We start from the raw sequence: 113,505 nt of genomic DNA on the forward strand, positions 1-113,505 counted from the left end.
TGATCGTTTGCCAGTGAGTCCAATCCTTATTTTCAACGACCAGCGTGATCGGTGCCCCTGTCGTATAACCGTGGCGCACGCCGGACAAAATTTTCACCTGGTCTTTTTCAATCTGCATTCTGCGGCCACGTCCATGCCCTTTTTGACGACGTGCCAACTGTTCATTGATTGCCTCAACGGAAATCGGCAGGTTGCTCGGAACTCCCTCGATGATCGCCGTAAGCTGCGGGCCGTGAGATTCCCCTGCTGTCAAGTAACGCATCTCTTCCTTCCTCCATCCTCCAGGCAGCTCGTGTCCCCAATTCCTTCCGGTTCGGGTCGCTGTCCTTTATCACTTTTAAGCGCTATAATATCATACCTGTCTCGCTGTGGAAACACAAAAGTAGAAACCTGCGCGAAAACCTTTCGTTTGCAGAAAAAACGCCCCTCCGACGGGAGAAGCGCTTCGTTTGCAGATGGCGCTGATTAAAAAGGATCGACCATCAAAAAAGGATTGGGGCTAAGCGGCCTTCTGGAATGATCCACACGTATCAAATCATCCAGTTGAGTTTTTTCAGCCCCAAGTATTTGTCCGCATTCTTGCAACGTAATCAAACCCCGACGGTATGCTTCGATGACCTTGTGCTTATCCATCTGCTGCCTCCCTTGACAAAGTAAGTATTCCTAGTCTTGGGAAAAAAGAGCAGAGTTATACGAAAGGCCGAGGGGATTTATCCCATTTTTCGATAAAAGAACGTATCTTCCGTCTCCAACTGGTATTGCTGGGGCTGGAAAATTTGCTCCGTGCTGCCGACAAACAGCACGCCGCCCGGTTTGAGCGCCCGGCTGAACTTGTGGTACAGCTCGTGCTTCGCCTCTTCCGTGAAATAGATCATCACGTTGCGGCAGATGATGAGATCGAACTGCGTGTCAAACGCATCAGCGAGCAAGTTGTGCTTCTTGAACGTGACACGTCTCTTCACCTCGTCGGAAATCCGGTAGCTGAGCGCGTCCTTGACGAAGTACTTGTCCACCAGCTCCTTCGGACAATCCTGCAACGAACGGTCCGTATAAACGCCTTGCTTGGCCTTGGCCAGCGCGCCCTCATCAATATCGGATGCCAGTACAGTCGCGTCCAGACGCTTACGCAGCAAGATCAGCGAGAGCGTGTACGGCTCCTCGCCAGTGGAACAAGCGGCACTCCAGCATTTGATGCGCGACGATTGCTTGGCGAGCCGCGGCAAGATCTTGTTCTCAAGAACTTCCCAGCGCCCAGGGTTGCGGAAAAACTCCGAGACGTTGATCGTCATCCGATCGAGAAATTCGTAAAACAGTTCCTTGTCCTTTGCAATCGCATCGAAATATTGGACAAACGTGCCATAGCCCCGCTTTTGCCGCAACGAAGTCAGGCGCCGCTTCATCTGTGCTTCCTTGTAGAGGGCAAGATCAATTCCGGTCATTTTTTTCACACTAGCGATAAATTGGAGAAAGTCCTTATCTTCCATACAGAATTGTACCCCCTTGAAAACTCTTAACTCTTTGATTTCGCTAATATTCGCCAAAATCCTATCACTTCTCGGGGAGATTTTGACGAAAAAAAGAAAAAACCCCACGCATGGGGTTTTTTCGTCGTTGGATCGGCAAATTAGATCCAGCGTTGGATTGTTTTCTCGAAGGAGAGAACTTCATCAGCGGAGAACCAGAGGCCGATTTCACGCTCAGCGCTTTCTGGGGAATCGGAACCGTGGATGATGTTCATGCCAACGGAAGTCGCGAAATCGCCGCGGATTGTACCAGCAGCCGCATCAACCGGGTTTGTTTTGCCCATCATCGCACGAGCAGTGGAGATGACGTTGTTTCCTTGCCATACCATTGCGAATACAGGACCGGAAGTGATGAAGTCAACCAGTTCGCCGAAGAACGGGCGCTCTTTGTGCTCGGCGTAGTGTTGTTCAGCCAGTTCGCGGCTTACTACCATCAGTTTAGCACCAACGAGTTGGTAGCCTTTTTTCTCGAAACGGGATACGATTTCTCCGATCAGGTTACGTTGTACGCCGTCAGGTTTTACCATAAGGAACGTTTTTTCCATTGTAAGTATGCCTCCATCAAAGCTATGTATTGGTGTTTACAACACCAACGAAAATTTTATCAAAACTGGGGTGGCCAAGCAACAGGCAGACAGTCAAATTCTCATTAAAATTTGCGATCGATGATAAAGTTGGCAATTCCTGTCAATGATGTTTTCGCCTGCGTATTGGGCAAGTCGCTGAGAACCGCATGCGCGCGGGCGATATAGCGCTCGGCCAGCCGCTGGGAAAAGGCAATGCCTTCGTCCTGGCGCACCAGGCGAATCGCTTCGTCCGTATGCTCCCAAAACGTATTTTGCCTGATCCATTCCTGGAACTGTCCGCTCGCCTTGCCGTGGTAAGCGGTGTAGAGCGCCGGCAGCGTGATGTTGCCATGGAGAAGGTCGCTGCCCGCCGGTTTCCCCAACTGCTTTTCCGTTCCGGTAAAGTCGAGAATGTCGTCGGTAATTTGAAAAGCCATTCCGACGTTGTAGCCGTACCAGTACATTTTTCGCACCAACTCTTCGGTGGCTCCGCTCGCCACGGCACCCAACTGACAGCTAATCGCGATCAAAAGCGCCGTTTTCCGCTTGATTCTGCGCAAGTACGTGCGGAAGTTTTGATCCCAGTTGTTCAAATCTTTTACTTGCTCGATCTCGCCCTTGCACACCTCGACAATGGCGTTGGAGAGAATCTGGTGCAGCTTCGGATTCGGAAGCTGGGAAGCGATCGCCAGCGCGCGCGCGAAAATGTAATCGCCCGCGTACATCGCTATTTTGTTGTCCCATTTCATGCGCACCGTGTCTTTGCCCCGCCGCTTGTCCGCATCGTCAATCACGTCGTCGTGCACGAGCGAAGCCATATGAATCAACTCAAGCGGGACGGCGACGTGCTTCAAAACTTTTACATCGTAATGGCCCCACTTGCCTCCGAGCAGCACAAAGACCGGACGGATGCGCTTTCCTCCTGCTTTGAGCAAATGCGTCGAGGATTGATACAGCTCGCGAACGTCTGTATCGATCGATTTTTCCAGTTCATCCTCAATGTACTGGACGTCCTTTTTCATCTTGAAGTAAATATCGACTAGGTTCATCCGTTATCCGTTCCACCTATCTCGCAAGCGTAATATTGGTCTTGTGGCCATCCGCCTGCCACAACTCGACGGTCGCGGGCGCCGCTAGTAACCCCAGCTCCGCCGCGCATCGGTAATAATACTCCAGTCCTACCCGCTGCCCTTCGCCGAAATCGTGCTGCAGTCCCGCGAAGTAACGAATCCATTCCTCTTTTGTTCCGCCGAAGTGCGCGCATACATAGTCCACTAACGGACCGGGATCGGCTTTCGTCTTCTTTTTGCTCGCCAAAAACGAAGCGTGGACTTCCGCGATCAAATCGTAATGCTCGGCTATGACAGCGCGCCTGAGCGCCCAGATGGCAAACGTCATGGAATAGCCCGTAAATCGGTGCCACAGCTCCCCGAGATCATACACGTGCAAGTCTTTGGCCGTCCGCTCTGCGGCAATCGCGTCGTCGCCGATGAGCAGGGCAGCATCTGCGCCTTGCAGCATCTGCGCCAGATTCGGCTCTTGTGTAACGTAAGCGATCTCGTATTCGTAAAACTTGTGGAGCACGATTTTCAACAGGTTCACCGTCGTCGCTGACGTGTTGGTCAGGGCGATTTTCGCCCCGTTCAACTGCTCGATCGGCTTTTTGCTGAATAAGAAAAGGGAGCCTACTCTCCCTTTGGCACTGACAGACAGGTCTGCCAATGCCACGTACTGGGAGGCATGCTCAGCATAGCTAAACGAGGAGATCGGCCCCATGTCAATCTCGCCTTTTGCCATCGCCAGATTCAACTGGGCTGGCACCTGGCGGATGAACTCGATCCGGTCCTCGAATTTTGCTTGTTCAAAGTAGTAGTAAACAGGCAGTACGTTGGTGTACAAGATTTGTCCGATCCGCAAAGACTTTTGCATGCGTCTACTCCCCCCAACGCCGAAACAGCGAGTGTGGTACATCCAGTGCATCCAAAGCTTTCCCAACGACAAAGTTAATCAGGTCATCCATCGTTTGCGGCTTTTGGTAATAGCCGGGCATCGCCGGCAAAATCCGCACGCCCAGCCTGCTCAGCGTGAGCATGTTTTCCAGGTGGATCGCATTGAGCGGCGTCTCCCGGGGGACGATGACCAGCCGCCTGCCTTCCTTAATCATCACATCGGCGACGCGCTCCAGCAAATTGCCGGAGGCGCCATGGGCGATGCCGGATACGGTGCCCATCGAGCACGGAACGACGATCATGCCGTCGCAGCGATACGAACCGCTCGCAGCAGGGCAATTGAAGTCGCGCAGGCCCCAATAATGCAGCTCTCCGGGGAAATCCTGCTGGAGCTTCTCCCGCAATAGCCCTTCCCGATCATCTGCATGCCAGTCCAGCTCATCGTGAAAAACTTGCCAGCCTGCCTCGGTAATCATCAGATGGACGATATGCCCGGCGCGCAAAAGCTCGGTGACGACGCGGACGCCGTAAATCGCGCCGCTTGCTCCTGTAATCCCCACTACCCACTTTTGCCTGTTCATGCAATCACCAGATCAATCATAGTAAACACGAACATGACGACGCTCAAAATTCCGTTCATGTTGAAAAACGCCACGTCGACTTTGGACAGGTCGGTCGGCTTCACCAGCGTATGCTCGTAAATCAGGATCGCCCCGGAGATGAGCACGCCGAGCAGGAACCAGATCGACAAGTCCGCTACGACGTACAGCGACATCAAGCCGACAAAGGTAAGGATGTGGCACAGTCTCGCCACGAGCAGCGCATTCGCAATGCCAAAGCGGCTCGGCATCGAGAACAGCCCTTCTTTGCGGTCAAAATCGGCATCCTGGCACGCGTAAATAATATCGAAGCCCGCCGTCCAGAACAGCACGGACGCAAACAGGAGTAAGCCGATCGCGTCTACCTGGCCTGTCGTGGCTACCCAGCCTCCCAGCGGTCCGAACCCGATTGCTACTCCCAATACAAAATGGCAGAGCCATGTAAAGCGTTTGGTGTAGGAATACAGCACCAGTACGAAAACAGCAAGAGGCAGCAGCTTGACGGCCAGATCGTTCAACTGGAAAGCAGCGATGAACAACACAATGAACGAAACGACGATAAACAGGATGACTTCCAAAACGGAGATCAGCCCTGCCGGAATCGCGCGTGTTGCCGTTCGCGGGTTTTTGGCGTCAATGACGCGGTCGATGAGTCGATTCAGCGACATGGCTGCGCTGCGCGCCCCTACCATCGCAACGGTCACCCAAAAAATTTCCAGCCAGGTCGGCCATGCCTTCTCAATTACAATACTTCCCAAAACTGCGCCCATAAAAGCAAAGGGCAGAGCAAACAGGGAATGCTCGAATTTTATCATTTCCAAGATGATTTTCAATTTACGTAGACCCATCTATGACACTTCCTATCTACTGAAAAAATACCGCCCATGCCCGCTCACGCCGGGGCCAGACGCTGAGGCTACGGCTTTGTGCCGATATGCAGAGCGGATACCCCACCCATAAACAGCTTGACCTGGACCGGGGCCAGACCAGCCTGCTGAAACATCCCCGCCAGCTCGCGGCTGTCCGGGAAATTCGTCAGGGAGTGCGGGAGCCAAGCGTATTCCTCATACTTGTTCACGGTCATTTTCGCAATCAACGGCAAAATTTTATAGAAGTATAAGTAAAATAGCTTGCGATACGGAATGAATGGAGGCTTGGACACTTCCAGGGAAACGACTTTTCCTCCCGGCTTCACGACGCGGGCCATCTCATTTAGCACCTGCTGCACATCCGGTACGTTGCGCAAGGCGAAGCCGATGGTGGCAAAATCAAATGTATTATCCTCGTAAGGCAGATTCATCGCGTCGGCATTCACCAGCTTGACGGTATTGCCGACCCCGGCGTTCGCTACCTTGTACGCTCCGACATCCAACATGTTTTGGCTGAAGTCCAGCCCGACAACCCGCCCGTCTTTGCCCACGGCCTTTGCCAGCGCAATCGTCCAGTCAGCCGTTCCGCAGGCGACATCAAGCGCGCTGTCCCCTGGCTTGATGTTCATCTGCTTCATGGTGTAATTGCGCCAGGCCAGATGGCTGCCAAAGCTGATGACGTTGTTCATTTTGTCGTAGTCGCTTGCAATGCTCTCAAATACGGAGTGAACGTACTTTGCCTTCTCTTTCATTTGTGTCTGGTCCACTAGGCTACATCTCCTCAATAACTCGTTTCAGGCGATTCACTCGATGGGAGTAGCGAGCCGTTATGGAAGCGAGCACGTTGCGCGTTTCGGCAGGGTGCAGCGTGCGCACCATTTGCTCGCACAAGCTGAGCATTTCCATGGCTTTCATCTCGACGCCTGACAACACCTGGGCAAGCGTAGCGCCTGGTTTTTGCAGCAAAAAACGAGCAAAACCAAAAGGAACTTGTTCTTGCCACTTGATTTGCTCCCATTCTCCAATGACACTCTCTACCTTAGCCGTTTCTTTCATCAGGTTCACCCAGAAACGGCGGCGATCGTCCGAATCGGCATACTTCTCGACAATCGCTACATACAAGCCTGTATCAATCGCATTGCGCAGCTCCCAGTACTCTTCGTCTGACAAGCTTCTGGAATCGCGACCTGCCACGTACAGCTTCATTTTCGCTTCATTCACGCGCTGAACGGCTCCGGACAACACCTGGATCGCTTCGATCTCGCCTGTTTCAGACAGCAGGTGGTAGTAGCGGCTGCTGTAATAATCGCCGGCGAGCACCGTCAACTGCCGATTTCGTTCTGCGCTCAATGAATCTTCGTACTGATTTTTGACATGTTCGTGCATGTCCAGTCCCAACTGAACAAGTCCCGTCGCCGTGCAGAAAATGGATGCCCGTTCCTTCGTCATGCCTTGTTCCCGCAAAAACAGATACAAGAGTTCCAGGCGATTTTCCGCCATGGAAGGAACGTCCACGTAATACTCTACATAGGAATGGGTGGTTCGCTTGTAGATCTGCTCGATGATCGACCGAACCTCTTCTACATATGGGGTATGTTCTTTGCTCATGCGTCCTCCTCCACAAGCTGCGCAACCTAAAGATGTCTGCCTGTTCCGTACACTTCCGTCTACCTTTACCATCCGGTCAAAAGGCCGTCCTTACTATCATACCATACTTCTTCCATCAGGGACTAATTCTCTCGTAAAAATACGGCTCGATTCGCACGGGAAATGTGTTTTTGACAAAGGAATCGACGTCTTCCAGCTCCGCGATCGGTTTGGGATGCGCCAGCGAACTGGCTCCCGTCGTTTGAATGGCAATCAGTAGTTTCGACTCTTTCGGCTGGTCGCTTTCCTCCAGCAAGCGGAAATAGACCTGCCCGACATTATCCGTGAGCGTCAACAGCTCGTATGTCAACTGATAAAAATCGTGATACACATGACTGACATTCACCTTTTCCCCCGGTTTGATCACGAAATCGACATAAACTGACGGGTTTTCCCATTTTATACGCTTCATTTTATAGTGTGGCGTCATCAATGTAAACAAATCGAGGACATTTCGCTCGCTCAGTTGAATCGGGTGTGACGGCTGGAAGGTTGGAACATCCGTCCGCTGCCACCCGGCGCTCGGAACAAGCGACAGCATCAAGGCCAAAAAAGTGGAAACGACAATTGCCACGAGCAGTTGGCGCGGCATAGACATCCCTCCTCTCCACCATTGTACAAATAAAAAAAGCAGGCTATGCCTGCTTTCGCAAAATGGAACTCGTTATTCCGTCGTATCGATGACACCGTGCTGCGAGTAAATCACCGCTTTTCCTCGAACCTTGATGGCAGAAGTATGCTCTGTGAATTGGAAGATCATCACTTCGCCCTTGTCGAGCTTTTCCGTATGATGAAAACGGGTGTCGGAGCCGCGTGTAAGGCCGATGACATGCACGCCGTTTTCTTTTGCTTTGACTACAAAATAGTCCTGGTTAAATGGCTGTGACAAGTTGTTTCCTCCTGACCAGTGCGTGATGCGCCTTGTCTAGTATGATGTCCCGTCGGGCTGCAAACGGCTCATGATTTTTGCTACATAACGCTGTGTTTCCTGAGGCAACTGATTGTACTTCGCCTCCAGCTCCTCATCGCTGTCGATGCCCAGTCGGCCTACGCGACCCGGGCCTGCATTGTACGCTGCCAGCGCCACTTTGACGTTTCCATTATAGCGGTCGAGAAGCGATTTCAAGTATTTGGTTCCACCCGCCAAGTTTTCGTCCGGGTCGTATGCATTGCGGACGCGCATCGCCTGTGCAGTCTTGTCCATAAGCTGCATCAAGCCTTTTGCCCCCGCTTTGGAAACGACGTTCGGGTTGAAGTTGGACTCTGCCCTCACGACTTCCCTGACGAGGTCAGGGTCGACGCCGAGCGCTTTGGCGGTCCGTTCGATTTTCTCCAAAATAGCTCCGGGAGCAACCGTTGCTACTTTTGCCGCCGTCGTATTCAACTCTGCCTCGTAGTCTGCGGCCAGCTTCCACTCCTTGCTGCCGTCGAGCTTGGCCAAAATCTCTTGCGAGGAAATGACGCGCTGGCCTGACGCCAACTGCGTCTGCAAGATATCAGAAAAGAGATCCTGCTCTCCGTATGGGGAAGAAGCTGCTTGATCGGTCAAATAAGATTGCGGCATTGATTGTAAATACGGCTGAAGCGATACAGGCACCTTCATGGCATGGAACAACCCTTCCCTTGCTTGTCTCCCCTCTATTATAAAAAAGAAAGATCAGGAAGCCAATAGCAAAAATGGCAACTGTCAAGAACAAAAAAAGAAGCCTGTTCAGAGGCTTCCTCGCTTTTTATTCAGATGGTCGGAATGCAGGGATTCGAACCCTGGACCTCACCCACCCCAAGGGTGCGCGCTACCGGGCTGCGCCACATCCCGACTGTACATCTGTACTTTACAATATTTTACCTACAGTGTCAATAGAAAATGCCGTAATTTTCATCTTCGCACGCGTTGACTGCATACCAGCGGGACGCTAGGAACGGATGAGGCTGAACACTTCCGCACGAGCGGCTGCGTCTTTTTCAAACATGCCGCGCACCGCAGAGGTGACGGTTTTCGAGCCAGGCTTCTTCACGCCGCGCATCGTCATGCACATGTGCTCTGCCTCCACCACGACGATCACGCCGTGCGGATCGAGCTTGCGAACGATGGAGTCGGCAATCGTTGTCGTAATTCGCTCCTGAAGCTGCGGACGCTTCGCCACGGTGTCGACCGCGCGCGCCAGCTTGCTCAAGCCTACGACACGCCCGCCGCGCGGAACGTAGGCGACATGCGCCTTGCCGAAAAACGGAACCAGATGGTGTTCGCACATCGAGTAGAACGGGATGTCCTTGACCAGAACCATTTCTTCGTGATCTTCGCTAAACACCGTCTCGAAGTACTGCTCTTCGTTTATGTGCATGCCCTCGAATACTTCGGCATACATTTTCGCAACGCGCTTGGGAGTATCCAGCAGCCCTTCCCGGTCGGGATTATCGCCTACCGCCTCCAGAATCATGCGGACAGCCTGTTGAATTTTATCCAAATCAACGTTCATACATTCGTACCTCCTACATAGCGGCCTCTTTCCCTAGAAGCGACAGCTTCTCTGGCTGGCCTTATCCTGATCCGATTGTCATGCTTCCGTGCGCACAAACAAGCCAAGCCAATCTTACCATACCCGCTTCAAAAAAACAAAAACATCTGACAAGACAACTGTATGTATGGGGCTCAAGCGCCGATAAACATTTTGATTGAAGCCTGCTCCCGGGAGGTGATCGCGTCGGGTCATCCCCAGACGTTAAAAAAAATCCACATTGCAATCAATGTGGATTTTTTTATGTAAGTGCTTCGTTCTCAAAAGAAACAACTACTTGATGGAGTCTTTGAGTTGTTTACCTGGTTTAAACGCAGGTACTTTGCTGGAAGCGATTTCGATCTCTTCACCTGTTTGTGGGTTACGACCTTTACGAGCCGCGCGCTCACGAACTTCGAAGTTACCAAAGCCGATCAGTTGGACTTTATCACCAGTTTTCAATGCATCAGCAATTGCATCGAGAACAGCGTCAACTGCTTTTGTTGCATCTTTCTTGGTGAGTTCAGTGGTTTCCGCCACTTTTGCAATCAATTCTGTTTTGTTCATTTTATTCACCTCCCCTCAAAGAACACCAAGTCCTAGCTATTATTTTTCTTAACCGAAACGAAGCGTTTTATACACGATTGGTGGTATTTACCGATCTGACAAGCTTATAGTAATACACCGATTTCTTAAATTCAAGCCCCTCCTGTCGAAATTGAACGAAATACAAGAAAAAAAGGCATCCCGTCACACCGGGTGCCCCCTTTTAGAATCAATTGTCTAGGTCTATTTACCTAGTCCTTAAAGTATGATCGCAATCAGACCGCCAGAGCCTTCGTTGATGATTCGGCCCAATGTTTCCTGCAGTTTGTAGCGGGCATTGTCCGGCATCATGGTGATCTTCGCCTGGATGCCCTCTCTCACGATGGAGTGCAGCGAACGGCCGAAAATGTCCGAATTCCAGATCGACAGCGGGTCTTTGTCGAAGTCCTGCATCAAGTAGCGGACGAGCTCTTCGCTCTGCTTCTCGGTTCCGATAATCGGCGCAAACTCGGATTCGACGTCCACGCGGATCATGTGGATCGACGGCGCGGTCGCTTTCAGCCTGACCCCGAAGCGCGGTCCCTGGCGAATCAGCTCAGGTTCGTCCAAGGTCATCTCATGCAGCGACGGAGCAGCGATTCCGTAGCCCGTACTGCGCACCATATGCAAGGCTTCCGCTACCTGATCGTACTCGCGCTTGGCGTGGGCGAACTCCTGCATGATTTTCAGCAAATGATCTTTGCCGTTGATCTCGACACCGACGATCTCCATCAGGATGCGATCATACAGTTCATCCGGCGCGAACAGGTCGATTTCGGCGATCCCTTGGCCCATATGCATGCCTGCCAGAGACGCCCGCTCCACGAAGTCATAGTCATTGAAGAAACCGACGACGCGGTCCACGTCGCGCAACCGGCGAATATCCTGCACGGTTTCACGTACGGCTTCTTCATAGTTCTGACGGAGCCAGTGACCGTTTTCCAGCACCATGACCCAGCTAGGCAGATTGACGTTTACTTCGTGCACAGGGAACTCGAACAGCACTTCTCGCATCAGGAGGAGAATTTCCTGCTCCGTCATGTGGTCGACGGACAAGGCCACGACGGGCACGTCGTACTTTTCCTGAAGCTGCACGCGCAAGTTTTGCGCTTCGTCCGAGCGCGGGCGCGTCGAGTTGACCACGATGACAAACGGTTTGCCCACTTCCTTCAGCTCATTGACGACCCGTTCCTCCGCGTCGATGTATCCTACACGCGGGATTTCCGCGATGCTGCCATCTGTCGTGACGACGATCCCGATGGTCGAGTGCTCCTGGATGACTTTGCGCGTTCCGACTTCTGCTGCTTCCTCGAAAGGAACCGGCTCCTCATACCACGGAGTGTTCACCATCCGGGGACCGTTATCATCCTCGAAGCCTTTTGCCCCCTGAACCGTATAGCCAACGCAGTCAACGAGGCGGACGTTAATGCTGAGTCCTTCTGTTACATGTACGTTTACGGCCTGGTTCGGAACAAATTTAGGCTCTGTCGTCATAATTGTTCGGCCGGAAGCGCTCTGCGGCAGTTCATCTGTAGCGCGAATCCGCTCTGCTTCTGACTGGATATTCGGGATGACGACCTGCTCCATAAACCGTTTAATAAAGGTCGACTTTCCCGTACGAACAGGGCCCACTACCCCGAGGTAGATGTCTCCGCCCGTCCGTTCGGCAATGTCTTTAAAGATGTCGACTCGTTCCACCATCGATGACCTCCTTCTATTTGTCTATTTTTACACTATGACCGATTTTCCGAATTATCCCTGACCGTCAGTATTTTCGTAGGGAATCTCGTACTAGTTTCGTGGACAGTACAAGTATATGTGCGGCTGGACCAACTAGAACAAAAAAACAACTCCGGCAAGAGTTGTTTTTTGTGTCCGCTATTTGATTTTGAGCAGCCTCGGCTCGCCGTCTACCAGCTCGTACGGGAACGATTTGGCCGGCACAAACATCGAGGCGCGCGCGAGGACGTATCTCGGGTCTGTATTGGGCGTGACAGTCGCTTTGTTTTCGCGCAGCATCGTCGCGATATCTGCCGCGTAGTCGATCCCGACCTGCCCGTCTGCGTTCATGACCAGCGGCAGCAAATAATTGCCCATGGTGGACGGCACCTGCCATGTTTTCACGCCGATTTCGGCATGGTCGATCGAGTAGTAGCCATTGCCCAGATCGGCCTGAACAGGCAGCTTGTTGAAGTAGCCGCGGTAGCGGTCCACCGCGCTTTGCACGTCGGCAACCGTGCTGACGGCCCCCAGATGGATCAGCTTGACAGTCGGCTTCGTCTCCACGTCAATCAGGACGTATTTGTAAATCCCGCCCTTTTCAAAAGCGTTTCCGGGAACATCCGGGATGTATTTCGGAATCATTTTGCGAAAATCAATCTCGTATTTCTCAAAAATGGGAGTATCCAGCGGCTTCGTCACGATCGGCAGCACAGACGTATCTTTTTGGAATTGTTCGATTCCTTTTTGCGCCGCTTCGAGAAAAAACGCGCTGGGTACCTGGTTTTCCGCCTTTCGCTCTTCCGGATACAAACATCCGGACAGCAGAACGGAAAGGATGCTCAAGCTCATCGTCAGCTTGAAGGTTTTACGCCATGATTGCCACATCTTATGTACACCTCAAACCCTCATTCTTCATTTTCCATGCGTTGCCGCTCCAGCGCGGCAGCCACGACCGATTTCAAGCGGCTCTCCGGTATGCGGACCGTACAGTCGCCGTGCGTCGTCTTCGCCTGACAGGCCAGGCGTATCCCCTGCCGCAAGTCCTGCTCCGGCATTTTTCGCAGCTCCAGCGCGGTCGGAGCCACCAGCTCGCCGCTCTCCACGACGACGCGGCACATCAGACAGGATGCGTGGCCGCCGCACCTTTGCGGGATCACGATCCGGGCATTGCCAGCCACGCTGACAAGCGTCTGTCCTGCCCTGGCCTTCACGCTTTTGTTACTGGGAAGAAAAGTTACCTTCCCCATGTCGTCACTCCTTTTTAATACGGTCGATGGGCAAGCTTCACATCTCCTTGCCCGACGATCCTGATTTGGCAGCCGAGTCTGAATCCTTCTGCCCGCTCGGCTTTGCGCAGGCGCAGTTTTTCTTCGCTGGTGATCTCGTTGAGGAACGAAGCTCCCTCCACAACCAGCGTGCGGCATTGGGCGCATACGCCTCTCTGGCAGGCATGTCCCCACGTCACCTTGTGCTTTTTGGCCATCGCGACCACCGTTTCGTTCAGCTCCACCGGCAGTTCGTGGGTTCCTGCACGCGTAATCAGCGTCAACTGCGACATCCTTTCTCCTCCTTAGACAAAAATCACGATCAAAATCATGACAAACACTGCGATCAGTAACAAGAAAGCGCAAGTCTTCACGAGAAACCTGACAAGCGCATTTGTCATTTTTCTGGCAAAGATCATCAGCAAATTGCAGACGAACATCAGCCCAATCGCCAGCAGCGAAATGTTCATCTTGGTCATAGGATCAATATACATCTTTCTTGCAGCATCCTTTGCATTTTTTGCTTCATTATACCATACTTCCCAGCTCTCGTCTGACGTTGTGAACCTCCATCTGGACGTTCGCATAGACTATTCTGATGAATTCGCCCATGGGAGGGATGAATGTTGAACAGCAAAGTAAATGGACGCAAGTGGCGGAACCCGTACGCTCCCATACCGAGCAGAAAACTGAGCGACCAAGCGGCCGACGTATCATTGGCCATCAGCCCGAAAAAAATCATTCCCGCCGTCGACCTGCGATCGTCTGTGTCCAAAATGCGCAGCAACATCAAAGGGATCAGCAGCACGATTCGCCAGGTAGAGGAAACGATGGATACGCTGTACGGAGCAATGGAGATCATCGAGAACCTGGGCAAGCGCACAGCCGAACCTGAAGCGGCCGCAGAAAAGCCCGTCTCGACCAGACGAAAAGGCAATGCCGGCGCAGCGAAGGAGAGCGCAAAAGGCAGGGAAGCGGTCCGCGCAGAAGAGGCTCCACAGGAATCCAGTGCAGCGGCAGGAAGCGGCGGAGGCAATCCGCTGGGCAACATCGACATCGGGCAAATCCTGGGCCTCTTGCAATCGCCCTTGGTGCAAAACCTGCTGACGCAAACGGTGAGCGGCACGAGCAAGCAACGAAAAAAAGAGGGATGAGATCCCTCTTTTTTTCTTGGTATCTGTAGGTCAGCCATGTCCCTGTAGAGCCATGATTGTTCCTAGTTTTACTGTATGATGCTTTTAACAGCAGGTAACGGGCATAATCGCCCATTTCTCTCATTTGAGCAGCTTGGACAAGGAAGACATGTCATTCAAATTGATTTCTTTGTTGCGGAACATCTCGATGATCTTGTCTTCCTTTTCGGCGTTGAGCTTTTTCCCGCTCATGGTCGCGAGCGTCTGGAGGATTTGCCGCAGCTTTGCCTCATCCTCGAAGTCGCTGCGCTTTACCTGGCTGGCAAGGGAACGCAGTTTCCCCTCGTCGACCTTTTCTGCAGCTTTTCCTTGCAAACGCTCCAAAAAACGCTTAGAAAGATTGTTGTTCATCCTTTGATCTCCTCCTGCACCTGGGCTTTCACCCTATCGTATGTGCAGGAGCCTACATGTGTGAAAAGCTTCGCCTATGCTTCTATGCTTCCGTCCGGGTTCAGGTAGCCCATCTCGAACGTCTTCCCTCGGCCCATCAGCTCTTCTACCCCTTGGCGCGGCTCTTTTCCTTCGAACAAAATGCCGTACAGCACCGACGTAATCGGCATCTCGACCTGTTCGCGCTGTGCCAGGGCGTGTGCCGCGTGAGTCGTGCGCACGCCCTCGACGACCATCCCCATCTGCTCCAGAGCGTCGTCGAGCTTTTTGCCTTGACCCAGCATGAAGCCTGCCCGCCAGTTGCGGCTATGGCGGCTGGTGCACGTCACGATCAGGTCGCCGACGCCCGCAAGCCCCGAGAACGTAAGCGGCAAGGCGCCCAGTTTGATGCCGAGGCGGCTGATTTCCGCAAGTCCGCGGGTCAAAAGCGCCGCTTTCGCGTTGTCGCCAAATCCGAGGCCGTCTGACATGCCCGCTCCGAGCGCAATGATGTTTTTCAGCGCGCCGGCAATTTCCGCCCCGATCAGATCATGGTTGGTGTAGACGCGAAAATTGGCGTTCATCAACAGGTCCTGCGCGCGGAGCATGCTCTCCTCCGCTTCTGACGCAACCACCACTGTCGTCGGCTGCCTGCGGACTACTTCTTCCGCGTGGCTCGGTCCGGACAGGACAGCGAGCTTGCCGGAAATTTCGGGCGGGATTTCTTCCACGATGACCTCTGACATTCGCTTCAGGCTTTCCAGCTCAAAGCCTTTGGTCGCATGGATCAAAAGCACATCCTTATGTAAAAACGGAGCCAACTGCCTGCAAATTTGCCGCATCGCGTGCGACGGAACGGCCAGCAGCACGATCGGTTTGTCGGAAACGGCCGCCTGGATATCCGTCGTGGCGACAATGCTCTCGGCCAGCTTGGCCTCAGGCAAATATTTGGCGTTCGTATGCTTGCTGTTCACTTCATCTGCCAGCTTGGGATCGCGTACCCACAGCGTAACCTGATGGCCGTTTTCCGCCAGAACGGAAGCGAGCGCCGTTCCCCAGCTACCCGCACCGACTACTGTAACCTCTTTTCTCAATAGATCCCCCTCCATCATTCCAGTCTTTTTCGTAAGAACGATTCAGACCTATCCCAGCTTGCGATTGGACTTATCTCCCAATTTCCGTTCGTTTCCTGCGAGAAGATTGCGGATATTATTATAATGGCGAACATACGCAAACACAGCGATTACCAAACTTGTCCAAAAAAAGGAAATCGGTTTGTCCAACAGATAAAGGGAAACAGGAATAGCCGTAACCAGCACAAGCGATCCGAGCGAGACGTATCGGGTAATCGCAATGACCAGCACAGCCAGTACCGCTGCAATCAAAAAGGCCAGGGGAGAGAAGCCGAGCACCACGCCGAGCGTGGTCGCAATGCCCTTTCCCCCGCGAAAGCCAAAGTAGATCGGCCAGTTGTGCCCTGCGATGACAAACAGGCCCGCCACTGCATAGGCAGCGGGATCACCTGTCATGAGGTGTGTTATTCCCATCGCCGCCAATCCTTTTAATGCATCAAGAATCAGCACGGCGATACCCGGACCTTTTCCCAGCACGCGAAGCGTATTGGTCGCCCCTGCGTTCCCGCTGCCATGTGAGCGAATGTCAATTCCTGCAACTTTTTTGGCGATCAGATAGCTGAAGCTAATTGAACCGATCAAATAGCTGAGCACCCAGGCTACTAACACCATGGCGGTTTCCTCTCCCTACGTTTTTTTCCGCGTCCATATGCGAACAGGCGTACCTTCAAAGACAAACGCTTCACGGATCTTGTTCTCTATATAACGCTCATAGGAGAAATGCATAAGCTCCGGATCGTTCACGAACAAAATGAACGTGGGAGGCTTGACTGTCGCTTGTGTCGCGTAGTTGATTTTCAGTCGCTTTCCTCTGTCAGACGGCGGCGGTGTGCGAATCGTCGCATCCGTTACGATATCGTTGAGGACGGAGGTCGGAATGCGCATGGCGTGTGCTTGCGCGACCTCGTTGACTTTCGGCAGGATCGTGTGAACACGCTGCTTCGACTTCGCCGAGACGTACAGAATCGGCGCGTAGTCCAGATATTTGAACTCCTCGCGAATCAGCTCTGTGAAGCGCCGCATCGTCTTGTCGTCTTTTTCAACGGCATCCCACTTGTTGACGATAATAATTACGCCGCGGCCTGCCTCGTGCGCATAGCCGGCAATTTTTTTGTCTTGCTCGATGATGCCTTCTTCCCCGTTGATGACGACGAGCACGACATCGCTGTCCTCGATGGAACGCATCGCGCGCATGACGCTGTATTTTTCCGTCGTCTCGTACACTTTCCCGCGCTTGCGCATCCCGGCGGTATCGACGAGAACGTAGCTCTGTCCATCCCGCTCAAACGGCGTGTCGATCGCATCCCGCGTAGTGCCCGCGACGTCGCTCACAATGACGCGCTCTTCGCCGAGCAGCGCATTCGTCAAGGACGACTTCCCGACGTTCGGACGGCCGATAATGGACACGCGAATGACGTCCTCTTTCCGCTCCTCGTCGTCTTCGGCAGGAAAATGCCGAACCACTTCCTCCAGCATGTCTCCCAGGCCAAGGCCATGGCTGCCTGAGATCGGGAACGGTTCACCCAAGCCAAGCGAATAAAAATCGTAAATATCGGCACGCATGTCCGGGTTGTCCGCTTTGTTTACTGCGAGCACGACTGGCTTTCCGGTGCGGTTCAGCATCCGGGCCAGCTCCACGTCAGCGTCTGTCACGCCTGTCCGGCTGTCGGCGATCATGATGATGACGTTAGCCTCATCAATCGCCAGCTCCGCCTGGTAACGCATTTGCGTGAGAATTTCATCGGTCTCGCCAAACTCAATCCCGCCCGTATCAATCACGTGGAAGGTATGGGTCAGCCATTCTCCTTTTCCGTACAGGCGGTCACGGGTTACTCCCGGCATATCCTCCACGATCGCGATGCGCTCGCCGACCAGTCTGTTAAAAATCGTGGACTTGCCCACGTTGGGTCTCCCCACAATGGCTACCACAGGTAATCCCATAATCAACAACACTCTCTCTCATTTACGTTTTGACTAGCTAATCATACCATACACTACTTGTGGCGAACAACGATAAGGGTATCAGGGCTTACCTCGTGCACCATGGCGTCCAAAATCTTTTCCAGCGTGAAAGCCGTCTGCTGCATCTTCTCATGTGTCGGCTCGATGAAAATCGGCGCGCCGCCCGCGATGCCTTCCCTGTTCACGGTAATCACGGCCAAAATCGTCCCGGTCATGATCTACATCTCCTTTTTGACTAATTTCGTCTTCTGCGGCATCCGGAAGACGCTCTCTAAAATCGGCACCGCATCAATGACGGCTTTGCCCCGCTCGGCATCCTTTTCCTGCGGCAAAAGGAAGACGCCGAGCCTGCCGGATTGCAGGTCGCGTTTTACTAGTGGCGTCAAGGAAGGCTCCCCTGTATCGGTGTACACGCCGAGCTGGGTCGCTACATCATGCAAAATCGCCTGGCGCTGGCCGGGATGGGCGATCGTCACTTTGGCGTTGGCATCCTTCGGGGTCAAAATAAAGCCGACTCCGTGCTCGCGGATGACCTTTTGCGCGTCTTCCAGACCGACGTTCATGATGTAAATGTCGCCTACGTACAAGTCTTTTCCGTCCACTCTCACCTCTGCCGGACTCGTGTCTGCGATCAGCGACAGCGTCTTCCCGGAGCGCAGCTTGCGCGAAATGACAAGGGCGATCACCCCCGCGATGATGCCGCCCCACCAGTTGAACAAAATCGTCGCTGTCGCGGCGACGAGGGAGGTGAAAATGACCATGTAGTTGCGCCCTTCGAACACCATGGCGATCCCTTCGATGTACGGCCCGCCGCGCGGTACCAGCTCCAGCTTGTCAATCTCCGTCAAGGTCGTCCGCTCCATGTTGCGCACGTCGCGGAACTGCTGGGCGGCCACGGTCAAAAACGTCACGGCCGTATAGTTTTCCTTCAACAGTGCCGGCACAGCCAAAGCGCCCAGGGCCGAGGCGATTACCCCGAGCGACACATGAATGATTTTTCCGTGCGGATACGTCGGATATTGGCGATAATCCGTCCGCAGCAGATGGATTCGGCACATGATCCCGAAGACGAACCCGATCGTCAACGGAACGACAAACTCATTGGCCAACAACTCTTTAAACAAACGCGATCACCTACCAGTATCGGAATGGGAAGGCTCTGCCTCCCTCCGTCCGAAAAGCCGACGAATGGCAGTCCAGAGCATACTGATAAGCCCCAGCAACGAAATGCCGCTCCACAACAGGTCTTGCGCGTAATCCGTTCCCAGGCTGCACGCTCCGGACGCCCGCCAAAAATAGAGCGCGTAGAGCGCATCCGCCAGCGGCAGCGCCAGCATGAGCAGAAACAGCCGGACGGCCATAAGCCTGCTCGTCGCAAGCGCGATCGCGACGCTAATTCCCGGCACGATCACCCGCTCGTCCCAAATCAACAGGATCGGGTCGGAAAAAAACAGCCAGCGCAGCCAGAAAACCATGACGGCAACCCCCGTCGCGCCGAGCACATACAGTCTTCGGCCTGCTTTGGGGAGCCGTGCATAAAAGATCGCGCTTGCGAAAAAGGGCAGCAACGTTCCGCTGAGACTTACCTGAATCGGGGCGAAAAACAATGTCCAACTGACAAAGGAGCAAATCAGAAACGCACAAAGAACGGCGAGCACGCGCCTTCTCTCCATGCCCATTTCCCGCAGTTGCGAGTCAAAGCTCCCCATCCAGACAAGACAAAGCAAAGACCACTGGATGAGGATCGCAATGGTTCCCTCGTTCATGTTCATCTCCTCAAAATGATGGTTGTCTCCCCAAAGTATGCCTCAAGCGTCCGCCTTTCATGAATGGCTCGTCCGTTAGTCAGCGCCGCTCTGCCCATTCCTCCACTGCTCTCCCGCGCAGACGGGCGCGCTCCGCTGTTTTGCCTGTTATCAACAGCGGGGTGTTGACGCCATCTGCGAGCTGCACAAGCCCGAGCGCCGTCATCGCCACGCGAATCTGGTGATGCCAGCCGTCTACTTCCGCCAGGCATTCTTCGATCGGGTGCGCGTGCACGACGCGCAATAGCGCACCCGCCACGCCGACAGCCGAAGCTCCCAGGCAGACCGCTTTTATCACGTCCAGTCCGTGCCGCACTCCTCCCGTCGCCATGACAGATGCTTGCGCGTGTATATCGCGGTCTGCTTCCAGCAGGCTCTCGACGGTCGTAAAGCCCCAATCCTCAAACATGGACAGCGGGTGAGCGCTCCTTTTGTTTTCCACTTTGGCAAAATTCGTTCCGCCTCTGCCGCCCACGTCGATGCTTTTGATCCCGGCTGCGGTCAGCTTGAGCATCGTTTCCTTCGCCATCCCGAATCCGACCTCTTTGACGATCACCGGGACGTCGACGCTCTCCTGGATGCGCTGGATCCGCTCCAAATAGCCGCTGAAATCGCGATCTCCTTCGGGCATCAACAGCTCCTGCATCACATTCAGGTGAATTTGCAAGCCGTCTGCCGCAAGCATTTCTACCGCTGCCTGCGCTTGCTCCACTGTCGCTTCCGCCCCGACATTCGCCCAGACGATGCCGCGCGGATTTTCTTTGCGCACAATCTGGTAGCTCGCGGCGACAGACGGGTCGCGCAGCGCGGCCATCTGCGAACCGACGGCCATCGCCAGTTGGCGCTCCCTGGCAATGATCGCAAGCTTCTGATTAATCTGCGTTGTCGCTTCCGCTCCGCCTGTCATCGCGTTGATAATGAGCGGAGACGGCAGGCGAAAAGAAGCAAACTCCGTATCGAGCCTTGTCTGTTCGTAGCCGATATTCGGCAGGCTATTCGGCACAAAGCTGACGTCATCAAAGCTGTTTGTACCGGTTTCGGCCGTTGCCAGTGCATGGCGAATATGGTCAAGCTTTCGTTGCGAACGATCCACGCGTCTTCCCTCCCGACAAACCTTTTATCCCCTTGTAGCTTTGGCCACAGCCAAGTAAAAAGGGATACGCAAGAGCGTACCCCCTTATTTTTCCCGTCTGTCTCGCTTACTTGAACTTGTCTTTCAGATCCGCGAACAGTTCACCAAGCGTTACACCCATTGGCTGATTGTTTTCTTGCGTGAATTGTTGCTGTTCACGCTTGCTTGCGCGCTCTGCCTGCTCGGCGCGATCTTCTTCTACCGCGCGGATGCTCAAGCTGATGCGCTGCTCTTGTGGAACCACATCGAGAATTTTCACTTGCACTTCCTGGCCTTCCTTGAGCACTTCGCCAGGCGTGTTCACGCGACGATTCGCGATTTGCGAGATGTGCACAAGCCCTTCAATTCCAGGTGCCACTTCGACAAAAGCACCGAAGGAAACGAGGCGTTTCACTGTACCCGTTGTGATCGAGCCTGCTTTAAACTCTTCGGCAACCTTTGCCCAAGGACCTGCCTGGGTTTCTTTGATGCTGAGGCCGATGCGCTCGTTTTCGCGGTCGATTTTGAGCACTTTCACTTGTACCTTGTCGCCTTCTTTTACGACGTCAGATGGCTTTTCTACGCGGTTCCAAGCCAGCTCGGATACGTGCACCAGGCCGTCTACCCCGCCGATGTCCACGAATACGCCGAAGTCGGTCATGCGTTGCACAGTGCCTTCCAGCACTTGACCCACCTGGATTTGATCCAGTACGGACTGTTTTTTCGCTTTTGCTTCTTCTTCCAGAACCGCTTTGTGGGAGAGGATCACTTTGTTTTTCTCTTTGTCCATCTCTACTACTTTCAATGTCAAGGATTTGCCTTTGTAATCGGAGAAATCCTCCACGAAATGACGCTCGACCATAGAAGCAGGGATGAAGCCGCGAACCCCTACATCTACGACCAGACCGCCTTTGACGACTTCCTTGACTGTCGCCTCGATGATCTCGCCTGACTGCATTTTTTGCTCCAGTTCAGCCCAGGAAGATTCCATCGCAACCGCTTTTTTGGAAACGACAAGCTCTTCTTTTTCATCGTTGAGCTTGATTACTTTTACTTCAAACGTGTCGCCAACCGCAACGACGTCAGACACTTTTTCCACATGCAGAGGAGACAGTTCGCTGATCGGGATCAGGCCATCGTATTTGTAGCCTACATCCACGAGAGCCTGTTTGTCTTCGACTTTGGTTACAGTCGCTTTTACGACATCCCCCACAGAAATCGTTGTTGCATCCGTCAAGCTTACGTTTGTTTCATCCATCATCCAAAAAACCTCCTTGAATACCATCGAGTCCCAGACCATCTATGTACAGGTTGTGTACAACCATATTACACGAAGCGGGAGCAAGTATATTTTTTACTGTCGCCCGAAGGCTGGCAGTTAGCACTGACGTAGCCAGTAAGTTCCAGCAAATGTAGTATTTGTCCCTTTGTCGATTCTATACCGGACTTAGGGAAGATGCTGGTCGCGCAATTCCTTGATGCGGGCCATGATTAAATCGCTCGTCTCCTTCAGCACATCGGAGCCGGACTTGGCTTCGCGCAAGCTGGTGAGATCGATCGGCTTGCCGTAGACGATCTTGATCGGACGAAACGCCCGATACGGCCCGATAATCGCTACCGGAATGACCGCTGCCTGCGATTTGAGGGCAAACATCGCCACCCCTGGCATCGCTTCTCCCGGTTCGCCGGTTTTGCTGCGGGTTCCCTCGGGAAAAATTCCAAAGATTTTTCCATCTTCAAGCAGTTTGAGCGTCGTGCGGATCGCCGCCCGATCACCCGCGCCCCGCTTGACAGGGAAAGCGCCGAATTTCGTAATAAGAAAAGATAAGAGCGGAATTTTAAACAGCTCTTCCTTGGCCATGAAGTGCACCTGGCGCTCGATTCCAGAACCGAGCAGCGGCGGGTCCCAGAGCGAAATGTGATTGGCGCACAAAATCACCGGGCCTTCCTTAGGTATATGTTCACGCCCAATCACTTGCCAACGGAAGACAAGCGAAAATATGATGCGGAATATTCCGCGGAATAAACGGTAATAGGTCACTTGGCCGACTCTCCCGTTCGTTCGCAGATTTGCAGGATGTGGTCTACGACCTGGTCGATGGTCATCCCCGTAGTGTCGACCAGCACGGCATCGTCCGCCTGGCGCAAGGGAGCCACCTCTCTTTGCGTGTCCCGGCGATCTCGCTCCTCTATTTCTTTTTCCAGCTCAGCCAGGTCTGTCTCGGTTCCTTTTTCCCGCAGTTCTTTCCATCTGCGTTCTGCTCGCTCGCGGATGGAGGCCGTCAGAAAAATTTTCACCTCGGCGTCAGGCAGGACATGCGTTCCGATATCTCTGCCGTCCATGACCACGTTTCCTTGCTTCGCCAGCTCTCGCTGCAACACCAGCATCTGCTCGCGAACGGAACCGTAGCTCGCGACAATCGAGGCGTACTGACTGACCTCTGGCGAACGAATCAGGTCCGTCACATCGAGCTCGTTCCAGAACACACGCTGCTGTCCAGCTTGCCGAACCAGACCAATCTTGTTGTTTTTCAAAAGTTCGGAAACAGCAGGCTCGTCGCCGATCGGAATCTGTCCGGAAGAAACAGCCCAAGCGAGAGCGCGGTACATGGCCCCGGTGTCGATGTAGACGTATTCCAGTTGCCTTGCTACCTTCTGTGCAACCGTGCTTTTCCCTGCTCCCGCAGGTCCATCAATCGCTATGTTCATTACTTCTCACCTGCTATGTACAGTAGTTCAGAAAGGGAGTAAAACAAGAAAAGCTTCTGCCCGAAGCCCTTTCCCATTCATGTGGTGAAAAACACGTGGCGACCGCGCGCGGTCTACGAAAACGCCCCTGACCGTTTTCTATGTTATTTATAATAGTACCATAGTATGGAAGCATGCGCAAACCTTTAGGGCTTGTCTGACACGCCTTCCAAGCGTTCTGTCTCGATCAGGAAAACGCGAGCCGGAACGTATTGAATCAGAATCTCTCCGGCTGTCAGCGCGATGGCGCAAGCCGCAATTCCAATCAAGATGCCTTTCTCTACCCGTCTGGAAAATCGGCGAAAACGCTCGTCGTACTGACTGGTCACTGGGGTCACTTCCTTTTCGGAAAAGCGTCAATCCTCGACGCCTTTTTTGCGAAGCTCTAGTTGTCTTTCGTAACACGCCCGAACCACTTTTACCCGATCCTGTTCGCTAATATTCGTAAATTTTCCCGATATCCACTGGTGCAAGCCCTTCTCTTCCGGCGCCTTTTGTCTGACGACCTCCAGCTCGGCGAAGGCGTGCTGGACCTGTCCGTTTTTGCTCGGCAGTGCGATCCAGACTTGCAGCACGTCTTTTTCGCGCAGACGATAAGACTCATCGCAAGTGAAAGACAAGCCGCCACCGCTGATGTCGATGGTTCTCGCCAAAAAATGATAGCGTCGCATCGGGTCCTGATGCTTGACAGCGATGTCCAGCGCGGTTTCGATTCGCAAGTAGTTGCGCCGTTGCGTCCGCACGATCTCTTCTTTTTTCGGCAGTTGCAACAGCAAGACAGGGATGTGCCCGCTCTCCCTGCTGACGATGGAAGACTGAAATTCATAGCGGGACCCGTCTTCGCCTACATACCAGACCAGACAGCTTGTCCCAGGCCGGAACACGCCAGTCCGCCCCGTGCTTTCACTGGTTGGCAACTCAATGGAAGCCAGCTCTTCTGTCATGTCGGTTATGCGGCTTTTAAAGGCCTCCATGCCCTGCTCGTCTTCAGAGGAACCCGTGAACTGAAGTCGTATGGTTTGTCCTACTCGTGGAAGCATCATAATAGCAATGTTCCTCCTTTTCCCTCTCACCCACCCATTATATACTCTTTTCTTTCCAATCAGCAAATAGGGAAAGCCGTCAAATTCAGCTTTCCCCTTGATTTTTTCGCGTGCCTATTGCTGATTGTCCTGGTCTTCGCCCGTCTCCATTTTCACGACTTCTTCCTCGTCGCCATTCATCGCGTTGATGTACACCATGTACGAATTTCCTTCAAAGCTGCCGGTCAGCTCCCAGGTCAAAACTTCCTTGCCGTCGTTTTTCCCTTCGATCAGCGCCAGTCGTTCGTTCGTAACCTTCACGCTCGGATTCACTTTTTTGCGCGCTTCTTCTTTGGAGATGCGCGGCTTGGACAGGATGCGTCGTTTGTGGTTAAACAAGTATTCGGTCGAGTTGAACGCTGTTACTTCCCCGTTGTCCAGCGCAATCTCAATCGTCACCGAATCCGGGTAAATGCGGACGCCGTCCTGGACGGGCACGAACGTAAAGAGGGCATTGCGGTCGTAGCTGTCAATCTCGGAGACGATCATGTTTTCAAAGCCATGCTTGCGCAAAAATTCCTCGCCCCGCTCCTGCGCCTGCTTCATGTCGAGCTTCTCTTCCCCAATCTCGCGCTCGCTCATCATCCAGACGACTTTGCCGCCGCGCTTTGTCACATCGAGGTTAATCGCGGCCTTTTGCCCATTGGGAGTGACGCGGACGCTGTACGCCGTGTAGGTTTGGCCTTTGCCGTTTTCATCTACCTCCACCTTGGCGTCCTGCGCGTTCAGGCGCAAAAATTCCAGTGCGCTTTTCTTCGCGTCCTCCGGAGTGGCTGGCTTGCCGTCGATCCCCTGGATTCGCTGCTGCTTTTTCTTGTCTAGGCTCTGGATGCCGACTCCCCAATCCAAATCGGGAAACTCCTGCACTTTTTTCTCGATCGTCTGAAACCCGTCGACAATCGTGTTGTCCGATTTTTTGTCGTCGGAAGCGAGCGCCGTCTCCACATCCATCCAGCGAAGCTGTTTGTCGATGACGTTGGCCTGGACGTTGCGAAGCTGGTCCTGGATGTCCTTGGCCTGCTTGTGCAAGCTTTTCAACGTGCCGTATTCCTTGTCGCTAAGCGGCTCCTTGTCCAGATCGCGCACAGCGACCCGATACGAAAAATCAGCGACCCGTGACAGCATCTCCTCTGTATTGTTGAAAGGCATCAAGGTCAACGGAAGCTGGCCCACGTCCGACTGCGCCGCATAGGCGAGCCGCCATACATTGGTCAAGGTCGGCGTCATTTGCCGCCGGGAGTTGACCACCAAAGATTTTCCGAGTTCGTCATGCAATTTGTCTATGTGATAGGTCAGATCGTGAAAAGCCCGCTGATACGAGTTCTCTGCCTTAATCAAAACCGAGTTTTTTTCGTTGTGCTCCTGGTAGCCCCACATCCCCGCGCCTACCAAGGCAACCAGAGCGATGGGAAACAAGACACGCGCCGTTGCTCCATATACCATCCCTTGCCACTCCTTTTCTTCTTTTTAAATAGCCGTTACCTGCAGAAGATGTGCTTCCCGATTTTTTTGACTTGCGGCCTGCTCCAAATCCATTTGGATGTCGCCGTTTCCGGATTGAAATAGTAGGTGCAGCCTCCCGACGGGTCCCACCCGTTCAGGGCGTTTTTCACAGCCTTGCGCGCACTTTCATTGGGGGTCAGCCAAATCTGGCCGTCCGCTACAGCCGTAAACGCGCGCGGCTCGAAAATGACCGCAGATGGCGTGTCAGGAAAAGATGGGCTTTTGACGCGGTTTAAAATGACGGCCGCGATCGCCACCTGGCCTTCGAACGGCTCGCCCCTGGCCTCTCCATACACTGCATTGGCCATCAGCTTCAGGTCATTCTCCGATATGCGCGAAGGATGAAAGCTCGCTTTTGCCTTTGACTGCTTCTCGTTTGCCGGTGCAGCTATCTGTACTTCCCGTGCGGCCGCAGCGCTTTTTTTGCTGGAGAAAAGCTCGTACCCGCCAAAGCCTGCCACTCCAAACAAGATCAACAAACTTGCGATCCAGATTTTTTGCACGGCGAAAATCCTCCTTGGCATGAATTGAAATCTTTGCATAGTGTTAGTGGAGGAAGAATGGATTATGCATGCAAATCCGCCAGAAGGCGCAAGCCCCAGAGGCTTCCAGCACAAAAAGACCGATGCGGCTTGGCATCGGTCTTTTTGTACCGTTTGTTATTCGTTTGTTTACGATTCGTCAATGCGAAAATGCTGGTCGTTGTCGCACAAGCATTGCTTGAATCCCGTTTCCACTTGCCCGCCCGGTTCCCTGCGGCCACGGAGGGTAAATTTTTCTCCACATACATTACATTGAATGGTCACTTTTGCTCGTTCGGATTTCAGCACGTCTCGTCTCCTCCTTATCGTCTATTGTGGACGCGAAGAAAGATTTTTAGAACCGTAATCATGAGCGCGCTGCACCTTTTTCAAGCCTTGCCACCAGAGGACAAGCATGAATGGCACGATGACTACGAGCCAGTTTTGAATGGAGAGAAAAATCGCGTTGTAGAGGGCGTGCAGCCCGATCGGCAACGAGATGGACAGCCAGAGAAAAAGCTTCTCCTGCTCTTTCTTTTGCGAGAACTTCGCTCGCCCCAAATAATAGCCCATCCAGACGGCGAACAGCGCGTGACTGGAGACGGGCAAAAGCGCGCGCCAAAAGGCGATGTTCAAGCCGTTGATAATCAAATAAAACAGGTTTTCCAGAGTGGCAAAACCGAGCGACACGGCGACCGCATAAACAATCCCATCGTAAGGCTCATCGAACTCCACGTGCTTGTAGGCGGTGAAGAAGATGACCATCCATTTGAAAAACTCTTCTACTACAGCGGACTGGATGATTTCCGCGACAACTCCGCTCCGCCAGTTCCATTCTGTCTGCATGATGTACTGGAGCACCATAATCGGAATCACCAGCAGCATCCCAAAGATAAACGACCGGATGACCATAGAGATCGGCTCCGGCTCGAGACTGTCACGCAGGTAAAAATAACTCATGATGGCGATACCGGGGGCTATTGCCGCGCCGATCATTGCAATCATCTTTTATTGCTCCTTTACACAAGGCTGTTATTCATCGTACCATGAATATTGGTTGATGAAAACCCGCTACAGGAGAGAGAGCATGACAAAAAAAATATTGGTAGTCAACACTGGCGGCACCATCGCCATGTCTGTAGATGACACAGAAGGCGTAAAACCGCTGGATGACCAGGCTGTGAACAAAATTCTTCCTTTTTTAGAGCGTTATGCGGACGTCACCATGAAAAATGTACTGAATCTGCCAAGTCCTCACATGACTCCCAAGATCATGAACGACCTGCGCCTGCAAATCGAAGAAGCTTTTCGTCAGGAGCAATACGACGGTGTGGTCATTACGCACGGAACCGATACGCTGGAAGAGACGGCGTATTTTCTCGACCTGACGCTGTCTGTCGACGTGCCGATCGTCGTGACGGGCGCCATGCGCAGCAGCAACGAGCTGGGCGCGGACGGTCCGGTCAACCTGATCTCCTCCGTGCGCACGGCCGCTGATCCCGGAAGCCTGAACAAAGGCGTGCTCGTCGTGTTCAACGATGAGATTCATGCGGCGTGCCACGTCACCAAGACACATACGAGTAATGTCGCCACTTTCCAATCGCCGCAATACGGCCCAATCGGCACCATCGCCAAAAAAAGCGTGCAGTACCACCACGCGCCTTTGGCGCGGGAGCATTACACGATTTCCCATGCCGACGGAAACGTCCCGCTGATTAAAGCAGTCGCTGGCATGGATCCGTCCTGGCTCCAGTTTTTGCTCGACCAGCCGATTGACGGGCTCGTGATTGAAGCGTTCGGCCTCGGCAATTTGCCGCCAGCGATCATCCCGACCTTGCAGCAGTTGCTGGATCGCGGAATCCCGATCGTGCTCGTGTCCCGCTGCTACAACGGGCAAGTACAGGACGTGTACGACTACGAAGGCGGAGGCCGCAAGCTGAAGGAAATGGGCATCATTTTCTCCAACGGGCTCAACGGTCAAAAAGCGCGAATCAAGCTGATCGTCACCCTGCAAAAAACACGCGACTTCCAGGAACTGCAAAAACTATTCGATCAGTAACACGACCGGACAAACCCTCCTCGACCCTTCCAGGAGGGTTTTCCTGTTTCTGTTTCCTGTACGTTCCCGCCCAAACAAAAAGGCTTCGCCACATAAGCGGCGAAGCCCGGTTTTTCTCATATCGGGAAGGTCGTCTGTTTTGCTTATACCCAGCCGCGGAAGCGAGAAGCTTCTGCCATTTTGCGCGCACCGACCATGTAAGCGGAGAGGCGCATGTCCACACGGCGTGTTTGGGACAGGGAGTAAACATTTTCAAACGAGCGAACCATTACTTTTTCCAGTTTCTCTTCTACTTCTTCCTCTGTCCAGTAGTAGCCCTGGTTGTTTTGTACCCATTCGAAGTAGGAAACCGTTACGCCACCGGCACTTGCCAGTACGTCCGGTACGAGCAGGATGCCGCGCTCGGTCAGGATCTTGGTCGCTTCGAGCGTAGTTGGGCCGTTAGCCGCTTCTACGACGATTTGCGCCTTGATGCTGTGAGCGTTTGCAGCAGTGATTTGGTTTTCGATCGCTGCAGGAACGAGAATGTCGCAATCCAGCTCCAGCAGTTCTTTGTTCGTGATCGTGTTGTTGAACAGCTTGGTTACCGTACCGAAGGAGTCGCGACGATCGAGCAAGTAGTCGATATCCAGACCGTTCGGATCGTGCAGAGCGCCGTAAGCATCGGAAATCCCGACGACTTTTGCTCCTGCATCGTGCATGAATTTCGCCAGGTAGCTGCCTGCGTTACCGAAGCCTTGCACGACAACGCGCGCGCCTTTCACGTCAATGTTGCGGCGTTTTGCAGCTTCGCGAATGCAAATGGTAACCCCTTTGGCTGTCGCTGTCTCGCGTCCATGCGAACCGCCAAGTGCAATCGGTTTACCGGTAATGAAACCAGGTGAGTCAAATTCACGGATACGGCTATATTCGTCCATCATCCAAGCCATGATTTGCGAGTTTGTAAAGACGTCCGGAGCCGGAATGTCTTTTGTCGGCCCCACAAGTTGGCTGATTGCGCGAACGTAACCGCGGCTCAGTCTTTCCAGTTCACGGAAGGACATTTCACGCGGGTCGCAAATGATACCGCCTTTACCACCGCCATAAGGCAGGTCGACGATACCGGCTTTGAGGCTCATCCAGATAGAAAGTGCTTTAACTTCATCCTCAGTAACTTCCGGGTGGAAACGAATGCCCCCCTTGGTCGGACCAACCGCATCGTTGTGCTGAGCACGATAGCCCGTAAACACCTTTACTTCGCCGTTATCCATGCGAACCGGAATGCGTACGGTCAAAACGCGTAGCGGCTCCTTCAAGAGTTCAAACATCGATTCTTGGTAACCTAGTTTGTCCAGTGCTTCCTTGATCACCGTTTGAGTCGAATGCAGCAAGTTCATTGTTTCTTGCTTTTCTTTCCCTTCGGTGCTTTCGGTTACCACGTCTTGATTACCCATTACTTACCACCTCAAAAATGTTATCGGTCAATGCAGCCTTTAGTATACACGCTTGTATCAGGGTTGAGAAGCGAAAAAAAGTTTTTTTTCCATTTCGAAAACGTTTTCTCCGGCTCATCTGCATATAAATACAACGATTTCCCCGCCAGTCGCAACTGGAAACGAAAAGCGCCCATGCACCTTGACATGGCGTAAAACGTACATCCCTTGGTTGTTGTAGTGTACCCAACGCGCATTCTTTCATGACGGGGCAAGTGAAATTATGCCATAATGGAAACAGTAATTCTGGAAGTTTATTCACGGAGGCGTTTTTATGAAAAAAAATAAGATTTTGTTCGTTTTCGCTCATCCTGACGACGAAACCTTCGCGTCCGGCATTACGATTTCCAAATATACCCAAGAAAACATAGCAGAATGCCACCTGCTCTGCGCCACCAGGGGCCAAGCAGGCAAACCCGGCAATCCGCCGCTCTGCACCATCGAGCAACTGCCCGCGTATCGCGAGCAGGAATTGAGAGAGGCGGCTTCCATCCTCGGGCTTGCGAGCGTGGACATATGGGACTACCAGGATAAGCTGCTGAACACCGTGCCCGTCCAGGAACTGGTGGAACGCATCCACCAGGCGGTCGCAAAAATCGAGCCTCATGTACTCGTCACTTTTGCCCCGCATGGCATTTCCGGTCATCCGGACCACCAGGCGATCTCTCTCGCAACGACCCAGGCTGTCCAGTCCTTGGGCACGGCGACGAGCGTTCGCAAGCTGTACTACGCAACCCGCGCCTCCAACGGGCCATTCGGGGCCGTACAGCCGCCGTTTTCCGATCCGATCGAAAGCATTACCACCATCGTTGACGGGCCGGCGTACAAGCCGCAGGTAGCTGCTGCTCTGAGCGCCCACCGCACCCAGCATCTGTCCGTAGAGCGCGTGTTCCCTGGCGTCACTGCCGGCGGCTTTGAATCGGTGCCTCCGAGCAATCACTACATTCTGGCCTGGCACAACCTTCCCGGCTACACGATCGCAGGCAAGGAAGCCGACTTTTTCGCCGGCCTCGACAGCCCCGAGTAACCTGAGACAGCAAAAGCACCTAGTTGATGGACTAGGTGCTGTTTATTCTCCCAGGCATTTCATCCTTTTGCTTACGTGAAATGTCTGCATATTTCCTTGACAGCATCGTCGGCAACGACAACTTTGCCATATTCCTCCAGTACATAAATCGTTGTCGGCGTCGCTTCCCCGTACTCAGAGAGGATCGCAATCAACTTGTGGTATCGCTCCTGATCCAATTCCACCTCTTCCAAGACCAGGTGGTATTTCCCCTGGTAGAAGTAGGCCGACCCTCCATTGGTCAGCAAGGCATTGATACGATGGGCAGCTTCAACCATATGCTCAAAGTCACGGAAGGCGTAGATAATCAGGTCGCTTTCCTCTAGGGTGACTTCTAATTCGTACACTTCTTCGTCCTCAAATTCTTCTTCTTTTCCGTCCTTTGAGCCTGTTTTGCCGCGAGTTACGATCACGACCATTCCCTGAGCTGGCAAGGCGAACACTTCAACTGCAACAGGCCCTGACACTTCGAATCCCAATTCGTGATAAGCCTGCTCCATCATGTCGTTGAACAGTTCATGAACTTTAGGAATGTCACGCCACATGTCTTCTTTTTCTATCCCGCGCTCTGTTAGGTCGTCAAACGTTAAAAAGATTCGTATTTTGTCTTGACCAAGGCGTTCAACACGCATGACTGTCCCTCCTCGCCATCCAGTCGTACTACAAAATATGATGCTAAGCCTGTAAGAGTTCTCCGCATTTTCCGACGAATGCCCGTGCTGCATTCAACCATTTTTTCGCAGATGGGAAAATCCGGGGTAGTCCTATCATATCACATTTAGTAGCAGGAACATAGCACCTGACACTCTCCAAGGCTCTTCGCGCACTTTCGCACGCACGTGTCGATTCGGACGCTTGAAAAGCTGACTTTGTAGCAGCTTGTCGCTTCCTGCGCTTTCCCAGGAAAAGCTGCTCGTTTATCGCCATCCAATCATGAGCGCGACTGCGGCCGCCAGGAAGGTGGGAACGGGCATTTTGACAAATTGGATCAGCAGAACAAAAAAGGAGAAGAAGCACAATGGGGCGTGAACCCATCCTGTCTGCAGCATTCGGCCGTACAAAAACTGGCTGACATGAAAATGCAGCAGGCCGAACAACAAGAGGCAAGCCCCGCTGAACAACAGCAGTGACAGCAAAATCTCCACGGGCGAAAACAGAAACATCGACACCCAGTCTCCGAATCGCTCCAGATGCATATGTTTGGCGGGAAAAACGTGCTGGGCAGCACTTCCCAATAGCCATGCCAGAAGTCCGACAAACAGGCTTCTTCCCATTACCAGCATGATTCTAGGGCCTCCCGATTGTTTCTTCCCCCCATATATATTGATTCCGGCTAGTTCGGGTTCCGCGTCCATTTGCTCAAGCAAGAAAAAAACGCCGCACGCTTCGGCGTTTGCTTTTTTCCCAAAACGTCCGCCCTGCTCCCCCTGCAAAGGGGCTATTTCTGTTCAAACGGCAGCTCGCCATCCAGCTCGCGAAGTCGCTTCTGAATCCAGATCGCCGCCTGTGCGCCATCCCCCATCGCGATCGCGACCTGCTGGGAATGAACGGCGATGTCACCGACTGCCCACAGATTGCGATGATCGGTTTCTTTTGTGCGCGGATCGGTGCGCACGTGTCCTTTTTCATTGATATGTACGGAAAAAGCTTGCAACAGCCCGGTCTGGGCCTGCGCCCCGGGAAAGGCCAAAAAGGCGCGGGTCACGGTCAACTTTTCCCCTGAGGAAAGCTCTAATCGCTGCAAGAGGCCATCTGCTTGCACGAGCTTTTCCACACGCGCAGCGCGATAGCCAATCCCCAGCCTGTCCAGCAGCGCCTGCTCCTCTTCGTCGATTTCGCTGCCGCCGTGATTGACGACGACCAGCTTTTTCGTGTAGAAAAACAGCTCGCCTGCCATCTGGACAGCGTGTGGGCCATCGCCAATCACCGCCGTTGTCTGTCCGACGCTCTCGTACCCGTCGCAATCCGGGCAAATAAAAACAGACAGCCCGAGACAGTCGCGCAGTTCGGCAATCGCCGGAAAAGGGTCCGCCATCCCCGTCGCCATGACGAGCGTTTTCGCCTGCAACGCCTGTGCGCCCGCTCTCGTTTTCGTGGTTACCCGGAAGCTTCCCTCCGGATTTGCGACAAGCCCTGTCACTTCATCCGCAATGAACTCGGCGCCGTATTGCGCGGCCTGCTTCCGCCCTTCTTGGCGAAAAAAATCGCCGCTGACCCCTTCCGAGAATCCGAGGATGTTCCGGTAGTTTTTGGCGACCGCCGACCGTCCTCCCGGCACGTCGATGACCGCCACGCGGCGACGGCTTCTGGCGAGCTGGATCGCCGTCTGCAAGCCCGCTATTCCCCCGCCTACAATGATCGTATCGTACATCGCTAGCCCTCCACTGATCCGTCTACTGCCTTTAGCATAACCGCAGGCGGCGGGAACGATTACGGAGAGAGCGGCACGAAGACCACCTTTCCTTCTGCCAGTTGCGTTTCCGCGTTCAGCCCGTTGTATTTGGCAATGCGGGCGACGTTGGAATTGTTGCCGTAATATTTGCGGGACAGCATGAACAGCGTCTCTCCCTTTTGTACGACGTGCTTGACGACTTTTGGCTTCTGGGCTGGTTGTACCGGCTTCTGTTCAGGAGCTGGCTGTGCCGGAGCAGGAGCAGCAGATGCGCTCTCGGTTTTTTGCTGGACGGGCTTGCTCTCGGTTTGCGGAGCTACTGCCGCGCTTGTGCTGGCCGGAGCGCTGCTTGCGGCAGTAGCAGGCGGCGAAGCGGCAACAGACGCAGATTCAGTCTGGTCGGCTGGCTGCGCAGTCTCTGCGGGAGTAGACGGGAGCGCCACCGATGTTGGCTCGCTGGCGGCTGTTTCCGTTTCCGCTCCCGTTTCTGCTTCGGCTGCCGCCGTCTTCGCTTCGCCTGCCTCTGGCGGCGTCAAGATCATGTCGACGGCTTCTGCCTGTTCCCGGGCTACATTCGCCTTGTACAGCTCCAGGCCGATCAGCCCGAAAAAAACAAGTCCAAATACCAAGAGTCCCGACCGAACCCATGTTTTCAATCCCACTGACGCTTTTGGGCGGGTATGACGGGAGCGTCGAGGCGGCAATTGGTTCGTCTGCAAATTCACTCTTCCTCCCCCTTTTCCTTTTTCAAAGTCTTTTGCAGATAAAAGGCCAATGAAACATCAATGGCAATATGCGCGACGATGGGCGGCCACAAAGAGCCGTGCCAATCCATCAGCAGCCCCAACAGCCAGCTCGTGCCATACACGCTCGCGATTAACAGCGGCTTTTTCAAATAGCGCACATGTACGAGCGTAAAGATGAGGCTCGTCCAGGCATTCCCGGCAAACGGCTGGATCACGCCGCGAAACAGCCATTCCTCGCCAATACCGACGATGACGCATACGAGCACCGTCAGGCTGGAAGACATGGCTCCAAACACTTTTTCGTTGATGCTGCCGTCGTCCTGCCAGCGTCTGGGTAAATAGGTTTCCATGGCAATGCTGAAGAGCACAATCCCCGCTGCCACACCGCACGCAAGGCCGATTCCCTTCCACCCCGGGAAGCTGAACAAGCCAAGCGTCCCTTGCCATCCGTGGACCCAGAAGCTGCTTGCCGCTGCCGCCGCCAAAACCAACGCCTGGGTCAGCCACAGATTCAGCCGCAGCGTCGCTTCATCCACCTCTAGCCCACTTTCTTTCACGTAATCGTTCTCTCCTTTTATTTTTTCGGCAAAAGCTTGTCCAATGCCTGCCGCAAACTCCAACTGTTTTGTGCTTCCGGCTGCATCAGCGCGGGCTGCTGCCCTTCGTAAGCTTGCCGCTGCAATCCGCAGCGCGAGCAGCAAAAACGGTCATAGCCGTGGTCTGCTTCGCCAAAGTATTGATTCAAATGCTTGCGCAGACAACTGTCAGCGAGCACGTACGATACCATTTCGGACAACTTTTTTCGCTTGACGGCCTTTCGCTTTTCCGTCTCCTGCCAAATATCATGGACGGGATTGGCTATTTCGTGTGTGCTGCTCACCTGCGCCCGGGACAGGGCACGCTCTGTATAAAAGGTGAGCATGGCCGCCATTTCCTCGGACATGTCGATCATGGCCAATGCCTGGGCATCCAGGGCCGCTCCCCCGCGGTAATACTGGATAAACTGCTGGATTTGCACAGGAGTCGGGTATTCCTTGTCCAGCATGTACTGATGAATCTGGATGTCCTCCTGGGCGTACAGCAGCATGGCATAGCCGGGCCGTCCATCGCGGCCGATCCTGCCGATCTCCTGCGAGTACGCCTCCAGGCTTGCTGGCATCTGGTAGTGAATGACGTAGCGAATATCCGGCTTGTCGATGCCCATGCCAAATGCGTTCGTCGCGATGATGACGTCCAGTTCGCCCGCCAGAAACTGCGTCTGGATCAGCATCCGCTCTATGCTGTTCATGCCTCCGTGGTAACCGTCCACGCGCCTTTTCCCGTCGAGCTGATACGCAGCCACGAGCACATCGACGGCCTGCCGCGTGCTGCAATAGACGATTCCCGGCCCTTCCAGCCTGTCCATCAGCTCGAACGTCAGTTGGCGCCGCTCGCTTTCCCCGTTCACTTCCGCCAGATCAAACGCGATGTTTGCCCGATTGAGCGATTGCACGACGACATGTTCCTGCGCAATCCCGAACAGGGAGCAGATTTCATTGCGCACCGCTGTCGTCGCCGTCGCGGTCACAGCCAGCACGGGCGGATTGCCGAGCTGTTTTAGCGTGTCCGGCAGCCGCAAGTAATCGGTGCGAAAATCGTGTCCCCACGCGGAGATGCAGTGGGCTTCGTCAATCGCCAGAAGCGACACCCGCGCGCGGCCCAGCACTTGCTGGACGTAGGGCTGCTGCAGCTTTTCCGGCGAAATGTACAGCAGCTTGCAGGCGCCAGCCGCGATCTTCTGCAACACTTCCCGCGCCTCTGCCGGGTCTTGCGTGCTGTTTAAATAGGCGGCAGGTATGCGCCTTTTCGTGCGCAGTTGCTGAACCTGATCGACCATGAGCGAAATGAGCGGGGAAACCACCACCGTGATACCCGGCAACAGCAAGGCAGGAAGCTGATAGGTGACCGATTTCCCGCCGCCCGTTGCCATCAGGCCGAGGACGCTCTGTCCGCCTAGCACTCGTTTTATGATAGCCGCTTGGCCCGGCCGGAATGCCTCGTAGCCGAAATACTCCTTCAAATAGTCGTGCAACTCTTTATCCATTCGTCTCCCCCTGCCTGCGGGCCAACGCCAGACGGATTTGCAAATAGCTGACGGCAGGCCCGACGTGGTCCTTGATGAGCCGCAGTCTGCTCGTTTGCAACGCTTCGCTTGCGGCGACGATCACGCTGCGCGTCTCGGGGGACAAATAGGCCGATTCATCCCACTCCGGACAGCGCAGGGCAATTTCCACGAGATGATCTTCGACCGTGCTTTCTTTCATTTGCCGTCTGACGGCGATCTCCGCCTTGCTCCAGCCGCGCTGCACCATGGCATACGTCCGGGCCGCGCTGTCGCTCAACCGCGGATCGAGCTTGTTTTCCCGGGTGACCAGCCGGGAAAGCAGCGGAAACGCCTCTGCTTCCTTCATCAGCCGTTGCATCGAGGCAGCCAGCCCATAGCGGAACAACAGCGTCAGATAGACGCGCGTCACCTGCTGTTGCTTCGCCAGTTGTCCAAGCGTTTTTCCCACCTGCGAGATGCCGGATAGTTGAGTGACCAGCAGCTTTTGCACCTCGGGCGCAAGCGGCTCCCACAGCCGGTACAGCTCCTCGGCCAGCCCGTCTGTCCATACCGCTCTCGCCTCTTTCGGCTGCAACTGCTCCTTGACCCAAAGCTGGACGGATTTGTCGGTCACGACAGGCGTAAACCCAAGGTCTTTTCCCAGCATTTGCGACACCGTTTGCACCAGAAGGTGAAGCCGCTGCCAAAACGTCTCGATGCGCGAAGCGAAATCAAACTGCGTAAAGGGCGCAAACCAGACGGCGAAGCGGTATTTCTCATACGCCTCCCGGGCAGACTGGCAGCCTGTTTCGGTGACCCAAAACGTCGGCTTGGGGCTTGCCCCTTCCCCTTCCCGCTGTTGCAAATGCCCTTTTTGAAACAAAGTTGCAACAATTTTATCCCAATCCTCTTTTGAAAAACCGGGAAACATCCGATAATACGGATAAAGGTTGTACAAATGCACATCCTGCAGGGTCTGATTCGCTTTTCTGCCGCGCAGTATGTAGTAGGCTGACTGAAGCGTTCTCTCGTTCGCCAGAGGAATCATCGCATTCAGGGCGACAGCGCATAGAAGCTCAAGTTCCTCTGCCACACTGTTTTGACTGTTCATTGGTACTCCTTGCACTTTTCCTTTTTATTTTTGGCGGGCATGGCAGCCTGCACCATTTTTGCTGGATTGGATTTGGAGGATTTCTTTATGACAAAACGATTGAAAAAGTCAGAATTTATGATGGCGTACATGATCATCATAACACTTGCATGCGGGGTTGGTGGATTTTTTTTCGGCGCCCATTATATGAAGTCATCGATTGAAGCCGAGCAGGCGGCTGCGCTGGAAGCCAAACAAAAAGAAGCGGAAAAGGAAAAGCTCCTGCGCGAGCAAAAGCTGTACAGCGAGCAGGACTTCATCCGCTTTTACTACGCCGTGTACGCGCCGGCGCTTGAACTGAAACAGGCGCATTTCGATGCGATGGCAAATTGGGGAAGCCTCGATCAGAAAGGCCGCTCTGACGCGTTGAAGCAGTTGGAAAAGCTCGCCGAGCAGACGCTGAAGGAGTTGGAAAAAAAGGTGCCGCTCCCGACCTCTCCGCTGCTGACACAAGCACACGCCAATTTTACGAACAGTGTACGGGCTTATTTGGATAGTATGGAGAGAATCCGTTCCGATCAGAATAGTAATGCCGCAACGCCTGCTGCCATCGCTTCCAACTTGACTTTATCCCAGAACAGTTGGTTGACGGCCCAGGAAATGGTCTATCATTCCGTCGCGGCTTGGGAATCGGCGTATGTCGAGAAAAAACCGATGCCACAAACAGCGCCTGCAACCGTTACGGCAGCGCAGTGGAAGCAGTACCCTTTTCACTACCGGACTTATTTGGCCGCCCTGTTCATGTCTGCGAACAAGCATTGGGACAGCTACAATCCGGAAGATTTGACCGCCCGCCTCGACCTGCTGCTTGCTTCCAGCGAGTCGCAAACGTTGGGAATCACGGATGTGGCAGCGGCAGTGAAGGTGTTGCATGCAACCGATGCCGTCCACTTTGGCGATTTCAAGAAGTTGAATGGCAAGCTTTACTCCGTACTGAACACCCCTGAAATCCCGCTTTACAAGTAGTCGTACATTTTTAGACTGATTCAATCTTGAAATCTTGTGAACAAGAGCATACAATTGTCTATGACAGTGGACGTACCACTTGTAACGGGAGGTGAAACCACAATGACTACATGGGTAGATAAAGATACTTGTATTGCTTGCGGTGCCTGTGGCGCCACGGCCCCTGACGTTTTTGACTACGACGATGAGGGCCTTGCGTTCAACAAGTTGGATGACAACTCTAACAGTGTTGAAATCCCGGATATCCTGCAAGACGACGTTCGCGACGCTGCGGAAGGATGCCCGACCGACTCTATCAAAGTGGAATAGGATTCCAAGAACAAAACCTCTTACGTACTTTGTATGTAAGAGGTTTTTCAGTTTTCTCCCCTGAACGGCTGATCGGCATTTTCCCGTTTCTTATTTTTTGATTTTTCGGTAAGATAAAATCACGCAGAAAAACCGAACATTCCGGCGCATTTTTCCCATTTTTTGTGAGACCAATATCTTAACGTTCGGTTTTTGGTTGTTTTCTAGCTCTTACCCACTCCCTGATCGCTATTATTCACGAACGATAAATCTATTTTTTTTGACATTGTTCATTTTTTCTTGTTTTTGTTCTTGACGGTGTCATTTTGCCGTGATATCTTTAGTACAAATCTTACGAAACACCACATCACCAACAGCGATGACGAAGAAATGCTGTGGCCCCGGAAATCCTCAGAGAGCCGATGATTGCTGCGAATCGGCGGTTTCTACCACAGATAAGCACTTCCGAGCTGCTGCGCTGAACGGACGATTTTTCCCGTCCCAGTAGGTGCGAACGGTAGATCCGTTATCTCTACAGGTCATGTACCTGCCAAGGCTCCTTTTTGAGAAAAAGGGAGCGAATGAGGGTGGCACCGCGAAGCAAAGCCTCTCGTCCCTCACTGTTCTGTAATAGGAGCAGTGTGAGAACGGGAGGTTTTTTTATTGATTTATTTAGGAGGAGAGAGACATGTTCACTGACAAACTGATTTTGCGCATTCCCGGCCCTACCCCGATCCCCCCTCGCGTGCAGTTGGCGATGAGCCAGCCGATGATCGGACATCGCAGCGGCAAATTTTCCGCTCTGTTCGCTCGCACGGCGGAACGACTGAAGCCTTACTTCGGTACGACCCAGGACGTGTACATCCTGGCTGGCAGCGGAACCGCCGCGCTGGAAACAGGCGTCGTGAACACTCTGCAGCCTGGAGATGAGGCAGCGATTCTCGTCAGCGGCGCTTTCGGCGAGCGTTTCGCCAAAATTTGCGAGCGCTACGGCGTGGTTGCCCACCGTCTGGAGGTTCCTTGGGGGCAGGCCGTTACACCAGAGCTGCTGGAAGCTTTCCTCAAGGAAAAACCGCAAGTAAAAGCGGTATTCGCGACCTACTGTGAAACATCTACCGGGGTGCAAAACCCGATTGCCGAGCTTGCCAAAACGATCCGTACCCATTCGGACGCGCTGTTCATCGTAGACGCGGTTAGCTGCCTGGGCGCTGTCCCTTGCGAAATGGACGCCTGGGGTGTCGACATCGTCGTGACCGGCTCGCAAAAAGCGTTTATGCTGCCAACCGGCCTTGCTTTTCTGGCGGCGAGCGAACGCGCCTGGAAAGTCATCGAAGCGAACAAGCCGCTCGCTTTTTATCTCGACCTGAAGGCGTACAAAAAAAGCCTCGCCGAGCAAACAACGCCGTACACCCCTGCCGTCTCGCTCATTTTCGGTCTGGCCGAGGTGCTCGATATGCTCGACGAGGAAGGCTTGCCTGCGATCATCAAACGCCATGAGCTGATGCGCGACATGACCCGCGCAGCCATGCGGGCGTTGAACGTCAACCTGATGGCCGACGACGCTTACGCCGCTCTGACCGTCACTTCCTGCGATCCTCAAGGGGCGTTTGACGCAGAAGCGCTGCGCAAGGTGCTGACGAAGCAGTACAACGTCACCATCGCCGGCGGCCAACAGCATTTGAAGGGGAAAATTTTCCGCATCGGGCACATGGGCTATTGCGAGCCGCTCGATGTCCTGCAAGTGATTTCCGCGATTGAAATGTCGCTCCACCAGATCGGTGCTCCAGTCGAGCTGGGTGCCGGTGTCAAAGCTGCTCAGGAGGTGCTCATTGCACATGTATAAAGTTCTCATTACTGACCCACTTAGCGAATTTGGTATCCAGCAACTGCTGGACGCAGAAGATGTCGAAGTCGTCCGCAAAACCAACCTCTCTCCTGCTGAGCTGATCGAAGTCATCGGCGACTACGACGCCTTGCTCGTCCGCAGCCAAACACAGGTGACAGCCGAGGTGCTCGCCGCCGGGAAGAACCTGAAAGCAGTCGGCCGCGCTGGCGTAGGCGTGGACAATATCGACATCGCCGCAGCGACTCAGGCGGGTATCCCGGTCATCAATGCGCCGGACGGCAATACGATTTCCACCGCCGAGCATTCCTTCGCCATGCTGATGGCAGTCGCTCGCAACATCCCGCAGGCGCACAAAAAGCTGGTCGACGGCACTTGGGACCGCAAAAGCTTCCAAGGAGTGGAGTTGAACAAAAAAGTGCTCGGCGTCATCGGCATGGGCCGGATCGGCTCCGAGGTCGCCAAACGGGCCAAAGCGTTTGGGATGAGCGTCATGGGCTACGACCCGTTCATGACGGAAGAACGCGCGCAAAAAATGGGCGTCATCCACGCGACTGTCGATGAGATTTGCCGTCAGGCCGATTTCATCACCGTTCACACCCCGCTGACAAAAGAAACACGCCACATCATCAGCACGCGTGAATTTGCCAAGATGAAGGAAGGCGTGCGTCTCATCAACTGCGCGCGCGGCGGCATCATCGACGAGAAAGCGTTGTACGAAGCCATCACAAGCGGCAAAGTCGCCGGAGCCGCTCTGGACGTATTCGAGGAAGAGCCGCCTGTCGACAACCCCCTGGTCGGCCTGCCGCAAGTGGTCACGACCCCTCACCTGGGCGCTTCGACAGTGGAAGCGCAGGAAAACGTCGCGGTCGACGTTTCCGAGGAGATTTTGAAGGTACTGCGCGGCGAGCCGTTCAAAAACGCCGTAAACCTGCCGTCCATCCCTGCACATGTGATGGAAAAGGTGCAGCCGTACTTCCAGCTCGGTGAGAAGCTGGGCCATTTCCTCGCCCAAGTGACTGTCGGTTCGATCTCCGAGGTGGCAATCAAATACAGCGGCGAGCTGACCGACGTGGATACGTCGCCACTGACCCGTACCGTCCTGAAGGGCGTCTTGTCCTTCCGCCTCGGCGAAGTCGCGAACTACGTGAATGCGCCGCTGCTGGCAAAAGTGCGCGACATCACCGTTACCGAGCAAAAGGCGGCGCAAAACAAAGGCTTTACCAACCTGCTGACGGTAACCCTGAAGACGACGCAAGAAACTCGCACCGTTGCGGGTACGCGTCTCAACGGCTACGGCGCGCGGATTGTGAAAATTGACGACTTCGCCATCGACGTGGCGCCAGAAGGCTATCTGCTCTATATTCACCACAACGACCGCCCCGGTGTCATCGGACGCGTCGGTTCCATCCTTGGCGAAAACAGCGTCAACATCGCGACGATGCAAGTAGGGCGCCGCGATGTCGGCGGAGACGCGATCATGATGCTGTCTGTAGACAAACCGCTGACCCCCGAGCTGCTCGATACGATGGGCGAGCTGGCCGAAGTGAAAAGCGTCACGCAAATTGAACTGTAGGCGGTTTTTCCCGCTTCATGTTTCGCCGAAAAGACCTGGCTGCGCGCCGGGTCTTTTGCTTTACCCTCCATTTTGTTAGCGCTATAATGGGACAAGATGATTTTACACCAAGAAAGGAGTTTCTTATGACGAACCAGGCGCTGTTCGCCATTGGCATCTTTTTAGTTACTTACGCATTTATTATTAGCGAAAAATTGCACAGAACGATCGTCGCCATGTGCGGCGGGATTCTCATGGTGCTGTTTGGCATCGTCACCCAGGAGCAGGCGATTCATCACATCGACTTCAACACGCTCGGCCTCTTGATCGGGATGATGATTCTCGTAGCTGTGACAGCGCAAACCGGCGTGTTCAAATACGTCGCGATTCGCGCCGCCAAGCTGGCAAAAGGCAAGCCAGTCCGCATTCTCGTCTACTTGAGCATCATCACCGCGCTCGCTTCTGCTTTTCTGGACAACGTCACGACGGTGCTCCTGATCGTCCCCGTTACGTTCAGCATCGCCAGACAGCTTGAGCTGAATCCGATTCCTTTTTTAATCAGCGAAATTATTGCCTCCAATGCAGGCGGTACCGCAACCTTGATCGGCGACCCGCCCAATATCATGATTGGCAGCTCCGTGCCCGAGCTTGATTTTATGGCGTTTTTGCTGAATTTGAGTCCGGTTATTGCCATCATCATGGCGCTGACCATCTTGTGCCTCGTTTTCATTTATCGGAAACAACTGCATACTTCTCCGGAGCTGAGCGCGAAGATCATGCAGTTGAACGAACGCGACGAAATTACCGATACGACCTTGCTGAAAAAATCATTGACCGTCATGGCTTTGACGATTATCGGCTTCATGCTGCACGGGGCCCTGCATCTGGAATCCGCGACCATCGCGCTCACTGGCGCTTTTCTGCTTCTCCTCATCACCGGAGAGCATTACCTGGAGGACGCGATCAGCAAAGTCGAGTGGAACACGATTTTCTTTTTCATCGGCTTGTTTGTCCTTGTATCGGGTCTGGTCGAAACAGGCGTCATCGCGAAGCTGGCGAGCCAGGCGATCAACCTGACAGGGGCCGATCCGTTGAAAACGTCGCTGCTCATTCTGTGGATGAGTGCGATTGCTTCGGCGTTTGTGGACAACATCCCGTTCGTCGCGACGATGATCCCGATGATTAAAGAGATGGGGGCACTGGGCATTACCAACCTGGAGCCGCTTTGGTGGAGCCTCGCTCTCGGCGCCTGCCTGGGCGGAAACGGCACGCTCATCGGTGCCAGTGCCAACGTCATCGTCGCCGGTCTCGCCGCCAAGGAAGGGCACCATATCGGCTTTGTCAGCTTTATGAAGGTGGCTTTCCCGCTGATGATTATGTCGATTGTCGTCTCCCATCTGTACGTTTACTTACGCTATTTTGTCTGGTAAGGAGGAAACCGTTTGCTCCACTACACATTTGCTGAGAATGAAATCGAGATCACGGAGAAAAGCGCAGCGCAGGACACTACTTTTACGATTGCGGTCAAGTCCGAGGAAATGAGAACGCGGCTGAAGCAGGTTCGCCATTTTTTTGAGGAAAACAAAGATTACACCGATGTGCTGTTTTACTCGCGCCAGGACGGAACCTACGAAGTGATCGTCCGCCACGATCAAAAGCACGCGTTTCTCATTCACGCCTTCCGCTGCAAATGTTTGACCTCCTTGCGCTGGGCTTGAGCTTGCACACACGTTTGGACAAAATCACAAAGACTCCGCCGCTTTTCATTGCGATGGAGTCTTTTTCGTACGCCGTGCGCTTGGCTTCACTTCAAGATATCCAAAAGGCCGCGAACATCATCCAAAATGTAGTCGGCTTGCACTTCTTCAAATTTGCTGCGGGCCTCCTGGCCTGACAATCCGGTCAGTGTCGCCGCAAACCGGCAGCCGATGGAGCGAGCCGCGAGGAAATCGGCCAAGGAATCTCCCACGACCAGCACTTCGGCGCCGTTCGCGATCGGCAGCGGGTATTGCAGCACGTCACGGTCCGGTGTGGACAAGCCGAGCAAACCTTTTACATACGAAAAAGGATGCGGCTTGGACAAGGGCACGTAGTTCGGGCAGTTCGCTTCTGCTTCGAGCACATGAGTGGCGGTCACTACACGCTCAGGGTCAAACCAATCCAACAGGCCCATCTCGCGCAAAGGAACGTGTGTCTCGATGCTCGGACGGCCTGTTCCAATGCCCAATGTGTACCCGCGTTCTGTTAACGTGCGGAACAGCTCGACCATGTCTTTCGTCGGCACAATCGGGATTTCGTCAGTCAGGAAGCCTTTTTTGCCTGGCTGCATCGTTTCCCGTCCGATAGAGGCAGCCACTCGCTCATCGCCCAAGTACCATTCCTGAAACGTCTCCTGCACCAACTGCCACAGGGCGCAGTTCGGCGAAAACATGTCGGTTTCCACTCCGCAACGTTCGCGGGCCAGCTCGTTCAAATACAACAGCAGGTCGGCCTTTTGCGCCGAGCTTCGCGCAAAGTCAGGGAGAAAAGCAGCGTAGTCGACCTGAAAATCAGGAGCGTAGACGGTTGCCCAGTCGCGCAGCCGGGCGAGCTCTTGCCGCTCAAGTGGAGCGGTGAGCAGGCTTGCCGCCTCCGGCACGTGCGGCTTGAGGGCTTCGATCAAACGAATCAACTGGTAGGAAAACGCGAGGAAAACCATATCCCAGTTGGAATTGATGCCGCGGGATTTGATGAAATCCAGCACTTCATCATGCGCGAACACTTGCTCACGGACGCGCCGAATCAGCGCTTCCTCGGGAGCCGGAGTAAACGTATCCCCTTGCAAACCGACGTACCCCGGACTGAACAAAAGCTCCCAGACTGTCAGCGCGGAAGCATCGAAGTAGCGTTCTTCGCTGAGCATAACCCCATCCACATCAAACAAGATCGTTTTTATCATCTCTCTCTACACTCCTATTTGTTTTTCGCCTGTACGGTCATCGCGATCGTAAAGGTCGTACCCTCTCCCAGCTTGCTTTGCACGCCGATTGTCCCGCCGTGCGCTTCGACGATGTTGCGCGCGATGGCAAGACCCAGTCCGGTCCCGCCTACGCGCCCGCGTGTCCGGGCCTTGTCGGCCTTGTAGAAGCGCTCGAACACAAACGGCAAATCCTCCTGCGGAATCCCGCTGCCTGTATCGCTGATCTCGATCAGCAAAGTCTTGTCGCCGCGCGCGCGGATGGTGACGCTGCCCCCGCTCGGCGTGTGCCTGAGCGCGTTGTCGATCAGGTTGGTCAACACCTGCTCCATCCGGTCCGGGTCGATGTAGACCTCGCTGTGCGACGTCGTCACATCCAAAAGCAGTGTAATCCCGCGCTCCCGGGCCAGGTTCGTGAACTTGCGCTGGATTCGCTCCAGGTACGGGCGCAGCTCCACAATCTCCTGAAACAGCTCCACATGCCCGGCTTCCATCCGCGCCAGGCTGAGCAGCTCGTTGACCAGCTTGGTCATGCGCACCGACTCGTCGTAAATGATTTGCGCAAGTTCTTTGTGCTCTTCCGGCGTCGTCGCGATATCGTCGACTATCGCCTCGCTGTAGCCTTGCAACATGGACAACGGTGTGCGCAGCTCGTGCGACACATTCGCCACGAAATCGTTGCGCATTTTGTCCAGCTTTCGCTCCTGGGTGATGTCGCGCAGGACGGCTACAGCCCCGCGAATTTGCTCGCGGTCATTGAGCGGCACCATGACAAGCGCCCAGATGCGGCCCTGTACCGGAATGTCCTCCGTGACCTCCTGCCCGGTTTGCACGACCTGCTGGTAAAAGGCGAACAGCGGAACCTGCTCGTCCTTGTGCTCGAACTCCCAATCGCGCAAAAAGCGCTCTGCGGGCGGATTCGTGACGGCAATTTTCCCGTTGACGTCGATCATGACCACCCCGTCCACCATCGAGCGCAAGACGCTTGCGAGCTGCTCCTTTTCTTTGGACAAGGCGTCGACAAGCTGATTCAGCTTGCTCGCCATCGTGTTGAACGAGGCCGCCAGCTCGCCGGTTTCGTCCGTTGTTTTGATCGGAACTTCCGCGTGAAAATCGCCTTCCGCGATCCGGTGCGCCGTCTCCTTCATTTGCCTGAGCGGAATCGTGATCCGCGACGACAGGAAAAAGGCAAACACCGTGGTAGAAACGAATGCAATCACGCCGACGACAAAAATTAAAAACCGCACTTCGTTTACGGTATCGTCAAAATCCTCAATCGCCTGGTACATCACCACAGCGCCCTGCTTGCCCGGCGCGACCTCCAACGGCACCGCCACCGCGAGCATTTGCACGCTGCTCATATGGTCGTTCGGATTGTTCGAGGCCACCTGCAAGTATATTCGCTGCGGGGCGGGATGCTTTCCGGCCAGTGCCTCGGACAGATGCAACGCCTGGTCTTTCAGCAACTGCTCGACGGGAATGTCTGGCAAGCCGTTGCCTTCGCTTTTTCCGATGACCTGGCTGTTCTCATCCAGCACCACCATCCCGGTGTGGTGGACAAGGCCAAAGGTCGAAGCCATCTCCAATGCTTCCCGCTTGTCCGCGCTCGCTGCCAGCCCCTTGGACAATCCCTCTGCCAGCTCCTGCAAATTTTTCGTCTGCCGATTGCTGTAAAAGCTGTCAAACGACTGCACGAGCAGCAGGCTGAAGATCGTCAAAACGAGCGCAAACAGCGCAATAATCGTCATCCATAGCTTTCCGACAACGCTGCGAAAAATAACGTCCACTTATTTCGGCACCTCAAGCTTGTAGCCGACTCCCCAGACGGTCGCAATCATGTTGGCCGCCTGCGGAGAAACCCGGTTCAGTTTTTCGCGCAGCCGCTTGATGTGCGTATCTACCGTGCGCAAATCTCCGAAAAACTCGTAATGCCAAACGTCTTTGAGCAGCTCCTCGCGCGTAAACACTTTGTCCGGCGACAGGGCGAGGTAGTGCAGCAGCTCGTACTCTTTCGGCGTGAGGCTCACTTCCTGGCCGCTCGCGATGACTTTGTGCGCGTCGTGGTCGATCGTCAGCTCGGGGAAAACAAGCACGGAGTGGCTGTTGAACGTCTCCGTCTTCAAGTAAGCGGTAGCGGAGGAACGGCGCAGAATCGCTTTGACCCGGTACATGACCTCGCGCGGGCTGAACGGCTTGACAACGTAGTCATCCACCCCTGCCTCGAAGCCGTGCACGCGGTTTGTCTCCTCGCCTTTTGCCGTGAGCATGATGATCGGGGTTGCCTTGAACTCGCGAATGCGCTGGCATACTTCGATCCCGTCCATCCCGGGAAGCATCAGGTCGAGCAAAATAATATCGTAATCGCTGCCGACAGCCATCTCGACAGCCTGTTCGCCATTGTCAGCCTCGTCGATGAGGAAGTTTTCCCTTTCCAGGTACATTTTCAGCAGGCGGCGAATGCGCTCCTCATCATCTACTACGAGAATACGTGCCATTTTTTCCATGTTTAACACCTCTTGGCCTCATGATATCGTACAACGGTTTGAAGATAGTCCAAAAAGCTGGCAAAATTACCAGCTTTTTGAAGGGGTATGCTACACGCCTGCGTAGGAGTGCAGACCGGCAATGACCAGATTGACCACGACCAGTGTAATTAAAATGATAACGAATCCGATGACGGACATCCAGGCTGATTTCGCACCGATCCAGCCGCGGGACAGGCGCAGGTGCAAATACGCACTGTAAAACAGCCAGACGATGAGCGCCCATACTTCTTTCGGGTCCCAGCCCCAGAATCGTCCCCAAGCTTCCTGCGCCCAAATCATCGCAAAAATCAAGGCGCCCAGGGTGAACACAGGATAACCGATACTGATGGCCCGGTAGCTGATTTCATCCAGCAGGTCGGGTTCGATGCCTTCCAGCGAAGGCTGGATCACAGCACCGAGACGCTTGCGGAAAATCAGGCGCAGCCCGCCGTACAGGATGATCCCGGTGATGATCGACCAGAGCATCGTGTTCAGTTTACGCGCGGCGTCCTTCCCTTCCATCCAGCTCGGCGCTTCGAACCACGGGTTCATCGGCCCGGCCTGAACGATTTTCGAATCGGCTGGGGCGACGATCGCGGGCATCGTGTACTCCACCTGTACTTTTTCCATCTGCCCGGCCGCGTTCATCTGCTCCATGTTCATTTCAAAAACGGTCTTTTGTTCCATTCTGGCAAACGTGGATTCCATCAAAATGAACCCGACGAGCATGAGAACGACAGCAAGCACGAACTCCAGCCACTTGGTGCTGCGCGTAGAAATATGTTGCGGCACCGTGCGAATCAAATACATCAGCCCTGCTGCGAAACCGACTGCGAGAATCCCTTCCCCGAGCGCCGCTGTCGTCACGTGAATGTGCAGCCAGTAGCTTTGCAGCGATGGAATCAGCGGCGTCACTTCTTTGGGGAACACGTACGAATACGCCAGCATGATGACCCCGAGCGGAAGCACAAACGCCCCGATTACCGTCAGCTTGTAGATGCGGTAAATAATCAGATAGGCCAGGATAATACAGTAATCCAAAAAGGCCATAAACTCAAACATGTTGCTCGTCGGGCTGTGTCCTCCGCCAATCCAGCGGGCAATCACATACCCTGTCTGCGCCAGAAAGCCAATGACCGCAAGCCAATAGGCAATCCGTCCATAGCGTTCCTCATGTTGCTTCGGATCGCGTCCCGCCCAGTTTTTCCCCGTCATCGCCACCACAAACACAACCGACGAGATCACGTACAGCAAAAACGCGATATCCAGTAACCAGTCACTCAATTGTATGAGCTGCACGTCGAGAGTACCCCCTTGGAGCTTTTACGCCTTCGTTTTTTCTTCGATGGTTACAGGGAGCTGCAACTGCTCAACCAAACCGTCCACTTCCCTGCGAAGCCCGAACCAGTTTTTGTTCGTATGCGCTGCCAGCAAAATCGTTCCATCCTGTGTCTGCACCCAGATGCGGCGATGCTGCCAGAAGAAGCCCATCGCGACACCGATCATAAAGATAAACGCCCCGAAGTAAATGAGCGGCACGGCCTTGTCGATCCGCACGTTCAAGCCGGAGATGTCGACCAGATCGGGCTTGTGGAAAGTCAGGCCGAAGCGGGCATCCGTTTTTTGCGTCAAAACAGAGCCTTGCAAATAGACCAGCTTCTCGCTTTGCTGTGTAGCTTCATCCACAATCTCCAGCGCGACCATCGGATTTTTCGGCAGGTTCGTTTTCGTAGCAGGCTTGCCGTCATTGCCCATGATGAAATCCGGGAAGTAATCCAGGACTCGCACCTTGATTCCGGCGGCGACTTCTTGCTCTGCTGCCGGATTGTACAGATCGACCTTGAACGCCCCCAGCTCCTTGTCTCCGTTTTTCACGTCGACCAGCACAAAGTTGAGAGCGCCGAGCTGCATCTCCTGTACCCCTGACTGATAAATCGCAATATCTCCTTCGATCATCGGGTGGTTGACGATAATCGGGCCTTTTTGCACTTCGACCAGATCGGGTTTCTTGCCCGGTACGTCCGCGTTTTTGTTCAAGTACAGGACGGCATCGGTCTGGAAGCTTTTCGGGATCACTCCCCCGTTCAACTCCAGCTTCTCCGGCATTTCTTCCTCTGACCAGTACGTCGTCTGGTAGTTCTCGCTTTTTATGTAGTAGGGCGTCTCCGGGATCGCAACGGTTTGTCCCTCGCGCACCCAGACGAACTCGTCCAAGTAGAAGCCAGGGATATTGCGCATGAGCACACCGATCAGAAACAGGATCAAACCGATGTGGTTGATGTATGGGCCCCAGCGACTGAAGCGGCCTTTTTCAGCCATGATCGCCCGCTCTGCCCGGAAAATCCGGTAGCCTTTTTTCTTCAGGACGGCGGCCGAGCGCTCCAGAAGCTCCGCCTGATCTGCGTCCGGCGCAAGCTCTCCTTCGCCAAACAGCTTCTGCCCCTTCAAAAACGACTTGTGCTGATTGAGCCGCGGCTTGCTGAGCGCCTTGTAGAGCGGAACGACCCGGTCGAGACTACAGATGACCAGCGAAGTTCCCAAGAGCACGAGCAGCGTCACGAACCACCAGGAGGAGTACAGATTGTGAAAGCCCAGCCCGTAGTAAACGGTTCCGAGGGTCCCGTACGTATCGGTATAGAAGCGCGCCACATCGGCTTCTGTCGGCACCGGAACAGGTATGTATTGTTGCTGCGGAAACACCGTTCCGACGGCAGAGGCAACCAGAATAACGATAATGATACCGATTGCAATTTTGACCGAGGAAAAAGTATTCCAGATTCGGTCGATCCACTTTTTCGTGTACGTCTGGGAACGCCGTGCCATCCCTTCGTAGCGCATGTCGGGAAACTGTATCTGCTCGAACACTTCCACATTCAACGGCTTCCCGCACGATTCACAGAGCAGCGTTCCGACGGGATTCGTATGTCCACATTCACATTTTCGCTGATCCATATTGCTCCTCGCTTACGGCAAGATTTTGGACAGTTTGTCCGCAATCATCGCTTCATTTAGTTGTCCGATAAAAATTTCCTTCACTTCTCCATCAGGCGCGATGAAAAAGGTCGTCGGAATCGGACCGATCCGGTACAGCTTCGTAATTTGCGACTGGCGGTCCAGCAAAATCGGAAACTCGACGCCGAACTGCTTCACAAATGGCTCTACGGCAACCGGCGACTCGCCGATGTTCACGCCGAGTACAACCAGTCCTTTGTCCTTGAGCTTGCTGTATTGTTCCTGCAAGGCGGGCATTTCCTTTTTACAGGGCTCACACCACGTCCCCCAAAAGTTGAGCACGACGCCCTTCCCTTTCAAATCGTCAAGGGCCAATTCTGGTCCATTGAGCTGCTCCAGGCTGAAATTCGGAGCGTCTCTCCCTACTTTTACCGCATTCGGGTCCTTCACGAAGCTGGAGTAGAGTGCAAAAACCAGGGCGACAAGCAGCAGACCCAATACCGCGATCCTGACATATGTACGATTGCTTTTGTTCATGTTGCCCATACTCCCATCTACTACAAATAAATTGCAGGCATTATCCATTCTATTATAGCGTTCCTAGATTTTCCGCCAGCGCATAACTTATGAACAGATTTTGAACGAATCACAGTTTTGCCCCTCGGCTCCGCCTGTTTTGAATCAGTCCCTGCCTGAGCTTGTCTACTTCCTGCCGCGACAGCGGACGATACTGGCCTGGCCGCAAGCCTTCCAGCGTCAAAAAGCCGAGGCGAATGCGCTCCAGCGTCAAAACGGGATGGCCAATCGCGTCGCACATCCGCCGGACTTGCCGATTCCGTCCTTCGTGGATGGTCAGCTCGATAAGCGCCTTCGCATTGCCTGGCTCTGCCTTCACCAGTCTGGATGCCCCCGGCGAAGTCATGCCGTCCTCCAGGCGAATCCCGGTCGCGAGCTTTTTCAGCTTTTCCTGGCTTGGCACGCCTTTTACCCAGGCGCGGTACACCTTGTCGATTTCATAGCTCGGATGGGCAAGCTTGTTGGCGAGATCGCCGTCGTTCGTCAGGAGCAGCAAGCCTGACGTATCATAGTCGAGACGTCCTACCGGATAGACGCGCTCTTTTACTCCTGTCAGCAAGTCGGTCACTACCCGCCGTCCGCGGGGGTCGGTGACGCTCGTGATGACGCCTGTCGGCTTGTACAGCAAATAGTAGACGTGCTCTTCCAGCGCGATTTCCCGGCCTTTTACCGTAATCCGGTCAGTCGCCGGATCGACCTTCATCCCTTGCTCGCGAACGACCTGTCCATTCACCTGCACATGTCCTTGTGCGATCAGTTCCTCACAATGACGGCGAGAGGCGACTCCAGCATGCGCCAATACCTTTTGCAAACGTTCCATTGTTGGATCACCTCTACAACATCATACCCATTCTTACCAGTGTGGACAAGAAAAAGGGAAAAACTTCCCCGGCGTTCGAGGAAGTTTTTTCATCCGACATGTCTGTTTTCGATTCAAGAGAACACATACGAGACGATCAGCAAGGAAAAAATGACCCCTGCCAGGTCAGACCACAAACCTACTTTCAGCGCGTAGCTCGAATTGCGAATCCCGACAGCGCCGAAGTAGACGGTCAAGACATACAGCGTCGTGTCCGTGCTGCCTTGCATCGTGGCAGCCAACCGGCCGAAAAACGAATCCGGCCCGTACTGGGCGATCAGATCGGTCGCAATCGCAAGCGAGCCCGTCCCGGTCAGCGGACGCAGCAGGGCGAGCGGCACGAGTTCCTCGGGAAAATGCAGCATGTCGAGCACAGGCTTGATTCCCCGCAAGAGCAAGTCCAGCGCCCCCGACTCGCGGAACATGCTGACTGCGACCATCATCGCGATCAAATGGGGCAAGATGCGAATGGTCGTGGTCAGCCCCCCTTTTGCCCCTTCGACGAATGTTTCGTAAACCGGGACCTCTCTCTTCCACCCGTATAAAAGGACAAACGCGATCGTAACGGGAATCGCCCATAGCGAGAGCAGGGACACCCATTGGTACATACGGTTTCCCCCTAACTGTGACGTCGTAAGTGACGATAGCGATACCAGCGGTCGATGAAAAGCGCCACGATCGTTGCGGCAAAGGAAGAGACAAGCGTCGTGCCGACAATCTCCACCGGATTGACCGAGCCGTACTGCATCCGGATGGCAATCATCGTAGTAGGGATGATCGTGATGCTCGCGGTGTTGATCGCAAGTAGCGTGCACATCGCCGGGGAGGCGTGCTGCTTATCCGGGTTGAGCTTTTGCAGCTCTTCCATGGCTTTCAGTCCCATCGGCGTCGCCGCGTTGCCAAGTCCGAGCAGGTTGGCGCTCATGTTCGACAAAATATAGCCCATGGCAGGGTGCCCTTTTGGCACGTCGGGAAACAGCAGTTGGATGATCGGCGCCAAGACTTTGGACAACAGCGCGAGCAGCCCTGATTTTTCTGCGACTTTCATGATGCCCATCCAGAAGGCAAGCACGCTCAGCAGGCCAAAGCATACCGTGACGCCCGTTTTTGCTCCTTCAAAGGCAGCGGCGTTGACCGCTTCCATCCGCCCGGTGACGGCTGCCACCACGATGCTAATGACAATCAGTCCGAGCCATATGACATTAAGCACTCCACAGCCCCCCTGCCACGATGTCCCAGAGTTGCTTCCAAAACGCATGCGCGCCCGTCAGCGGCTGGCTGCTCGTCGGGGCGTCCGCGCGAACGAGCAGCGGAACCTGCCCGATCATCTGTTCCTTCAAATAAAGCTGCAAAAAGCCGACAAGCTGCCCATCCATCTTCGGGGTAATCGTCGATTGGCCCACTACCACGCGCTGCTTAATCCCCGCCTCCTCCGCAGTCTGGAGCGGATAGCGAAACGCGTTTTGTGTCACCAGATGGGTCCCTGCTTCCATCGTGAGCGGCATCTCCGGCTGGACGTCCTGCCCTTCCCCGACCAGTTGCTTCAGCGGGAACTGGGCAAATCCGTAGTCCAACAGCTTCGCCGAATCGTTCCAGTCATCCGAAGCGTTCAACGTAATCGTCGCCAACTGTCGCCCGTCGCGCGTGGCCGATGCTGCGAGGCAACGCTTCGCCAGCTTCGTATAGCCTGTTTTGACGCCGTCCGCTCCGTTGTACAGGTGCAGCATCTTGTTTTTGTTCAAAAGCCGTCTGTCCCACTCTTCCCCTTCCCAGGAGATATCCTTGACTTTGGTGGACACGATCTGGCGAAAGACGGGATTGCGCAACGCATAGGCGGACAGCTTCGCCATATCTTCCGGCGTGGAGTAATGCTGGTTGCTGTCATCGAGCCCGTGCGGATTGGTAAAATTCGTATGCTCCATCCCGATCAAGGCGGCTTTTTCATTCATCAAATACGTAAAGCCGGGGACAGAGCCGCCGATATGGGTGGCAATCGTGACGGCAGCGTCGTTTCCGGAGCGCAGCATCAGACCGTAGAGCAGCTCTTCCAGCGTCAGCTTCTCGGAGCGCTTCAGGTAGATGGACGAGCCTTCTACGCCTACCGCTTCCGGTGGTACGGTCACCACATCGTCCAGCTTCCCGGTCTCAATCGCGACAATCGCCGTCATCGTCTTCGTCAGGCTGGCGATCCGCATTTTTTTCGTGCCGTTTTTCGAGTAGAGAATCCGCCCGCTGGCAACGTCAATCAGGGCCGCCCCCTCGGCAGACAGGCTCGGCGGCGCTTGGGCTTCTGCGATTGATACCGGAGCCAATAGGAGCTGTATAAAAAGAAAAACGACGAGTCCGCCGGACAGAAGTTTTCGCACGTTCATAAACGTCCTCCCCATCCCAAAAGTACAACGATACACAGGTTTGTACATATATATGGGGACGAGTCGGGAGGTAGTACGAAAAACTGTCCGAACTGACTAATCGTTTGTCTTTTCTTCCTGCTTGCCAAATAGCGCGGATGCTTCCATGCGGATTTCCTCGATATCCAGATTGACGGGCGGCTCCGGCAGATCGGAAATTTCGCGCAGGCCAAAATGCTCGAGAAACTCTTTGGTCGTGGCGTACAAAATCGGGCGTCCGATCCCCTCGGCTCTGCCCGCTTCGCGAATGAGCTGTTTCGACAAAAGCGTATTAAGTGCCTTTTCGCACTTCACGCCGCGGATTTCTTCGATTTCCGAGCGCGTCAAAGGCTGCTTGTAGGCAATGATGGCGAGCGTCTCCAATGCGGCCTGGGACAGCGTCGACTGTCCCGGCGAGGTTGCCAGTCGTTCGAAATACGGAACATGCTCGGGCAAGGTGGTCAATTGATACGCCTTGGCCACTTCCACGATTTGCACGCCGCGCCCTGCCCGGCGAAAGTCCGCTTTCATGTCCTCGATCAAATCAACGACCTCTTCTTCCGACACCTCGACGATTTCACTGATCTCCTTGGCATCAATGCCTTCATCCCCCGAGATGAACAGCAAGCCTTCGATCACGCCTTTCAGCTTGTCATAGTCCATCGTTTTGGGCTCCTTCCGCATCACATATCATGATGTCCTGAAACAGTTGATTTTGAATACATGTAATGTGCTTTTCCTTCATCAACTCCAGCAAAGCGAGAAATGTCGTCACGATTTCCGAACGGGTCGCCCCTTTGGAAAAAAGCTGGGAAAAGCGCACCATTCCGCCGCCGACACGCACTAGCTGGCGAATTTGCGTCATCCTGTCCTTGATCGAGATTTCGTCACGGGAAACCTTTGTCATCGGCTCCTTGTCTTTTGCTTTTTGCACCAGCTTTTCCAGAGCGTTAATCAGATCGTACAAGGTCACGTTTTTGACCGTGTGATCTTCCTCGCGCACGTACGGCGCCAGACTTTCCGCAGGCCGGGTAAACACCTGGTTGCGGCCGATTTCCATCTCGCGCAACTGCTCGGCCAATAGCTTGTAGCGCTTGTACTCCAACAGCCGCGCCACCAGTTCCTCGCGCGGGTCCACTTCCTCGACATCCATATCGAGAAACGGCTGAAACACGTGCTCCTCTTTTCTTGGCAACAGCATCTTGCTCTTGATCGAGAGAAGCGTCGCCGCCATGACGACAAACTCGCTGGCGACGTCCAATTGCAGCTCTTGCATTTGATCGATCGTCGCAAGGTATTGCTCGGTAATTTCCGCTATCGGGATGTCGTAGATGTCCACTTCCGCCTTGTCGATCAGGTGCAGCAAAAGGTCAAGGGGCCCTTCAAAGGAATCAAGTTTGATGCTGTATGCCAAAAGACGTCCCCTCGTTTCCTTTAAATGAACACGCTCACGATGCCCGCTGCAATCTGTTGCACAAAGTTCAGCATCATGCCCATAGGAACTCCGAAGATCATGGAGCTAACCCCCGGGATAAAGATCAAGAGCAGCAAAAGCCACGGGCCGTAAATTTCAAAGTTGTAAAAAGCGCCATCCCAGCGTCTCGGCGACAGGAAACGCACGATCTTGTACCCGTCGAGCGGTGGAACCGGCAGCAGGTTGAACACAAACAGACCGATATTGATGATGATACAGAATCGGAGCGTCGTCTCCAGCGCAAACGCCGCTTTGTCGCTCATGCCGTCCATCACGCCGAAAAGGCTTACGAGTATGTAAATGACGCAGAAAAGAATCGCCAGCACCAGGTTAATCAGTGGCCCCGCCGCTGACACGTACACAATGCCCAACCGCTTGTTCCCGCGAAAATGCAGCGGGTTGATCGGCACAGGCTTGGCCCAGCCGAACGGTCCAAACAGAATGAGGATCAAACCGAACGGATCGATATGCGGGATTGGATTTATCGTTAAACGGCCCTCATTTTTGGCGGTATCGTCGCCCAACTTCCAGGCGACAAAGGCGTGCGCCCATTCGTGCAAACTGAAAGCGATAACGAATGCAATCATGCGAAACGGTACCGTTTTCCAATCAAAGTGAAAAAGATCCATTGGTTCCCCCTTAACAGCCTCTAAGGCAAAGCCGTTCCCCCCAAGCCAGCATATCATGCTATGTCGAGGCAGCTTGTTTACGCAGCTTGTGAAAAGTCCATCGGCTTTGCTCGGCAAAAAATCGTCTACCCTATAGGATACCAGCAGATGGATAGGCTTACAAGTGTATTCGCGGCGCAATAAAAAGCACCGGCAAGCCTGTGCCCGCCGGTGCTGCAAAACGCTGATTATTCGGCTCCGACTTTTACGGTTGCCATTTTGTCGCCTTGCTTGATCGCGTCGACATGCTCCATGCCGGAAGTCACGCGGCCAAACACAGTATGTACGCCATCGAGGTGCGGGAAGGAATCGTAGCAGATGAAGAACTGGCTGCCGCCTGTGTCTTTGCCTGCATGCGCCATGGAGAGCGCACCGCGCAGATGCTTGTGCGGGTTTCCTTTTGTTTCACATTTGATGGTGTAGCCAGGCCCGCCTGTTCCTGTTCCATACGGGCACCCGCCTTGAGCTACGAAGCCAGGAATGACACGGTGGAACGAAAGACCGTTGTAGAAGCCTTCGTTTGCCAGTTTTTCAAAGTTCGCAACGGTTCCCGGAGCTTCCTGATCGAACAGCTCCAGCTCGATTTGACTACCATTTTCCATGGTGATGTGCGCTTTTTTCATGGATGAGCCTCCAGACCTTGTAAAGTTAACGTTCCTATTTTACCACGCGCAAAGGTCCCCGTCCAATTTATACCTCCACACCCGTCTGCTCCTCGCATTCGCGGTCGTGGACAAACACCGTGCCGGGATGCGATTTGGCCGTTTTTTTCACATCTGCCGCCCGCCGCGCCACTGCTTCCGCGCTCGCGTACAGGTCAGGGCCGAGATCCACTCCGGCCATCGACATGGACAGTTGCACCTCATCGCCCATCCGGCACTTTTCATAAATGTCCGCGAAGTACGACGAAAACGAATCAATCAGAAAAGCAATGAGCGCATCCACCCCGTGCGCCGACGTGATGAGAATAAAATCGTCGCCGCCGATATGGCCGATAAAATCGTTTCCGATCCCGAACCGCCGGGACGCTTCACGCAGCAAATTCGCCGTCCGGACGATAATTTGGTCCCCGACCTCAAAGCCGTAGCGGTCATTGAACCATTTGAACCGATCGAGGTCGCAATAGATGACCATCTGCGCCTCGCGCTGCTTGATTCGCAAGTTCAGCTCGCGCTCAATCTGCACATTTCCGGGAAGTCCCGTCAGCGGATTGGCGGAGCTGGCCATTTCCAGCTTGATCGACGCCATCTTGTCGAGCAGGTTTTGCACGGTCACGATGCCGAGGTATTCATTTTGCTCGCCGACGATGATGACGACGTCGTACAGATGGTAGGCGTCCCGCGCCATGGCCCGCTTGGCTACCTCGTCCAGCCTGTCGGTTTTGCCGGCTTTGAGCGGATTCGTGTTCATGATGTGCGAAACAGGCCGCTCGTAGTAGAGCGCAATCCCGTACTGGCCGCCGAGAATTTGATAGAGGGAAAAGCGCATGACCAGCCCGATCGGCCGCCCCTCCTCCAGCACGACGACGCTTTCGATTCGCTGGTTTTGCTCGAAAATTTCGTGCACCCGGCGGACGCGGACGTGCTTTTCCACACAGATCGTCTTCGCCAAAATCTCCGTCATGTCCGGCGTTACAATCAGCGCCTCGCGCTCGCCGTTCCTTCGTTTTTCCTGCATGTAGCGCAAAAAGTTCATCGCCTGGCCAGACACTTGCGCCATCCCCTTGTCCGGCTTGCCCAAGTAATAGCCTTGGCCGTAGACGACGCCTACGTCCATCAGCGTTTCCAGCTCGCGCTCTGTTTCGATGCCTTCCGCAATAATTTTGCAGTTGACCTTCTCGGCAAACGACACGAACGTCTCCAGAAGCGCCTGCTTGATCGGGTCGACATCAATGTTGCGGATGAGCGACATGTCCAGCTTGATGAAGTCGGGGTAAATCTCCGCAATGGATTCCAGGCTGGAATACCCCGCTCCGGCGTCGTCTACCGCGATCAAATAGCCTTTTTTGCGATATTCCTCGATAATTTTGCGAAAAACGGCATAGTTGGTGATCGCGTGGCGCTCGGTAATTTCGAAGACGATGTTGTGCGGGTTGAGTCCGTAGTTGGCAAGCAGGCTCTGGACTTTGCCGCGCAGCAAAAACGGATCGTCAATCGCCCGCGGGTCCAGGTTGATAAACAGCTTTTCGTTCGGATTCAGGTAGCGCAGTTGCTCCAGCGCCCGTTTGCGGCAAATGTGCTCCAGGCGAAAAACCGTATCCGTCTCTTCCGCATAGCTGAACAACGTCGCAGGCGTGGCAAACGGGCTGTTTTGCGGGCCGCGAGCCAGCGCCTCCCAGCCCAGGGCGTGACCGTCGGGCAGATGAACGATCGGCATGAAATGCATGTGTACATTTTCTTCGGCAAGCAGCTTGTGAAACTGCGTCATGTGCGTATATTTTTCCGAGGTGATCCCGTACTTCGCCATGTGGACGGCGTGTTTGACAGAGGTGTACATCTCGCGCACGATATCGTGACCTGCAATCGGGGCGTACCCGATATGGACGCGCAAGTCCTCCCGATTGACGAAGCTGACCTGGCGATTGAGCTGCCGCTCCGCCACTTCCTGAAAATGAATGGAGAGCATGCGGCAATCTTCGTCGCTCACTTGCCCGCCAAACGAAACGTAAATGGCGAAATCGTCGCCCCACAGCTTTTGAATCGCCAAAATCCTCCCCTTGATTTCAAACGCCTGGCGGGCCACCGCCGGCAGTATGCCTTCAAAAATGTGCAGCACCCGCTTGGCGCTCGTATCGCCATAGCGCTGCTCCACTTCGGTCATTTTTACGATGTCTACGTAAAACAAGACGACATTGCGGCCTTTGTCAATTTCCTGCCGAATGACGGTCTTCATCCATTGACGCTTATCTAAGGAAAAATAAGGAAAGCACCGAAATCGTCTGATGAGAGTCGACAGCATGCTGGATCCTCCTCGCCACCTCCATTATGGCAGGGAAGGTTTAATTTTTCGTGAATGCGGAGTGAAGGTAATATAAAAACCCTTCCGCAGCATGGTCGGAAGGGTTTGGTCTATTGATTCGCTTAGCGTTGCAACTGCGCCCGTTTTGGCAAAAGGTCGTGGCCGACTACATCCGCGTACGTCTCGCGTTTGACGACCAGCTCGGCCTCTCCGTCCTTCACGAACACAACAGCCGGACGAGCGATGCGGTTGTAGTTGTTGGACATGGAATAGCCGTAAGCCCCTGTGCTGGTCACAGCCAAAATATCGCCCGCAACCGCTGGCGGCAGCTTCACGTCCCAAATCAGCATGTCGCCAGACTCGCAGCATTTGCCTGCAATCGAAACGACTTCGCTGGCAGGCTGGTTCATCTTGTTGGCAATCGCCGCTTCATACTGCGCATTGTACAGGGCAGGACGCAAGTTGTCCGTCATGCCTCCGTCCACCGCGACGTATTTGCGGACGTTCGGAATTTCTTTTTGGGAGCCGATTCGGTACAAAGTAGTGCCCGCGTCGCCCACGATGCTGCGGCCTGGCTCGATCCACAGCTCAGGGAGCGGAATTGCGCGCGCAGTCAGCTCTTCGCGAACGACATCGGTAATCGCCTTGATGTACGTTTCGGCTGGCTGCGGCGTGTCGCCCTCCACATAGCGGATTCCGAAGCCTCCGCCCACGTTCAATACTTCTGGCAGGAAGCCGTACTGTTCTTTTGCTTCGCCCAAAAGCTCTGTCAACCGCCTTACCGCGACGAGGAAGCCGTCTGTTTCAAAAATTTGCGAGCCGATATGGCTATGAACGCCCAATAAGTGCAGATGATTGCTCTCGTGTGCATAGCGGATCGCTTCCAGCGCCTGACCGTTTTGCACGTCAAAGCCAAACTTGGAGTCGATTTGCCCCGTGGAAATGTATTCGTGCGTATGAGCTTCCACACCTGGCGTCACGCGCAGGAGAACCGCAATCTTTTCGCCGCGCTCCTCGGCCAGATCGGCAAGCACGTGAAGCTCATAAAAATTGTCTACCACAAAACAGCCGATTTTCGCATCCAGCGCCATCTTGATTTCGTCTATCGACTTGTTGTTGCCGTGGAAGTGAATGCGCTCTGCCGGAAAGCCTGCCTGCAGCGCTGTGTACAGCTCACCGCCCGATACGACATCGAGAGAAAGCCCTTCTTCCTCTACCAGTTTGCACATCGCCATCGTGCAAAACGCTTTGCTGGCGTACGCGACCTGAAACGAGAAGCCCGTTTGCCTGAACGCCTCTACAAAGCTGCGGCACTTTGCGCGAATGTGTGCCTCGTCATATACGTACAGCGGCGTGCCGTACGTAGCTGCCAGGCTGGTCGTATCACAGCCCCCGATTTCCAGATGTCCCTGCTCGTTCACTCGACTTGTCCCGTGTAAAAACATAATTGGCTCCTCCCAGTCTAAACCCGCCGATTCTAACAGCCCAGATCCTATAGAGAAAGGCAACCGACCCCAATGCGTCAGTTGCCATACATAACAAGCATCGTAAGGCTTCCCCATCAATTTACTACAAGCCTGTGCTTTTGACAATGGGTGATGACATCCGTTTTCTGAATATTATTGACGAGAGGAATTTTGGGAGCGAACGATACTCGGACGCCGGTTTTTGCTTGGAACCGCCAGGCGGACGACGACATCCTTCATCGCCTTGTAGTTAAAAGGAATGAGCGGCCACAAATAAGGCGTGTTGAGCGAGCGCGTCGCAGCCAGGCCGACCAGGACAGCGAGGAAGCCGATCATCAGGCCCGGCGTCGAGAAGAAGCCGACCATCAAGATCAGGAAAATGCGCACCAGCCGATTCGCTAGGCTCAGCTCGTAGCTTGGCGTCGCAAACATGCCGATTGCCGCCACGGCGAGGTACAAAATGACCTCCGGCGCAAACAGCCCGACTTTGATCGCGACATCCCCCACGAGAATCGCCGCCAAAAGCCCCATCGCGACCGAAAGCGGTGTGGGGGTATGAATCGCGGCCATTCTCATCAAATCTAGCCCCAGCTCCGCCATAATAAATTGCGCCAGCAGTGGAATGCTGCCTTTATCCTTAATGCCGATGAAATGAAGCGGCTCCGGAATCATCGACGGATGCATTACCAGAAGCAGCCAGATCGGCAAAACGAACACCGAAACCAAAATTCCGAAGAAACGCACCCAGCGCAAGTACGCTCCCACGACAGGAGTCTGGCGGTATTCCTCTGCGTGCTGGACGTGGTGAAAATAAGTCGCAGGAGTAATCATGACGCTCGGCGATGTGTCTACGTAAATCAGCACATGTCCTTCCAAAAGGTGTACCGCCGCCACGTCGGGACGCTCGGTATAGCGGACCAGCGGAAACGGATTCAGCGTCTTCCCGATGATGAACTCCTCAATCGTCTTCTCCGCCATCGGAATCCCGTCGATCTGGATATTTTGCAGCCGTTCTTTCAATTCGTCCACCAGATCCGGGTTCGCTACATCTTGCAGGTACGCGACGGCGACATCCGTTTTGGTGCGCTCGCCAATCTGCATGATCTCGAATCGCAACCGCTCGTCGCGTATCCGCCTGCGCGTCAGCACCGTATTCGTCACGATCGCCTCGGTGAAGCCATCGTGCGCCCCGCGAACAATCCGCTCCGTGTCCGGCTCCTGCGGCGTACGCGTGGGCAACACTTTCGCATCCATAATGATCGCATGGGGAGAGTGGTCGATAATCAGCCCGACCTGCCCGACCAGCAGCTTGTCCATAAACTCGTCTGTCGTATCGACTTTGACGAGCTGAAAAAACGGAATGAACTTGTAAAACAGCGTATCAAACAAATTGTCCGCGACGTCCCTGCCGCGCAAGTCGTTGATCTCCCGCATGATTTGCGTGACGAGCTGACTCTCCACAAACCCGTTTATGTAGTACATAAGCAGCTTCGTGTTGCCCACAAAAAACTCGTGGACGCCGATGTCAAAGCTTTTTCCTACCCCGAGCCTGTCGTTTAGATACTCCTTGTTTTCCTCAATTCGGTCCGAGATGGGGCGTCTTTTCTCCGTCACTGTCGCCATAGGCACCGCTCCTTTCCATGATCCATTGCACCGCCCTTTTGGTGATCGGGCAGCCGTTTTGCAAGCTGTCGCGCCCGTCCATTTTCCCGATGTCTCCGATGCCGATGACATTGGGCAGCTTCAAGGTGTTCAAAATATCGACGGTGTCGCCGTAAATATGATGCTGCAGCTCTTGATCCGCATATCCGTCCTTGTCGACCGCTCCCTCTACGATCTGCCCCTGGTTGTCGACGGAATAGGCAACCGTCACACCGTGTACCCAGTTCGTATGGGAGGCGACTGCGAGCGCGCCAATCACTTCGATGTCCGGGTGGCTGGCGACGTATTCAATCGCCCGCTCCCCGCGCCCTTTGCCAAAATCGCCGTTGTCATCGAACATGACGATGACCGGATCGTGGGGCGCCATCTTGATGAGCTCCACCACCTGCTTGCCGGAAACAGGAGTCGGATTTCCCGCAGACAGCGAAATGCACCTGCCTCCCAGCTCTTTCGCGACGCTCTCCACTGCTTTTTGCGCGATATGGTCGCCGTCTGTCACCAGGATGACCTTGCGCCGCTGATCCTCCCTCATTTGCTCACCGTCCCTGCTGCGTCAGCCTTTCGGTTTGAAGACGAGCGAAGCCAAAAAGCCGAACGCAATCGCAGCCGATATCCCTGCACTGGTGACTTCAAAAATGCCGGTAGCGACCCCGATCAGGCCGTTTTGCTCCGCTTCGCTGATCGCTCCGTGATACAGCGCATGTCCGAAGCTCGTAATCGGCACCGTGGCGCCTGCTCCGGCAAAATCAATGAACTTGTCGTACACGCCGATAAAATCGAGCACAACCCCTGACACTACCAACGTACTCATCACGTGAGCCGGGGTGAGCTTGCCGACATCGAGAAGCAGTTGCCCGATGACGCAGACAAGCCCTCCGACGACAAATGCAATTACATATTCCATCATTGTCCTCCTTCGAGCGCAACCGCATGGGCGATGCACGGAATCGAATTGCCTTGCTGCGTGCTGACCGGACTGAGCAGAGCCCCCGTCGCGCATACCAGCACTTTTTTCAGCAAGCCGCGGTTCAACTGGTCCATAATGTAGCTGTAGGTCACAACGGCGCTGCTGGCGCAGCCGCTGCCGCCTGCGAATACGTCCTGATCCGGCGTGTAGATCATCAGGCCGCAGTCGTTGTACACCCCGTCCATATCGTAGCCTTCTGCGAGCATCAGCTCTTTGACGATCGGATAGCCGACAGACGCCAAATCGCCTGTCACGATCAGATCGTAGTCTTTCGGCTCTCGTCCCGTATCCTGAAAATGGGTCAAAAAGGTCGATACCGCCGCAGGTGCCATGGCTGAGCCCATGTCAAACGGGTCTTTTATGCCCATGTCCACCACTTTTCCCAGCGTCGCATACGTAATCCGCGGCCCCGTCCCCCCAATTCCAATCAGCCCGGCTCCCGCTCCCGTCACGGTCCATTGCGCGCTCGGCGGCTTTTGCCCGCCGTATTCGGTCGGATAGCGATACTGTCGCTCTGCCGTGGCGTTATGGCTGCTGCAGGCAGCTACTGCCCTGTCTGCGTAGCCTGCGTTTACCAGAGCCGTCGCCGTAGCCAGTGTCAGCATCGAGGTCGAGCACGCCCCGTACATCCCCAACAGCGGAATCTCCAGCTTTTCGGCCGTGAAGTTGGTCGTGATGTTCTGATTCAGCAGATCGCCTGCCAAAATGACATCGACGTCCTGGCCCGTCACGCCCGCTTTTTTCAGCGCGGTGGAGACGGCGTCCTCCATCAGCTTCCGCTCCGCATTCTCCCACGTATCCTGGCTTGCGTACATGTCGTCGTGAATCACGTCAAACAAGGAGGCCAGTGGCCCTTCGCCTTCCTTCGGCCCTACTGCGACCGCCGAGCTTTGCAGGCGGACGTTTTGGTCGAAGCGCCAGGTCTGGCGGCTCACGCGTTTCTGTTGTGGATTGCTTGACACAGACAGCCCTCCCGTCAAAAGAACATGTGATACAGGCTTTTTAAAACGCCCGCAACAAAGGCCGCCACCACCCCGAACACAATGACGGAGCCTGCGAGCTTGAACATGTTGCCGCCCACTCCGAGAACCAGTCCCTCGCTGCGATGCTCGATAGCGGCCGACGCGATGGAGTTGGCGAAGCCCGTTACCGGAACGGCAGAGCCCGCCCCGGCGTACTGGCCGATGTTGTCATAGACGCCGAGCCCCGTCAGCAGCACAGACAAAAAGATCAGCGTGGCAACTGTCGGATTGCTCGCGGTCTTCTCGGTAAAGCCGAAAAAATGGATATACATATTTTGAATAGCCTGTCCCAAAAGACAAATCGTTCCCCCGACCCAAAACGCCCGCAACGAGTTCAAGAGGACATTGCGCTTCGGCTGATACTTGGAAGCCTGCTGCTGGTAAAGCTGCTTCGTCATCTGCATCGATCCGAGCGATTTCGATTTCGTTTTGGTTGCCATGCCCTTTCACTCCTTTGTAAGTCCATAGATCCTGCCAGGTCCCCTACCTCTATCTTTCCTTCTTCAAACTTTGCCTATGAATAGCGGTATTTACCAATTCACAGATGCAAGAGCCATTGCAGAAGCGAGCCGGTGACTTTGCCGAACACGACCGCCATCAACAGAAACAGCAGACTGCCATCCATGCTGATCCGCTTCGCCAAAATCGGAAAGACGTTCAGCACCTCGGTCAAGCCGGCAGCCAGTGTGCCGACAAATACGCCCGCAAACAGCCCGTAAAGCGAGGTAACGACGACTGGCATATGAGCTTTGACGTGAAAAAAGTCAATCAGCGTAAAAAAAAGCGCCCCCATCACCAAGGCCCATTCCAGTGCGCGAATATGACGGTGAGCGTTGGTCAGTTGCGTCAGCCTCGGGATAATGTCCAGTACGGTAATGAAGGCGACAAGCCCGCTCCCCACCGCAAGCCCGCCGCCCAGTCCAATCAAGACCAGCAAGCCGCATGCCCATACGCTCATAGCTTCGTTCGCTGGTTTTCTTTGTTCTCGTTCTGGATGTAGTACTGGTCGAGGCTTTGCTGGTACATGAACAGCTCCACTTCCAGGGGGCTTGGCTCTTCGTTGATTTTTTTCTCGAAAATATGGTTGAAAAACAAAATCATCCCCATGCCGATCCCGATCGAATACGGAATCTGCAGCCAGAGCGGCTGCTTGCTCTGCTCACCCGTGATGAGATAAAAAATGCGCTCGTGCACCTCGCGCATGCTGACGTCCGTGTGGAAGTTCATAATCGCCAGGCCCGAGCCGATGAACAAAAGCAGCCAGACGAGCGCAACCAGCACAGGGTTCGCTTTTTTCCGCGGGTTCAGCACTTCCACAATGATTTGCGGCGCTCCCTGGATTTCCAGCTCGACTTCCGGATAGACGGAGCGGACTCTCTGGATGACCTGCATGATGTCGATGACGATCAAGTTGCCGTCCGTCGGCTTGACCTGATAGATTGGCATTCGCTTTAACGCATCCTCGCGTTTCCCATCCCAAAAAAGCTGGCAAATATCCCCTAGCGTAATCATCGCCTCCGGCTTGACTGCCAGACGCTTTCTCAGACGGAGAAACAGCGCGTCTTTCATGAAAACTCCTCCCTGCCTAAAACGTGCTCATTTATCCCGTAGTATGTGCCCGCAGCCAAAAGCCATACCCTAAAAAAGGCTGCGGCTGCCATGTACAGGCAAACAAAAAACACCCAAGCGCCAGGCTTCGGTGTTTTCCATCCTTCTATTCGGCTATCAGTGTTCGATCTGATCCTTGATCGTTTGCAAAATGCGCTTCTCCAGACGGGACACCTGAACCTGGGAGATTCCGAGCCGCTCCGCCACCTCAGACTGGGTCTGGTCTTTGTAGTAGCGCAAATAGACAATGAGCTGCTCGCGCTCGCTCAACCGACTGATCGCATCCTTCAGCGCGATTTTTTCAAACCACTTGTTCACGCCTTCGTCGGCGATCTGGTCGATCAGCGTAATCGGGTCTCCGTCATTCTCAAAGACTGTCTCGTGAATCGAGGAAGGCGCCCGATTCGCTTCCTGGGCAAACACCACTTCCTCCGGCGTGATTCCGACGGCGTCTGCCACCTCGGCAATCGTGGGTGCGCGGCCAAATTGCTTGTACAGCTCATCCTTTGTTCGTCGCACCTTGTTCGCGGTCTCCTTGAGCGATCGACTAACCTTGACTGTGCCGTCATCACGCAAAAACCGTTGGATTTCGCCAATAATCATCGGCACGGCATACGTCGAGAACCTGACGTCATAGGAAAGGTCGAATTTGTCCACAGCTTTCAAGAGGCCAATACAACCAATTTGAAACAAATCATCCGCTTCGTACCCTCGGTTGATAAAGCGCTGGACGACGGACCAGACCAACCGGATATTGCTGTTCACAAGAAGCTCGCGCGCTTCGGTGTCTCCAGCCTGGCTTTTGGCGATTAGCTCTTTCACTTGGTCATTGGTCAGAAATGGTTGACTCGCATTTTTGATATCGGCACCCATTGGCACTACCCCTAATTTTGCAAGGCTTTGGCAAACGACAGGCGTTTGGTCAGACGAACGGTTGTCCCTTTACCAACAGCCGTCGCGACTTCCAAAGAATCCATGAAATTCTCCATAATGGTAAAGCCCATTCCCGAGCGCTCCAGCTCAGGCTTGGTCGTATAAAGCGGCTGCATCGCCTGCTCCACATCCTCGATTCCTTTTCCGTTGTCCTCCACGACCAGCTCCACAGCTCCCTCGTCGATTCGCACAGAGATATGTACCACGCCCTCTGGATTTTCGTCGTAGCCGTGAATGATGGCGTTCGTGACAGCCTCGGATACAACCGTCTTGATCTCCTCCAGCTCATCCATCGTGATGTCGAGCTGCGAGATAAACGAAGCGACCGCAATCCGCGCAAACGCCTCATTTTGGCTCAGTGCAGCAAACGATACGGACATAAAATTGCGCTGTACCTTCATTTACGCCACCCCCAGAACAAGCAGAGCATCTGCTTCATTTTCGCGGAACTTGATTACCTTGAACAGGCCAGACATTTCAAAGATCCGGTAAATGGTGGGGTTGATCGAGCATACGTACATTTCCCCCGAGCGGGCGGATATTTGCTTGTAGCGCCCCAAAATCACGCCGATACCGGAGCTGTCCATGAAAGCCAAATCAGCCAGGCTCAGTACGATATGACGAATGTTGGGTGTACGCAAAATATCATCCACTTTGCTGCGCAGCTCTTCGGCTGTATGATGGTCCAGCTCTCCCTGCAAGCGGATCACCAGCACGTCCTGCCGGGTCTCCATCGCAATCCGTAAACTCATGGCTGACTCACTCCTTCTCCCTTGAATAATCCTCTCTTTCTGCTTCGCCCAAACCAATTCCTGCCAGGCGACAAAAGAACAAAAAAATCGAGCAGCCGCGCCATCGCATTCGAGGCAACTCGATTCTTTTCGCGCTTCTTTGCTGTCTGTCAGTAACTAATCAAAACGCCCTTGGTGGTTCGCTTGAGAATCTCCCACATGCTTGCTTTATTCACTTGTTGCTCCGGGAACAGGTCAATCCGGTTTACTTCGCGGCCGTCTTTCGTGCGGATGAAAATATGGCCGACGACCTGGTCCTTCGAGAGTGGAGCGTTGACGGAGCGGTTCATGACGACTTCTTTCGTGTACGTGTCCGCCGACTCGCCTTTTTTCATCAGCAGGCTGACGGCTTGTGGCGTCACCACGTTGACTTTGGGCGTCTGCCCTTTATCCACCGTGAGCGACTCCACCGTCTCGCCTTTTTTGTACATCGGCATCACCTGGAAATGGGTGAAAGCGTAGTTGAACATCGTGGACACTTCGTTGTTGCGCGTCTTGACGTCAGGCTCGCCCATGACGACAGCGATGATGCGCATATTGTTGCGTTTGGCGGTAGCGGTCAGGCAGTACTTGGCCTCGCCTGTAAAGCCGGTCTTCAAACCGTCTACGCCTTCGTAAAAACGGACGAGCCGGTTCGTATTGACCAGCCAGAACGGACTTGCCGAGTCTTTGCGCAAATAATCCTGGTACGTCCCGGTAAACTTCGTAATCCCTTCGTGCTTCAGCAGCTCGCGCGACATGATCGCGATGTCTGCCGCAGAGGAGTAGTGATTTTCCGCAGGCAAGCCGTTAGAGTTGACAAAATGCGTGTTTTTCATCCCCAACTGCTTCGCCCGCTCGTTCATCCGGTTGACAAAGCTCTCTTCCGTTCCGGCGAGATGCTCTGCCATGGCGACTGAAGCGTCGTTGCCCGAGGCGATCGCGATGCCTTTTATCATGTCCTCTACCGTCATTTCCTCGCCCGGCTGCAAAAAGATTTGCGAGCCGCCCATCGACGCTGCTCGTTCGCTGGTTCTAACCTTATCGGTAAATTTAAGCTCTCCCCGCTCCACCGCCTCCATAATCAAGAGCATCGTCATCACCTTGGTGATGCTGGCGGGTGGCATTTTTTCGTTTGCATTTTTTTCGTACAACACCGTTCCCGTGTCTGCTTCAATCATGATCGCAGACGAGGCGTGCGGGGCAAAATTCATCTCGCTGTTTGGCGGAGCTGCTTTTTCTTTTGCCAACGCACCCATCGGAGAAAAGATGGTCACACACATGATGAAGCAAGAAGCCAAGTATCCTATCCGTTTCATAGCAGTCCCTTCCCTCCATTCATGGTTTTATTCTCACCAAGGGGGTAGGAAAATATTCACAAAAAAAATCCCTTCCGCATTTCGCAGAAGGGATTCGTTTTAGATCACAAAACGGCTGACATTTTCCGTCAATTCGTCTGCCATCTTTTTCAGTTGTTCCACATTTTCGTTGATGCGCGCAATCGAATTCAACTGCTCGTCTACCGTCTCGACAACCCCGGAGATCGACTCGCTGATTTCGTCGGACATGCTGGCCAGACGCTGCATCGAATTGGTTACAACCTGATTGCCCGCAGCCATTTCCTCGGAGGTCGCCGTCATGGACTCGCTCTGCTCCGCAGCCGACTGAATCTCCGCCACGATGTTTTGGAACGTCGTGCCCACAGACTCGACAGACTTCAAGCCGCCGCCTACCATCGTGACGATTTCGTCCATATGCTTGCTCATATCCATCGCTTCATCGTTAATCGAGTGAGCGATAGCGGCAATGCGCTCGGAGAAGGAGCTGCTCTCTTCTGCCAGCTTGCGCACCTCGCTCGCCACGACCGAGAAGCCGCGTCCTGCTTCGCCTGCGCGCGCCGCCTCAATCGCCGCGTTCAACGCGAGCAAATTTGTCTGTGAGGCGATGCTCGTAATCATTTCGACGATACTGGTAATCTCGCGGGCCCGCTCGCGCAAGCTGTGCATTTGCGCGGCTGTGCGTTCCACCTCGCCTGTCGCGCGGCGTACCGTGTCAATGACGTCCTCGACCAGTTGCATACCGCCCTGGGCGCGCTCAAACGTCCGCGTCGTCGCAATCGAAGTGGACTCCGCCGCGATCGCTACCTGCTCGACGCCTTGCGAGATTTCCGAGACGGTCGTCGCCGTCGCCTGCACCTCGTTCGTCTGCGTGGAAACCCGTTGCGCGATCGTCGAGATGTTGTCAGTGATGACGCTGATCGCCCCTTTGTTGTCCTGGGCGAACTGCGTCAGCTCGTCTGTCGCCACGTTCAACTGGGTTGCTTGTCCTTGCACGAGCGCAATCAGCTTGCGCAGCTCGGCAGCCATCTCGTTCATCTTGCGGCCTACCATCGCCAGCTCGTCATTGCCGTTTACGTTGACATGGACGTCGAAGTGGCCTGAGCCGATGCGATCCATGTCTCTGGCAATCGCAAACAGCGAGAGGCGAATCCGCTTGGCGAACCACCAGATCGCCCATACCGACAGCGCAATAATCGGCAGGCTGAACAGGACAAAGTACAGCCACATGCCATTCACTTCGCCGTACACTTCATCGCTGCCCGTAGACAGGACGACGTTCCATTTCAACAGGTGGATCGGCGCAAAGGCAGCGAAGGAATCTTTGCCGTGATCGGAGTACAACAGGCTGTTGCTCATGTCATGCTTCATCAACTCCAGCATTTCCTCGTAGTCCGACTGCCCTGCGAGCACCAGCTTGTTGTTGTTTTGCGGGTTTTGGTGAGCAACGACCAGCCCGTCCTGCCGAACGACAAACGCATATCCGTTTTGCATGAAGGAGATTTCCGGAATTTTTTCCGTCATCTGGTCAATCGTAAATCCGACGACGAACATGCGGCTCGTATCGCTGTTTTTCTCCCCGACAGGTGTCGCAATATAAAGAAAACTCTTATTAATGCCCTCAACAATTTCCTCGTCTGAAATGACCGTTTTCCCGGTACTCATGACCCGTTGGTAATACTGCTTTTGCTTGAAGTCAATCTCGTTTTTCCCGGTTAGGGAGTAGAGCGACCTCCCGCTGCTGCTGTCTATCAAATAAATTTTGGATATTTCTTTATGCGATTGCCGCATCAGCGTGAACTGCTCCATAATCAACGGCTCCAGCTCTGTCATCATGACGCGCTTGGCGGCAGCCGATTCTGTCGACTTCACGATTGTTTGAATCCAGTCTTCCATGCTGGCCGCGTGCTGCTCCGCCAGCATTTTCGCTTGCTTGGAAGTAATGGAGAGCAAAGTAGATTTTGAAAAAGAAAGCGCTATGTATTGCAACGAGCCAATAATGATAAGTACGAGAATCAAGCCAAAGACAATCATCTTTGTTGCCAGGGAGCCCCGCAGTTTTTCTGTGGCGAGCAGGCTCTTGATGTTTCCTTTTCCAGAAAACGAAAACCCAGCCCCTTTCTTTTTCCATTTCGGCGACAAAAATCGGCTCATGATGCTGCCTCCTTTTCATACCCTACATTTTCTAGTGATGGTTTTGAAAAAAATACCCTTGAAAAAGGTTATCAACTGTACTTATACCCTGTTTTCCAAGTGGTAAAACCTCCCTTTATGAAAGGAGCGAGTTCCGGGTCTGATGCATCCGAGAACTCGCTTTCTTCATGAAAAGATTAATTGTACAAGTGACAAGCAGCGAAGTGTCCGGGCTCGACTTCTTTCCATACTGGTACAGATGCAGCGCACTCCGGCATTGCTTTCGGGCAACGCGTGCGGAAATGACAGCCGCTTGGCGGGTTCATTGGGCTAGGTACATCACCTTGCAGCACGATGCGCTCGCGGTTGCGCTCCACCTCTGGGTCTGGGATCGGAATCGCAGACAACAGGGCTTGCGTATAAGGATGGAGCGGTTTTTCATACAAAGCGTCGCTTTCGGCCAGCTCGACCATTTTGCCCAGGTACATAACGGCAACGCGGTCGGAGATGTATTTCACCATCGACAGGTCATGGGCAATGAACATGTAGGTCAGGCCCATTCTTTCCTGAAGCTGCTCAAGCAGGTTGACAACCTGTGCCTGAACGGATACGTCGAGAGCGGAAATCGGCTCGTCACAAACAATAAACTTAGGTTCTACAGCCAGCGCACGGGCAATCCCGATACGTTGGCGCTGACCGCCCGAAAACTCGTGCGGGAAGCGGTTCATGTGCTCAGGGTTCAAGCTGACCAAAGAAAGCAGCTCCTGGATGCGTTCCTTGCGCTTTTGCCCGGTAGCAAGGCCGTGAATGTCAAGCGCCTCGCCGATGATATCCCCAACAGTCATACGCGGGTTCAAGGAAGCGTACGGGTCCTGGAAAATCATCTGCATGTTGCGGCGCATGGCCTTCATTTCCTGATGATTCAAATTCATGATGCTTTTGCCTTCAAAGAGGACGTCCCCGCCAGTCGCGTCATATAAACGAAGAATCGTACGACCCGCGGTGGACTTCCCACAGCCGGACTCCCCTACTACCCCGAGAGTTTCCCCCCGTTTGATTTCAAACGAGATATCATTCACAGCTTTCAGAGTATTATCGCCAATGGAAAAGAACTTTTTCAAGTTACGTACTTCAATGAGTGTCTCACGGTTATCCACTGTTTACCCTCCTCCTACGATCCTGCGCGGTTCTGAGCGAGCGGGTGCTGCAGCCAGCATGCTGCTCGTTGGGTCGTGCTGATTTCGTTCAACTCAGGATCGATCTCCTGGCAAACACGCATAGCCGATTCGCAGCGAGCGGTGAAGCCACAGCCCACTGGCGGACGCAGAAGGTCCGGCGGTGTTCCGAAGATCGGAGTCAACGGCTCATCACGGTTCAAGTCCAGACGCGGCACAGAGCGCAGCAGACCTTTCGTGTACGGATGTTGCGGGTTGTAGAAAATGTCATCTACTGTGCCCGTTTCAATCACTTTCCCAGCGTACATGACGATTACGCGGTCGCACATCTCAGCAACAACACCAAGGTCATGCGTAATGAGGATAATGGAAGTACCCGTTTTCTTTTGCAAGTCTTTCATCAAATCCAAAATCTGAGCCTGAATCGTTACGTCCAAAGCCGTTGTCGGCTCATCCGCTATCAACAGCTTGGGCGAACAGGCGAGAGAGATGGCGATCATCGCCCGTTGGCGCATCCCGCCGGAAAACTCGTGTGGATATTGCTCCACACGTTTTTCCGGTTGCGGGATACCTACCATGGTCAACAGCTCAATCGCGCGATCGCGAGCGGCTGCACGGCTCATGTTTTGGTGCTTGATAAGTCCCTCGGTAATCTGGTTGCCAATGGTCATCGTCGGGTTCAACGATGTCATCGGGTCCTGGAAAATCATCCCGATGTCTTTTCCGCGGATGGATTCCATTTCTTTATTCGACTTTTTGACAATGTTCTGTCCATTAAAGAGGATTTCGCCTTTTTTGATCTCGCCTGGCGGCATCGGGATCAGCTTCATGAGGGTTTGAGCGGTTACGGATTTACCGCAACCGGACTCCCCTACAATCGCTACTGCTTCCCCGCGATTTACGTGAAAATTAACGCCTCGTACTGCTTTGACTTCACCTGCATACGTATGGAAGGAGACATGCAGGTCTTTTACTTCGAGAATGCGTTCCATAACGATGATCCCTCCTATTTACGCAGGCGTGGGTCTACTGCATCGCGCAGACCGTCACCAAACAAGTTAAATGCCAAGATGGTCACGGAGATGAAAAGGGCCGGGAACATCAACCGCCACGGATAGTACTTCATGGCAGGCAAACCTTCTGAGGACATCGTGCCCCAGGAAGCAACAGGCGCCGCTACCCCCAAACCGATAAAGGACAGGAAAGACTCTGCGAAAATCGCGGACGGTACAGTCAAGCTGAGCGTAACGATGATTGGACCCAAAGCGTTTGGAATCAGGTGTTTAAAGATCAAACGGCCGCTGTCAGCACCAAGGGAGCGCGCTGCCAGCACGAATTCTTGCGATTTGAGCTGCAAAATTTGCCCGCGCACAATCCGGGCCATCCCAATCCACCCCGTTATCGTCAAGGCGATAATGATCGTGCCGACCCCGGGGGCTAAGACAACCATCAGCAAAATAACGACAAGCAAGTACGGAATAGCGAACAAAATATCAGCGAAACGCATCATGATCTCGTCTACTTTACCGCCATAGAAACCGGCAATACCGCCCCAGATGACCCCGATAATCAAGTCGATGAAGGCAGCAGCCAGACCAACTTCCAAGGAAATGCGAGCTCCGTACCAAATCCGCACGAACATGTCGCGTCCAAGGTCATCCGTACCAAACCAGTGCTCAGCGGATGGCTTTTTGTTTTTGCCAGCCAAATCGGTTGTGAAATAGTCGTTGGAAGACACCATCGGAATGACGACAGCACATACCATCAGCGCGACGATAAAGATCAAGGAAGCCATCGCGACTTTATTCATTTTCAAGCGACGCCATACATCCGCCCAGAAAGAGAGGCTCGGACGCTTGATCGCTTCTGCTTGGCGAAGATCGACCGAAATCGGTTCAAAATGCTCTTTTGTCAATTGCTGCATTTTCACATTACTCCCTTCCTGCGTCTGCGAGTTTAATTCGTGGGTCTACCAAGGTGTACGCGATGTCCACAATCAGGATCATCACTACGAGAATGATGGAGTAGAAGACCGTTGTCCCCATGATAACCGTGTAGTCGCGGTTGGTGATGGACAATACGAATTCACGACCCAGACCAGGAACCCCGAAGATACGCTCGATAACGAATGCACCAGTCAGGATGTTGGCAATCAATGGACCGAGGTAAGTAATAACCGGCAAGAGCGCGTTGCGAATTGCATGCTTCACGGTAATCGTAAAGGTGTGCAGACCTTTTGCTTTTGCCGTTTTGATGTAGTCTTGTCCAAGGACTTCAATCATATTGGAACGCGTCAAACGAGCGATAAAAGCCATTGGCGACGCGGCGAGTGCGAGAGATGGCAAAATCGTGTACTCGAAGCCTTCCCATTTTGCGATAGGCAAAAGGCCCCATTGAATCGCGAAGAAATACTGATAAAATGATGCCAAGATGAAACCTGGAACGGATAGCCCCAAAACTGCTATCACCATAGCGGAATAATCTTGCCACTTGTTATGCTTCAGTGCTGCAACCACCCCAAGGATAATACCTCCGAAGATTGCCAAGAGCAATGCTTGTGCTCCCAAGTGCGCTGATACAGGGAAACCGCGATTAATCATTTCGTTTACCGTCGAAGATTTTTCTGTAAACGACGGGCCCAAATCCCAAGTAACGACACCCTTCAAATATTCGAAGTACTGCTCGTGCAGCGGCAAATTCAGCTTGTATTTGGCCTCGAGTGCCGCTTTAATCTCATCAGGAACGTTTTTCTCTGATGTAAATGGTCCACCCGGTACCGCTTTCATGATGAAGAAGGTGGCCGTTACAATCAGGAAGAGCGAGATGAGCATGAAGATGATGCGCTTACCAAGATAACGGATCAACTAATTTACCCCCTTGACAGATTTGATTGCTTTCACGTCCCATCTTTACACTGCGGACGTTACCGACACAGTGCAAAAATCGGCTGTGTAAATAACCCAAAAATGATCTCTTGCGTTGAAACTTTTCTCTCTATATTTTTCTTTTCCAGCTTGTTTGCGAGCTGGTATTTATGGGAAGGGACTGCATAGCAGAAGGTATATGGGTTTCCATATACCCTCTGCCGCAATACCCGATTCCTTCAGTTAGATTACTCTACGTATGCCCATTTCCAGTCGACTTCTCCCAGACCGCCAATGACAACGCCTTTGACGTTTTCTTTCTGTACCCAAGAGTTGGTATAGAAGTAAATTGGCATGATCGGCATTTCGTCCATCAAGATTTGCTCGGCATCTGCGAGAATTTTCTTACGCTTCTCCGGATCAGCTTCCAGAGCGGATTGGTTCAGGAGCTCTTTGAACTTCGGATTTTCCCAACGCGTATCGTTGTTTCCACCCAGTTTGTCCTTGTACAGCTCCAGGAAGTTGATTGGATCGTTAAAGTCGCCCAACCAGCCCATACGGCCTACTTGGAAGTTACCCGCATGCATGTCTTCCAGGTACACTTTCCACTCTTTGTTTTCCAGCTTCACTTCTACTCCGAGGTTTTTCTTCCATTGGTCTTGGATCGCTTCCGCAATCTTTTTGTGACCTTCGGAAGTGTTGTACGACAAGGTAATTGGCGGCAGCTTTGTCAGGCCTTTTTCTTTCATGCCTTCTTCCAAAAGCTTTTTCGCTGTTTCCAGGTCGTTGTCCTTGAAGTAGCCGTTCGGGTTCAGGACCATGGATGGCGGTACTGCCCCTGTTGCCGGGATTTGTCCGGTTTGCAGAATATTGTCAATCAGGGCTTGGCGGTTAATCGAGTAAGCAAAAGCTTTCCGAATCTTCACATTATCGAACGGAGGTTTTTCCACGTTGAACTTGTACCAGTACGTACCCGCGATTGGCTGGGTCGTAATTTTGCCTTGCTCCTTCAGCGCAGGAATCGCATCTGTCGGCAGCGCGCTCATTGGAGCACCCGCCCAATCCAGTTCTCCGTTTTCAAACATGGACAATTCGGTGTTCTCGTCCTCTACCATGGAGAACTCGATGCGATCGAGCTTCACGGCATCCTTGTCCCAATAGTTTTCGTTTTTCACGAGCACGAGCTTGCTTTTGTGCTCCCAGGATTCCATTTTGAACGGGCCGTTGCCCACGTGGGTTTTCGCTTCGCCAGCCCACTTCTCGTTGGCTTCGATCACTTTTTTGTTAACAGGGAAGTAGGTTGGGAAAGCAGTCAGCTCCAGGAAGAATGGAGTCGGATTTTCAAGCTTTACTTCCAAAGTCTTGTCATCCAGTGCCTTCACACCAACATCATCAAGCTTAGCTTCGTTTTTGTTCGCTTTTTCACCGTTCTTAATGTAGTAGAGCTGATAAGCGTAGTTTGCTCCGGTTTTCGGATCGAGTGCCCGCTTCCAGGCGTACTCGAAGTCGTGCGCTGTTACCGGATCGCCATTGCTCCATTTTGCGTCGCGAATGGTGAACTTGTAGGTCAGCATGTCTTCAGAGACTTCCACTTTCTCGGCAGCCGCCTCATGAGGCTTTCCGTCTTCTCCGATGCGGGTGAGACCGTCAAAGGTAGCGCGGATAATCGCTGCGGAAGTAGTGTCTTCCGAAAGGCCAGGGTCAGCCGTAGGTGGCTCAGAGTGCAGGTTCAGTTTCAGAACTTGTGGTTTTTTCTCTGCCTCTGGTGTTGCCGCAGGCTGTTCGGTGCTCGAATTGTTCGACGGTTGTGCTGGAGTGGAAGCTTGCTGGCCACCGCAACCGGCCAATGCCGTACCCAAAACTGCAATCGAGCTTACAAGTGCAAATACATTCTTTTTCAACGCAATAACCCCCCGTACGTTTTCTTTTTTGTCTTTTTTCAGAAAATAAAGGACGAAAAAAACGAACATGGCCCGAAGCTTCCTGACTTCGGCTAGAAGGCATCAACCCCTTTCACTGCAGGGTCACCTCGTCATCGTGAACGATAGAGAAGGAATCTTTGTACTGCTTCAGTTCCAACGAAACATCCGCGCCTACAATCCCTTCAATTTGAGAGAGTCGTTCATTGACGAAAGTGATCAGCTCGTCATTGCTATGGAAACACGCTTGGATAATCAAGTCGTGCTTACCGCTAAATGCACCCACAAACCGGACTGCAGAGAATTTGCTCAACTCTTCTGCCACATTTTTCTGTGAACCGAGTTTGGTGGTCAACCCGATGATTGCTTGTACTTTCAGCCCAAGCTTTGCCGGGTCGGGATGAATAACGAATTGAAAGACTCCATCTTGCAACAGACGGGTAATGCGAGATCGAATGGTTCCCTCGCTCACGCCAAGTTGATGCGCGATTTCTGTGTACGGGATTCGTCCGTCTTCCTGGAGGATTTGCAGAATCTGCTTGTCAACATGGTCCAGCTTTCTCATAAATACGTTTTTCCGGGAACCTCCATCCTTTTTTTACGAAATTCGAAAAAATCTTTAATAATTTGTCTGTTACATTAAAAGTAATCTGAAATGATAGCGGTGTCAACGAAATTTGACAAGTAGAATTATAAAACATTATAAAGTGTAGCCGAACAGTAAAAATTTTTTTATATTATCAAACAAGCACTTCCTATCTCATATTGAAAAGGAAAATGACAATTTAATCAACTATATTTTCTCGAAAAACTGTATTTTTACACACAGAAAGAGTGTGCGCACCCCAGGCAGGCACACTCTTTCCTTTGTTGATCCTTCAAGAAAAAGGCGCGATTTACGCCTCGATGATTTTATAAATCAGCGGCTGGGCGGACGGAATTGTTGTCGAAATAGAGAAGGCATTCCGCAATTCTTCCAGCGCGCTTTGCAAAAGCTGCTCGTCGTTGGCGTGGATCGTCATCAGCGCCTCGCCGGCCCGGACTTCGTCTCCCCGCTTTTTGTGCAGCACGAAGCCTACCGCCAGATCGATCGGCATTTCCTTCGTCAGACGGCCAGCTCCCAGGACGACAGAGGCATGCCCTACCGCTTCGGCGTCAATCGCCTCCACATAGCCATCCTGCTCTGCGACAACCTGATGAATGATTTTCGCCTGCGGCAAACGGGATAGGTCGTACACGTCCTGTTTGTCGCCGCCTTGCGCTTCCACCATCTCGGCCAGCTTGTCCACGGCTTTGCCGCTCGTCATCAGTTCCTCCAGCTTGACGCGGCCTTCCTCAACAGTGGAAACGAGTCCACCCAAAACAAGCATGCGCGAGCCAATCGAGAGGGCAAGCTCGGTCAAATCTTTTGGCCCTCTGCCAGCCAGCGTCTCTACGGCTTCTTTCACTTCCAGCGCATTGCCCACGGCAAAGCCGAGCGGCTGGTTCATGTCGCTGATGACCGCCACCGTTTTGCGTCCGACCTGGCTGCCGATTGCGACCATCGCGTTTGCCAGCGTTTCCGCTTCTTCCAGGCTTTTCATGAACGCGCCCTTGCCGACTTTTACGTCGAGCAGGATGGCGTCAGCGCCCGCCGCAATCTTTTTGGACATGATCGAGCTTGCGATCAGCGGAACCGCTTCTACGGTCGCTGTCACGTCACGCAGCGCGTACAGTTTTTTGTCTGCCGGAGTCAGGTTGCCGGACTGCCCGATGACGGACACGCCAATGTCGCGCACCTGCTGCAAAAACTGCTCGCGTGTGCGCTCTACCTGAAAGCCGCTAAACGACTCCAGCTTGTCGATCGTTCCTCCCGAGTAGCCCAGGCCGCGGCCCGACATTTTCGCTACGGGAATGCCTGCTGCTGCCACCAGAGGGGCGACGACAAGCGTCGTCTTGTCGCCTACTCCCCCCGTGCTGTGCTTGTCCACCTTGATGCCTGCCAGTGAGGACAAGTCGAGCTGTTCGCCCGAGCCTGCCATAGCCAGTGTCAAATCTGCTGTCTCGCGCGCTGTCATGCCGCGGAAAAAAACCGCCATCGCCCAGGCGGACATCTGGTAGTCAGGAATGGTTCCGTCTGTATATCCGTCTACGAGAAACTGTATTTCCTCGGTTGTCAGCTCGCCGCCGTCACGCTTTTTGGCAATCATATCGACCATCCGCATAGAAAATCCCCTCCGCCTTGTTCTTTACAGTTTGGCTACGATGCCGTTGACCAATGCCAGGAACTGCGTTTTTACTTTTTCGGTCGTCTCCATTACTTCGTCGTGCGAAAGCGGCTGTTCGAGAATGCCTGCTGCCATGTTGCTGATGCACGAAATGCCCAGCACTTTTACTTTCATGTGGCGCGCGACGATCACTTCCGGAACAGTCGACATCCCTACGGCATCTCCGCCGAGCAGACGGAGCATGCGGATTTCCGCTGGCGTCTCGTAGCTTGGGCCAAGCAATCCTACGTACACGCCTTCGCGCAGCTTGATGCCTTGCTCGGACGCTACTTGATGCGCCAGTTGGCGCAGCTCTTTGGAGTACGCTTCGGACATGTCAGGGAAACGCGCGCCCAGCTCGTCGTCGTTTGGCCCGATCAGCGGGTTGCGGAAAGTCATGTTGATATGGTCGGAAATCAGCATCAGATCGCCCGGATCGTAACCTTCGTTAATGCCGCCCGCCGCATTGGTCACGATGATCGTCTCCACGCCCAAAAGCTTCATCACGCGGATCGGGAAAACGACTGCATCCAGCCCGTGGCCTTCGTAGAAGTGGAAACGGCCTTGCATCGCCACTACTTGTTTGCCTTGCAGCTTGCCGATGACGAGCTGCCCTTTGTGTCCGACTACCGTGGACACGGTGAAGCCCGGAATTTCGTGGTACGGAATGACGACCGGATTTTCGATCTCATCGGCCAAAACGCCCAACCCGGAACCCAATACCAGCCCGATCGTCGGCTTTTCCGCCAGTTTTGGTTCGATAAACGCTACTGCTTCTTGCAAATTTGCCATATGTGAACACTCCTCTTCGGTTACGTTTCTTCTATATAAATGTTTATAATTACTTAACCTTTATACACGATTCAGGAAGCTTTTTCCGATTGCCGGAGCGGCCACGCCAAAATTGTCCGCAATCGTCGCGCCGAGATCGGCAAATGTTTCGCGAATGCCCAAGTTTTCCCCTGTGCGTATGCCTTTGTGGTACACCAGGAGCGGAACGTATTCGCGCGTATGGTCGGTTCCGTGGTGGACCGGATCGTTGCCGTGGTCAGCGGTAATCACGAGCAGGTCGTTTTCTTGCATGGCGGCCAAAATTTCCGGAATGCGGGCATCGAACTCCATCAGCGCCTGGCCGTACCCTTCCGGATCGCGGCGATGTCCGAACTTCGCATCAAAGTCGACGAGGTTGACGAACGACAGACCTGTAAACGACTGCTTCATCGTGCCGATCAATTGGTCTACGCCATCCATGTTATCTTTGGTTCGGATCGACTGCGTGATTCCTTCCTCGGCATAAATGTCGCTAATTTTGCCGATCGCGATCGAGGTCAGTCCGGCATCCTGCAAACGGTTCATCACGGTCGGCTCGAACGGCTTGACGGAGTAGTCATGGCGATTGGCGGTGCGTGTGAAGTTGCCCGGCTCTCCGACAAACGGTCTGGCGATCACGCGCGTCACGGCAAACTCATCCCGCAAAGTAAGCTCGCGCGCCACCTGGCAAATGCGATACAGCTCCTCCAACGGCACGATTTCCTCGTGGGCAGCCACCTGGAAAACGCTATCAGCAGACGTGTACACAATGACAGCCCCTGTTTTCATGTGCTCTTCGCCCAGCTCGTCGAGAATATCCGTACCGGAAGCGACTTTGTTTCCAAGCACCTTCCGCCCGATGCGCTGTTCAAATTCCGCGATCAGCTCGGCTGGAAAACCGTCCGGATACGTCCGAAACGGCGTTGCGACGTGCAAGCCCATGATCTCCCAGTGGCCTGTCGTCGTATCTTTCCCCATGGAAATTTCCTGCATTTTTCCATAGTGGGCGGCTGGAGCTTCCGCAGCAGGGACGCCTTTTAGCGGGGCAATATTTCCGAGCCCGAGCTTTTGCAGGTTCGGCAAAGCAAAGCCTGCGACGCGCTCCGCGATATGGCCGAGCGTGTTGGCTCCTTCATCGCGGAATTTGGGAGCATCTGGCTGTTCGCCGATTCCCACGCTATCCATAACGATCAGAAATACACGTGAATAACGCAATGTTAACGCCTCCAGTTCAAAAAATGGATAAAGTTTCATCCCAGGTCGTCAGACGTCTGACCTGATGGAGATAAGCTTGCTCCGCCTCGGACTCGGGCGGAGTCATCTGTGTTTCTTTTGTCTAGCGTTGTCGGGGGTATCTTCATCGTATCCCAAGCCGCATCGGCATTACGCTCGCGGATGCGTTTTGGCATAAATGTCCTTGATCCTCGTCCGGGTCACATGCGTGTAGATTTGTGTCGTGGAAATATCCGCATGCCCGAGCATCTCCTGTACCGAGCGCAAGTCCGCCCCGTTTTCCAACAGGTGGGTGGCAAAAGAATGACGCAAGGTATGCGGCGTAATCTCCGCCCGGATATTCGCTTTCGCGGCGTAGCGCTTGATAATTTTCCAAAAGCCCTGACGCGTGATCTGCTTGCCCAAATGATTGAGAAACAAGGCTGACTCGCCCGTCCCCTTCACCAGCTTGGGACGTCCTGCCTGCAAATAGTGCCGGACCATCTGAATGGCGACGGAGCCAAGCGGAATAATCCGTTCCTTGGAGCCTTTTCCCATGCATTTGACAAAGCCCATATCCAGATTGACATCCGCTTTGTCCAGATTGACCAGCTCAGAGACGCGGATGCCTGTCGCATACAGCAGTTCCAGCATCGCCTTGTCCCGCAGCCCGGCCGGGTGATTGACAGGGGGACTGTCCAGAAGCCGCTCCACTTCGTCAACCGAGAGCACTTTTGGCAAGCGCTTTTCGATTTTGGGCGTCTCCAGGTGGATCGAAGGATCTTTGTCGATGATTTTGTCCCGAACGAGAAACTGGTAGAAAGCGCGAATGGATGCCATATTGCGCGAAAGCGTCGCGGTTGCCCGCCCCTTTTCCCGCAGGACGAGCAAGTAGCCGATGATGTGCGTCCGCGTTGATTCCTCGATCCGGGTCACGCCCTGCTCGTGCAAATACGAGGTATAGGCGACCATGTCCCGCTGATACGATTCCAGGGTGTTGCGCGATAGCCCCTTTTCCACAGCGAGGAAATGGATAAATAGATCAATCAGACTGTCCATGAAGCTGTCCCCTTCAGGTGATAAGTATCCTGTATTGCTTTCCACATCGAGTAAAAATCTCCTGCTGCCCGCACACAAAAAAGTGCATTTACTCTCCCGTCAAATAAAACAGCTGCAACCGCGCGAGGTAACCGTCCAGGTCCTGTGTTTGCGGGGAATTAATCAGTTTCACGACCTTCACGGCATTCCCGTGCGGCTCGTGGTATGGATCGGCCGGCAGCAATTTTTCCGCAAGCAAAGTGATGATACCGTAAGAGAGCAATGAGCACGTCACGAATAACAGCAAAAAGCGAAGCGCCTCCATCATCCGGCGATACGGGAACCCCATCTGTCCACCTCCCTGCTCTCTTCATATGTATGCACTTGTCTCTTCGCCCATGCGGCTCTACAGCGGAAGCTCCTGCAGCACATCGTCAAGCGGCGTGTACGGCAAGTTCAACGAACGGGCGACAGCCTCGTAAACGATATGTCCGTTTAGCACGTTGACCCCGCGCGCCAAGGCCCGATGCTGGGAAATCGCCGCCCGATACCCTTTGTTGGCGAGCAAAAGCCCGTACGGCAGCGTCACGTTGGACAACGCAATCGTCGAGGTGCGCGGTACCGCCCCTGGCATGTTGGCCACCGAATAGTGGACGACGCCATGCCGGACATACGTCGGGTCGCTGTGGGTGGATATGCGGTCGACCGTCTCGATGGAGCCGCCCTGATCGATTGCCACGTCGACAATGACCGAGCCAGGCGACATCGTCTTGACCATCTCCTCCGTGACCAGCCGCGGAGCGCGGGCGCCGGGAATGAGCACGGCTCCAATCAGTAAATCCGCGTCTTTTACCGCTTCGGCGATGTTGTAGGAGTTGGACATCAGCGTCTGCAGCCTGCCGCCAAACATTTCATCCAGTTCGCGCAGCCGGTTGGCGTTAATGTCGAGCAAAGTGACATTGGCCCCAAGCCCGATCGCCATTCGCGCCGCATTCGTCCCGACGATGCCCCCGCCTACAATGACGACGCGCCCAGGCAAAACACCGGGGACCCCGCCCAAAAGGACGCCTTTTCCGCCGTGTGGCTTCTCTAGAAACTGCGCCCCGATCTGAACGGACATCCTCCCCGCCACTTCGCTCATCGGCATGAGCAGCGGCAGTGCCCCGCTGTCGGTCTGGATCGTCTCGTAGGCGATTGCCACCACTTTTTTCGCCCGCAACTGCTCGGTCAGCTCCCGCTCCGGCGCGAGGTGCAGATACGTAAACAGAATCAGGTTTTCCCGGAAGTACGGGTACTCGTCAGGCAGCGGCTCCTTGACCTTGCAGATCATGTCGGCGTTTTTCCACACTTCCTCTGCCGACGGCTGAATTTCCGCCCCTGCTGCGGCATAGTCTTCATCGGTAAAGCCGGAGCCTACTCCCGCCTGCGTCTCTACCAGCACGCGGTGTCCTGCTTGCCTGTAGGAGCTGGCGCCAGCAGGAGTAAGCCCGACGCGGTTTTCGTTATTTTTGATCTCTTTCGGTACGCCAATAATCAAAAGCCATCTCGCCTCCTGTCTCCATGTACTGTTTTAGGATGCCACAGGAAAACGTCGGCCATTACAAAAGCGCCGAAAGAGAAAAGAAAAAAACTTCTCCGTTCCCAGAGAAGTTGGCTTATTTGAAGTCCTCCACGTTTACTTTGTCAATGCAGCGACCGCAAATCCCGTAAAAGGTAAGACGGTGGTCGGTAATAGCAAAGTTGTAAACATTCTTGACCTTTTCTTCTGCACTGACAAGCAAGTCTTCAAAAATCTCGTCCACAGTGCCGCAGTTGAGGCAAATGAGGTGATGGTGGTGGTAAGCCGCATTGTCATCGCGAAGGTCGTATCTGGCTACCCCATCGCCGAAGTTCATTTTATGAAGGATTTTCAAGTCGCTCAAAAGCTCAAGAGTTCTGTATACAGTCGCAAGCCCGATTTCCGGCGCTTTATCCTTCACCAGCAAATAAACATCTTCCGCACTCAAGTGATCTTCTTCATTTTCCAGCAAGACGCGAACAGTGGCTTCACGCTGTGGTGTCAGCTTGTAGTTTTGTGAATGCAACTGTTGCTTGATCTTCTCTAATTTTTCTTCCAACATTAATGCCCCTCCCCGCTCGCATGAAACCTGTTCCTATTATAGTAGAGGGGCGTCGAATAAGTCAAATGCATGAGTTCTTACCTGATAATTATTCTTAATTGAGCACGAGCTGCATCAGTCTCGGCGACACAAACGTCTCGAACAGAGCGGCCAGCGTCAGCACGCCCAGCATGGAAATGACCAGCACCGTATAGCCCATGAAATGCGGGGCAATGACATCGCGCTTGCTCAACAGCCGGGTCTGGATCAGCCGGAGAGAAAAAGAAATTCCGCTCACGCCGATGATGAACAGAGCCGGAACGACGAGCAAATTTTGCGGGAGTACGCCGAGCATGGCGAACGTCACGCCTTTCCACTGCAACTGGCTGACTAAAAAGCCGACGGTAAATCCGACGACGACTCCTTTGAGAAACAGCATCAGCAAAATCATCGGCAGGCCGATAATGGATAAGCCCAGCACCCACATGATCGCGACCGTTTTCGCATAATGCCCGAACGACTGCTGAAAATGGGCGCTCGTCTCCGGGATGCCGCTCGTGCTCAGGCTGTTAAAAAAATATTGCAGAAAACCGTACAGCTCCTGCTTTTGCGAAAGTGGCAGCGAGTTGACGAGCACGGCACCGAAAATAATCCCCATGGCAAACAGGACAATCGTAAACCAATAGAGCGACTGATGTTCTCTCATATAGGATTGGATAGTTTGTCCGACTCGTGAACGCACGGTTCGTCCCCTCCCGCTTCGCTGATTACTGTACAGCTTATGCGCCGGAGACGGGGGCTATGACAGTTAGGACAAGATCACCTTTCCGTACGTTCCCGCGCCGCCTTTTTGCACGTTCAAACAACCTGCTCTGCCTGCCACGATCAGCTTGGCAATTTTTTCGCCGACGACATGTGCCAGTTCTTCCTCTGTCGCTCGGTGCACGACATTCATCTGCGTGCCAAACGCGTGATACAGCTTGGCGAGCAGCTTCGGCCCGACTCCCGGGATAAACTCGAGCGGAAACTGCTCGATATAAGGCGGGCGAAACGCAGGGTGCGCTCCTGCTTCCCGGTCTGCCAGCTCGTCGATGCGCGCAGCCACGCCGCGCACGATCCGCTTGTGTCCGCACTCGGGACATCTCCCTTTTGCGTCTGCTGGCAAAAGCGACTGGCAGCCCTGGCAAGCGGTTTGGTGGTATTTGCCCAGTTGCGGATGCAGGCCGTAATTCACCGTCACCCCTCTGCCGCCCTCGCGGCGAATCGCTTTTGCCCACTCGGCGAACGAACGCGCTTCCATCGCGATGCTTTGATACTCTCGGCCGATTTTGCCGAGGGAGTGCGCATCGGAATTGGTGAGAAACGTTTTGGCGTGCAGCTCGGACAGCCGATCCGCCATGTCCGTATTCGCGCTCAGCCCAAGCTCTACGGCGTAGATGCGGGACGGGTCGAGCACATCCGCCAGCCGATCTGTACAGCTTCCGTACAGCCCTTTGTGCGGGGTGAAAATGTGCGCCGGAATGAGCATCCCCCCCAACTGTTCCACGGCATCCTGCAGCTCGCCAATCCGGGCAGCCACGCGCTGGGAGCTGAGCTGGACATTTTTGCAGCGCTCGGCAAGCCAGCGGGTCCATTGCTGCATGTTAGCCAGCCTCGGCAAGTAGACGAGGAAGTGAGCCGCTCCCCGCCCCGGCTCCTTGATTTCCAGCTCGCAGCCGAGAATCAGCATCGTCCCTTTGTATAAAATCCCTCCGTCCGCATGCTCCGTCGCCGCTCCCGCCTCCAACAGAGACATTAGCTCGTCCTGCACCTCCGGCGAATGCGCGTCGATAATCCCGATGACATCCATTCCCTTTTTTTCCGAAGCTTCCTCCAAAATTTTCGTCAAGGTCATCTGGCGCGACGCGGTAATTTTCACGGGCTTTCCGGTCCACGTTCCGCCTATGTGGATGTGCATGTCGCAAAAATAAGTCTGCATTACCCGTTCAACTGCTTTCGGAGCAGCATGTTCTCCCAGGCAAACAGCGCCACTACCGTTTTCGCATCGCGAATCTCCCCGCTGCGGTGCAAGGCGTGCGCTTCCTCCAGTGTCAGCTCAAGCGCGTCCACGAACTCATCCTCGTCCGGCTTGCTCTCGCCTTTTTTCAGCCCTGTCGCGACAAACACATGCAAAATCTCGTCGGCGAAGCCTGGCGAGGTGTAAAACGAGCTGAGCGGCTCGTAGTGGCTCGCCACATAGCCTGTCTCTTCTTCCAATTCGCGCTTGGCGCAAGTCAGTGGCTCTTCTCCCGGCTCCAGCTTGCCTGCGGGAATCTCGACAATCGTCTGCTCCAGCGGCTTGCGAAATTGCCGCACCGCCACCAGCTTGTTGTCATCCGTCAGCGCCATGACGGCAACCGCTCCCGGGTGATTGACGATCTCCCGCTTCGCTGTATGTCCGTTTGGCAAAAGCACCTCGTCGACCTTCAAACTGATAATCCGTCCCTCGTAAATCGGCTGGCTGGCAATCGTTTTTTCGTACAAGTGGTCTTGCTTGCTCACATTCATCATCCTTTTTTTCAGCTTGGTCGTTCTAATTCGATTCCTCGCTCCATAAGTTGGGAGCATAAAGCTTGTCCACACTCATTGTATCGGAGGAGATTGTGAATGAAAACCTATGTCAGCGAAAAGCAATTGCGGATGGTTGGAAAAGCATGGGAAATCAAGGCCGCTCTCCGCTCCTGGTCAAATAAAGAGCTAACGCTTCAAGAGTATTTGACGAAGCGGACAAACGCTGCTCGCCGCTGAGCGCCTCCGCCGGATACGACAGGCTTTTCCCCAAAAGATCGGCGGCCAAAACAGCCGTCTGAAACGGAACCGGGTCCTCTCGCCAGCTTCTGCCCATTGTGGAAAAGGACAAGCCGTAGCCTTTTTCCAGCGCATCTAGGCGCGCGACAGACGGCGCTGGTCCATATGCCAGCCTGTGTCCGGCCCGGCTGTCTGTAATCGCTGCGAGCTGCTCTTCGATAATCGCATCGCGCTCGTCGCCAAGCCGCGGCAACGTCACCAGCACGGGGCAGAGGGCAAATCTGCCGAGGATCGCAGTCGTATGATGGCTGATGCCGTAATGGCGGCTGCGCTGGTCGGCAAAGCTGATGCGCGGAATAAAAAAAGGCGTGCCTCCCAGTGCCGACACGGCGTGAATCACTTCTGCCAACTGGACGCCGGAAAAACCGTAGGAAGTGCCCGTTCCCGCAACGCCCGGGCCAAGCATGCAGACGATGACATCGGCCCGCTCCACATGGCGCGCGGCCAGCAAACCGCTATGAATCGTCACCGCCTCGCGATCGCCGCCCCACGCATGTCCCGTCGTAATCGTCGCCGCCAAGTTGCCCGACCGGGACAACTGTTGGACGTGACGGCTAAGCGCAATCGGCAGCGAAGCCGCATCGGGCATGACATAGACTAACCGCAGTTGCGGATCGTTTTGTTTGAGCGCAAGTATTGCCGGCGGCAGCAGGCTGTGCAGCTCGCCGATGAGCACAGGCGTACCGTCCAGCGACAGGTCCGGCTGCCGAAACAAGTCGTGAAAAGGGCTGGCCTGTTCTTCGACCGCATCCACTGCCAACTGCCAGGGCGAATAACGCATTTTCATAATATGTCCCCATTTGCTCGGCATGACGTCGCGGCTTGCCTCTTCCCCAGTCTTGCCGACGACCAGATGAAACCCGCCCGTCCCGAGTTGCAGGCGCAGCGCCGTCGTATTGAGCAGGAGCGTATCGCCGATGCGGTAGTCCTCCTGGGCAAACGAAAGTGCCTTCTGCGGGCCAGCTTCCTCCCCGGCGCAAGCAGCCAACTCGACCTCCAGCACTTGCATTCCCGCGTGCTTTTCTCCTATACGAATGACCGTGCCCGTCACCAGATACAGCATGCTCCTCCCCCTCGTCCCGCTCCTTCCTACAGTCTATGACAGACAACGTTTGTCCCAATCATCCATTCGCAAAAAAGCAAAAAGCGGAACCCCCATCGGGATTCCGCCAGCCTGTTCCTACTGTTCCTGTACTTCTGCGATGATAGCGAGCACCAGCTCGGCTGCTTTGTTCAGTTCAGCGATTGGCATGCGCTCGTTTTTCGTATGAATTTCCTCGTAGCCGATGGCAAAGTTCACGCTCGGGATGTTGTAGCCGTTGAACACGTTGCCATCGCTGCCGCCGCCGCTTGCGACAAGCTCCGGATTGCGGTCAATGCGTTTGACTGCGCCGATCGCTTTTTGCACGACTGGCGTTTCTTCATTGAATTTGTAGCCGTGGTACATGAAGATGACGTTGTTCTCGCAAGTAGCGCCCATCTCGGCTGCCGCTTCCTCGAACGCTGTCGTCATTTTCTTCACTTGCGCTTCCAACTTGTCCATCACGAGACTGCGCGCTTCGGACCAGATTTCCACGTAATCGCTGACGATGTTGTACGCCTTGCCGCCTTCGAAACGCCCGATATTCGCGGTGGTATCCGCGTCGATGCGTCCCAGCGACATGCGGGAAATCGCCTTGCTAGCAACGGTGATCGCGCTGATTCCATCCTCTGGGTTGACGCCAGCGTGAGCGGCTTTCCCATGGATTTTGGTGACGATCCGGTACTGACCCGCACCTGCCACCGTAATTTTGCCGACAGGGCCTTCGGAGTCGAGAATGAAGCCCATCTCCGCCTTGAGCAAGCTTGCGTCCAACGCGCGGGAACCGACCAGACCGGATTCTTCCCCTACGGTCAAGACAACCTGGATCGTTGGATGGGGCAAGTTTTGTTCCTTCAGCGTGCGAATGCCTTCAAAAATAGCAGCAATCCCCGCCTTGTCATCCGCTCCGAGAATGGTCGTACCGTCAGAGTAGATGTAGCCATCGCGGATTTGCGGCTTGATGCCGTTACCTGGCACAACGGTATCCATGTGGCTGCTGAACAAAATCGCCGGACCGTTTCCTGTGCCTTCCAAGGTCGCAATCAGGTTGTTGGCGCCATGGCCTGTCTTCGCTGCTGCGTCATCCTCTTCGACCGTAAAGCCCATCTCGATCAGCTTTTGTTTCAGCACCTTGTGGATGGCTGCCTCGTTTTTCGTTTCGCTGTCAATCTGCACGAGCTCCAGAAACTCGTTTAGCAAACGTTCTTCGTTGATCGCACTCACACTCGTTACCTCCCGATTACTTGCCCGATTTTGGTACATATTCACAAGTTCCAGTATACCGCAAAAAAATTTTTTCTACTACGAAATCGCTCGCGATTCTTTTACGCTTTTGGATACTGGCACAGCTCGTACAGGACGCCGCCCGCCGCCTTCGGATGCAAAAATCCGATCAGAGCGTCGTGCGCACCGGCTTTCGGCACTTCGTGAATGAGCGCCACTCCCTGCTCCTTCAACTGCTGCAATCGGCTTGCCACGTCATCTACGTCGAACGCGATATGGTGCACCCCTTCGCCCCGCTTTTCGATGAACTTGGCAATCGGGCTGTCCGCCGAAAGCGGTTCCAACAGTTCGATCCGGCTTTCTCCGATCGCCAAAAACGCTACGTTTACTTGCTCACTCTCGACTTTTTCCGTCCCAACCAATGTCAAGCCCAACTGCTCGGTGTAAAAAGGGAGCGACTGCTCCAGACTTTTTACCGCAATTCCGATATGGGCAATCTTGTTTGGTGCGCTCACAGCCATCATCCTTTTCGCAAATGGTTGTCTCTTCGGCTACATTTCGGTACAATCCTGTTGAGGTCACACATTCGTGTTAAAGCTAAAAAAACAATCAAGGTTGTTCTCTTTTCATTCTAGCATAGCTAGAGTCGAAATTACCTGATATTTTCCTCTCATTTGGTCATTTTCCGATCTGAAAGGAGGTTTTTCCACCGTGAAATTTCAGTCGCTGTTTGCGAAAATCCTAATTGGCTTGCTGATTCTCTCCCTCGTTGTGCCTACGTTTTTTTACTACCTGTAAACGCCTGCGGGTACGTCAAAAACCCCCTGCCGCAGCCAACATGCTGCGCAGGGGGTTTTTCCGTTCTACAGTAATGCTTGCCTGTTTTTACTTGTAAACGAAGACGCTGGATGTCTTCGCATCCCAGCCTACTTTGTAGCCGAGGTTGTCGGTTACGGTGCGAACCGGGATCATTGGCATGCCATTTTTCAGCACGACAGGCGTAGGCAGGGTGATTTCCTGGTTGCCCACTCTTGCTTTGTTGGAGCCAACGGTGAACTTCATCACTTTTGTTCCACTGATGATCGCCACAGTGGAATTGTTCCATTGGGTGGTCAGCGCGAGCGCTTCCTTGAAGAATTGCGCTGGTACCATTGTCGTATTGCCGTTTGCGATATAAGGCGCTACTTGCAATGGATAGGTTTTACCGTGCAAGGTGAAGTTCGCTGTATTCACCTTGAACAGCGCTGCATTCGTCGGCACGGTCACGGCTGGCTGTTGCGGCTGTGGTGTCGGCTGCGGCGCTGGTTGAGCCGGAGCTGGCATTCCGACGCCTACTGCGCGCGCAAACAGCAATCCTTTTTCTTCAGACGTAAAGACGCTGATGCTGTATGTGTTTTTCACAGCAGGGTTTACGATGTTGGCAGCAGCATTGATGCTGATGTTTGCCGCTGTCGCTGCCGGAATGTCTTGCGACGGGTAAATCAGCACGTTTTGGCCGCGCACCGCTACGTAGTTGGCGGCTACGCCGTTCACGGTTACGTTTGCCGGAGCGATGTACGCCGGAACCTTGTAACCTGCCGGGAACACAAGCTCCACGAAGTCGCGCTGCTTCACAAGTCCTACGCCGAGACCTTTGATCGCCACATTGACACCTGTCGGCTTGCCAAGCGCTGTCGAGGTCAGCGCGATGGTCGCTGTGCTGTTATTCACCGTGTTGTTCGGTGTTGGTGTCGGAGTAGGTGTTGGCGCCGGGTTCGGTGTCGGATTGACAACAGAACCGCCAATCGTGAACGACTTGGACTCCAAAGTCCGGCCAGCGGCTGTCGCCTTCAAGGTGTAGCTGCCCGCTGTTTTCGGGTTGGTGATCCAGGCAGAGAAGGAAACGACTACTTTTACTTCGCTGGTGGCAGAGAAGTTGGACGGAGCCGTAATGTACACCTTGTTGCCGGAAGCGCTGACTCGCTTGGCCGTTTTGCCGTTCAAGGTAAAATCAGAGGCAGACAGAATGCCTGGAACCATATCGGCAGACGGGAATTCCAGAATGAGCTCTTCGTCCGCTTTCAACTGTTTGCTGCCAAAGTCGGCGTCAAACGTGTAGCTGGAACGCGCTCCCGCAGACGGGTCGGACAGGTTGACCGTAAAGCTGTTGGTCGCTGTGCTGGTGCTGGAACCGGATTTGGTGATTTCGAACTGTTCAGATTCGTATGTAACACCATCGTATTTGACTTTGTACGTGTATTTGCTGCCAGCGCTAGGGTTTTCGATGCCAGCAGACTTGCTGAATTCGAGGGTGATGTAATCATCTCCGGCAACGGAGCTTGGAACCTTGATTTCCACCTCGTCATCTTTTACGCTGACGGTTTTCACCGAGTAGCCGTTCAACTTGACATCGCCCGCGTCGATTTTGGACGGCAGCATGTCTTCATCCGGGAAAATGACGGTGATGTACTCGTTGGTTTCCAGCTCGTCGCTGCCTTTCAGCGAGATTTTGCCCAGCTTGACGCTTGTCGCTTCGCCCGCTGCCTTGCTGCTGAGCGATACGGTGTAGTCTTTGCTGGAGCTGCTGCTGGAACTGCTTTTGATCGTGACTTCGCCGTATTCTTCATCTTCGCTGCTGGTTGATACATATACGTCATAAGTTCCCTTGTCTTCCGGGTTTGTAATGCCGTCTTCGATCGTAATAGTAACCTTGTCGCCCTCTTCAAGATCTTCGTTCAATGTAATGATGACTTTTTTGCCGCTTGCTTTTGCGCTTTTGACTTTGAAGCTTGCATCTATATCGCTTGAACTGATGCTTTTGCTCACGGTATATTCGGAATCAAACTCAATCGTAATGGTATCTCCCTTGGTCAGATCCTCTTCCAACGTAAAGCTGATGTCGTAAGAGCTATCCTTGTCAGCCCCATCGTTGTCCGCTTTGACGGTCACTTTTTTCAAAGCATGAGCTTCTTGCGGTACAGCGACAAAAGGTGTAGCGGCCAGCGCTGATGCCAGCACTATTGGCAGTGCTTTTTTACTCTTCTTCATGTTTTTCCTCCCACATTTACCTATAATCTGGAAATCATTCTCTAGCAGGTCGCTACCAGTCTACCATAAATGATATCTGGAGGGAATCTCTTCTATGGAAGATAAGAGACTCCTTGGCTACTATTGCTAAGACGCATTCACCCGGGAAAAAGTTACATGTAAAAATCGTTCATCGGAAAATTTTTTTGCTGGCGAATGCCCCTCTCTTCGGCAGCCATAAAAAAAACCAGGCCGGACCCGACCTGGTTGGCGTTGCTCGCTTTTTGGCGAGCGATCAGTACAGCTTCGTATCCGGGCCGATGCTCTCCAGCTTTTGCTTGACGCTTTGCAGGAAGCGTCCGCAAATGAGTCCATCGAGCACGCGGTGATCCAAAGACATGCACAGGTTCACCATGGAACGCACGGCGATCATGTCGTTGATGACGACCGGACGCTTCACGATTGATTCGACGCTGAGAATTGCCGCTTGCGGCGAATTGATGATCGGCTGCGACAAAACGGAGCCAAACGAGCCAGTGTTGTTGACGGTAAACGTACCGCCCGTCATGTCGTCCATCGTCAGCTTGCCGGCGCGTGTGCGTGCAGCCAGATCGTCGACAGCCTTGGCGATGCCGAGAATCGACTTCTGGTCGGCGTCCTTGATGACCGGAACGTAAAGCGCGTCCTCTGTCGCGACCGCAATGGAAATATTGATGTCTTTTTTCACGATGATTTTGTCGTTCGCCCATGTCGAGTTAATCATCGGGTATTCTTTCAGCGCTTCGACAACCGCCTTGATAAAGAACGGCAGGAAGGTGAGGTTGAGCCCTTCTTTTTTCGCAAACTCGGCTTTTGCCTGGTTGCGGAAGTTGACCAGATTGGTCACGTCCACCTCGATCATCGTCCAGGCATGTGGCGCCTCGTGCTTGCTTTGCACCATCCGGTTGGCGATCGTCCGGCGAATTGGCGTTACCGGAACGAGCTGATCGCCAGTCGCAACCGGAATGTCGACGGAAGGTGCTGGCGTCGCAGCAGGCGCTGTCGGAGCCGGAGCTGCTGTCGGAGCCGGAGTTGCAGCCGCTGGAGCAGGAGTCGCTGCCACAGGTGGTTGTGCAACTGCCTCTGCCACTGGCTCAGCCGGCTTTTGGCCGCCCGCGTCAATGATCGCTTGCACGTCTTTGCGCGTAATCCGTCCGCCTGCGCCTGTTCCCACGACGCGGGACAGATCAATACCATGCTGCTGCGAGAGCATCACGACGGCAGGCGAATAGCGCTGCTTCGTCCCGTCGTTTCCAGCCGCTTGCCGGGCTGCCGGAGCGGATGGTACAGCGGGTGCTGCTGCCGGGGCACTCGGTGCGGTGCTCGCCTGAATCGCCGCAGAAGCTGGTGCTGGCGCCTCTGCTGCTGCCGGGCTGGCAGACTCGCCTGCTGCACCACTTTCTTCTATATATAGGATCAATGTCCCGACCGCTACCGTTTCTCCTTCGGGAACGACGATCTCCGCGACTCGTCCGGATACGGTGGAAGGAACCTCCGCATTCACCTTGTCTGTCGTCACTTCCGCCAACGGATCGTATTTTTTGACGGTGTCGCCAACATTGACCAACCATTTGCTGATGGTCCCCTCGGTCACACTCTCGCCGAGCTGGGGCATAAGTACTTTCGTTGCCATGATCTTTGGTCCTCCTCGCCTTTAAAAGTTGGCCAACTCGCGCATTGCTTCCAATACTTTTTCCGGGTTGAGCATGAAAAATTTCTCCATCGGCGGGCTGTACGGCATCGCAGGTACATCCGGTCCGCACAGACGCTTGATCGGCGCATCCAGATCGAACAGGCAATGCTCAGCCACGATTGCCGCTACCTCTCCGCCGACGCCGCCCTCCTTGTTGTCCTCATGCACGATCAGCACTTTTCCGGTCTTGGACGCCGCTTCGACAATCGCTTCCTTGTCCAGCGGGTACAGCGTGCGCAAATCGAGAACGTGCGCGCTGATGCCTTCCTGTGCGAGCTTCTCGGCTGCTTGCAGGCAGAAGTGCAGGGCAAGGCCGTAGGAAATGACGGTGATGTCCGTACCTTCCCGTTTGACATCTGCTTTTCCGATCGGCAGCACGTAGTCATGCTCCGGCACTTCGCCTTTGATGAGACGGTAGCAGCGCTTGTGCTCGAAGAACAGCACCGGGTCCTCGTCGCGAATGGCCGCCTTGAGCAGACCTTTTGCATCGTACGGAGTGGAAGGCGCCACGACCTTCAAGCCGGGAACATTCGTAAACATCGCCTCAACCGACTGCGAGTGGTAGAGCGCGCCGTGTACGCCGCCGCCGAACGGAGCGCGGATCGTGATCGGGCAATTCCAGTCGTTGTTGGAGCGATAGCGCATTTTCGCCGCTTCGCTGACAATCTGGTTCACGGCCGGCATGATGAAGTCGGCAAACTGGATTTCAGCAATCGGGCGCATGCCGTAAGCCGCCGCCCCGATCCCTACTCCGACAATCGCGGATTCTGCGAGCGGCGTATCAATCACGCGCGCCTCGCCGAACTCTTCAATCAATCCGTTGGTCGCACGGAACACGCCGCCGCGCACCCCGACGTCTTCACCGAGGACAAATACATTCGGATCGCGACGCATCTCTTCGCGCATCGCCATCGTAATCGCATCAATAAACGAAATGACTGCCATGAAAGTTCCCCCCTTAGTTCCCGTAGACGTGTGTCAATGTCGATTCAGGTGTCGGATACGGAGCGTTTTCCGCGTACTCGGTCGCCTCGTCTACTTCGAGCTGCACACGCGCCAGCATATCCGCTTCTGTATTTTCATCAAGCAAGCCGATTTCTCGCAAATAAGCGGCAAAAACGATCAGCGGATCTTTTTTCTTCGCTTCTTCTACCTCTTCCCGCGTGCGATACACGCGGTCGTCGTCGTCGCTGGAGTGCGGTACCAGACGATACATCACCGCTTCGATCAATGTCGGCCCTTCGCCGCGGCGAGCGCGGTCCACCGCTTCCTTCATGACGCGGTACACTTCAATCGGATCGTTGCCGTCTACGCTGACGCCCGGGAAGCCGTAGCCAATCGCCCGGTCTGCTACGCTTTCGCAAGCGAGCTGCTTTTTCAGCGGAACGGAGATCGCATATTTGTTATTTTCACAGAAAAAGATGACCGGGAGCTTGTGCACGCCCGCGAAGTTGGCTCCCTCGTGGAAATCCCCCTGGTTGCTGGAGCCTTCGCCGAAGGAGGTGTACACGACAAAGTCTTTGTTTTGCATTCTGCCTGCCAGCGCCATGCCGACTGCGTGCGGAACTTGTGTCGTTACCGGGCTGGAGCCTGTCAAGATGTTGTATTTTTTACCGCCGAAGTGCCCTGGCATCTGGCGTCCGCCGCTGTTCGGGTCTTCTGCCTTGGCAAAAGCGGAGAGCATGCAGTCACGCGCCGTCTGGCCGAATACGAGCACCAGACCGAGGTCGCGGTAGTACGGGCACAAGAAATCTTTGTCTGTCTCCAGCGCGAAAGCCGCCCCTACCTGAGCCGCCTCCTGCCCCTGGCAAGAAATGACGAACGGCACTTTGCCCGCTCGATTCAACAGCCACTGGCGCTCGTCAATTTTTCGCGCGAGCAGCATGTAATAGTACATATCCAAGACTTGCGCATCAGTCAAACCAACTTGTTCATGCCGTTTGGTTGTCATCGTGGATACCCTCCTTGCTAATTGTGAATCGCTTTTCCATCTACGGCCTGGGCCGCTTCCATGATTGCCTCCGAGAGCGAAGGATGCGGGTGGATGGTCTGTCCAATCTCCCACGGAGTCGCATCCAGCACCCGGGCAAGGCCCGCCTCGGAAATCATATCGGTCACATGCGTGCCGATCATGTGTACTCCTAACAGGTCGTTTGTCTTGGCATCAACGACCAGCTTCACAAAGCCGTCATTTTCGCCGTGGATCAGCGCTTTACCCAATGGCTTGAAGCTGAACTTGCCTACCTTCACGTCAAAGCCTTGTTCGCGCGCCTCTTTTTCCGTCAAGCCGACATTCGCCACTTCCGGACGGCTGTACGTGCATTTCGGAACCTTTGTGTAATCGAGCGGATGCGGATTCAGCCCTGCCATGTGCTCGACCGCCAAAATTCCTTCGTGCGAAGCGACGTGAGCGAGCTGCAAGCCGCCAATGACATCGCCAATGGCATATATATGCGATTCAGCCGTCTGGAAATGTTCGTTGACGACGATGACGCCGCGCTCGACCTTGATGTCCGTCGCTTCCAGGCCGAGGTTTTCCACATTGGCTTGACGCCCTACGGATACGAGAATTTTCTCGGCCGTAAACGTGTCCACGCCGTTTTTCGTCTCCGCGGAAATGACGACTTTGCCTTCGCCTTTTTCCAGTGTCTCCGGCAAAACTTTCGCGCCAGTGACGATGTTGACTTTGCGTTTTTTCAGCAAACGGGCCAGTTCCTTGCTCACTTCTTCGTCTTCGAACGGCAAAATCCGATCCGCGTACTCGACAATCGTAACCTCGACGCCAAAATCGTTCAGCATGGACGCCCACTCGACGCCGATCACGCCGCCGCCTACGATGACGACCGACTCAGGGAGTTTTTCCCATTGCAGCGCCTCGTCGCTGGTCACGACGTAGGACCCGTCAATCGTCAGCCCTGGAAGCGTGCGCGGACGAGATCCGGTCGCGAGCAGCAAAAAGCGCGGCACGATCATTTCCTGGTCGCCGTTTTCTTTTTCGATGCGGACAGCGCCTGCCTGTGGGGAAAAGATGGATGGCCCCATCACGCGCCCGAAGCCTTCAAAGACGGTGATTTTGCCTTTTTTCATCAAAAACTGAATCCCTTTGTGAAGCTGGTCGATAATGCCCTGCTTGCGATCCTGAATTTTGCCGAAGTCATAGCCGACAGCGCCTGCCGAAACACCGTACTTGTCTGCTTCCTTCAAGGTCGAAAACACTTCTGCGCTGCGCAACAGCGCCTTGGACGGGATGCAGCCGCGGTGCAGGCATGTGCCACCGAGCTTTTCCTTTTCTACAATCGCGACATTCATTCCGAGCTGGGAAGCGCGAATCGCCGCTACATAACCGCCGGTCCCTCCACCGAGAACGACCAGATCGAATTCTTGAGACATGCTGGATCTCCCCTTTCATACGAAGCGTCTTCCCACATGGGTGAAGACAGTCGAAAAAGCTGGCTGCTGATTTTTCGTGTCGCTTGCCTACGTTTTTCTGAGAATGAGAATATTCTAAGAACAAAGGATATGTACCCCCTGACTGCCCAGTCGACGGGAAAGAGCGGGAGCAGGGGAGTGTTTTTCGCTATACAATGATTAGCGATGGTAGACGGTCTTGCCGTTTTGCAGGAACGTATTGCGGGATTTGCCTACGCTGGCAATGCGCTCTTCGGCCATGCGGTCAGCCGCCTTGTAGGATGGCATGCCGTCGCGCTCGGCAATTTCGTACACTTTCAGGATCGTGTCGTAGATTGTTTCTACTTTTTTCAGGGCGCGCTCGCGGTTGTAGCCTTGCAACTCGTCAGCCACGTTGATGACGCCGCCCGCGTTGATAACGTAGTCTGGCGCGTAGATCAGGCCCATTTCGTGGATGAGGTCGCCGTGGCGCTCTTCTTTCAACTGGTTGTTCGCCGCACCTGCGATTACTTTTGCTTTCAAAAGCGGAATGGTGTCGTCGTTGATGATCGCACCCAGTGCGCAAGGCGAGAAGATGTCGCACTCGACGCCGAAAATATCGTTGACGCCAACCGCTTTTGCCCCGAAATCGTTGACAGCGCGGTTTACGTTTTCTTCATTGATATCGGTGACGATCAAATGTGCGCCTTCTTCATGCAGATGGCGGCACAAGTTGTAGGCCACGTTCCCGACGCCTTGTACAGCAACGACCCGGCCGGAGAGAGAGTCAGAGCCGAAAGCGAGCTTCGCCGCTGCCTTCATTCCGCGGTACACGCCGTAAGCTGTTACCGGGGACGGGTTGCCGCTGGAGCCGAATGCAGGAGAAACGCCTGTCACATAATCTGTCTCCAGGTGGATCATATCCATGTCCGCGACAGTCGTACCTACGTCCTCTGCCGTGATGTAGCGGCCATTCAGCCCTTGAATGTAGCGGCCAAACGCGCGGAACAGCTCTTCGCTCTTGTGCTGGCGCGGGTCGCCGATGATAACGGCTTTACCGCCGCCGATGTTAAGCCCTGCTGCCGCGTTTTTGTAGGTCATGCCGCGACCGAGGCGCAGTACGTCGATGATCGCTTCTTCTTCTGTTTTGTACGGCCACATGCGCGTGCCGCCCAATGCTGGTCCAAGTGTCGTATCATGAATGCAAATGATTGCTTTCAGGCCGGAATTTTCGTCCTGGCAAAATACCAGTTGCTCGTAATCGTACTTTTGCATGTAGTCAAAGATGTTCAATGAAGAAACCTCCCTAGTATCATTCTTCTGTGTTAACAGTGGGCTCCGTGTGGAGAATTTCCCGCCAAGTAGTTTATGCAAAAGTCATGCCAACGCAATCGTTTTTTGAAAGCGCTTTATTTGAGGGGATGTGGATGAATTCTCCATTCGTCAAGTGTGCAGTTTTTTGCACAAACGCGCAATTATTTGCACGCAAATTTTTGCGCGTTCATTTTACATCTTCCTGCTCATCCATGATTCCCAATTTTTCCATCTTGTAGTACAGGCTGCGGATCGCAATTCCGAGCCGCTTGGCCGCCAAGGTCCGATTGCCTTTGGCCGCAGCCAGTTCGCGCATAATATGTTGACGTTCCGCTTCCTCCACCGCCTGCTTCAATGTTTTCCCCGTGGAGCCTGCCGTCGTCTCTGCTTCCTTTGGGGCCTTGCTGATTTTTCGTTCCAAAGGAGGCAAATGCTCAGGCATGATCGTGCGTTCGTTGATGCGCATATGTATCATCGCCCTGCCGAGGACGTTCTCCAGCTCGCGCACATTGCCCGGCCAATGGTAGGACAACAGCATCTGCAACGTTTCCTCATGCAGCTCCTCGACGTTTCTGCCGTATTCCAGATTGGCCTTGCGCAAGAGGTACATCGCTATCGGCTTGATATCTTCCAGCCGCTGGCGGAGCGGTGGGATATGGATGGGGACGACGTGGAGGCGGTAGTACAAGTCTTCGCGAAAACGTCCCGCGCCAATCGCCGCTTCCAGGTTCACATGGGTTGCGGCAATGACCCGGACGTCGATATTGATCGGCTTTGTGCCCCCGACCCGGACGACCTCCCGTTCCTGCAGGACGCGCAAAAGCATGACCTGCATTCCCATGGACAGCTCGCCGATTTCGTCCAAAAATATCGTGCCTCCGCTCGCTTCCTCGAACAAGCCGCGCTTTCCGCCTCGCCTCGCTCCCGTAAAAGCGCCTTCCTCGTAGCCGAACAGCTCGCTCTCCAACAGGCTCTCGGAAATCGCCGCGCAGTTGACCCGGATAAACTGGTTGTACTTGCGCTCGCTCGCGTTGTGAATGGCGTGGGCAAACAGCTCCTTGCCCGTCCCGGACTCTCCGCGCAGCAGCACGGTCGCTGGCGTCAACGCCGCTTTTTTCGCCTGCTCGATGGCGCTTTTCATCTGCTCGCTGTAGCCGATAATATCCGCGAAGCTGTACTTCGCCTCCAGCGTGCGGATGATGCGCCGGGCTTTTTCCAGCTCTTCTGTCAGCCGCTTGAACTCGGAAACGTCGTGAATGACGCCGACGCTGCCTTTCAGCTCGCCATCGACGACGACCGGAGCGACGTTCACGACCACGTCCTTGCGCTTCGGCCCGAGCTTCATCGGGACGCCCCGGACAGGCCGCTTCGTTTTCAACACTTGCATGTGCATGCTGTCGCCTTCGGAAATGTCGACCGTAGCCGGCTTGCCGATAATATCGTCCGGCGTCAGCCCCGTCAGTCTCGTGTACGCCGGATTGATTAACAAGCCGATGCCGTTCTGATCCACGACCGAGATCGCCTCGTCCGAGGATTGAATGATCGCTTGCAGCATGCTCTGCAGTTCCTTGAGATTGGTCACTTCTTCAGCGAGCGCCATCACCTCGGTAATGTCGCGGAAAATCGCCACGGCTCCGACCACTTCCCCTTTGTCGTTGCGCACGGGGACGCGGTTCGTGATAATGCGCGTCTGGTTCGGCAAAATCTGCTCCTGGTTCAGCTCAGGGCAGCCCGTCTCTAATACAATATGTAGTCTGGTGTTGGGGATGCGCTCGGATACTTTTGTATCCAGCACTTCGCTTGCCTCGATGTCCATCAGGCGTTCGGCCGCCTTGTTGAACAACGTGATGACTCCTTGCCGATTGACGCCGATAATGGCATCGTGCGTAGAGTCGAGCATCGTCTCGCGCTCGCGCTGGTTTTGCATCATCGCCGCGATCAGCTTGTCGCGCTCGCGGATGAGCCGCATGACAATTCGCGTGAAGGTGCCCGGAATGAGCACCGTCTTTTCCCGCTTTAACTGGCGGAGCTGCTCGTATTCTTCCATGTCCCCTGTCGCTTCCAAAATCACGTCCAGCTCGTCGTCCAAATAAGGGCGGTAATCCGAATCGACCTTGATGCCCAGCGATCTCGCCAGCTCAATTCCGGGAGCGTCTGGCCGCCGATCGACCACGGCGACAATTTTCAGCCTGTCCATCTGGTTCAGCGTCCGCAACAGAGCCGTACCGCCTCGTCCAGCACCTACTATAAGCAGCTTGTGCATGCGCTAGACCCCTCGCTTTTCATCTTACTCGTTACCATTGTACTGCAACAAACCGTTGATGGACAGGCTCTCTTCCCTAACGTGCGCTCGCTCGTGTGCACAGGGACGGACGGTGGACAAGCATACTGGCATCCGATATGATGAAAGAATGAGAGAGAAAGGTGTGAACCACCAGTGATCGTACAGAAAGTCATTGCCCTCTTAATCATGGTCATTCCGGCTGCGATTGCCATGTACGGGATCAAGCTGATCCGCGACGCCTTTTTTTATTCGACGGCACCCGATGTCAGCTTCCTGTGGGGAAAGCTCATTCTCGGCGTCCTTGCTTTCGCCATTCCCGTCTTGTTTATTGCCGGGTTCATTTTGCACCACGAACGCAAAAAAAATCGGGTACAACCCCGCTTCATGATTCGCGAGGCAGAAGACGACGAGTAGAACAGGCAGGTGAAAATCTGCCTGTTTTTGATTGCGCTCATCTTCCCCACTCGTCCAGCCTTTTGAGCCACGCTTTTTGTTCAATGACCTGCGAAAACGAGACGAACTCGGCCGCGACCTGAAGCGCGACGAAGCCGCACAGGAAGGCGGCTTGCCAAAACAGCGGCGTCGCCGTCGCGTATGTATAGCCAATGGCAAAGCCGAGCGTATTCGCTCCGGTATCCCCGAGCATGATCCGGCCGCCTGCATCGTGCGGGAAAAACAAAACCGTCGCGACGAGAACCGGCAGAAGAAACAGCCAGACCGCAGACGGCTCCCCCGTTGTCCCCCCCAAAACGCTCCCGATGGCAGCCAGCGACATGAGCAGCCAAAACACTTTGATCGCGCGCGCCGGTCTTAAATCAAACAGGTTCAGGATGTTCGGGGAAATCGCCAGCAAGCCGCAAGCGACCAGCCACGGCCAGAAGCCGGCCGAAACGAACAGCGATACGCTGACAGCCGTCAGCCCGCCGCCAACCAGCTTGCCCATCCCGCTCGTCACGCGCCTCTCGCGCAAAAGCGCGCCAAAGTGGCCGCGAAATCCTTTCGTGATCCGGTCACCAGCCTTGTCGTCGATCCAGCCCCAGCACGCCATCGCCGCCATTCCGCAGGCGAGCAGCAAGCCTTGCACCAGCACCTCGCGCGAAGCGCCTGCAAGCGCGAGAAGCAGAAGCTGGACGAGAATCGTCACGGCCATGCTCGCCACAAGCACCAGCCCGCCTGCCGTCAGCACTGGCTCGCCGCGATAATTGGGCCGGGTCATGCGCTTTTTGGCGAGAATCTGCGAGCAGAAACTGAGCATGGGACGCTGCAGGACGAGCGGCAACACGAGTGCGCTGAAAAGCGCGAGTATCACGGCGTGTGCAGCCACGGCTTTCCCTCCCACCACTTTGTGCACAGCGTCCGGCCGATGGCGACAAACTCTTTGCCGCGATGAGAGTAGCCTCGCCAGTCGTTGCCCGTTTCCCGGTGAAAAAACCCGACGGGCACTTCCCGGATGCGATAGCCTGCACGCAAGGCATCTACCGTAAGACCTACCTCGATGCCGAAGCCTTTGTCGATTTTCCCCAGCTTTTGCAACAGGTCGCGGCGAATGGCCCGCTGACCGGACAAGGGCGCGCTGGCCTCAAAGCCCGTCAGCCACTTGATCCCTCGATGAGCCAGCCCTTTTGCCAGACCCATTCCCGCTTTTTGCCTCGGGGAAGGCAGAATCGCGATCGCCATATCGCAGGCATCCTCCATCACAGGGGCAAGCAGATGCTCGGCCTCTGCCGCACTCTCGCGCAAATCGCCATCCAGCAGCATGACGACATCGCCGTTTGCCCGTTGCCAGCCGAGTTGGACGGCAGCGCCTTTGCCCCGGTTTTGCGGCACGGTAATGACGAGATCGGCCCACTTTTTGGCGAGAGCAGCCGTCTCGTCCTCGCTGCCGTCGTCGACGACAATCAGCTCATGGCAGAAAAGCCGTTCGCGAATCGCTCGCAGCGTCGCTCCGATCGCGTCGGCTTCGTTGTAGGCAGGAATGATGACGCTAACTTTTTTCACGCGCGCCCCTCATTTCTGTCATGGTTTGCTGCACCTTTTCCAGCAAGGCCCATTGCTTGGCCAACGAATCCGGCACCTCCTCCACCAGCAGCCATTTGCCCGTGCCCGCCCGCTGCTCCAGCCATGGCGGCGGCTGGCCCGCGACCACAAGCAGCAAGCCGTCCTCCCAAGTCCCGCCCCGTTCATAGGCGACGACGTTGATGCCTACCGAATGCATCAGCCGGGTAATCTCTTTAGCTTCCTTGTCTGTATCCTGCCAGACGTACACTTTTTTCCCTGCGAGATCATTGCCGTAGCGCATCGCCATCATGTGGACGACTTCCTGGTTGCGTTGCTCCACTTCCTGCAGCAGCCGATTGATTTGCTGCTTCAAATCGTGGTTGCTTTTCAGCGCCCGGTCGTATTTGGCCTCCATTTTCGCCAAAATTTCCTGGGCGCCCTCAGAAAACCACGGATGACCCGCCGTTCCTCCCAGCAGGATGCCGACGCCAAGCGCAACGAATACGGCTGCCAACGTAATCAGATGATACCGAAAAGAAATCATAGCGCCTCCTTAAAAAGCCCAGGTCCGCCATTGCGTCCAGAGCATTTGCGCCGCGTGACGGGCGATCGGATGAATCATCAGCGCAGCGGTGACAGGCAACAGCATCGCCGCCATGCACCAGCCCCACAGCTTCCACGAGCCAGTCGGCTGGTAGAGCTGGCTGACTCCTTTGGCGTCAATCAGCCTGGGGCCGATCTTCGTGCGCACCAGCAAAGTACTGGCCATCCCTTTGCGGCCTTTTTCCAGAAAATCAATCATGTTCGTATGGGCACCAATCGTCACGATCAGCTCTGCTTTTTTCTCATAGGCCAACAGCATCGCCACATCTTCGCTCGTGCCAGGCGCAGGCAGGACGTGATGCGCCACCCCGAGCTGCTCGACTCTGGCTTTTCCGGGAGCAAGCCCGTCGACAAAGGCGTGGACGACGATTTCGGCCCCGCACAAGAGCGCCTTATCCGAAATGCTGTCCATGTCGCCGACGATCAGGTCGGGCTTGTACCCCGCTTGCAAAAGAGCGTCCGCTCCCCCGTCGACCCCGATGAGCACGGGCCGGCATTCGCGTATGTAGGAGGAGAGCGTCTGCAAATCTTCCTTGTAATGCTTGCCGCGGACGACGACGACGACGTGCCGTTTTTCCAGTCTGGTCCGCAGCGGCATGGGACAGAGCGGCTTTAAAAACAAGTCTTTTTCTTTATTGGCGTACATGAGCGTGTTATCAATAAATAAGGACAGCGTATCATCCAGCCTGCTCTGCGCCTCGGCCCACTTCCCGAGCACCGCCTCCACTGTGACGTGGCGAAGCAACAGGGCAAGCTCCCATTGCGCCTTTCGTTTCAAGTACAGACTGCCTTCACGGATGGCTGCAAATTGGCCGTTCCACGCTTCCAACGCGGTCGGCTCTGCCGGCTCGCGCTCTGCCTCGTACAAAGCGACGCCCGCTCGCAGCAAGAGCCGCGCTCCTTCGGCTGGATACTGTCCTGTCATGAAAGCGGACAGGTTGACAACTACCCTCGCCCCCGCTTCCAGCAAGGACCTGGCCGCCATCTCATCCACATCGGGATGATCGATGACGGCGATATGGTGGGGGTGGAGCCGTTTGCAAAGCTGCTTCGTCTTGCGGTCAGCAGCAATCACTCCCGTATAGGTAAGAAAATCGAGACGTTTTCGCTTGCCCATCTTTTCCACCTCCAGGAATAGTATGCTAAAAATTTCCTTGGAGCATGCAAAAAAGAGGCTGTGCAGGAATCGCACAACCTCTTTTTGGCCGGACGGAAAGCCTTGTTGACTAGGCTCCCTTTGTTATGTAGTAAATAATCAAACCGTCAGCAAACAGGAAAACCGCCAGCGAAAGCAAACCAAATCCGATTGCGAATTTGTTTTTCGCCTTAATCGAGTTCAAACAGCCCCAAGCGATAAAAAACGTGAAGACGAACATCAAAATATCAAACAACACAATCTTCATGTACGACAACTCCTTCACCATGATGACGCTAACCGATAATACAATGGCAATATTATTATATATCCTCGCGTATTAAGAGACAAGCATATCCAAATTTGTGACAAACAAATTCACAATTACGTTTATTTTTATTGTGCCACAAACTTATTTGCCTATCCATATCGTCCAGCGATCCTGCTCGCTGATCGTCTCATGTCCGGACAGCTTCAGGCAAATCGCGTCCACCAACTGCTCCAGCTCGGCGTCCGTCAGCTCGTGGAGCAAAGAACGCCCTTTGCGCGAGCGCAAATCACGCGCCAGCTCATCGAGAGTGCCATAGACGCGCCTGACCTCCCAGAGCGACAGCCGCTCGATTTTTGCAAGTCCAGCCTGCTGCATCGCTGCCCGGACCGTCCGATCAGCCGGGCGACGCTTGGCCTCGACGTCAAGCAATCGCGGAAACTGCTCGAAAAAATAGCCGCGCAGATGCGTTTGGGAAGCCGGGACGGCACAGTCGTCAATCGTTCGATCCTGAATCAGACAAATGCCGCCGGGAGCGAGCAGTCGTTTTACTTCGGAAAAAAATCCGCGCAGATCGTGGAGATGGTGAATCAGCGCCCGGGCAAAGACGATATCGGCACAGCCGTCAGGCAGCCCGGTTTCCAGCGCATCGCCCTGCACGAACGAGATGCGCGGCTCGTCTGCGCATTGCTTTTGCGCCGCTGCCAGCATCACGCTGGAAAAATCGACTCCGGTGACGCTTGCAGCGCCCAGCTTCGCCCACGCCTTGCTGTAGATGCCGCCTCCGCAGCCGATATCGACCACGCGCTTGTCGCGCGGATCGACGACAGACAGCATGGTGCTCGCCCACGTGGCGTCTGCCGCTCGACCTGTGTAGCTGTCTTCGTTTTCCTTGGCGTGAAAATCCATTTTCATGCTACTTCGCCTCCATAAACTCCAGACGGTTTCCGAATGGGTCTTCGGTAAAGAAGCGGACAAGCCCGGGGATTTCATCGTCGAGCCGAATCGGTACGCCCGCCTGCTCCAAATGCGCGATCAGCGCCTCGATGTTTTGCACGACAAAGGCAGGGTGCGCTTTTTTCGCCGGAACAAAGCCCTGCTCGATTCCGAGGTGAATCAATTGGGCGCCGCAGCGGAACCATGCGCCGCCGCGCGCCCGGAGCTTTTCCGGCTTGGGCACTTCCGGCATGCCGAGCAAGCCTGTGAAAAAGCGCCGTGCCTCCTCTTCCGCTCCTGGCGGGGCTGCCAACTGGACGTGATCCAAGCCGATCCATTCAAACTGGTTACTCATCGTCATTTCCTCCCTTTTTTTGGCACATCACCATCCATTCATCAATCTGATGCGCCACAACTCTTCCTTGCTCGATTTTCACGCCGAGATAGTGTTGCTGCTCTGCAGTCGCCTCCAGGAGCATTCGCTCGACTGCCTGCTCCTGCTCCGGTGATTCGGACATCCGCTGTACCCAGGGCAAAAAGGCAAACTGTTTTTTCCGCAGCCGTGCCTGCCGCTCCTGCAAATCGCAAGCCGCGTGCAGCGCTCTCCACTCGCTCACCGACAGGCAGCGCACGTGGCTTGGGTCGCGCCGCTTCTCTACCTGGTTCACGAAGTCCGCGAGCTGTTCTTCCTCCGGCGCTACGTTGTCGATGAACAAAAACCGTCCGCCCGGGCGCAGCACGCGACTCGTCTCACGGACAAAGGCGGCCGGATCTGGAAAATGGTGCGCCGCAATCCGGCAAGTGACCAGATCGAACGTTTCGGACAGAAACGGCAGCGCCTCTGCGTCGGCCTGGACGTACAAAATGTTCGGCGCTTGCTCGTTCGCCTGCGCTGCCGCCGCAAGCATCGGGCGGGTCAGATCGGTCGCGACCACAAGCTCGACAAGCGGTGCCAGCGTGCGGGCAACATGCCCTCCCCCCGTGGCGATATCGAGCACCTTCCAGCTTGTTTGCGGCGAAAGCCACTCGACCATAAGCGGCAAATCCGCTCCTTGCGCGTGGGTTTTGCTCTGCACGTACTCCTGTGCGTTTTTCCCGAATTGCTGCTGCACGGCCTGTTTTACTTCCTGATTTTTGTCCATACTCCCACCTCCTGCTCGTATTTTATGCCAATTTTTGTTGGCTTTGTTATAGAATATGGTTAACCAGTTATCGAGTTTTTGAATAGGAGGGTTTCTTGTGGACAAAGAAAGCCTGGAAGTTTTTTTGACGATCGCTCATCACGGGTCGATCAATCGTGCGGCACAGGCGCTGTTTCTCGCCCAATCGACCTTGACGCATCGGCTCAAGCAGTTGGAGCGGCAAATCGGCAGCCCGCTGTTTGTGCGGACCGCCTCCGGTGTGAGCTTGACGGGGGAAGGACGCCGCCTGCTGCCGATCGCGGCGAACATCGTGGAGCAGATGCGTTCGTTCATGGAGCAAAAAGAACAGGTGAAATCCATGACGATTGTCGCCGGAAAAGCGTTTGTCGCCTACGAGCTGCCCCGCCTGATCGGCGAATACCGCCAGGCGAACCCCGGCTTTACCTGTTACGTCCGCTCGACGCTGTACGAGGAGTCGCTCAGCGCCCTGTTGACAGGCACCGCCGATATCGCCTTTCTCGGCAGCGAGATGTACCATCCGCACATCCACCAGGAATTTTTGCCAAGCGACCGCATCTTGCTCGTCATGGCACCCGAGCATCCCTGGGCCAGCCGCTTTCCGGGCTTTGCGAGCTGGGGCGCGCAGGAAATGATTTTGTTCGGCAACCATACCGCCCCCTACCGCCAGCGCATCGATCATTTTCTCGCGCGAAACGGCGTGTTTCCCAACGTCATCATGGAGCTGGACAGCTTCAGCGCGGTCAAAAAAATGGTGGAACGCCAGCTCGGGATCACAATGCTGCCGGAACGAACGATCCTGCGCGAACTTGCGGAAGGCAGGCTCGTCGCCCACGACATCGCGGAAGGCACGCTGCAGCGCCCAACTCTCATCGCCTATTTGCATCAAAAAAAAGAGGACGAAGCTTTTCAGCAATTCGTCCAATGGATCAAAGATGCTTATTGATGCAAAGTAAAGACTGTCAATTCGGGTCGGCACAAAAAACGGACAGGCAAAATCGTCGTCCCCAACCCTCTGTTCACGTACACTGGCATCTGGTTGTCGCCTGCGCGGTACAAGCCTTTGACGTACTTCGCCGCAAGCTTGGGCGTCAGGACATGCCCGACAAACGGCAACCGCACCTGCCCGCCGTGGCTGTGCCCGGACAGTTGCAAATCGACAGGATAGCGAGCCGCTTCATCCGCAAAGTCCGGCTCGTGCGCCAAAAGGATGACGCTGGCCGCCTCCGGAATCCCGACCAGCGCCTTCGGCAGATCAGGCACGCCGTTCAGCGCGTCGTCGATTCCGGCTATGTACAAACTGTCGCCATTTTTGCCGACCGCCACATGTCGGTTGTCCAACACCTCAAAACCAGCGGCAGCCCAGCCTTGGCGAATCGCATGCTGCTGGCCCGCCCGGTAGTCGTGGTTGCCCAGCACCGCAAATTTTCCAAGCGGCGCCTGCAACTCGGCCAGCATCGGAACAGCCGCGGAAAACGACTGTGTCTCCAGGTCCACGATATCGCCGGTAAAGCAGATCATATCCGGCTGCTCGTTTTGAATCAAGTCGAGAATGCCTTGCAGTTGCTCGGGCTTGCAATAGTGCCCCAGGTGGACGTCGCTGAACTGTACCAGCTTGCAGCCGTCGAAGCTTTTCGAAAGTCGCGGCAGCGAAAGCGTCACCCGCTCGATTTGCAGCCAGGTGCGCTCCCATGCATAGCCGTATGTACCTGCCACAAGCCCGAGTCCCACCAATCCTCCCAGCCACTTCATCGAACGATGCAAAAAGGTTCGACGTGAGACTGTGACAAGCTTTGGATCATTCACTAGCTTCCGTTCGCTCGTAGCCATTTACGACGACATCCAGGCGCCCTGTCTCCGGATCGATCAACAGGCCGTGAACGTCGACGTTAGCCGGCAGCAACGGGTGTTTTTTAATCGTTTCCACGCTGTTGCGCACACTTTCCTCCACCCGGTCGAAGCCGTGCAGCCATTTGTGCAAATTGATCCCTGCGTGCTGGAGGGTGGAGAAGGTTTGGGCAGAGACGCCTTTCTCCAGCATCTTCGCCATCGTCCGCTTGCTGTCAATGGCGCTCATCCCACAGTCGTAATGGCCGACGACGATCACTTCCTCGGCATTCAGTTCATAAATCGCCACGAGAATACTGCGCATGATACTTCCAAAAGGGTGAGAGACGATGGCTCCGGCGCTTTTTACGTGCTTGATGTCGCCGTTGCGCATGTTCATCGCCTTGGGTAGCAGCTCCTCCAGACGCGTGTCCATGCAGGAGAGAACAACCAGGCGCTTGTCGGGAAACTTGGTCGTTTGATATTTTTCATATTCACGATTCGCTACAAATTCACGGTTAAATGCGAGAATTTCATCCAAATTGCGCATGTTGCAACACCTTCCTCGCTCTTAATTAGGAGTATGTTCTCTATTGTACATACTTATTGGCATCGTTCAAGCGACTGGGGCACATTGGCGGCGAGATTTTGCTATGTTTTTACAATTTTTACAATGATAGGTGATGGGGTGGAAATCAGTGACACTGGGACGGACTTCTGCGTTAGGCAAAAGAGGTGACCGTAGGCGGAATTTTCATGGCGAATATTTTGGTACTGGCTGAAGATGGAGCAGAAATTACTATCTGACGCAGCAGACCTCAATCGCGCAGAAGACGATGGTCTGCTATACGTGGCTGCTGTTAGGCTAAACCTCTTGGCGATTGATATCAGCACCTTCATGGTTGAACCCTAGCCACTCAGTTATGGTTATATATCGCCTGCTCCATAATCGCTATCGTTTTAAACTGCCTTCGTATTCCTGCACTTTGGAAAACTGCTGCATCCGTAAAACTCGCCTTTTGTACTTTTGCGTACGACCATTTGACTACCGCAGCGATCGCATTGCAGCTTTTGTTGCGGGAACTGCGCCCTCACCTGTTTCGGGTTTGGTTTTGCCGCAGGATTCATGCGCTGGATCATTTCAATCAGCGCTTCGCGATTTATCAATCGAACGCCATTTGAAGCGGCCAACTTGTAGGCGGCGTCTGTAAAATCTCTGTTAGTGACAACCCATGCTGCATTTGCTCCATAGTGAGCAAGTGCCCCCACAATTTGCTGAACGGCATCGATCCCGACGTTTTTACTATATCGCTTCGCCTGGACCGCTACCTTCCGTCCATTCTTTTCCAGAATGAGATCAGCGCCGTAATCGCCTGCTGCCCTTGTTACGGTCGTTTTGTATCCTTGTGAGTGAAACAGCAGTCCAAGGTAATGTTCAAACTGCCTGCCGTCCATTTTGTCTATCTCCGCAATGCCGGAACGTCGCAGTTTCTCTTGGGCAATGGAATCAATCCAGAATCTGATTCCCATTGCAAGTCCCAGCAAAATTCCAAACGCGATGCCTGCTGCTAGTAATAGCTGCGTCTGCACATACACGTAACCGGAAATGCCCAAAATCAGCAAGGTACCAAGATTGATGATTACGTTTTCTAATTCGTTTCCTTTTTTGCGTCGTCTTCCCATTGCTGCACCTCATTGCGTTTTCTAGTCCGTTCATTTCTACCACTACTTTTTACCTATGTTTCTGTAACCTTTTTATCATACGGCGGAACGATGCCTGCAACAAGCAAATAACCACGACATGTTTCGACAATAGCAAAACAAAAAAACCATCCTTGTGAGATGGTTTTGCTGTGTCACCGGCTTTTCGTTCCTTCCCTGTCATTCTCCCTGGATCATTCCTGCGATCTGCTCCTTCACTTTCCCCCTGCTCACTCCCCCGTGGTAACAAACCACAGACGCAATGTCGAGGTCTACATACTTTTTCAACGAGAGGCGAGCTGCGTGCATATCCAGGGTCGTCGGGGCGTGAATCCCTGCGAGCGTCCCATTTACACTGTACAGCGAATCCCCGGCAACGAGCGTCTTGCTTTGCCTGACATAAAGGCTGATGTGCCCGAGGGTGTGGCCGGGCGTATGAATGACGCGAATCCCGCCGCAAAACGGCAGCTCCTGGCCGTCCACCACCGTATGATCTACCCTGCCCTTCGGCGGATTTTCAAGGTGCGCGTCTTTGACAAGCGGGATGTCTCCCTGAATATACGGCTTGTCGAGTGCGTGCGCGTAAACTTGCACACGCTGACCGCACTCCTGCAAAATCTCAGGAAGACAACCGATATGATCGACATCTTGATGCGTTAAAATGACGGCTTTCAGTTTGGTAAGCGGGACTCCCGCTTTTTCCATGGCCGTACGCAATTCTTCTATTTGTCCCGGGAAGCCCGTGTCTATCAGGACAGCCATGTCTTGGCCCGACAAAAGGACGGGGTGAATCTCGTAGCCATGATAGTCTAGGTGTAGCATTTCTACTCCCTTGAAAATTTCCATTGTATCGGGCCTCCATAAAATTATATTTTTACGTAACTAAATATTATTACGTTGATTTTGTCATTGTCAACATCTTCCTTTTAAATCGCTCGGGCATTGCAGTGTGGTCTTCGAAGGTTCATGTTCATGATGTTTATTGACTCGTGCGAAGCGGCGCTGCCTATACTGTACTGCCCACTGTCCAATCTTCCTTGTTTACAACGAAAAACCCCCAATGAATCGACTTGATTCAAAGGAACGTTCTATTTGCTGGCTATCCAAGTGCGAGGCTAGCACGGCCTAATGGCGTTTTTCATTTCCCACCGTTCTTTTTCCTTCGATAACTTTGCGCTTATAAAAAAAACACCCCCTAATCGGATTTTCACTCCGCTCGGTGGGTGTGCATTATTTAAACCTCTCTTCAGTTACAATCTGCACATATCCGATCTTCTCCGGGCTTCCCTCCAAGTCTTTGCCCACACGAACCGCATAAACTCCGTCAACCCCGCCAAAATCGAGGAAGTGCAGGCCTTCACTCTCCGGCTCCACCCCGTCCTGCACCGTCAGGCCAGCCGCACGCATCGCTTTCATTACGTCATCTGGATACTTGAACGTCTCGGACGGTCGGACTTCGATCCTGGCCGCTACTCCTTCGCTGAACATGACGCTTATCGCGCCCGTATCCGTCTTGTACGTATGGCAGACAAATGGCGTTTTCATTTTCGATGACATCGACGTCCATTCTCCGTTTTCTGTCGCGGCTGGCTCGCCGAGTAGCGCGGTTACGTCCGCTTCCGTTTTACCTGCGACGGCTGGGACGCCGGATTTCGGCTCGGGCGGTGCCTCTGCAGGCGGGCTGGTTGCTGGAGCTGGCGGGTTATCCTCCGGCTTGACCATCGTGTTTAACGTCGAAACTACTTCCTTAAATTCCGGTTTTGGATCGCTGCTACATCCCGTTAGTACCGCAAAAGCTGCGAGTATGTACCAGACACGTTTCATGGCGAACCTCCATTTGTATGAATTACCTTATTGAAGCGTGTTCTCAGTGAGCGTTCGTCCTCCCGCTCGCCGTCGACGTATCCTACCGCCTGGTAACGGTGCGGGTTTACGCGATTCAGCCGCTTTCATTTCCCGACCGTTTATGCAAAGTTCGACTGGCTTACATGGAAAGTACTCTTTCTGACATGACAAGGGATTCGAGAACTGCAATGAATTGAATAAAAACATTTAGACTGCATTGAATATAGACGATTTCAATGAGATATTCGAAAGAACTGATATCAGTAAACAA

Annotated in this window: 123 protein-coding genes, 1 tRNA gene and 1 other annotated feature (1 of these 125 running past the window's edge); of the genes, 11 read left to right on the forward strand and 113 right to left on the reverse strand. The window is 54.2% G+C overall.

Annotated features, from left to right (window positions below; all coding sequences use genetic code 11):
- The 21 genes from aroC to AC27IT_RS06030 form a co-directional block, all read right to left on the reverse strand.
- Positions 1 to 262, reverse strand: the 5' portion of a protein-coding gene (gene aroC, locus AC27IT_RS05930) for a chorismate synthase (protein ID WP_005831290.1). 902 nt of this gene lie to the left of the window's left edge; 262 of the gene's 1,164 nt are visible here — the first part of the coding sequence; the start codon lies at positions 260 to 262; the stop codon falls past the left edge of the window.
- 203 nt (positions 263 to 465) lie between these two features.
- Positions 466 to 633: a hypothetical protein gene (locus AC27IT_RS05935; RefSeq protein WP_007785434.1), complete on the reverse strand. Its 168-nt coding sequence runs from the start codon at positions 631 to 633 to the stop codon at positions 466 to 468.
- Positions 634 to 710: 77 nt separating this feature from the next.
- Positions 711 to 1,484, reverse strand: a complete 774-nt coding sequence (locus tag AC27IT_RS05940; protein ID WP_007785436.1) for a CheR family methyltransferase — start codon at positions 1,482 to 1,484, stop codon at positions 711 to 713.
- A 140-nt stretch (positions 1,485 to 1,624) separates the two neighbouring features.
- The gene (gene ndk / locus AC27IT_RS05945) at positions 1,625 to 2,068 is read right to left on the reverse strand and encodes a nucleoside-diphosphate kinase (protein ID WP_005831294.1); all 444 of its coding nucleotides are present in this window, start codon (positions 2,066 to 2,068) and stop codon (positions 1,625 to 1,627) included.
- Between the two features lie 104 nt (positions 2,069 to 2,172).
- On the reverse strand, positions 2,173 to 3,138 hold the full coding sequence (locus AC27IT_RS05950) for a polyprenyl synthetase family protein (protein WP_007785438.1): 966 nt from the start codon (positions 3,136 to 3,138) through the stop codon (positions 2,173 to 2,175).
- Between the two features lie 16 nt (positions 3,139 to 3,154).
- Complete coding sequence (locus AC27IT_RS05955; protein ID WP_005831298.1) at positions 3,155 to 4,018, reverse strand: menaquinone biosynthesis protein; 864 nt, start codon at positions 4,016 to 4,018, stop codon at positions 3,155 to 3,157.
- A gap of 4 nt (positions 4,019 to 4,022) precedes the next feature.
- Positions 4,023 to 4,619 carry a UbiX family flavin prenyltransferase gene (locus tag AC27IT_RS05960; RefSeq protein ID WP_005831300.1) on the reverse strand — a complete coding sequence of 199 codons (597 nt, stop codon included), beginning with the start codon at positions 4,617 to 4,619 and terminating at the stop codon, positions 4,023 to 4,025.
- A complete protein-coding gene (locus AC27IT_RS05965; RefSeq protein WP_005831302.1) occupies positions 4,616 to 5,485 on the reverse strand; it encodes a UbiA-like polyprenyltransferase in 870 nt (289 codons plus the stop codon). Before AC27IT_RS05965 ends, AC27IT_RS05960 begins: the two co-directional genes overlap by 4 nt.
- Before the next feature lie 68 nt (positions 5,486 to 5,553).
- Entirely contained in the window at positions 5,554 to 6,273 is a 720-nt protein-coding gene (locus tag AC27IT_RS05970; RefSeq protein ID WP_005831303.1) for a demethylmenaquinone methyltransferase, read from the reverse strand.
- Positions 6,274 to 6,277: 4 nt separating this feature from the next.
- Positions 6,278 to 7,114, reverse strand: a complete 837-nt coding sequence (locus AC27IT_RS05975) for a heptaprenyl diphosphate synthase component 1 (protein WP_005831305.1) — start codon at positions 7,112 to 7,114, stop codon at positions 6,278 to 6,280.
- Positions 7,115 to 7,229: 115 nt separating this feature from the next.
- Positions 7,230 to 7,745, reverse strand: a complete 516-nt coding sequence (locus AC27IT_RS05980) for a hypothetical protein (protein WP_005831307.1) — start codon at positions 7,743 to 7,745, stop codon at positions 7,230 to 7,232.
- A gap of 72 nt (positions 7,746 to 7,817) precedes the next feature.
- On the reverse strand, positions 7,818 to 8,042 hold the full coding sequence (gene mtrB, locus AC27IT_RS05985) for a trp RNA-binding attenuation protein MtrB (protein ID WP_005831309.1): 225 nt from the start codon (positions 8,040 to 8,042) through the stop codon (positions 7,818 to 7,820).
- A gap of 36 nt (positions 8,043 to 8,078) precedes the next feature.
- Positions 8,079 to 8,756 carry a lytic transglycosylase domain-containing protein gene (locus AC27IT_RS05990; RefSeq protein ID WP_283859161.1) on the reverse strand — a complete coding sequence of 226 codons (678 nt, stop codon included), beginning with the start codon at positions 8,754 to 8,756 and terminating at the stop codon, positions 8,079 to 8,081.
- 136 nt (positions 8,757 to 8,892) lie between these two features.
- Positions 8,893 to 8,969, reverse strand: a tRNA-Pro gene (locus AC27IT_RS05995).
- A gap of 97 nt (positions 8,970 to 9,066) precedes the next feature.
- On the reverse strand, positions 9,067 to 9,630 hold the full coding sequence (gene folE / locus AC27IT_RS06000) for a GTP cyclohydrolase I FolE (protein WP_005831313.1): 564 nt from the start codon (positions 9,628 to 9,630) through the stop codon (positions 9,067 to 9,069).
- Positions 9,631 to 9,942: 312 nt separating this feature from the next.
- Positions 9,943 to 10,215: an HU family DNA-binding protein gene (locus AC27IT_RS06005; RefSeq protein ID WP_005831316.1), complete on the reverse strand. Its 273-nt coding sequence runs from the start codon at positions 10,213 to 10,215 to the stop codon at positions 9,943 to 9,945.
- A 237-nt stretch (positions 10,216 to 10,452) separates the two neighbouring features.
- Positions 10,453 to 11,931, reverse strand: coding sequence for a stage IV sporulation protein A (gene spoIVA, locus AC27IT_RS06010; protein WP_005831318.1), 1,479 nt, complete (start codon positions 11,929 to 11,931; stop codon positions 10,453 to 10,455).
- Between the two features lie 180 nt (positions 11,932 to 12,111).
- The gene (locus AC27IT_RS06015; protein ID WP_005831319.1) at positions 12,112 to 12,840 is read right to left on the reverse strand and encodes a hypothetical protein; all 729 of its coding nucleotides are present in this window, start codon (positions 12,838 to 12,840) and stop codon (positions 12,112 to 12,114) included.
- Between the two features lie 20 nt (positions 12,841 to 12,860).
- The gene (locus tag AC27IT_RS06020; RefSeq protein ID WP_005831321.1) at positions 12,861 to 13,202 is read right to left on the reverse strand and encodes a 2Fe-2S iron-sulfur cluster-binding protein; all 342 of its coding nucleotides are present in this window, start codon (positions 13,200 to 13,202) and stop codon (positions 12,861 to 12,863) included.
- A gap of 14 nt (positions 13,203 to 13,216) precedes the next feature.
- Positions 13,217 to 13,513, reverse strand: coding sequence for a 2Fe-2S iron-sulfur cluster-binding protein (locus AC27IT_RS06025; RefSeq protein ID WP_007785453.1), 297 nt, complete (start codon positions 13,511 to 13,513; stop codon positions 13,217 to 13,219).
- A gap of 12 nt (positions 13,514 to 13,525) precedes the next feature.
- Complete coding sequence (locus AC27IT_RS06030; RefSeq protein ID WP_005831325.1) at positions 13,526 to 13,714, reverse strand: DUF2768 family protein; 189 nt, start codon at positions 13,712 to 13,714, stop codon at positions 13,526 to 13,528.
- Positions 13,715 to 13,843: 129 nt separating this feature from the next.
- Here AC27IT_RS06030 and AC27IT_RS06035 point away from each other — a divergent pair, with 129 nt between their 5' ends.
- Complete coding sequence (locus AC27IT_RS06035; protein WP_007785455.1) at positions 13,844 to 14,374, forward strand: hypothetical protein; 531 nt, start codon at positions 13,844 to 13,846, stop codon at positions 14,372 to 14,374.
- Positions 14,375 to 14,494: 120 nt separating this feature from the next.
- Here AC27IT_RS06035 and AC27IT_RS06040 read toward each other — a convergent pair whose 3' ends face one another.
- The 17 genes from AC27IT_RS06040 to prsW form a co-directional block, all read right to left on the reverse strand.
- The gene (locus tag AC27IT_RS06040) at positions 14,495 to 14,764 is read right to left on the reverse strand and encodes a stage VI sporulation protein F (protein ID WP_005831329.1); all 270 of its coding nucleotides are present in this window, start codon (positions 14,762 to 14,764) and stop codon (positions 14,495 to 14,497) included.
- Between the two features lie 74 nt (positions 14,765 to 14,838).
- Positions 14,839 to 15,876: an NAD(P)H-dependent glycerol-3-phosphate dehydrogenase gene (locus AC27IT_RS06045; protein WP_283859160.1), complete on the reverse strand. Its 1,038-nt coding sequence runs from the start codon at positions 15,874 to 15,876 to the stop codon at positions 14,839 to 14,841.
- A gap of 48 nt (positions 15,877 to 15,924) precedes the next feature.
- The gene (plsY, locus tag AC27IT_RS06050; RefSeq protein ID WP_005831334.1) at positions 15,925 to 16,527 is read right to left on the reverse strand and encodes a glycerol-3-phosphate 1-O-acyltransferase PlsY; all 603 of its coding nucleotides are present in this window, start codon (positions 16,525 to 16,527) and stop codon (positions 15,925 to 15,927) included.
- A 15-nt stretch (positions 16,528 to 16,542) separates the two neighbouring features.
- A complete protein-coding gene (gene der / locus AC27IT_RS06055; RefSeq protein WP_005831336.1) occupies positions 16,543 to 17,856 on the reverse strand; it encodes a ribosome biogenesis GTPase Der in 1,314 nt (437 codons plus the stop codon).
- Between the two features lie 53 nt (positions 17,857 to 17,909).
- Entirely contained in the window at positions 17,910 to 18,092 is a 183-nt protein-coding gene (locus tag AC27IT_RS06060) for a capping complex subunit for YIEGIA (protein WP_005831338.1), read from the reverse strand.
- 3 nt (positions 18,093 to 18,095) lie between these two features.
- The gene (locus AC27IT_RS06065; protein ID WP_283859159.1) at positions 18,096 to 19,001 is read right to left on the reverse strand and encodes a YIEGIA family protein; all 906 of its coding nucleotides are present in this window, start codon (positions 18,999 to 19,001) and stop codon (positions 18,096 to 18,098) included.
- A gap of 6 nt (positions 19,002 to 19,007) precedes the next feature.
- Entirely contained in the window at positions 19,008 to 19,643 is a 636-nt protein-coding gene (locus AC27IT_RS06070) for a YphA family membrane protein (protein ID WP_025843787.1), read from the reverse strand.
- Positions 19,644 to 19,722: 79 nt separating this feature from the next.
- Positions 19,723 to 20,775 carry a type 2 isopentenyl-diphosphate Delta-isomerase gene (fni, locus tag AC27IT_RS06075; protein WP_221842126.1) on the reverse strand — a complete coding sequence of 351 codons (1,053 nt, stop codon included), beginning with the start codon at positions 20,773 to 20,775 and terminating at the stop codon, positions 19,723 to 19,725.
- 106 nt (positions 20,776 to 20,881) lie between these two features.
- Positions 20,882 to 22,054, reverse strand: a complete 1,173-nt coding sequence (rpsA, locus tag AC27IT_RS06080) for a 30S ribosomal protein S1 (RefSeq protein ID WP_005831346.1) — start codon at positions 22,052 to 22,054, stop codon at positions 20,882 to 20,884.
- Between the two features lie 186 nt (positions 22,055 to 22,240).
- Complete coding sequence (locus tag AC27IT_RS06085; protein ID WP_007785466.1) at positions 22,241 to 22,834, reverse strand: lysophospholipid acyltransferase family protein; 594 nt, start codon at positions 22,832 to 22,834, stop codon at positions 22,241 to 22,243.
- Positions 22,831 to 23,502 (reverse strand): (d)CMP kinase, encoded by a 672-nt coding sequence (gene cmk / locus AC27IT_RS06090; RefSeq protein WP_005831350.1) that lies wholly within the window; start codon positions 23,500 to 23,502, stop codon positions 22,831 to 22,833. Before cmk ends, AC27IT_RS06085 begins: the two co-directional genes overlap by 4 nt.
- Positions 23,503 to 23,687: 185 nt before the next feature.
- Positions 23,688 to 23,870, reverse strand: a complete 183-nt coding sequence (locus AC27IT_RS06095; RefSeq protein ID WP_005831352.1) for a hypothetical protein — start codon at positions 23,868 to 23,870, stop codon at positions 23,688 to 23,690.
- 27 nt (positions 23,871 to 23,897) lie between these two features.
- Positions 23,898 to 24,584 carry a flagellar brake protein gene (locus AC27IT_RS06100; protein ID WP_005831354.1) on the reverse strand — a complete coding sequence of 229 codons (687 nt, stop codon included), beginning with the start codon at positions 24,582 to 24,584 and terminating at the stop codon, positions 23,898 to 23,900.
- Between the two features lie 114 nt (positions 24,585 to 24,698).
- Complete coding sequence (gene ypeB, locus AC27IT_RS06105; RefSeq protein ID WP_025843784.1) at positions 24,699 to 26,066, reverse strand: germination protein YpeB; 1,368 nt, start codon at positions 26,064 to 26,066, stop codon at positions 24,699 to 24,701.
- Positions 26,067 to 26,101: 35 nt separating this feature from the next.
- On the reverse strand, positions 26,102 to 26,599 hold the full coding sequence (locus AC27IT_RS06110; protein WP_369750406.1) for a cell wall hydrolase: 498 nt from the start codon (positions 26,597 to 26,599) through the stop codon (positions 26,102 to 26,104).
- 198 nt (positions 26,600 to 26,797) lie between these two features.
- Positions 26,798 to 26,956, reverse strand: a complete 159-nt coding sequence (locus tag AC27IT_RS06115; RefSeq protein ID WP_005831362.1) for a hypothetical protein — start codon at positions 26,954 to 26,956, stop codon at positions 26,798 to 26,800.
- Positions 26,957 to 26,977: 21 nt separating this feature from the next.
- Positions 26,978 to 27,652 carry a glutamic-type intramembrane protease PrsW gene (prsW, locus tag AC27IT_RS06120; RefSeq protein WP_005831364.1) on the reverse strand — a complete coding sequence of 225 codons (675 nt, stop codon included), beginning with the start codon at positions 27,650 to 27,652 and terminating at the stop codon, positions 26,978 to 26,980.
- Positions 27,653 to 27,734: 82 nt separating this feature from the next.
- Here prsW and AC27IT_RS06125 point away from each other — a divergent pair, with 82 nt between their 5' ends.
- Positions 27,735 to 28,706, forward strand: a complete 972-nt coding sequence (locus AC27IT_RS06125; RefSeq protein ID WP_005831366.1) for an asparaginase — start codon at positions 27,735 to 27,737, stop codon at positions 28,704 to 28,706.
- 143 nt (positions 28,707 to 28,849) lie between these two features.
- Here AC27IT_RS06125 and AC27IT_RS06130 read toward each other — a convergent pair whose 3' ends face one another.
- Positions 28,850 to 30,082 carry a Glu/Leu/Phe/Val family dehydrogenase gene (locus AC27IT_RS06130; protein ID WP_487091716.1) on the reverse strand — a complete coding sequence of 411 codons (1,233 nt, stop codon included), beginning with the start codon at positions 30,080 to 30,082 and terminating at the stop codon, positions 28,850 to 28,852.
- A gap of 370 nt (positions 30,083 to 30,452) precedes the next feature.
- Between AC27IT_RS06130 and AC27IT_RS06135 the strand changes: the two genes are divergently transcribed.
- On the forward strand, positions 30,453 to 31,205 hold the full coding sequence (locus AC27IT_RS06135; protein ID WP_487091671.1) for a PIG-L deacetylase family protein: 753 nt from the start codon (positions 30,453 to 30,455) through the stop codon (positions 31,203 to 31,205).
- 71 nt (positions 31,206 to 31,276) lie between these two features.
- Here the strand turns inward: AC27IT_RS06135 and AC27IT_RS06140 are convergent, their stop codons facing one another.
- The 7 genes from AC27IT_RS06140 to AC27IT_RS06170 all read right to left on the reverse strand — a co-directional run bounded on the left by AC27IT_RS06140 (position 31,277) and on the right by AC27IT_RS06170 (position 37,576).
- Positions 31,277 to 31,876, reverse strand: coding sequence for a genetic competence negative regulator (locus tag AC27IT_RS06140; protein ID WP_007785485.1), 600 nt, complete (start codon positions 31,874 to 31,876; stop codon positions 31,277 to 31,279).
- 285 nt (positions 31,877 to 32,161) lie between these two features.
- On the reverse strand, positions 32,162 to 32,527 hold the full coding sequence (locus AC27IT_RS06145; RefSeq protein ID WP_005831375.1) for a hypothetical protein: 366 nt from the start codon (positions 32,525 to 32,527) through the stop codon (positions 32,162 to 32,164).
- 155 nt (positions 32,528 to 32,682) lie between these two features.
- Positions 32,683 to 33,615 carry an NAD(P)/FAD-dependent oxidoreductase gene (locus AC27IT_RS06150; protein WP_487091672.1) on the reverse strand — a complete coding sequence of 311 codons (933 nt, stop codon included), beginning with the start codon at positions 33,613 to 33,615 and terminating at the stop codon, positions 32,683 to 32,685.
- A gap of 59 nt (positions 33,616 to 33,674) precedes the next feature.
- Positions 33,675 to 34,361 carry a LysM peptidoglycan-binding domain-containing protein gene (locus tag AC27IT_RS06155; protein WP_487091673.1) on the reverse strand — a complete coding sequence of 229 codons (687 nt, stop codon included), beginning with the start codon at positions 34,359 to 34,361 and terminating at the stop codon, positions 33,675 to 33,677.
- Positions 34,358 to 34,939, reverse strand: coding sequence for a CPBP family intramembrane glutamic endopeptidase (locus AC27IT_RS06160; RefSeq protein WP_007785490.1), 582 nt, complete (start codon positions 34,937 to 34,939; stop codon positions 34,358 to 34,360). Before AC27IT_RS06160 ends, AC27IT_RS06155 begins: the two co-directional genes overlap by 4 nt.
- Positions 34,940 to 34,956: 17 nt before the next feature.
- Complete coding sequence (locus AC27IT_RS06165; RefSeq protein ID WP_025843780.1) at positions 34,957 to 36,465, reverse strand: RecQ family ATP-dependent DNA helicase; 1,509 nt, start codon at positions 36,463 to 36,465, stop codon at positions 34,957 to 34,959.
- Positions 36,458 to 37,576: a YpbB family protein gene (locus tag AC27IT_RS06170; RefSeq protein ID WP_283859156.1), complete on the reverse strand. Its 1,119-nt coding sequence runs from the start codon at positions 37,574 to 37,576 to the stop codon at positions 36,458 to 36,460. Before AC27IT_RS06170 ends, AC27IT_RS06165 begins: the two co-directional genes overlap by 8 nt.
- Positions 37,577 to 37,762: 186 nt before the next feature.
- On the opposite strand from AC27IT_RS06170, the gene AC27IT_RS06175 reads away from it, so the two are divergent.
- The 6 genes from AC27IT_RS06175 to AC27IT_RS06200 all read left to right on the forward strand — a co-directional run bounded on the left by AC27IT_RS06175 (position 37,763) and on the right by AC27IT_RS06200 (position 43,985).
- Positions 37,763 to 38,581: a hypothetical protein gene (locus AC27IT_RS06175; RefSeq protein ID WP_235694603.1), complete on the forward strand. Its 819-nt coding sequence runs from the start codon at positions 37,763 to 37,765 to the stop codon at positions 38,579 to 38,581.
- A gap of 102 nt (positions 38,582 to 38,683) precedes the next feature.
- Entirely contained in the window at positions 38,684 to 38,890 is a 207-nt protein-coding gene (locus AC27IT_RS06180; RefSeq protein WP_005836244.1) for a ferredoxin, read from the forward strand.
- 349 nt (positions 38,891 to 39,239) lie between these two features.
- Positions 39,240 to 39,490 (forward strand) — a binding site (T-box leader).
- Between the two features lie 67 nt (positions 39,491 to 39,557).
- A complete protein-coding gene (locus AC27IT_RS06185; protein ID WP_007785494.1) occupies positions 39,558 to 40,712 on the forward strand; it encodes a pyridoxal-phosphate-dependent aminotransferase family protein in 1,155 nt (384 codons plus the stop codon).
- The gene (serA, locus tag AC27IT_RS06190) at positions 40,705 to 42,288 is read left to right on the forward strand and encodes a phosphoglycerate dehydrogenase (RefSeq protein WP_007785496.1); all 1,584 of its coding nucleotides are present in this window, start codon (positions 40,705 to 40,707) and stop codon (positions 42,286 to 42,288) included. Before AC27IT_RS06185 ends, serA begins: the two co-directional genes overlap by 8 nt.
- Positions 42,289 to 42,413: 125 nt before the next feature.
- A complete protein-coding gene (locus AC27IT_RS06195) occupies positions 42,414 to 43,697 on the forward strand; it encodes an ArsB/NhaD family transporter (RefSeq protein ID WP_005835975.1) in 1,284 nt (427 codons plus the stop codon).
- A gap of 12 nt (positions 43,698 to 43,709) precedes the next feature.
- Positions 43,710 to 43,985 carry a hypothetical protein gene (locus AC27IT_RS06200; RefSeq protein WP_025843778.1) on the forward strand — a complete coding sequence of 92 codons (276 nt, stop codon included), beginning with the start codon at positions 43,710 to 43,712 and terminating at the stop codon, positions 43,983 to 43,985.
- An 86-nt stretch (positions 43,986 to 44,071) separates the two neighbouring features.
- On the opposite strand, the gene AC27IT_RS06205 is transcribed toward AC27IT_RS06200, so the two are convergent.
- From AC27IT_RS06205 to AC27IT_RS06470, 54 genes are all read right to left on the reverse strand, one after another.
- Positions 44,072 to 45,205 (reverse strand): HAD family hydrolase, encoded by a 1,134-nt coding sequence (locus tag AC27IT_RS06205; RefSeq protein ID WP_007785502.1) that lies wholly within the window; start codon positions 45,203 to 45,205, stop codon positions 44,072 to 44,074.
- Between the two features lie 14 nt (positions 45,206 to 45,219).
- On the reverse strand, positions 45,220 to 47,010 hold the full coding sequence (locus tag AC27IT_RS06210) for an ATP-binding protein (protein ID WP_005835982.1): 1,791 nt from the start codon (positions 47,008 to 47,010) through the stop codon (positions 45,220 to 45,222).
- Positions 47,011 to 47,727 (reverse strand): response regulator transcription factor, encoded by a 717-nt coding sequence (locus tag AC27IT_RS06215; protein WP_005835983.1) that lies wholly within the window; start codon positions 47,725 to 47,727, stop codon positions 47,011 to 47,013. It abuts the gene before it with no gap.
- A 90-nt stretch (positions 47,728 to 47,817) separates the two neighbouring features.
- Positions 47,818 to 49,047 (reverse strand): cytochrome c biogenesis protein CcsA, encoded by a 1,230-nt coding sequence (ccsA, locus tag AC27IT_RS06220; protein ID WP_327944625.1) that lies wholly within the window; start codon positions 49,045 to 49,047, stop codon positions 47,818 to 47,820.
- A 24-nt stretch (positions 49,048 to 49,071) separates the two neighbouring features.
- Positions 49,072 to 50,700 (reverse strand): cytochrome c biogenesis protein ResB, encoded by a 1,629-nt coding sequence (gene resB, locus AC27IT_RS06225; protein WP_340673819.1) that lies wholly within the window; start codon positions 50,698 to 50,700, stop codon positions 49,072 to 49,074.
- A 12-nt stretch (positions 50,701 to 50,712) separates the two neighbouring features.
- Positions 50,713 to 51,237 (reverse strand): thiol-disulfide oxidoreductase ResA, encoded by a 525-nt coding sequence (gene resA, locus AC27IT_RS06230; RefSeq protein WP_487091674.1) that lies wholly within the window; start codon positions 51,235 to 51,237, stop codon positions 50,713 to 50,715.
- Between the two features lie 109 nt (positions 51,238 to 51,346).
- On the reverse strand, positions 51,347 to 52,096 hold the full coding sequence (locus AC27IT_RS06235; protein ID WP_197187685.1) for a pseudouridine synthase: 750 nt from the start codon (positions 52,094 to 52,096) through the stop codon (positions 51,347 to 51,349).
- 113 nt (positions 52,097 to 52,209) lie between these two features.
- The gene (locus AC27IT_RS06240; protein WP_005835993.1) at positions 52,210 to 52,743 is read right to left on the reverse strand and encodes a spore maturation protein; all 534 of its coding nucleotides are present in this window, start codon (positions 52,741 to 52,743) and stop codon (positions 52,210 to 52,212) included.
- Positions 52,744 to 52,754: 11 nt separating this feature from the next.
- Complete coding sequence (locus AC27IT_RS06245; RefSeq protein ID WP_005835995.1) at positions 52,755 to 53,345, reverse strand: nucleoside recognition domain-containing protein; 591 nt, start codon at positions 53,343 to 53,345, stop codon at positions 52,755 to 52,757.
- Positions 53,338 to 54,507: a D-alanyl-D-alanine carboxypeptidase family protein gene (locus AC27IT_RS06250; RefSeq protein WP_025843774.1), complete on the reverse strand. Its 1,170-nt coding sequence runs from the start codon at positions 54,505 to 54,507 to the stop codon at positions 53,338 to 53,340. The genes AC27IT_RS06245 and AC27IT_RS06250 overlap by 8 nt, the downstream gene beginning before the upstream one ends.
- Positions 54,508 to 54,603: 96 nt before the next feature.
- Positions 54,604 to 55,188: an SMC-Scp complex subunit ScpB gene (gene scpB, locus AC27IT_RS06255; RefSeq protein WP_005835999.1), complete on the reverse strand. Its 585-nt coding sequence runs from the start codon at positions 55,186 to 55,188 to the stop codon at positions 54,604 to 54,606.
- Positions 55,178 to 55,939 carry a segregation and condensation protein A gene (locus tag AC27IT_RS06260; protein WP_487091675.1) on the reverse strand — a complete coding sequence of 254 codons (762 nt, stop codon included), beginning with the start codon at positions 55,937 to 55,939 and terminating at the stop codon, positions 55,178 to 55,180. Before AC27IT_RS06260 ends, scpB begins: the two co-directional genes overlap by 11 nt.
- Before the next feature lie 20 nt (positions 55,940 to 55,959).
- Positions 55,960 to 56,628: a site-2 protease family protein gene (locus AC27IT_RS06265; protein ID WP_005836004.1), complete on the reverse strand. Its 669-nt coding sequence runs from the start codon at positions 56,626 to 56,628 to the stop codon at positions 55,960 to 55,962.
- A 227-nt stretch (positions 56,629 to 56,855) separates the two neighbouring features.
- Positions 56,856 to 57,290, reverse strand: a complete 435-nt coding sequence (locus AC27IT_RS06270; protein ID WP_005836006.1) for a peptidylprolyl isomerase — start codon at positions 57,288 to 57,290, stop codon at positions 56,856 to 56,858.
- A 67-nt stretch (positions 57,291 to 57,357) separates the two neighbouring features.
- Positions 57,358 to 59,625, reverse strand: coding sequence for a bifunctional diguanylate cyclase/phosphodiesterase (locus AC27IT_RS06275; protein ID WP_487091676.1), 2,268 nt, complete (start codon positions 59,623 to 59,625; stop codon positions 57,358 to 57,360).
- Between the two features lie 122 nt (positions 59,626 to 59,747).
- Positions 59,748 to 61,070, reverse strand: a complete 1,323-nt coding sequence (gene lysA, locus AC27IT_RS06280) for a diaminopimelate decarboxylase (protein ID WP_005836011.1) — start codon at positions 61,068 to 61,070, stop codon at positions 59,748 to 59,750.
- A gap of 174 nt (positions 61,071 to 61,244) precedes the next feature.
- A complete protein-coding gene (locus tag AC27IT_RS06285; protein WP_025843771.1) occupies positions 61,245 to 62,714 on the reverse strand; it encodes a spore germination protein in 1,470 nt (489 codons plus the stop codon).
- The gene (spoVAEA, locus tag AC27IT_RS06290; protein WP_005836014.1) at positions 62,668 to 63,285 is read right to left on the reverse strand and encodes a stage V sporulation protein SpoVABEA; all 618 of its coding nucleotides are present in this window, start codon (positions 63,283 to 63,285) and stop codon (positions 62,668 to 62,670) included. The genes AC27IT_RS06285 and spoVAEA overlap by 47 nt, the downstream gene beginning before the upstream one ends.
- Before the next feature lie 21 nt (positions 63,286 to 63,306).
- Complete coding sequence (gene spoVAE, locus AC27IT_RS06295; protein WP_005836016.1) at positions 63,307 to 63,657, reverse strand: stage V sporulation protein AE; 351 nt, start codon at positions 63,655 to 63,657, stop codon at positions 63,307 to 63,309.
- Positions 63,657 to 64,682 carry a stage V sporulation protein AD gene (spoVAD, locus tag AC27IT_RS06300; protein ID WP_005836018.1) on the reverse strand — a complete coding sequence of 342 codons (1,026 nt, stop codon included), beginning with the start codon at positions 64,680 to 64,682 and terminating at the stop codon, positions 63,657 to 63,659. Before spoVAD ends, spoVAE begins: the two co-directional genes overlap by 1 nt.
- 14 nt (positions 64,683 to 64,696) lie before the next feature.
- The gene (gene spoVAC / locus AC27IT_RS06305; protein ID WP_025843770.1) at positions 64,697 to 65,182 is read right to left on the reverse strand and encodes a stage V sporulation protein AC; all 486 of its coding nucleotides are present in this window, start codon (positions 65,180 to 65,182) and stop codon (positions 64,697 to 64,699) included.
- 98 nt (positions 65,183 to 65,280) lie between these two features.
- Entirely contained in the window at positions 65,281 to 65,700 is a 420-nt protein-coding gene (locus AC27IT_RS06310) for a stage V sporulation protein AB (protein ID WP_007785524.1), read from the reverse strand.
- Positions 65,697 to 66,311 carry a stage V sporulation protein AA gene (locus AC27IT_RS06315; RefSeq protein WP_005827376.1) on the reverse strand — a complete coding sequence of 205 codons (615 nt, stop codon included), beginning with the start codon at positions 66,309 to 66,311 and terminating at the stop codon, positions 65,697 to 65,699. Before AC27IT_RS06315 ends, AC27IT_RS06310 begins: the two co-directional genes overlap by 4 nt.
- Before the next feature lie 156 nt (positions 66,312 to 66,467).
- Positions 66,468 to 67,223, reverse strand: a complete 756-nt coding sequence (gene sigF, locus AC27IT_RS06320) for an RNA polymerase sporulation sigma factor SigF (protein WP_005827375.1) — start codon at positions 67,221 to 67,223, stop codon at positions 66,468 to 66,470.
- Positions 67,224 to 67,234: 11 nt separating this feature from the next.
- Positions 67,235 to 67,684 carry an anti-sigma F factor gene (gene spoIIAB, locus AC27IT_RS06325; RefSeq protein WP_005827374.1) on the reverse strand — a complete coding sequence of 150 codons (450 nt, stop codon included), beginning with the start codon at positions 67,682 to 67,684 and terminating at the stop codon, positions 67,235 to 67,237.
- Complete coding sequence (spoIIAA, locus tag AC27IT_RS06330) at positions 67,685 to 68,035, reverse strand: anti-sigma F factor antagonist (RefSeq protein WP_005827373.1); 351 nt, start codon at positions 68,033 to 68,035, stop codon at positions 67,685 to 67,687. It lies immediately after the preceding gene.
- Between the two features lie 149 nt (positions 68,036 to 68,184).
- On the reverse strand, positions 68,185 to 69,372 hold the full coding sequence (locus AC27IT_RS06335) for a D-alanyl-D-alanine carboxypeptidase family protein (RefSeq protein WP_005827372.1): 1,188 nt from the start codon (positions 69,370 to 69,372) through the stop codon (positions 68,185 to 68,187).
- A 99-nt stretch (positions 69,373 to 69,471) separates the two neighbouring features.
- A complete protein-coding gene (locus AC27IT_RS06340; protein WP_005827371.1) occupies positions 69,472 to 71,544 on the reverse strand; it encodes a methyl-accepting chemotaxis protein in 2,073 nt (690 codons plus the stop codon).
- A gap of 176 nt (positions 71,545 to 71,720) precedes the next feature.
- The gene (locus AC27IT_RS06345; protein WP_005827370.1) at positions 71,721 to 72,680 is read right to left on the reverse strand and encodes an ABC transporter ATP-binding protein; all 960 of its coding nucleotides are present in this window, start codon (positions 72,678 to 72,680) and stop codon (positions 71,721 to 71,723) included.
- Positions 72,681 to 72,694: 14 nt separating this feature from the next.
- On the reverse strand, positions 72,695 to 73,690 hold the full coding sequence (locus AC27IT_RS06350; RefSeq protein ID WP_005827369.1) for an ABC transporter ATP-binding protein: 996 nt from the start codon (positions 73,688 to 73,690) through the stop codon (positions 72,695 to 72,697).
- Positions 73,691 to 73,704: 14 nt separating this feature from the next.
- Complete coding sequence (locus AC27IT_RS06355; RefSeq protein WP_005827368.1) at positions 73,705 to 74,622, reverse strand: ABC transporter permease; 918 nt, start codon at positions 74,620 to 74,622, stop codon at positions 73,705 to 73,707.
- 7 nt (positions 74,623 to 74,629) lie between these two features.
- The gene (locus AC27IT_RS06360; RefSeq protein ID WP_005827367.1) at positions 74,630 to 75,562 is read right to left on the reverse strand and encodes an ABC transporter permease; all 933 of its coding nucleotides are present in this window, start codon (positions 75,560 to 75,562) and stop codon (positions 74,630 to 74,632) included.
- Between the two features lie 248 nt (positions 75,563 to 75,810).
- Complete coding sequence (locus AC27IT_RS06365) at positions 75,811 to 77,463, reverse strand: peptide ABC transporter substrate-binding protein (protein ID WP_487091677.1); 1,653 nt, start codon at positions 77,461 to 77,463, stop codon at positions 75,811 to 75,813.
- 112 nt (positions 77,464 to 77,575) lie between these two features.
- The gene (locus AC27IT_RS06370) at positions 77,576 to 78,046 is read right to left on the reverse strand and encodes an Lrp/AsnC family transcriptional regulator (protein ID WP_005827364.1); all 471 of its coding nucleotides are present in this window, start codon (positions 78,044 to 78,046) and stop codon (positions 77,576 to 77,578) included.
- A gap of 331 nt (positions 78,047 to 78,377) precedes the next feature.
- Entirely contained in the window at positions 78,378 to 79,685 is a 1,308-nt protein-coding gene (locus AC27IT_RS06375; RefSeq protein WP_005827363.1) for a pyrimidine-nucleoside phosphorylase, read from the reverse strand.
- 24 nt (positions 79,686 to 79,709) lie between these two features.
- Positions 79,710 to 80,519 (reverse strand): purine-nucleoside phosphorylase, encoded by an 810-nt coding sequence (locus AC27IT_RS06380; protein ID WP_005827361.1) that lies wholly within the window; start codon positions 80,517 to 80,519, stop codon positions 79,710 to 79,712.
- A 60-nt stretch (positions 80,520 to 80,579) separates the two neighbouring features.
- Positions 80,580 to 81,752: a phosphopentomutase gene (gene deoB, locus AC27IT_RS06385; protein ID WP_122953137.1), complete on the reverse strand. Its 1,173-nt coding sequence runs from the start codon at positions 81,750 to 81,752 to the stop codon at positions 80,580 to 80,582.
- Between the two features lie 168 nt (positions 81,753 to 81,920).
- Positions 81,921 to 82,808, reverse strand: coding sequence for a site-specific tyrosine recombinase XerD (xerD, locus tag AC27IT_RS06390; protein ID WP_005827359.1), 888 nt, complete (start codon positions 82,806 to 82,808; stop codon positions 81,921 to 81,923).
- A gap of 88 nt (positions 82,809 to 82,896) precedes the next feature.
- On the reverse strand, positions 82,897 to 83,136 hold the full coding sequence (locus AC27IT_RS06395) for a YqzK family protein (protein WP_005827357.1): 240 nt from the start codon (positions 83,134 to 83,136) through the stop codon (positions 82,897 to 82,899).
- A 57-nt stretch (positions 83,137 to 83,193) separates the two neighbouring features.
- The gene (ald, locus tag AC27IT_RS06400; RefSeq protein WP_221842151.1) at positions 83,194 to 84,324 is read right to left on the reverse strand and encodes an alanine dehydrogenase; all 1,131 of its coding nucleotides are present in this window, start codon (positions 84,322 to 84,324) and stop codon (positions 83,194 to 83,196) included.
- 118 nt (positions 84,325 to 84,442) lie between these two features.
- On the reverse strand, positions 84,443 to 84,907 hold the full coding sequence (fur, locus tag AC27IT_RS06405) for a ferric iron uptake transcriptional regulator (RefSeq protein WP_005827355.1): 465 nt from the start codon (positions 84,905 to 84,907) through the stop codon (positions 84,443 to 84,445).
- A gap of 94 nt (positions 84,908 to 85,001) precedes the next feature.
- Positions 85,002 to 85,628 carry a stage II sporulation protein M gene (spoIIM, locus tag AC27IT_RS06410; protein WP_005827353.1) on the reverse strand — a complete coding sequence of 209 codons (627 nt, stop codon included), beginning with the start codon at positions 85,626 to 85,628 and terminating at the stop codon, positions 85,002 to 85,004.
- A 66-nt stretch (positions 85,629 to 85,694) separates the two neighbouring features.
- Positions 85,695 to 86,864 (reverse strand): endonuclease Q family protein, encoded by a 1,170-nt coding sequence (locus tag AC27IT_RS06415; protein WP_005827351.1) that lies wholly within the window; start codon positions 86,862 to 86,864, stop codon positions 85,695 to 85,697.
- Positions 86,864 to 87,427: an NUDIX domain-containing protein gene (locus AC27IT_RS06420; protein ID WP_005827350.1), complete on the reverse strand. Its 564-nt coding sequence runs from the start codon at positions 87,425 to 87,427 to the stop codon at positions 86,864 to 86,866. The genes AC27IT_RS06415 and AC27IT_RS06420 overlap by 1 nt, the downstream gene beginning before the upstream one ends.
- Before the next feature lie 160 nt (positions 87,428 to 87,587).
- Positions 87,588 to 88,796, reverse strand: a complete 1,209-nt coding sequence (locus tag AC27IT_RS06425) for a DUF3866 family protein (protein WP_327953549.1) — start codon at positions 88,794 to 88,796, stop codon at positions 87,588 to 87,590.
- Between the two features lie 117 nt (positions 88,797 to 88,913).
- A complete protein-coding gene (locus AC27IT_RS06430; protein ID WP_429782328.1) occupies positions 88,914 to 90,038 on the reverse strand; it encodes a M20/M25/M40 family metallo-hydrolase in 1,125 nt (374 codons plus the stop codon).
- Between the two features lie 101 nt (positions 90,039 to 90,139).
- A complete protein-coding gene (gene mce, locus AC27IT_RS06435) occupies positions 90,140 to 90,553 on the reverse strand; it encodes a methylmalonyl-CoA epimerase (RefSeq protein WP_007785548.1) in 414 nt (137 codons plus the stop codon).
- 370 nt (positions 90,554 to 90,923) lie between these two features.
- Positions 90,924 to 93,065, reverse strand: a complete 2,142-nt coding sequence (locus AC27IT_RS06440) for a copper amine oxidase N-terminal domain-containing protein (RefSeq protein WP_487091678.1) — start codon at positions 93,063 to 93,065, stop codon at positions 90,924 to 90,926.
- A gap of 274 nt (positions 93,066 to 93,339) precedes the next feature.
- A complete protein-coding gene (locus tag AC27IT_RS06445) occupies positions 93,340 to 94,716 on the reverse strand; it encodes a dihydrolipoamide acetyltransferase family protein (protein WP_026557074.1) in 1,377 nt (458 codons plus the stop codon).
- A gap of 21 nt (positions 94,717 to 94,737) precedes the next feature.
- Positions 94,738 to 95,721, reverse strand: coding sequence for an alpha-ketoacid dehydrogenase subunit beta (locus AC27IT_RS06450; protein WP_005827340.1), 984 nt, complete (start codon positions 95,719 to 95,721; stop codon positions 94,738 to 94,740).
- A 13-nt stretch (positions 95,722 to 95,734) separates the two neighbouring features.
- Positions 95,735 to 96,727 (reverse strand): thiamine pyrophosphate-dependent dehydrogenase E1 component subunit alpha, encoded by a 993-nt coding sequence (locus AC27IT_RS06455; protein ID WP_005827338.1) that lies wholly within the window; start codon positions 96,725 to 96,727, stop codon positions 95,735 to 95,737.
- 17 nt (positions 96,728 to 96,744) lie between these two features.
- Positions 96,745 to 98,166: a dihydrolipoyl dehydrogenase gene (lpdA, locus tag AC27IT_RS06460; protein WP_026557073.1), complete on the reverse strand. Its 1,422-nt coding sequence runs from the start codon at positions 98,164 to 98,166 to the stop codon at positions 96,745 to 96,747.
- A gap of 198 nt (positions 98,167 to 98,364) precedes the next feature.
- Positions 98,365 to 99,456, reverse strand: a complete 1,092-nt coding sequence (locus AC27IT_RS06465; protein WP_005827335.1) for a Glu/Leu/Phe/Val dehydrogenase dimerization domain-containing protein — start codon at positions 99,454 to 99,456, stop codon at positions 98,365 to 98,367.
- 208 nt (positions 99,457 to 99,664) lie between these two features.
- Positions 99,665 to 101,740: a sigma 54-interacting transcriptional regulator gene (locus AC27IT_RS06470; RefSeq protein ID WP_007785557.1), complete on the reverse strand. Its 2,076-nt coding sequence runs from the start codon at positions 101,738 to 101,740 to the stop codon at positions 99,665 to 99,667.
- A 174-nt stretch (positions 101,741 to 101,914) separates the two neighbouring features.
- On the opposite strand from AC27IT_RS06470, the gene AC27IT_RS06475 reads away from it, so the two are divergent.
- Positions 101,915 to 102,175 carry a DUF2627 domain-containing protein gene (locus AC27IT_RS06475; RefSeq protein WP_005827332.1) on the forward strand — a complete coding sequence of 87 codons (261 nt, stop codon included), beginning with the start codon at positions 101,915 to 101,917 and terminating at the stop codon, positions 102,173 to 102,175.
- 37 nt (positions 102,176 to 102,212) lie between these two features.
- On the opposite strand, the gene AC27IT_RS06480 is transcribed toward AC27IT_RS06475, so the two are convergent.
- From AC27IT_RS06480 to AC27IT_RS06515, 8 genes are all read right to left on the reverse strand, one after another.
- A complete protein-coding gene (locus AC27IT_RS06480) occupies positions 102,213 to 103,085 on the reverse strand; it encodes a UDP-N-acetylmuramyl pentapeptide phosphotransferase (RefSeq protein ID WP_487091679.1) in 873 nt (290 codons plus the stop codon).
- A complete protein-coding gene (locus AC27IT_RS06485) occupies positions 103,067 to 103,759 on the reverse strand; it encodes a glycosyltransferase family 2 protein (protein WP_025843755.1) in 693 nt (230 codons plus the stop codon). The genes AC27IT_RS06480 and AC27IT_RS06485 overlap by 19 nt, the downstream gene beginning before the upstream one ends.
- A complete protein-coding gene (locus tag AC27IT_RS06490; protein WP_487091680.1) occupies positions 103,746 to 104,303 on the reverse strand; it encodes a copper transporter in 558 nt (185 codons plus the stop codon). Before AC27IT_RS06490 ends, AC27IT_RS06485 begins: the two co-directional genes overlap by 14 nt.
- 9 nt (positions 104,304 to 104,312) lie before the next feature.
- Complete coding sequence (gene steA / locus AC27IT_RS06495) at positions 104,313 to 105,479, reverse strand: putative cytokinetic ring protein SteA (protein WP_448791688.1); 1,167 nt, start codon at positions 105,477 to 105,479, stop codon at positions 104,313 to 104,315.
- Between the two features lie 109 nt (positions 105,480 to 105,588).
- Complete coding sequence (locus tag AC27IT_RS06500; protein ID WP_005827324.1) at positions 105,589 to 105,765, reverse strand: DUF2759 family protein; 177 nt, start codon at positions 105,763 to 105,765, stop codon at positions 105,589 to 105,591.
- A 144-nt stretch (positions 105,766 to 105,909) separates the two neighbouring features.
- On the reverse strand, positions 105,910 to 106,680 hold the full coding sequence (locus AC27IT_RS06505) for a class I SAM-dependent methyltransferase (protein ID WP_487091681.1): 771 nt from the start codon (positions 106,678 to 106,680) through the stop codon (positions 105,910 to 105,912).
- Between the two features lies 1 nt (position 106,681).
- On the reverse strand, positions 106,682 to 107,056 hold the full coding sequence (locus tag AC27IT_RS06510) for a VOC family protein (protein WP_005827320.1): 375 nt from the start codon (positions 107,054 to 107,056) through the stop codon (positions 106,682 to 106,684).
- Entirely contained in the window at positions 107,049 to 107,843 is a 795-nt protein-coding gene (locus AC27IT_RS06515) for a class I SAM-dependent methyltransferase (protein WP_005827317.1), read from the reverse strand. Before AC27IT_RS06515 ends, AC27IT_RS06510 begins: the two co-directional genes overlap by 8 nt.
- A 97-nt stretch (positions 107,844 to 107,940) precedes the next feature.
- Between AC27IT_RS06515 and AC27IT_RS06520 the strand changes: the two genes are divergently transcribed.
- Entirely contained in the window at positions 107,941 to 108,807 is an 867-nt protein-coding gene (locus AC27IT_RS06520) for a LysR family transcriptional regulator (RefSeq protein WP_025843752.1), read from the forward strand.
- On the opposite strand, the gene AC27IT_RS06525 is transcribed toward AC27IT_RS06520, so the two are convergent.
- The 5 genes from AC27IT_RS06525 to AC27IT_RS06545 all read right to left on the reverse strand — a co-directional run bounded on the left by AC27IT_RS06525 (position 108,801) and on the right by AC27IT_RS06545 (position 113,213).
- Positions 108,801 to 109,592, reverse strand: coding sequence for a metallophosphoesterase (locus tag AC27IT_RS06525; protein ID WP_007785578.1), 792 nt, complete (start codon positions 109,590 to 109,592; stop codon positions 108,801 to 108,803). The genes AC27IT_RS06520 and AC27IT_RS06525 overlap by 7 nt on opposite strands.
- 67 nt (positions 109,593 to 109,659) lie before the next feature.
- Positions 109,660 to 110,238, reverse strand: coding sequence for a beta-class carbonic anhydrase (locus AC27IT_RS06530; protein WP_005827311.1), 579 nt, complete (start codon positions 110,236 to 110,238; stop codon positions 109,660 to 109,662).
- Between the two features lie 410 nt (positions 110,239 to 110,648).
- Positions 110,649 to 111,371, reverse strand: coding sequence for a restriction endonuclease (locus tag AC27IT_RS06535; RefSeq protein ID WP_487091682.1), 723 nt, complete (start codon positions 111,369 to 111,371; stop codon positions 110,649 to 110,651).
- A gap of 198 nt (positions 111,372 to 111,569) precedes the next feature.
- On the reverse strand, positions 111,570 to 112,235 hold the full coding sequence (locus AC27IT_RS06540; RefSeq protein ID WP_487091683.1) for an MBL fold metallo-hydrolase: 666 nt from the start codon (positions 112,233 to 112,235) through the stop codon (positions 111,570 to 111,572).
- A gap of 384 nt (positions 112,236 to 112,619) precedes the next feature.
- Entirely contained in the window at positions 112,620 to 113,213 is a 594-nt protein-coding gene (locus AC27IT_RS06545) for a hypothetical protein (RefSeq protein ID WP_487091684.1), read from the reverse strand.
- Positions 113,214 to 113,505: the final 292 nt, after the last annotated feature.

This window comes from Brevibacillus sp. YAE8 (assembly GCF_057543335.1).

Coding starts and splice junctions, on each gene's coding strand:
- AC27IT_RS05935 (WP_007785434.1), bottom strand. CDS start 633: ATGGATAAGCACAAGGTCATCGAAGCATACCGTCGGGGTTTGATTACG.
- AC27IT_RS05940 (WP_007785436.1), bottom strand. CDS start 1,484: ATGGAAGATAAGGACTTTCTCCAATTTATCGCTAGTGTGAAAAAAATG.
- ndk (WP_005831294.1), bottom strand. CDS start 2,068: ATGGAAAAAACGTTCCTTATGGTAAAACCTGACGGCGTACAACGTAAC.
- AC27IT_RS05950 (WP_007785438.1), bottom strand. CDS start 3,138: ATGAACCTAGTCGATATTTACTTCAAGATGAAAAAGGACGTCCAGTAC.
- AC27IT_RS05955 (WP_005831298.1), bottom strand. CDS start 4,018: ATGCAAAAGTCTTTGCGGATCGGACAAATCTTGTACACCAACGTACTG.
- AC27IT_RS05960 (WP_005831300.1), bottom strand. CDS start 4,619: ATGAACAGGCAAAAGTGGGTAGTGGGGATTACAGGAGCAAGCGGCGCG.
- AC27IT_RS05965 (WP_005831302.1), bottom strand. CDS start 5,485: ATGGGTCTACGTAAATTGAAAATCATCTTGGAAATGATAAAATTCGAG.
- AC27IT_RS05975 (WP_005831305.1), bottom strand. CDS start 7,114: ATGAGCAAAGAACATACCCCATATGTAGAAGAGGTTCGGTCGATCATC.
- AC27IT_RS05980 (WP_005831307.1), bottom strand. CDS start 7,745: ATGCCGCGCCAACTGCTCGTGGCAATTGTCGTTTCCACTTTTTTGGCC.
- AC27IT_RS05990 (WP_283859161.1), bottom strand. CDS start 8,756: ATGAAGGTGCCTGTATCGCTTCAGCCGTATTTACAATCAATGCCGCAA.
- folE (WP_005831313.1), bottom strand. CDS start 9,630: ATGAACGTTGATTTGGATAAAATTCAACAGGCTGTCCGCATGATTCTG.
- AC27IT_RS06005 (WP_005831316.1), bottom strand. CDS start 10,215: ATGAACAAAACAGAATTGATTGCAAAAGTGGCGGAAACCACTGAACTC.
- AC27IT_RS06015 (WP_005831319.1), bottom strand. CDS start 12,840: ATGTGGCAATCATGGCGTAAAACCTTCAAGCTGACGATGAGCTTGAGC.
- AC27IT_RS06020 (WP_005831321.1), bottom strand. CDS start 13,202: ATGGGGAAGGTAACTTTTCTTCCCAGTAACAAAAGCGTGAAGGCCAGG.
- AC27IT_RS06025 (WP_007785453.1), bottom strand. CDS start 13,513: ATGTCGCAGTTGACGCTGATTACGCGTGCAGGAACCCACGAACTGCCG.
- AC27IT_RS06030 (WP_005831325.1), bottom strand. CDS start 13,714: ATGTATATTGATCCTATGACCAAGATGAACATTTCGCTGCTGGCGATT.
- AC27IT_RS06035 (WP_007785455.1), top strand. CDS start 13,844: ATGTTGAACAGCAAAGTAAATGGACGCAAGTGGCGGAACCCGTACGCT.
- AC27IT_RS06040 (WP_005831329.1), bottom strand. CDS start 14,764: ATGAACAACAATCTTTCTAAGCGTTTTTTGGAGCGTTTGCAAGGAAAA.
- plsY (WP_005831334.1), bottom strand. CDS start 16,527: ATGGTGTTAGTAGCCTGGGTGCTCAGCTATTTGATCGGTTCAATTAGC.
- der (WP_005831336.1), bottom strand. CDS start 17,856: ATGGGATTACCTGTGGTAGCCATTGTGGGGAGACCCAACGTGGGCAAG.
- AC27IT_RS06060 (WP_005831338.1), bottom strand. CDS start 18,092: ATGACCGGGACGATTTTGGCCGTGATTACCGTGAACAGGGAAGGCATC.
- AC27IT_RS06070 (WP_025843787.1), bottom strand. CDS start 19,643: ATGAACGAGGGAACCATTGCGATCCTCATCCAGTGGTCTTTGCTTTGT.
- rpsA (WP_005831346.1), bottom strand. CDS start 22,054: ATGATGGATGAAACAAACGTAAGCTTGACGGATGCAACAACGATTTCT.
- cmk (WP_005831350.1), bottom strand. CDS start 23,502: ATGAACATAGCGATTGATGGACCTGCGGGAGCAGGGAAAAGCACGGTT.
- AC27IT_RS06100 (WP_005831354.1), bottom strand. CDS start 24,584: ATGATGCTTCCACGAGTAGGACAAACCATACGACTTCAGTTCACGGGT.
- ypeB (WP_025843784.1), bottom strand. CDS start 26,066: ATGGTATATGGAGCAACGGCGCGTGTCTTGTTTCCCATCGCTCTGGTT.
- prsW (WP_005831364.1), bottom strand. CDS start 27,652: ATGATTGCAATGATCGGCGCGGCAATAGCCCCCGGTATCGCCATCATG.
- AC27IT_RS06125 (WP_005831366.1), top strand. CDS start 27,735: ATGACAAAAAAAATATTGGTAGTCAACACTGGCGGCACCATCGCCATG.
- AC27IT_RS06130 (WP_487091716.1), bottom strand. CDS start 30,082: ATGAACTTGCTGCATTCGACTCAAACGGTGATCAAGGAAGCACTGGAC.
- AC27IT_RS06135 (WP_487091671.1), top strand. CDS start 30,453: ATGAAAAAAAATAAGATTTTGTTCGTTTTCGCTCATCCTGACGACGAA.
- AC27IT_RS06140 (WP_007785485.1), bottom strand. CDS start 31,876: ATGCGTGTTGAACGCCTTGGTCAAGACAAAATACGAATCTTTTTAACG.
- AC27IT_RS06145 (WP_005831375.1), bottom strand. CDS start 32,527: ATGCTGGTAATGGGAAGAAGCCTGTTTGTCGGACTTCTGGCATGGCTA.
- AC27IT_RS06150 (WP_487091672.1), bottom strand. CDS start 33,615: ATGTACGATACGATCATTGTAGGCGGGGGAATAGCGGGCTTGCAGACG.
- AC27IT_RS06165 (WP_025843780.1), bottom strand. CDS start 36,465: ATGGATAAAGAGTTGCACGACTATTTGAAGGAGTATTTCGGCTACGAG.
- AC27IT_RS06170 (WP_283859156.1), bottom strand. CDS start 37,576: ATGAACAGTCAAAACAGTGTGGCAGAGGAACTTGAGCTTCTATGCGCT.
- AC27IT_RS06175 (WP_235694603.1), top strand. CDS start 37,763: ATGAAGTCATCGATTGAAGCCGAGCAGGCGGCTGCGCTGGAAGCCAAA.
- AC27IT_RS06180 (WP_005836244.1), top strand. CDS start 38,684: ATGACTACATGGGTAGATAAAGATACTTGTATTGCTTGCGGTGCCTGT.
- AC27IT_RS06185 (WP_007785494.1), top strand. CDS start 39,558: ATGTTCACTGACAAACTGATTTTGCGCATTCCCGGCCCTACCCCGATC.
- serA (WP_007785496.1), top strand. CDS start 40,705: ATGTATAAAGTTCTCATTACTGACCCACTTAGCGAATTTGGTATCCAG.
- AC27IT_RS06195 (WP_005835975.1), top strand. CDS start 42,414: ATGACGAACCAGGCGCTGTTCGCCATTGGCATCTTTTTAGTTACTTAC.
- AC27IT_RS06205 (WP_007785502.1), bottom strand. CDS start 45,205: ATGATAAAAACGATCTTGTTTGATGTGGATGGGGTTATGCTCAGCGAA.
- AC27IT_RS06215 (WP_005835983.1), bottom strand. CDS start 47,727: ATGGAAAAAATGGCACGTATTCTCGTAGTAGATGATGAGGAGCGCATT.
- resB (WP_340673819.1), bottom strand. CDS start 50,700: ATGGATCAGCGAAAATGTGAATGTGGACATACGAATCCCGTCGGAACG.
- resA (WP_487091674.1), bottom strand. CDS start 51,237: ATGAACAAAAGCAATCGTACATATGTCAGGATCGCGGTATTGGGTCTG.
- AC27IT_RS06235 (WP_197187685.1), bottom strand. CDS start 52,096: ATGGAACGTTTGCAAAAGGTATTGGCGCATGCTGGAGTCGCCTCTCGC.
- AC27IT_RS06240 (WP_005835993.1), bottom strand. CDS start 52,743: ATGTACCAATGGGTGTCCCTGCTCTCGCTATGGGCGATTCCCGTTACG.
- AC27IT_RS06250 (WP_025843774.1), bottom strand. CDS start 54,507: ATGAACGTGCGAAAACTTCTGTCCGGCGGACTCGTCGTTTTTCTTTTT.
- scpB (WP_005835999.1), bottom strand. CDS start 55,188: ATGGACTATGACAAGCTGAAAGGCGTGATCGAAGGCTTGCTGTTCATC.
- AC27IT_RS06265 (WP_005836004.1), bottom strand. CDS start 56,628: ATGGATCTTTTTCACTTTGATTGGAAAACGGTACCGTTTCGCATGATT.
- AC27IT_RS06270 (WP_005836006.1), bottom strand. CDS start 57,290: ATGAAAAAAGCGCACATCACCATGGAAAATGGTAGTCAAATCGAGCTG.
- AC27IT_RS06275 (WP_487091676.1), bottom strand. CDS start 59,625: ATGCTGTCGACTCTCATCAGACGATTTCGGTGCTTTCCTTATTTTTCC.
- lysA (WP_005836011.1), bottom strand. CDS start 61,070: ATGTTTTTACACGGGACAAGTCGAGTGAACGAGCAGGGACATCTGGAA.
- AC27IT_RS06285 (WP_025843771.1), bottom strand. CDS start 62,714: ATGGCGACAGTGACGGAGAAAAGACGCCCCATCTCGGACCGAATTGAG.
- spoVAEA (WP_005836014.1), bottom strand. CDS start 63,285: ATGAGGGAGGATCAGCGGCGCAAGGTCATCCTGGTGACAGACGGCGAC.
- spoVAE (WP_005836016.1), bottom strand. CDS start 63,657: ATGGAATATGTAATTGCATTTGTCGTCGGAGGGCTTGTCTGCGTCATC.
- spoVAC (WP_025843770.1), bottom strand. CDS start 65,182: ATGGCAACCAAAACGAAATCGAAATCGCTCGGATCGATGCAGATGACG.
- AC27IT_RS06310 (WP_007785524.1), bottom strand. CDS start 65,700: ATGAGCGTATGGGCATGCGGCTTGCTGGTCTTGATTGGACTGGGCGGC.
- AC27IT_RS06315 (WP_005827376.1), bottom strand. CDS start 66,311: ATGAAAGACGCGCTGTTTCTCCGTCTGAGAAAGCGTCTGGCAGTCAAG.
- sigF (WP_005827375.1), bottom strand. CDS start 67,223: ATGGGTGCCGATATCAAAAATGCGAGTCAACCATTTCTGACCAATGAC.
- spoIIAB (WP_005827374.1), bottom strand. CDS start 67,684: ATGAAGGTACAGCGCAATTTTATGTCCGTATCGTTTGCTGCACTGAGC.
- spoIIAA (WP_005827373.1), bottom strand. CDS start 68,035: ATGAGTTTACGGATTGCGATGGAGACCCGGCAGGACGTGCTGGTGATC.
- AC27IT_RS06335 (WP_005827372.1), bottom strand. CDS start 69,372: ATGAAACGGATAGGATACTTGGCTTCTTGCTTCATCATGTGTGTGACC.
- AC27IT_RS06340 (WP_005827371.1), bottom strand. CDS start 71,544: ATGAGCCGATTTTTGTCGCCGAAATGGAAAAAGAAAGGGGCTGGGTTT.
- AC27IT_RS06350 (WP_005827369.1), bottom strand. CDS start 73,690: ATGGAACGCATTCTCGAAGTAAAAGACCTGCATGTCTCCTTCCATACG.
- AC27IT_RS06355 (WP_005827368.1), bottom strand. CDS start 74,622: ATGCAGCAATTGACAAAAGAGCATTTTGAACCGATTTCGGTCGATCTT.
- AC27IT_RS06370 (WP_005827364.1), bottom strand. CDS start 78,046: ATGAGAAAGCTGGACCATGTTGACAAGCAGATTCTGCAAATCCTCCAG.
- AC27IT_RS06375 (WP_005827363.1), bottom strand. CDS start 79,685: ATGCGGATGGTCGATATGATTGCCAAAAAGCGTGACGGCGGCGAGCTG.
- AC27IT_RS06380 (WP_005827361.1), bottom strand. CDS start 80,519: ATGGCAAATTTGCAAGAAGCAGTAGCGTTTATCGAACCAAAACTGGCG.
- xerD (WP_005827359.1), bottom strand. CDS start 82,808: ATGGACAGTCTGATTGATCTATTTATCCATTTCCTCGCTGTGGAAAAG.
- AC27IT_RS06395 (WP_005827357.1), bottom strand. CDS start 83,136: ATGGGGTTCCCGTATCGCCGGATGATGGAGGCGCTTCGCTTTTTGCTG.
- fur (WP_005827355.1), bottom strand. CDS start 84,907: ATGTTGGAAGAAAAATTAGAGAAGATCAAGCAACAGTTGCATTCACAA.
- AC27IT_RS06415 (WP_005827351.1), bottom strand. CDS start 86,864: ATGCAGACTTATTTTTGCGACATGCACATCCACATAGGCGGAACGTGG.
- AC27IT_RS06425 (WP_327953549.1), bottom strand. CDS start 88,796: ATGCTGTATCTGGTGACGGGCACGGTCATTCGTATAGGAGAAAAGCAC.
- AC27IT_RS06440 (WP_487091678.1), bottom strand. CDS start 93,065: ATGAAGAAGAGTAAAAAAGCACTGCCAATAGTGCTGGCATCAGCGCTG.
- AC27IT_RS06445 (WP_026557074.1), bottom strand. CDS start 94,716: ATGGCAACGAAAGTACTTATGCCCCAGCTCGGCGAGAGTGTGACCGAG.
- AC27IT_RS06450 (WP_005827340.1), bottom strand. CDS start 95,721: ATGGCAGTCATTTCGTTTATTGATGCGATTACGATGGCGATGCGCGAA.
- AC27IT_RS06455 (WP_005827338.1), bottom strand. CDS start 96,727: ATGACAACCAAACGGCATGAACAAGTTGGTTTGACTGATGCGCAAGTC.
- lpdA (WP_026557073.1), bottom strand. CDS start 98,166: ATGTCTCAAGAATTCGATCTGGTCGTTCTCGGTGGAGGGACCGGCGGT.
- AC27IT_RS06470 (WP_007785557.1), bottom strand. CDS start 101,740: ATGCACAAGCTGCTTATAGTAGGTGCTGGACGAGGCGGTACGGCTCTG.
- AC27IT_RS06490 (WP_487091680.1), bottom strand. CDS start 104,303: ATGATTTCTTTTCGGTATCATCTGATTACGTTGGCAGCCGTATTCGTT.
- steA (WP_448791688.1), bottom strand. CDS start 105,479: ATGGGCAAGCGAAAACGTCTCGATTTTCTTACCTATACGGGAGTGATT.
- AC27IT_RS06500 (WP_005827324.1), bottom strand. CDS start 105,765: ATGAAGATTGTGTTGTTTGATATTTTGATGTTCGTCTTCACGTTTTTT.
- AC27IT_RS06505 (WP_487091681.1), bottom strand. CDS start 106,680: ATGAAAATGGATTTTCACGCCAAGGAAAACGAAGACAGCTACACAGGT.
- AC27IT_RS06510 (WP_005827320.1), bottom strand. CDS start 107,056: ATGAGTAACCAGTTTGAATGGATCGGCTTGGATCACGTCCAGTTGGCA.
- AC27IT_RS06515 (WP_005827317.1), bottom strand. CDS start 107,843: ATGGACAAAAATCAGGAAGTAAAACAGGCCGTGCAGCAGCAATTCGGG.
- AC27IT_RS06530 (WP_005827311.1), bottom strand. CDS start 110,238: ATGCGCAATTTGGATGAAATTCTCGCATTTAACCGTGAATTTGTAGCG.
- AC27IT_RS06535 (WP_487091682.1), bottom strand. CDS start 111,371: ATGGGAAGACGACGCAAAAAAGGAAACGAATTAGAAAACGTAATCATC.
- AC27IT_RS06540 (WP_487091683.1), bottom strand. CDS start 112,235: ATGGAAATTTTCAAGGGAGTAGAAATGCTACACCTAGACTATCATGGC.
- AC27IT_RS06545 (WP_487091684.1), bottom strand. CDS start 113,213: ATGAAACGTGTCTGGTACATACTCGCAGCTTTTGCGGTACTAACGGGA.